Annotated in this window: 107 protein-coding genes and 1 riboswitch (2 of these 108 cut by a window edge); of the genes, 51 read left to right on the top strand and 56 right to left on the bottom strand. The window is 34.9% G+C overall.

Going from position 1 to position 115,343, the window contains the following annotated elements; all coding sequences use genetic code 11:
• Nucleotides 1-545, top strand: partial view of a bile acid:sodium symporter family protein gene (locus METBO_RS07555; RefSeq protein ID WP_013645105.1) — the 3' portion only. It extends 313 nt beyond the left edge of the window; the window shows 545 of its 858 coding nt (coding positions 314-858); its start codon lies off the left edge, out of view; its stop codon occupies nt 543-545.
• A 144-nt stretch (nt 546-689) separates the two neighbouring features.
• Here METBO_RS07555 and METBO_RS07550 read toward each other — a convergent pair whose 3' ends face one another.
• Nucleotides 690-1,103 (bottom strand): hypothetical protein, encoded by a 414-nt coding sequence (locus METBO_RS07550; RefSeq protein WP_013645104.1) that lies wholly within the window; start codon nt 1,101-1,103, stop codon nt 690-692.
• 174 nt (nt 1,104-1,277) lie between these two features.
• Between METBO_RS07550 and METBO_RS07545 the strand changes: the two genes are divergently transcribed.
• On the top strand, nt 1,278-1,703 hold the full coding sequence (locus tag METBO_RS07545; protein WP_013645103.1) for a hypothetical protein: 426 nt from the start codon (nt 1,278-1,280) through the stop codon (nt 1,701-1,703).
• Between the two features lie 42 nt (nt 1,704-1,745).
• The gene (locus tag METBO_RS07540; RefSeq protein ID WP_013645102.1) at nt 1,746-2,210 is read left to right on the top strand and encodes a putative immunity protein; all 465 of its coding nucleotides are present in this window, start codon (nt 1,746-1,748) and stop codon (nt 2,208-2,210) included.
• A 148-nt stretch (nt 2,211-2,358) separates the two neighbouring features.
• On the opposite strand, the gene METBO_RS07535 is transcribed toward METBO_RS07540, so the two are convergent.
• Nucleotides 2,359-3,801, bottom strand: a complete 1,443-nt coding sequence (locus METBO_RS07535) for an MATE family efflux transporter (RefSeq protein WP_013645101.1) — start codon at nt 3,799-3,801, stop codon at nt 2,359-2,361.
• A gap of 322 nt (nt 3,802-4,123) precedes the next feature.
• On the opposite strand from METBO_RS07535, the gene METBO_RS07530 reads away from it, so the two are divergent.
• The gene (locus METBO_RS07530) at nt 4,124-4,510 is read left to right on the top strand and encodes a hypothetical protein (RefSeq protein WP_013645100.1); all 387 of its coding nucleotides are present in this window, start codon (nt 4,124-4,126) and stop codon (nt 4,508-4,510) included.
• Between the two features lie 21 nt (nt 4,511-4,531).
• Here the strand turns inward: METBO_RS07530 and METBO_RS07525 are convergent, their stop codons facing one another.
• The 5 genes from METBO_RS07525 to METBO_RS12790 form a co-directional block, all read right to left on the bottom strand.
• Nucleotides 4,532-4,864 (bottom strand): hypothetical protein, encoded by a 333-nt coding sequence (locus METBO_RS07525; protein ID WP_048186406.1) that lies wholly within the window; start codon nt 4,862-4,864, stop codon nt 4,532-4,534.
• A gap of 27 nt (nt 4,865-4,891) precedes the next feature.
• Nucleotides 4,892-5,170 (bottom strand): ArsR/SmtB family transcription factor, encoded by a 279-nt coding sequence (locus METBO_RS07520; protein ID WP_013645099.1) that lies wholly within the window; start codon nt 5,168-5,170, stop codon nt 4,892-4,894.
• Nucleotides 5,171-5,329: 159 nt separating this feature from the next.
• Complete coding sequence (locus tag METBO_RS07515; RefSeq protein ID WP_013645098.1) at nt 5,330-6,022, bottom strand: ABC transporter ATP-binding protein; 693 nt, start codon at nt 6,020-6,022, stop codon at nt 5,330-5,332.
• Nucleotides 6,015-7,172, bottom strand: a complete 1,158-nt coding sequence (locus METBO_RS07510) for an ABC transporter permease (RefSeq protein WP_013645097.1) — start codon at nt 7,170-7,172, stop codon at nt 6,015-6,017. The genes METBO_RS07515 and METBO_RS07510 overlap by 8 nt, the downstream gene beginning before the upstream one ends.
• Nucleotides 7,173-7,319: 147 nt before the next feature.
• A complete protein-coding gene (locus tag METBO_RS12790; RefSeq protein ID WP_013645096.1) occupies nt 7,320-9,722 on the bottom strand; it encodes a PAS domain S-box protein in 2,403 nt (800 codons plus the stop codon).
• 362 nt (nt 9,723-10,084) lie between these two features.
• Between METBO_RS12790 and METBO_RS07500 the strand changes: the two genes are divergently transcribed.
• Complete coding sequence (locus METBO_RS07500; protein WP_013645095.1) at nt 10,085-10,477, top strand: DUF5518 domain-containing protein; 393 nt, start codon at nt 10,085-10,087, stop codon at nt 10,475-10,477.
• A gap of 125 nt (nt 10,478-10,602) precedes the next feature.
• Nucleotides 10,603-10,902: a DUF3892 domain-containing protein gene (locus tag METBO_RS07495; protein ID WP_013645094.1), complete on the top strand. Its 300-nt coding sequence runs from the start codon at nt 10,603-10,605 to the stop codon at nt 10,900-10,902.
• Nucleotides 10,903-11,196: 294 nt separating this feature from the next.
• Here the strand turns inward: METBO_RS07495 and METBO_RS07490 are convergent, their stop codons facing one another.
• A complete protein-coding gene (locus tag METBO_RS07490) occupies nt 11,197-13,782 on the bottom strand; it encodes a beta strand repeat-containing protein (protein ID WP_013645093.1) in 2,586 nt (861 codons plus the stop codon).
• Nucleotides 13,783-14,256: 474 nt separating this feature from the next.
• Complete coding sequence (locus tag METBO_RS13430) at nt 14,257-14,481, bottom strand: hypothetical protein (RefSeq protein ID WP_144017541.1); 225 nt, start codon at nt 14,479-14,481, stop codon at nt 14,257-14,259.
• Between the two features lie 402 nt (nt 14,482-14,883).
• Here METBO_RS13430 and METBO_RS07485 point away from each other — a divergent pair, with 402 nt between their 5' ends.
• The 4 genes from METBO_RS07485 to METBO_RS14115 all read left to right on the top strand — a co-directional run bounded on the left by METBO_RS07485 (nt 14,884) and on the right by METBO_RS14115 (nt 17,924).
• Nucleotides 14,884-15,174, top strand: coding sequence for an ArsR/SmtB family transcription factor (locus tag METBO_RS07485; RefSeq protein ID WP_048186405.1), 291 nt, complete (start codon nt 14,884-14,886; stop codon nt 15,172-15,174).
• Between the two features lie 206 nt (nt 15,175-15,380).
• Complete coding sequence (gene lonB / locus METBO_RS07480) at nt 15,381-17,204, top strand: ATP-dependent protease LonB (protein ID WP_394294938.1); 1,824 nt, start codon at nt 15,381-15,383, stop codon at nt 17,202-17,204.
• Nucleotides 17,205-17,431: 227 nt separating this feature from the next.
• On the top strand, nt 17,432-17,803 hold the full coding sequence (locus METBO_RS07475) for a hypothetical protein (RefSeq protein ID WP_013645090.1): 372 nt from the start codon (nt 17,432-17,434) through the stop codon (nt 17,801-17,803).
• Nucleotides 17,763-17,924 (top strand): zinc-ribbon domain-containing protein, encoded by a 162-nt coding sequence (locus METBO_RS14115; RefSeq protein WP_083804475.1) that lies wholly within the window; start codon nt 17,763-17,765, stop codon nt 17,922-17,924. Before METBO_RS07475 ends, METBO_RS14115 begins: the two co-directional genes overlap by 41 nt.
• A 156-nt stretch (nt 17,925-18,080) precedes the next feature.
• Here the strand turns inward: METBO_RS14115 and METBO_RS12785 are convergent, their stop codons facing one another.
• Both METBO_RS12785 and METBO_RS07465 read right to left on the bottom strand, forming a co-directional pair.
• Nucleotides 18,081-18,509, bottom strand: a complete 429-nt coding sequence (locus METBO_RS12785; RefSeq protein WP_013645089.1) for a hypothetical protein — start codon at nt 18,507-18,509, stop codon at nt 18,081-18,083.
• A gap of 77 nt (nt 18,510-18,586) precedes the next feature.
• Entirely contained in the window at nt 18,587-18,853 is a 267-nt protein-coding gene (locus METBO_RS07465; RefSeq protein WP_013645088.1) for a hypothetical protein, read from the bottom strand.
• A gap of 289 nt (nt 18,854-19,142) precedes the next feature.
• Here METBO_RS07465 and METBO_RS07460 point away from each other — a divergent pair, with 289 nt between their 5' ends.
• Nucleotides 19,143-19,574, top strand: coding sequence for a hypothetical protein (locus METBO_RS07460; RefSeq protein ID WP_013645087.1), 432 nt, complete (start codon nt 19,143-19,145; stop codon nt 19,572-19,574).
• 129 nt (nt 19,575-19,703) lie between these two features.
• Here METBO_RS07460 and METBO_RS07455 read toward each other — a convergent pair whose 3' ends face one another.
• The 3 genes from METBO_RS07455 to METBO_RS07445 all read right to left on the bottom strand — a co-directional run bounded on the left by METBO_RS07455 (nt 19,704) and on the right by METBO_RS07445 (nt 22,301).
• A complete protein-coding gene (locus METBO_RS07455) occupies nt 19,704-20,603 on the bottom strand; it encodes a nuclease-related domain-containing protein (RefSeq protein WP_013645086.1) in 900 nt (299 codons plus the stop codon).
• A 567-nt stretch (nt 20,604-21,170) separates the two neighbouring features.
• The gene (locus tag METBO_RS07450; protein WP_013645085.1) at nt 21,171-21,563 is read right to left on the bottom strand and encodes a hypothetical protein; all 393 of its coding nucleotides are present in this window, start codon (nt 21,561-21,563) and stop codon (nt 21,171-21,173) included.
• 318 nt (nt 21,564-21,881) lie between these two features.
• Entirely contained in the window at nt 21,882-22,301 is a 420-nt protein-coding gene (locus METBO_RS07445) for a hypothetical protein (RefSeq protein ID WP_013645084.1), read from the bottom strand.
• Between the two features lie 715 nt (nt 22,302-23,016).
• Between METBO_RS07445 and METBO_RS07440 the strand changes: the two genes are divergently transcribed.
• From METBO_RS07440 to METBO_RS07430, 3 genes are all read left to right on the top strand, one after another.
• A complete protein-coding gene (locus METBO_RS07440) occupies nt 23,017-24,120 on the top strand; it encodes an Asp23/Gls24 family envelope stress response protein (protein WP_013645083.1) in 1,104 nt (367 codons plus the stop codon).
• A 93-nt stretch (nt 24,121-24,213) separates the two neighbouring features.
• Nucleotides 24,214-24,816, top strand: coding sequence for an SOUL family heme-binding protein (locus METBO_RS07435; RefSeq protein ID WP_013645082.1), 603 nt, complete (start codon nt 24,214-24,216; stop codon nt 24,814-24,816).
• Between the two features lie 473 nt (nt 24,817-25,289).
• A complete protein-coding gene (locus tag METBO_RS07430) occupies nt 25,290-26,147 on the top strand; it encodes an Mrp/NBP35 family ATP-binding protein (protein WP_013645081.1) in 858 nt (285 codons plus the stop codon).
• 177 nt (nt 26,148-26,324) lie between these two features.
• Here the strand turns inward: METBO_RS07430 and METBO_RS07425 are convergent, their stop codons facing one another.
• On the bottom strand, nt 26,325-28,322 hold the full coding sequence (locus tag METBO_RS07425) for an Ig-like domain-containing protein (RefSeq protein ID WP_013645080.1): 1,998 nt from the start codon (nt 28,320-28,322) through the stop codon (nt 26,325-26,327).
• A gap of 1,135 nt (nt 28,323-29,457) precedes the next feature.
• Nucleotides 29,458-30,006: a flavodoxin family protein gene (locus METBO_RS07415; protein ID WP_013645078.1), complete on the bottom strand. Its 549-nt coding sequence runs from the start codon at nt 30,004-30,006 to the stop codon at nt 29,458-29,460.
• A 560-nt stretch (nt 30,007-30,566) separates the two neighbouring features.
• Here METBO_RS07415 and METBO_RS07410 point away from each other — a divergent pair.
• The 4 genes from METBO_RS07410 to METBO_RS07400 all read left to right on the top strand — a co-directional run bounded on the left by METBO_RS07410 (nt 30,567) and on the right by METBO_RS07400 (nt 33,556).
• Nucleotides 30,567-31,016: a MarR family winged helix-turn-helix transcriptional regulator gene (locus METBO_RS07410; protein WP_013645077.1), complete on the top strand. Its 450-nt coding sequence runs from the start codon at nt 30,567-30,569 to the stop codon at nt 31,014-31,016.
• Nucleotide 31,017: 1 nt separating this feature from the next.
• The gene (locus METBO_RS07405) at nt 31,018-32,433 is read left to right on the top strand and encodes an MFS transporter (protein ID WP_013645076.1); all 1,416 of its coding nucleotides are present in this window, start codon (nt 31,018-31,020) and stop codon (nt 32,431-32,433) included.
• Between the two features lie 146 nt (nt 32,434-32,579).
• Nucleotides 32,580-32,708 carry a hypothetical protein gene (locus METBO_RS14060; RefSeq protein WP_265101207.1) on the top strand — a complete coding sequence of 43 codons (129 nt, stop codon included), beginning with the start codon at nt 32,580-32,582 and terminating at the stop codon, nt 32,706-32,708.
• A 107-nt stretch (nt 32,709-32,815) separates the two neighbouring features.
• Nucleotides 32,816-33,556: an MBL fold metallo-hydrolase gene (locus METBO_RS07400; RefSeq protein ID WP_013645075.1), complete on the top strand. Its 741-nt coding sequence runs from the start codon at nt 32,816-32,818 to the stop codon at nt 33,554-33,556.
• 89 nt (nt 33,557-33,645) lie between these two features.
• On the opposite strand, the gene METBO_RS07395 is transcribed toward METBO_RS07400, so the two are convergent.
• The 3 genes from METBO_RS07395 to METBO_RS07390 all read right to left on the bottom strand — a co-directional run bounded on the left by METBO_RS07395 (nt 33,646) and on the right by METBO_RS07390 (nt 34,503).
• Nucleotides 33,646-33,834 carry a hypothetical protein gene (locus tag METBO_RS07395; protein ID WP_013645074.1) on the bottom strand — a complete coding sequence of 63 codons (189 nt, stop codon included), beginning with the start codon at nt 33,832-33,834 and terminating at the stop codon, nt 33,646-33,648.
• 89 nt (nt 33,835-33,923) lie between these two features.
• Nucleotides 33,924-34,073: a hypothetical protein gene (locus METBO_RS13615; RefSeq protein WP_158304898.1), complete on the bottom strand. Its 150-nt coding sequence runs from the start codon at nt 34,071-34,073 to the stop codon at nt 33,924-33,926.
• 103 nt (nt 34,074-34,176) lie between these two features.
• On the bottom strand, nt 34,177-34,503 hold the full coding sequence (locus METBO_RS07390) for a DUF2769 domain-containing protein (RefSeq protein WP_013645073.1): 327 nt from the start codon (nt 34,501-34,503) through the stop codon (nt 34,177-34,179).
• A 251-nt stretch (nt 34,504-34,754) separates the two neighbouring features.
• Here METBO_RS07390 and METBO_RS07385 point away from each other — a divergent pair, with 251 nt between their 5' ends.
• Both METBO_RS07385 and METBO_RS07380 read left to right on the top strand, forming a co-directional pair.
• Nucleotides 34,755-35,921 (top strand): ABC transporter permease, encoded by a 1,167-nt coding sequence (locus METBO_RS07385; protein ID WP_013645072.1) that lies wholly within the window; start codon nt 34,755-34,757, stop codon nt 35,919-35,921.
• Nucleotides 35,914-36,585, top strand: a complete 672-nt coding sequence (locus METBO_RS07380; RefSeq protein WP_013645071.1) for an ABC transporter ATP-binding protein — start codon at nt 35,914-35,916, stop codon at nt 36,583-36,585. The genes METBO_RS07385 and METBO_RS07380 overlap by 8 nt, the downstream gene beginning before the upstream one ends.
• Before the next feature lie 217 nt (nt 36,586-36,802).
• On the opposite strand, the gene METBO_RS07375 is transcribed toward METBO_RS07380, so the two are convergent.
• The 3 genes from METBO_RS07375 to METBO_RS13215 all read right to left on the bottom strand — a co-directional run bounded on the left by METBO_RS07375 (nt 36,803) and on the right by METBO_RS13215 (nt 37,732).
• Nucleotides 36,803-37,090 carry a hypothetical protein gene (locus tag METBO_RS07375; RefSeq protein WP_013645070.1) on the bottom strand — a complete coding sequence of 96 codons (288 nt, stop codon included), beginning with the start codon at nt 37,088-37,090 and terminating at the stop codon, nt 36,803-36,805.
• Between the two features lie 2 nt (nt 37,091-37,092).
• Nucleotides 37,093-37,380, bottom strand: a complete 288-nt coding sequence (locus METBO_RS07370) for an ArsR/SmtB family transcription factor (protein ID WP_013645069.1) — start codon at nt 37,378-37,380, stop codon at nt 37,093-37,095.
• A gap of 211 nt (nt 37,381-37,591) precedes the next feature.
• Nucleotides 37,592-37,732, bottom strand: a complete 141-nt coding sequence (locus METBO_RS13215; protein ID WP_083804472.1) for an NAD(P)H-dependent oxidoreductase — start codon at nt 37,730-37,732, stop codon at nt 37,592-37,594.
• 478 nt (nt 37,733-38,210) lie between these two features.
• Between METBO_RS13215 and METBO_RS07365 the strand changes: the two genes are divergently transcribed.
• On the top strand, nt 38,211-40,055 hold the full coding sequence (locus METBO_RS07365) for a right-handed parallel beta-helix repeat-containing protein (RefSeq protein WP_013645068.1): 1,845 nt from the start codon (nt 38,211-38,213) through the stop codon (nt 40,053-40,055).
• 483 nt (nt 40,056-40,538) lie between these two features.
• On the opposite strand, the gene METBO_RS07360 is transcribed toward METBO_RS07365, so the two are convergent.
• Both METBO_RS07360 and METBO_RS07355 read right to left on the bottom strand, forming a co-directional pair.
• On the bottom strand, nt 40,539-41,210 hold the full coding sequence (locus tag METBO_RS07360) for an alpha/beta fold hydrolase (protein ID WP_013645067.1): 672 nt from the start codon (nt 41,208-41,210) through the stop codon (nt 40,539-40,541).
• A gap of 201 nt (nt 41,211-41,411) precedes the next feature.
• Nucleotides 41,412-42,881 carry a DUF4041 domain-containing protein gene (locus tag METBO_RS07355; RefSeq protein WP_013645066.1) on the bottom strand — a complete coding sequence of 490 codons (1,470 nt, stop codon included), beginning with the start codon at nt 42,879-42,881 and terminating at the stop codon, nt 41,412-41,414.
• Nucleotides 42,882-44,083: 1,202 nt separating this feature from the next.
• On the opposite strand from METBO_RS07355, the gene METBO_RS07350 reads away from it, so the two are divergent.
• Nucleotides 44,084-44,656: an SHOCT domain-containing protein gene (locus METBO_RS07350; protein WP_013645065.1), complete on the top strand. Its 573-nt coding sequence runs from the start codon at nt 44,084-44,086 to the stop codon at nt 44,654-44,656.
• Between the two features lie 559 nt (nt 44,657-45,215).
• On the opposite strand, the gene METBO_RS07345 is transcribed toward METBO_RS07350, so the two are convergent.
• The 7 genes from METBO_RS07345 to METBO_RS07315 all read right to left on the bottom strand — a co-directional run bounded on the left by METBO_RS07345 (nt 45,216) and on the right by METBO_RS07315 (nt 54,291).
• Complete coding sequence (locus METBO_RS07345) at nt 45,216-47,162, bottom strand: DnaJ domain-containing protein (protein WP_013645063.1); 1,947 nt, start codon at nt 47,160-47,162, stop codon at nt 45,216-45,218.
• Nucleotides 47,163-48,191: 1,029 nt separating this feature from the next.
• The gene (locus tag METBO_RS07340) at nt 48,192-49,382 is read right to left on the bottom strand and encodes an ABC transporter permease (RefSeq protein ID WP_013645062.1); all 1,191 of its coding nucleotides are present in this window, start codon (nt 49,380-49,382) and stop codon (nt 48,192-48,194) included.
• A 38-nt stretch (nt 49,383-49,420) separates the two neighbouring features.
• Nucleotides 49,421-50,392 carry an ABC transporter ATP-binding protein gene (locus METBO_RS07335; protein ID WP_013645061.1) on the bottom strand — a complete coding sequence of 324 codons (972 nt, stop codon included), beginning with the start codon at nt 50,390-50,392 and terminating at the stop codon, nt 49,421-49,423.
• A 258-nt stretch (nt 50,393-50,650) separates the two neighbouring features.
• A complete protein-coding gene (locus METBO_RS07330) occupies nt 50,651-51,166 on the bottom strand; it encodes a PadR family transcriptional regulator (protein ID WP_013645060.1) in 516 nt (171 codons plus the stop codon).
• A gap of 387 nt (nt 51,167-51,553) precedes the next feature.
• Nucleotides 51,554-52,237: a carotenoid biosynthesis protein gene (locus tag METBO_RS12780; protein ID WP_394294937.1), complete on the bottom strand. Its 684-nt coding sequence runs from the start codon at nt 52,235-52,237 to the stop codon at nt 51,554-51,556.
• A 341-nt stretch (nt 52,238-52,578) separates the two neighbouring features.
• Nucleotides 52,579-53,721 (bottom strand): M48 family metallopeptidase, encoded by a 1,143-nt coding sequence (locus METBO_RS07320; RefSeq protein WP_013645059.1) that lies wholly within the window; start codon nt 53,719-53,721, stop codon nt 52,579-52,581.
• The gene (locus tag METBO_RS07315) at nt 53,722-54,291 is read right to left on the bottom strand and encodes a LemA family protein (protein WP_013645058.1); all 570 of its coding nucleotides are present in this window, start codon (nt 54,289-54,291) and stop codon (nt 53,722-53,724) included. It abuts the gene before it with no gap.
• Nucleotides 54,292-54,783: 492 nt separating this feature from the next.
• On the opposite strand from METBO_RS07315, the gene METBO_RS07310 reads away from it, so the two are divergent.
• On the top strand, nt 54,784-56,163 hold the full coding sequence (locus tag METBO_RS07310) for a DUF4013 domain-containing protein (RefSeq protein WP_013645057.1): 1,380 nt from the start codon (nt 54,784-54,786) through the stop codon (nt 56,161-56,163).
• 905 nt (nt 56,164-57,068) lie between these two features.
• Here METBO_RS07310 and METBO_RS07305 read toward each other — a convergent pair.
• From METBO_RS07305 to METBO_RS07275, 8 genes are all read right to left on the bottom strand, one after another.
• Entirely contained in the window at nt 57,069-57,671 is a 603-nt protein-coding gene (locus METBO_RS07305) for an SOUL family heme-binding protein (protein WP_013645055.1), read from the bottom strand.
• 101 nt (nt 57,672-57,772) lie between these two features.
• A complete protein-coding gene (locus METBO_RS07300; protein WP_013645054.1) occupies nt 57,773-58,861 on the bottom strand; it encodes a hypothetical protein in 1,089 nt (362 codons plus the stop codon).
• A 225-nt stretch (nt 58,862-59,086) separates the two neighbouring features.
• Nucleotides 59,087-59,746, bottom strand: a complete 660-nt coding sequence (locus METBO_RS07295; protein WP_048186403.1) for a DUF4013 domain-containing protein — start codon at nt 59,744-59,746, stop codon at nt 59,087-59,089.
• A 327-nt stretch (nt 59,747-60,073) separates the two neighbouring features.
• Nucleotides 60,074-60,460, bottom strand: coding sequence for an SHOCT-like domain-containing protein (locus METBO_RS07290; RefSeq protein WP_013645053.1), 387 nt, complete (start codon nt 60,458-60,460; stop codon nt 60,074-60,076).
• Between the two features lie 2 nt (nt 60,461-60,462).
• A complete protein-coding gene (locus tag METBO_RS14055; RefSeq protein WP_013645052.1) occupies nt 60,463-60,591 on the bottom strand; it encodes an SHOCT-like domain-containing protein in 129 nt (42 codons plus the stop codon).
• 38 nt (nt 60,592-60,629) lie between these two features.
• Entirely contained in the window at nt 60,630-60,989 is a 360-nt protein-coding gene (locus tag METBO_RS07285; protein ID WP_013645051.1) for a DUF2089 domain-containing protein, read from the bottom strand.
• Nucleotides 60,990-61,004: 15 nt separating this feature from the next.
• The gene (locus METBO_RS07280) at nt 61,005-61,319 is read right to left on the bottom strand and encodes a hypothetical protein (RefSeq protein WP_013645050.1); all 315 of its coding nucleotides are present in this window, start codon (nt 61,317-61,319) and stop codon (nt 61,005-61,007) included.
• A 337-nt stretch (nt 61,320-61,656) separates the two neighbouring features.
• Nucleotides 61,657-62,427 (bottom strand): TrmB family transcriptional regulator, encoded by a 771-nt coding sequence (locus METBO_RS07275; RefSeq protein WP_227717206.1) that lies wholly within the window; start codon nt 62,425-62,427, stop codon nt 61,657-61,659.
• Between the two features lie 135 nt (nt 62,428-62,562).
• On the opposite strand from METBO_RS07275, the gene METBO_RS07270 reads away from it, so the two are divergent.
• Both METBO_RS07270 and METBO_RS07265 read left to right on the top strand, forming a co-directional pair.
• Entirely contained in the window at nt 62,563-63,678 is a 1,116-nt protein-coding gene (locus tag METBO_RS07270) for an ABC transporter permease (RefSeq protein WP_013645048.1), read from the top strand.
• Between the two features lie 481 nt (nt 63,679-64,159).
• Complete coding sequence (locus tag METBO_RS07265) at nt 64,160-65,656, top strand: tetratricopeptide repeat protein (protein WP_013645047.1); 1,497 nt, start codon at nt 64,160-64,162, stop codon at nt 65,654-65,656.
• Between the two features lie 536 nt (nt 65,657-66,192).
• Here METBO_RS07265 and METBO_RS07255 read toward each other — a convergent pair.
• The 3 genes from METBO_RS07255 to METBO_RS07245 form a co-directional block, all read right to left on the bottom strand.
• Nucleotides 66,193-67,059 (bottom strand): thiamine pyrophosphate-dependent enzyme, encoded by an 867-nt coding sequence (locus METBO_RS07255; RefSeq protein WP_013645045.1) that lies wholly within the window; start codon nt 67,057-67,059, stop codon nt 66,193-66,195.
• Nucleotides 67,056-68,777 carry a 2-oxoacid:acceptor oxidoreductase subunit alpha gene (locus METBO_RS07250; RefSeq protein ID WP_013645044.1) on the bottom strand — a complete coding sequence of 574 codons (1,722 nt, stop codon included), beginning with the start codon at nt 68,775-68,777 and terminating at the stop codon, nt 67,056-67,058. The genes METBO_RS07255 and METBO_RS07250 overlap by 4 nt, the downstream gene beginning before the upstream one ends.
• Nucleotides 68,778-68,959: 182 nt before the next feature.
• Nucleotides 68,960-69,532: a flavodoxin family protein gene (locus tag METBO_RS07245; RefSeq protein WP_013645043.1), complete on the bottom strand. Its 573-nt coding sequence runs from the start codon at nt 69,530-69,532 to the stop codon at nt 68,960-68,962.
• A 248-nt stretch (nt 69,533-69,780) separates the two neighbouring features.
• Here METBO_RS07245 and METBO_RS07240 point away from each other — a divergent pair, with 248 nt between their 5' ends.
• From METBO_RS07240 to METBO_RS07220, 6 genes are all read left to right on the top strand, one after another.
• Nucleotides 69,781-70,452 carry a hemerythrin domain-containing protein gene (locus METBO_RS07240; protein ID WP_013645042.1) on the top strand — a complete coding sequence of 224 codons (672 nt, stop codon included), beginning with the start codon at nt 69,781-69,783 and terminating at the stop codon, nt 70,450-70,452.
• A 158-nt stretch (nt 70,453-70,610) separates the two neighbouring features.
• On the top strand, nt 70,611-71,810 hold the full coding sequence (locus tag METBO_RS07235; protein WP_013645041.1) for an FAD-dependent oxidoreductase: 1,200 nt from the start codon (nt 70,611-70,613) through the stop codon (nt 71,808-71,810).
• 119 nt (nt 71,811-71,929) lie between these two features.
• Nucleotides 71,930-72,298: an iron chaperone gene (locus METBO_RS07230; protein WP_013645040.1), complete on the top strand. Its 369-nt coding sequence runs from the start codon at nt 71,930-71,932 to the stop codon at nt 72,296-72,298.
• Between the two features lie 131 nt (nt 72,299-72,429).
• The gene (locus METBO_RS14050; RefSeq protein ID WP_265101206.1) at nt 72,430-72,558 is read left to right on the top strand and encodes a hypothetical protein; all 129 of its coding nucleotides are present in this window, start codon (nt 72,430-72,432) and stop codon (nt 72,556-72,558) included.
• A 27-nt stretch (nt 72,559-72,585) separates the two neighbouring features.
• Nucleotides 72,586-73,677, top strand: a complete 1,092-nt coding sequence (locus METBO_RS07225) for a DUF362 domain-containing protein (protein ID WP_013645038.1) — start codon at nt 72,586-72,588, stop codon at nt 73,675-73,677.
• 185 nt (nt 73,678-73,862) lie between these two features.
• Complete coding sequence (locus tag METBO_RS07220) at nt 73,863-74,711, top strand: pirin family protein (protein WP_013645037.1); 849 nt, start codon at nt 73,863-73,865, stop codon at nt 74,709-74,711.
• A gap of 38 nt (nt 74,712-74,749) precedes the next feature.
• Here METBO_RS07220 and METBO_RS07215 read toward each other — a convergent pair whose 3' ends face one another.
• From METBO_RS07215 to METBO_RS07205, 3 genes are all read right to left on the bottom strand, one after another.
• A complete protein-coding gene (locus METBO_RS07215; protein WP_013645036.1) occupies nt 74,750-75,571 on the bottom strand; it encodes a sulfite exporter TauE/SafE family protein in 822 nt (273 codons plus the stop codon).
• A complete protein-coding gene (locus METBO_RS07210; protein WP_048186401.1) occupies nt 75,564-75,794 on the bottom strand; it encodes a hypothetical protein in 231 nt (76 codons plus the stop codon). Before METBO_RS07210 ends, METBO_RS07215 begins: the two co-directional genes overlap by 8 nt.
• Nucleotides 75,795-75,928: 134 nt before the next feature.
• Complete coding sequence (locus tag METBO_RS07205; RefSeq protein WP_158304897.1) at nt 75,929-76,390, bottom strand: MarR family transcriptional regulator; 462 nt, start codon at nt 76,388-76,390, stop codon at nt 75,929-75,931.
• Between the two features lie 282 nt (nt 76,391-76,672).
• Between METBO_RS07205 and METBO_RS13015 the strand changes: the two genes are divergently transcribed.
• Together METBO_RS13015 and METBO_RS13420 are read left to right on the top strand one after the other, a co-directional pair.
• On the top strand, nt 76,673-79,987 hold the full coding sequence (locus METBO_RS13015) for a PAS domain S-box protein (RefSeq protein WP_013645034.1): 3,315 nt from the start codon (nt 76,673-76,675) through the stop codon (nt 79,985-79,987).
• 254 nt (nt 79,988-80,241) lie between these two features.
• On the top strand, nt 80,242-80,448 hold the full coding sequence (locus METBO_RS13420; RefSeq protein ID WP_144017539.1) for a hypothetical protein: 207 nt from the start codon (nt 80,242-80,244) through the stop codon (nt 80,446-80,448).
• On the opposite strand, the gene METBO_RS07195 is transcribed toward METBO_RS13420, so the two are convergent.
• Entirely contained in the window at nt 80,422-81,960 is a 1,539-nt protein-coding gene (locus tag METBO_RS07195) for a GAF domain-containing protein (protein ID WP_013645033.1), read from the bottom strand. The two genes, METBO_RS13420 and METBO_RS07195, sit on opposite strands and share 27 nt — an antisense overlap.
• 287 nt (nt 81,961-82,247) lie before the next feature.
• On the opposite strand from METBO_RS07195, the gene METBO_RS07190 reads away from it, so the two are divergent.
• The 3 genes from METBO_RS07190 to METBO_RS07180 are packed head-to-tail and all read left to right on the top strand — an operon-like array spanning nt 82,248 to nt 84,106.
• Nucleotides 82,248-82,934, top strand: a complete 687-nt coding sequence (locus tag METBO_RS07190; protein WP_013645032.1) for a DUF169 domain-containing protein — start codon at nt 82,248-82,250, stop codon at nt 82,932-82,934.
• Entirely contained in the window at nt 82,931-83,755 is an 825-nt protein-coding gene (locus METBO_RS07185; protein WP_013645031.1) for a DsrE family protein, read from the top strand. The genes METBO_RS07190 and METBO_RS07185 overlap by 4 nt, the downstream gene beginning before the upstream one ends.
• Before the next feature lie 21 nt (nt 83,756-83,776).
• A complete protein-coding gene (locus METBO_RS07180) occupies nt 83,777-84,106 on the top strand; it encodes a DUF5400 domain-containing protein (RefSeq protein ID WP_013645030.1) in 330 nt (109 codons plus the stop codon).
• A gap of 119 nt (nt 84,107-84,225) precedes the next feature.
• Here the strand turns inward: METBO_RS07180 and METBO_RS07175 are convergent, their stop codons facing one another.
• A complete protein-coding gene (locus METBO_RS07175) occupies nt 84,226-84,852 on the bottom strand; it encodes a DUF998 domain-containing protein (RefSeq protein WP_013645029.1) in 627 nt (208 codons plus the stop codon).
• Nucleotides 84,853-85,517: 665 nt separating this feature from the next.
• On the opposite strand from METBO_RS07175, the gene METBO_RS07170 reads away from it, so the two are divergent.
• Nucleotides 85,518-86,675: a right-handed parallel beta-helix repeat-containing protein gene (locus tag METBO_RS07170; protein ID WP_013645028.1), complete on the top strand. Its 1,158-nt coding sequence runs from the start codon at nt 85,518-85,520 to the stop codon at nt 86,673-86,675.
• A 352-nt stretch (nt 86,676-87,027) separates the two neighbouring features.
• On the opposite strand, the gene METBO_RS07165 is transcribed toward METBO_RS07170, so the two are convergent.
• Nucleotides 87,028-87,531 (bottom strand): tetratricopeptide repeat protein, encoded by a 504-nt coding sequence (locus METBO_RS07165; protein ID WP_013645027.1) that lies wholly within the window; start codon nt 87,529-87,531, stop codon nt 87,028-87,030.
• 276 nt (nt 87,532-87,807) lie between these two features.
• On the opposite strand from METBO_RS07165, the gene METBO_RS07160 reads away from it, so the two are divergent.
• Together METBO_RS07160 and METBO_RS07155 are read left to right on the top strand one after the other, a co-directional pair.
• The gene (locus tag METBO_RS07160) at nt 87,808-88,452 is read left to right on the top strand and encodes a flavodoxin family protein (RefSeq protein ID WP_013645026.1); all 645 of its coding nucleotides are present in this window, start codon (nt 87,808-87,810) and stop codon (nt 88,450-88,452) included.
• Between the two features lie 65 nt (nt 88,453-88,517).
• The gene (locus METBO_RS07155; protein WP_013645025.1) at nt 88,518-89,558 is read left to right on the top strand and encodes an NADH:flavin oxidoreductase; all 1,041 of its coding nucleotides are present in this window, start codon (nt 88,518-88,520) and stop codon (nt 89,556-89,558) included.
• 92 nt (nt 89,559-89,650) lie between these two features.
• On the opposite strand, the gene METBO_RS07150 is transcribed toward METBO_RS07155, so the two are convergent.
• Together METBO_RS07150 and METBO_RS07145 are read right to left on the bottom strand one after the other, a co-directional pair.
• On the bottom strand, nt 89,651-90,058 hold the full coding sequence (locus METBO_RS07150) for a hypothetical protein (RefSeq protein WP_013645024.1): 408 nt from the start codon (nt 90,056-90,058) through the stop codon (nt 89,651-89,653).
• 69 nt (nt 90,059-90,127) lie between these two features.
• Entirely contained in the window at nt 90,128-90,754 is a 627-nt protein-coding gene (locus METBO_RS07145; protein WP_013645023.1) for a TetR/AcrR family transcriptional regulator, read from the bottom strand.
• 595 nt (nt 90,755-91,349) lie between these two features.
• On the opposite strand from METBO_RS07145, the gene METBO_RS07140 reads away from it, so the two are divergent.
• Entirely contained in the window at nt 91,350-92,438 is a 1,089-nt protein-coding gene (locus METBO_RS07140) for a hypothetical protein (RefSeq protein WP_013645022.1), read from the top strand.
• A 515-nt stretch (nt 92,439-92,953) separates the two neighbouring features.
• Here the strand turns inward: METBO_RS07140 and METBO_RS07135 are convergent.
• Entirely contained in the window at nt 92,954-93,469 is a 516-nt protein-coding gene (locus METBO_RS07135; protein ID WP_013645021.1) for a DUF308 domain-containing protein, read from the bottom strand.
• 238 nt (nt 93,470-93,707) lie between these two features.
• Nucleotides 93,708-94,652 carry a pyridoxamine 5'-phosphate oxidase family protein gene (locus tag METBO_RS07130; RefSeq protein WP_013645020.1) on the bottom strand — a complete coding sequence of 315 codons (945 nt, stop codon included), beginning with the start codon at nt 94,650-94,652 and terminating at the stop codon, nt 93,708-93,710.
• A gap of 360 nt (nt 94,653-95,012) precedes the next feature.
• Between METBO_RS07130 and METBO_RS12775 the strand changes: the two genes are divergently transcribed.
• The 6 genes from METBO_RS12775 to METBO_RS07100 all read left to right on the top strand — a co-directional run bounded on the left by METBO_RS12775 (nt 95,013) and on the right by METBO_RS07100 (nt 104,688).
• Entirely contained in the window at nt 95,013-97,925 is a 2,913-nt protein-coding gene (locus tag METBO_RS12775; RefSeq protein WP_013645019.1) for a PAS domain S-box protein, read from the top strand.
• A 10-nt stretch (nt 97,926-97,935) separates the two neighbouring features.
• Nucleotides 97,936-100,122, top strand: coding sequence for a PAS domain S-box protein (locus METBO_RS12770; protein WP_013645018.1), 2,187 nt, complete (start codon nt 97,936-97,938; stop codon nt 100,120-100,122).
• A 492-nt stretch (nt 100,123-100,614) separates the two neighbouring features.
• Entirely contained in the window at nt 100,615-102,114 is a 1,500-nt protein-coding gene (locus METBO_RS07115; RefSeq protein WP_013645017.1) for a DUF2193 domain-containing protein, read from the top strand.
• 49 nt (nt 102,115-102,163) lie between these two features.
• Nucleotides 102,164-102,373 (top strand): DUF2180 family protein, encoded by a 210-nt coding sequence (locus METBO_RS07110; RefSeq protein ID WP_013645016.1) that lies wholly within the window; start codon nt 102,164-102,166, stop codon nt 102,371-102,373.
• Nucleotides 102,374-103,132 carry an MIP/aquaporin family protein gene (locus METBO_RS07105; protein ID WP_013645015.1) on the top strand — a complete coding sequence of 253 codons (759 nt, stop codon included), beginning with the start codon at nt 102,374-102,376 and terminating at the stop codon, nt 103,130-103,132.
• 182 nt (nt 103,133-103,314) lie between these two features.
• A riboswitch (Fluoride riboswitch) is annotated at nt 103,315-103,378 on the top strand.
• 107 nt (nt 103,379-103,485) lie between these two features.
• A complete protein-coding gene (locus tag METBO_RS07100) occupies nt 103,486-104,688 on the top strand; it encodes a cation:proton antiporter (protein WP_013645014.1) in 1,203 nt (400 codons plus the stop codon).
• A gap of 126 nt (nt 104,689-104,814) precedes the next feature.
• Here the strand turns inward: METBO_RS07100 and METBO_RS07095 are convergent, their stop codons facing one another.
• Complete coding sequence (locus METBO_RS07095; protein WP_048186398.1) at nt 104,815-106,215, bottom strand: glutamate decarboxylase; 1,401 nt, start codon at nt 106,213-106,215, stop codon at nt 104,815-104,817.
• Nucleotides 106,216-107,055: 840 nt separating this feature from the next.
• Here METBO_RS07095 and METBO_RS07090 point away from each other — a divergent pair.
• The 3 genes from METBO_RS07090 to METBO_RS07080 all read left to right on the top strand — a co-directional run bounded on the left by METBO_RS07090 (nt 107,056) and on the right by METBO_RS07080 (nt 110,301).
• Nucleotides 107,056-109,047: an FUSC family protein gene (locus METBO_RS07090; protein ID WP_013645012.1), complete on the top strand. Its 1,992-nt coding sequence runs from the start codon at nt 107,056-107,058 to the stop codon at nt 109,045-109,047.
• A 79-nt stretch (nt 109,048-109,126) separates the two neighbouring features.
• Entirely contained in the window at nt 109,127-109,474 is a 348-nt protein-coding gene (locus METBO_RS07085) for a hypothetical protein (protein ID WP_048186397.1), read from the top strand.
• A 137-nt stretch (nt 109,475-109,611) separates the two neighbouring features.
• Nucleotides 109,612-110,301, top strand: coding sequence for a C45 family peptidase (locus METBO_RS07080; protein ID WP_048186396.1), 690 nt, complete (start codon nt 109,612-109,614; stop codon nt 110,299-110,301).
• A 202-nt stretch (nt 110,302-110,503) separates the two neighbouring features.
• Here the strand turns inward: METBO_RS07080 and METBO_RS07075 are convergent, their stop codons facing one another.
• Complete coding sequence (locus tag METBO_RS07075) at nt 110,504-111,034, bottom strand: PsbP-related protein (protein WP_013645011.1); 531 nt, start codon at nt 111,032-111,034, stop codon at nt 110,504-110,506.
• Between the two features lie 136 nt (nt 111,035-111,170).
• Here METBO_RS07075 and METBO_RS07070 point away from each other — a divergent pair, with 136 nt between their 5' ends.
• The gene (locus METBO_RS07070) at nt 111,171-112,124 is read left to right on the top strand and encodes a ribonuclease H-like domain-containing protein (RefSeq protein WP_013645010.1); all 954 of its coding nucleotides are present in this window, start codon (nt 111,171-111,173) and stop codon (nt 112,122-112,124) included.
• Between the two features lie 13 nt (nt 112,125-112,137).
• On the opposite strand, the gene polX is transcribed toward METBO_RS07070, so the two are convergent.
• Together polX and METBO_RS07060 are read right to left on the bottom strand one after the other, a co-directional pair.
• Nucleotides 112,138-113,847: a DNA polymerase/3'-5' exonuclease PolX gene (polX, locus tag METBO_RS07065; RefSeq protein ID WP_013645009.1), complete on the bottom strand. Its 1,710-nt coding sequence runs from the start codon at nt 113,845-113,847 to the stop codon at nt 112,138-112,140.
• A gap of 171 nt (nt 113,848-114,018) precedes the next feature.
• The gene (locus METBO_RS07060) at nt 114,019-114,357 is read right to left on the bottom strand and encodes a hypothetical protein (RefSeq protein WP_013645008.1); all 339 of its coding nucleotides are present in this window, start codon (nt 114,355-114,357) and stop codon (nt 114,019-114,021) included.
• 400 nt (nt 114,358-114,757) lie between these two features.
• Here METBO_RS07060 and METBO_RS07055 point away from each other — a divergent pair, with 400 nt between their 5' ends.
• A protein-coding gene (locus METBO_RS07055) for a PAS domain S-box protein (protein WP_013645007.1) crosses the window boundary here: on the top strand, nt 114,758-115,343 show its start. Its footprint extends 1,136 nt past the window's final position; the window shows 586 of its 1,722 coding nt (coding positions 1-586); it begins with the start codon at nt 114,758-114,760; its stop codon lies off the right edge, out of view.

The following is a 115,343-nucleotide window of genomic DNA, read 5'->3' as shown; positions in this document are numbered from 1 at the left end:
TGTTGATATTATCCACAGTAACTCTTATCTACATGCCGCTACTGCTATCACTACTCATACCTGGTGTTTCTGTAAATCCCCTTTCAATTGCAGGTTCCCTTCTGGGTTTGATATTTGTACCCCTGATAGTTGGAACAGTTTTGAAGTTGAAGTACACAAAACTCGCGGCAACCATCCAACCCATCTTCAACAGGCTTTCCAACATATTTATATTCATGGTGGTGGTTCTCTACCTTGGACTCAACTACCAAGACTTCATAACAGTGTTTGGTACAGGTGCACTAGTTGCAGCTTTGATGTTTGTAACAGCTGCCTTTGTAGTAGGATATTTACTTGGTGGTCCTTCTAAAAATACGAGATCTGTACTGGGTATGGGAACAGCCATAAGAAATTCATCTGCAGCCTTCGTGGTGGCTGTAACTAATTTCAGTTCGGAGTACGATGTCATGGCCATGATAATTGTGGTTTACATGTTAAGCATAATTCTCATGTTCATAATCTCAAGCTCAATGGGCAGGGGATCCAAAGTGTTGGAAGTAGCATGACCCGGCCCATAAAAAAAAATATTTAAATTATCCTTTTATTTGTAGTAAAGATACTAAACAAAATTTTTCTTTTTATACAATTCATTTAAATTTTTAACCAGCTTCTAGGATTTGACTCTTTACTGGGTTCTTCTCATATTTTCCCTATATTTGTTCTTCATCGTAGACCTTGGGTCCGTAAAGCATGTAGCCTATGCCCACGAATATCAGTATAAATTCACCGATAGTAACGGCGGGTGGTGGGGAAACAGTAAAGAAGAAGAGTGCCTGATCAGCAGGAGCAACAAGGAAAATGAATGCTGCACCTACAACAGCCAAAACTCCGGCAAACTTATTTTTCCGAAGCCAGATCAAAACCAGCCCCACAAGTGGAATCAGTAATCCTATTACTATGAAGAACACTCCAAACAACAATGTACGTATTTCAGGTGAACGGGTCTCAACTCCCAGCGGAGTTAAAATAAACCCTAAAATAAATCCAATTCCAAATAATACAGCCAACATCTTCATTGCACCTGTCAAAGGTGCTTTTATAGACTTAGAGTTGTTACTTTCCATGTTTTCCTCCTAATTTATTTCTTATTATAATATATGCGCCTGGAAAATAATAAATTTATTGAAATAAAATGTGTTTGTCCTGGATCTTAAACAACTTCGAACATAGATTTAACAGCTTTTTTTAACAAATATATTAAATATTGAATTATGCTGTTTTAGGGGGAATCCTAGTCTATGGCTCTTGATGATAAAAATAATCCTGGGGAAACTAAACCAAAATATCACAAGAAAGAGTTTAATGGGGATCTAGAACCTGCCACCGAGGTTAACACTACATTTTCACGTCGTAGGGCAGTTGTAAGAATTGGTTTAGGATTGATGGCCATGGTGTTATGGTTCTTGGTAGGTGTTTCACCCACCATAATTTTTTCATCCAGTATACAAGAGTTTATAGGCGTTTTTTCATTCTTCGTTGAGTATCCGGTCATGTTCCTGTTGGTGGCCTTTCTAAATATCTTTCTAGGTTTAATTGTCTATCTATTCATTGGTGTCTGGTGGTGGGCTGCATTTCACCTCATCTGGTCAATCAGATGGTTCTATGGATACTTCAAATATCGTAAAACATCCCTTGTGGAAGTAATTAAGAATATGAACCAATAAAACACATTAGAAACATGGATATTACCAATTGGAGAATACGAAATGCGGGATAAAAGGTTTGTTTCCCAACATCGGGGCGGGCCACTAACAAGGGAACAGCACTTCCAGCTGATTCAATGGGCCTGTGAAGTAGCTCAACATGTGCTGTACCTGTATGGTGAAACTACTAATCCTAGGCTTCTTAATGCGTTGAAAGTTGCTAACGATTGGAAGGAAGGAAAGGCTTCAGTTGGTGATGCTAGATATGCTTCGGTAGATGCAATTAAGGTTGCAAATGAAGCTTCAAATACTGTCCAAACCATGGTGGCTAGATCTGTTGGACACGCAGTTGCAACTGCCCACATGGCAGACCACTCCATAGTTGCAGCTTGGTATGCACTGAAAGCAGTAAAAATTGCGGATAAATCTGTAGATAATGAGAGAATATGGCAGAATAATCAACTACCCCCTAAAATTAAGGAGCTTGTCTTATCAGCAAGGATGGATAGTAAATTTGAAAAAATATGAATCAAAAGAAATAAAATTAATTAGGGTATTTTCTTCTTGGGTCATTCCCATTTTATTGTCGGTTGCATGATACGCACTAAATGGGCCAGAAAAATATTCCTTCAAGCTCGGGATGATGGGAATATGGCCGGTATGTAGGGTTCAGTGTTTAATCAGCTAATATTATATCTTCATGGATTCCAGTATTTTTATCGTGGTTTAACCCTTTGATATAGATACGTGCAGCTGCATAGGCTACTAAACCTCCTAATAGACCTCCTATTACAATTCCCCACCACACTCCGTTTTCTCCCCAACCAAGGGTGATTGCCAGGATGTATGCACTTAAAACGACAAATACAACTTCCCTGAGCACTGTTAATATGAGGGATGTGGTTCCCTTCCCAACTCCTTGGAATGCTGAGCTGGACATTATTCCCAATGGTAGGAATATGAAGAACAGACACATTACCTGGAGAAACGATGCAATTGCAGGTTCTAGATAGGCACTTGTAGAGCTGTAGGTAAAAAGCATGGCGATGTAAGGTGCAAGTAGATATATCAGAACACAGATGATCGAAGATACAACGAGTCCGATCTTCACAGAGTAGTTGTGTATCATTGATATGTTTCCATATTTTTTGGCTCCGTAGGATGCACCAACGATGGTTACCACCGATAATCCAACTCCTATTATTGGTGACATGGAAATCATTACAACCCTCCAACCTGTGTTGTAAACTGCAACTGCATCTGTTCCTGCAACTTTAACCAGTAAAATATTCAGGAATATTGCAAGGATGGACATAACAAAGAACTCCACACTTGCTGGTAATCCCACGCTCAGAATATTTTTAGTAACCTTTAAATCGGGTTTAAAGTCCTTTAACGTGAGTGAAACATAGGTGTCTTTCTTTATAAATAGCCAGTATAATAGGATGATGGCCACCAATGCTGTGGATATTATGGTGCCCCATGCTGCTCCTGAGATACCCCATCCTGCCCAGTAAATGAGTATGGGATCAAGGATCATGTTCACAACAGAGGAGAGTACCATGGCATACATGGTTCTTTTAACATCACCTTCTGCACGAAGTATACCGTAGGATGCCCCTACAAACAGCGATAAAATAGTTCCACCTATGATTATTTGTCCGTACTCCACTGCAAGATTCAATGTGCTTCCAGCACCAAACAGTAAGAGTAGCGGTTTAAGAAATATTAACAAAACCACGGACAGAATTACTGAAATACCTATGGTAATAATTACCGAGTGCATTGCAGCGTTGTTTACAGATTTTTTGTTGTCCTCTCCTATGTAACGAGATATTGCCGATGCAGCACCTGCACCTAGACCATTACTTAAACCCATAAACATCATGAATAATGGAGTTACAAATCCCACTGCAGCCAGTGCATCTCCGCCCAGACCTGCAACCCATACTGCGTTAACCACGTTGTAGAGTGACATTAGGATCATGGCAATGATCATGGGTCCTGAAAGTTTAATCAATGCCTTTTTAGGGTCTCCTAATATTGTTGAAACTCCCTCTGTTTTATCATCTTCAGTTGGGAGATTGGGTGATGATTGTAAAGGTTCATTATTTTCCATTTTATTCACCAAATAATTCTAAATTTTTAATCCATTTTTAGTATTTAATTCTTATTTCTAATGTTCTAAGCACTGTTTTTGTGCGAGTAAATTCATAAATATTCTATTAAATTTAAGATATTCATCTTCATTTTAATTCTGCACAACTATTTTCTTCCAACTCTCTTACTTGGTGGAGAAAATCCTTTATCCACATCGTAATTCCCTGAAAAAATTATAACTGTTTTGAGTTCCAATATTTATCATGAGAATAAGGATTTGAATTCAATATTTTGAAGAATCAAAATAACAGTTTAATAATGTTTAGTGGAGGAGGGTGTGTATGGTCGGTATAGGTTTATATCCCATATTTGGCAGGCCATTTGTAATTTATTTGGGTGTTTTAACGTTAGCTTCGTTTTTTTTAACTGCTGTATTCGGTTTCAGTTATTACAGGGGCTGGTTAAAATTTAAGTGGCATCCAACAATGGTTGTAATTTCCTTTATCCTAGCAATGCTCATGACTTTTATTGGATTATCACTACACAAACCTTTAGTTGGAACTTTAGGTATTTTAGCTCTGTTTTCGTTTATCATAGCTTCGCTCATTGGCTTTGGTATCCATCAAAGAAAATTCAGCCTACAATTTAAGTGGCATCCCGGATTGGTCATATTTGCTTTTATCTTTGCAGTACTCCATGGTGTAGTTGGAGTACTAACATTTAGCTGATATTTCACAGGATCCATAGTTTTAATTTTTGGAGATTCTGTAGAGGATGGTGAGTGCCGAGAGCTGGATTATGTTGATTATGCTCAGCATGGTTGAAGGTCCTAAATTTGAAGCCAGTGAAGGTGATACACCCACCATTATATGGGCCAGTAACCCTAAAGTGACAAAAATGTTTTGGATAAGCATTACTGATGCAAAGTAAAGGAGTCCTATGGTGAAATGGGATTTAATTTCTTTATATGTTTTCCAATAAGATTTTAAGAGTAATAATAGTAAACAAACATTGGCAATGCCTGCCCCTATGGATACGTAAAATAATACCGTTATTATTGGATTTAAATCTAAAATTGCCATTTTAATATCCTCTAAATTAATTCTTTTTTAAAGTAAGTTCTTTATTATTTCGTTTAAAACATGGTAGTTTTCTTCCATCCCGGATGTGAGAAAGTACAAAGTTCCATACTTTTTTTCCCCACTTGAATCGATCATTTTGTTCTCTTCCAAGGTTTTCAAATGATGACGTATCGTTTTGTAGTTTAGGTTGAGTTTTTCTGCAAGTTGATTAGCATTGTATGGTCTTTCATTCAATGCCCTAACTATTCTGGCACGATTCGGTCCTCCGGCAGTACCGGCAAATACCCACCAAATCAGTTTATCCATTTTCTACTCCTTCAAACCATTCTGCTTCTAAAAAAAAATTGTATTATATCTAAATTTTAGAATGTTTCACACAATTTACAGGTTTACAACAGCTCCCTTTATTTTATTAACAGTTTCTCAAGCTCTTTTTAAAAAAAATAATGGAAAATTATATTTTTTTTAAGTTGACTCCGATGTTTTTTTGTCTGATAAGCATTTTCCATCTAAAACTGTGACTATCCTCTCTGCCATGTTTCCGACGTAGGGTTCGTGTGTCACCATAACGAGCGTAACATTTTCTTTGGCATGCAGATCCTTTAACAGGTTTAGAATAACTTCTCCAGTTTTGGAATCCAAGGAACCTGTGGGTTCGTCTGCTAAAATTATTGATGGATTGTTAACAAGGGCTCTGGCTATTGCAACCCTTTGTCTTTGTCCGCCTGATAGTTTGGTTGGTTTTTGATCCACCTTGTCTTCAAGTCCCACAGATTTTAGAAGTGCCAGTGCTTTTTTTCTCATATCCTTTGAGCTGGTGTTGGTTTCGTACATGGGAATTTCAACGTTTTCAACCACAGTTAAATTCGGTATCAGATTGTGCATTTGGAACACGAAGCCGATCTCCTTGGAACGAAATTTATTGAGGTTCTTGGTCTTCATCATATCGATCCCAGCCACGTTGATGGTTCCTTCATCTGCAACATCCAAACCACCGATCATGTTAAGTAATGATGATTTCCCAGAACCTGAAGGTCCCATTATGGATATGAACTCTCCCTTTTTGACGTTTAAGTTCATACCATTCAGGGCTTTTATTTTACCGTTGTCGTAGCCCTTTTTCAAATCCTTTATTTCTATGATGTTCTCGTTATTCATAGCGCAGTGCCTCCGTTGGGGATAATCTGCTGGCCCTGTATGCTGGATAAAGTCCTCCTATGACTCCCACTACCAGTGCAACTGCAAATGCCCTTAGGAATATGTAGATAGAAAATGACGGTGTTATAACGCTTCCAACAGATGGTACCAAGGTAAGTAAAACCTCTACACCCACCACAGCTATCAGTGTTCCTGCAACAAATGCCAGCAGTGTGAGAACTATGGATTCTCCGAGTATCATGCCCAATATTCTGGTATCCTTCCATCCAACAGCTTTTAAAACTCCTATTTCCCTTGTTCTTTCATAGACAGTCATTATCATGGTGTTAATAACTCCAACAGCCCCAATGAATATGGCTAAAAGAGATATTGCCCAACTAGCTGTGTTTATGAATCCTAGTCCCTGATTTATTCTGTTGGCCTGATCAGCAGCTGTTGATGTGGTAAGCTGGTTAGGATAGGCATCTTGTATGGTGTTGCTTACAGTGGTCACGTTGGCATTGTCAGTTACCTTCACAAGAACACTGCTCACCTTATCTTGATTGCTTGTGAGATTTTGAAGTGTTGAAAGCGGCATCATAATACCGTTGTCCGTCATGAAACTCCCTGTTTCAAAGGTTCCTTTCACTGTGAAGTTTTTACCAAACAGATCTATGGTGTCACCCACAGTTTTATTAAGACTTTCTGCCGCAGTTTTACCTATTATAACCTGGTCAGTACTGTCGTTGGTAAAAGCAGTTCCATTAACACTGTCAACACCCAGTAAGCTCAGTTTATCAGAGTCTACACCTGTGATGGAGAGACCTCCAAAACCACCTGCCTGGCTGGTATTGGAACTTGAAGCTCCGGAAGTGGTGTTTGTTGCCCTTAAAACACCTGCAGTACTTTTAACTCCACTTAATGGGAGTAAATCATTTACATAAGTCTGGTTAATGGTTTGGCCTGATTGCATATTGGATGAACCGGCTTGGCTAACTGTAATTTCAGCCGAACCTGCCTTCAGAGTACTCTGTGTTGAGTTCTCAAGCCCTCCGGTGATCATTCCAAGTGCCACTATAACCATTATTCCAATTGCTATTCCAACAATAGCAAGGGAACTTCTAGTTTTGTTTCTGAATGGATTTTTCACCACCAGCGATAAAAATGACATAGACCCTCATATGCATAAACGGCATATAAAGCGTTATACACGATTCATGCGTGATTCATGCATAATTTATGCCAAAATCATGCCAAAATTCAAACACAAAAATTAGTAAAATTATTAATATGGAAAATCCCATGAAATAAAATTTATTCAATATTCTAAAATGGATTGGTTAAGTTTCATGGCTTTTTTGGGTAGGGTGAAGTAGAAGCTTGATCCGTATCCCAGTTCGGATTCTACCCAGATTTTTCCGTTGTGTCTTTCCACAACTCTTTTACAGATGGAGAGTCCAATACCAGTTCCAGGATATTTTTTTCGTGAATGCAGTCGTTTGAAGACGTCAAAAATTTGCTGCTGATGTTCTGGATCGATACCAATTCCTTCATCACTCACACCAACTATCCATTCTTCACGAGTTTCCTCGGCAGAAATATGTATTTTAGGGTTGGTTTTATGGAATTTAATGGAGTTCGAAATCAAATTCTGAAAGACCTGGCCAAGCTGTGAAGAGTCACACCTTACTGTTGGTAACTCGTCACGAGTGATCTGGACACCTTCTTCCACAATGGTATTTTTCATCCCCAACAACACATTATCCAAGAGCTGGTTAAGGTCACTGAATTGATACTCAGTTTTTTCTGTGTTAAGACGTGAGTATGCCAAGAGATCATCTATCAAATCTTTCATCCTGTGGGATCCTTCCACTATAAACTCAATGTAATCATCTGCATCAGAATCCAGCTTATCCTTGTACTTCATGGCCAAGAGCTGGGTGAAACTGGTCACCATCCTCAAAGGCTCCTGCAGATCGTGGCTTGCAACATAGGCAAACTGCTCCAGTTCCTTATTTGAAACCTCTAACTTTCTAATTAGTCTATTTTGAACGTCCTGCTGATGGATTAATTCAATATTAACTTTTTCAAGCTCCTGATTTGAAATATGGAGTTTATTGGTGAGTTCCTTCTCATTTTCAAGTAAGTTCTGCTGTTTAAATTCATATTCCTTCAGCGCTGTTATATCCACATTGATACCTATAAGTTTCAAAAGTTCTCCATCATCTCCCTTAATAACCTGCCAACGTCCCAGTAACCAATGAACACTGCCATCAGCCCATTTCACCCTAAATTCAGATTCTGTAGGTTCTCCAGTTTTTAAAGCAATATCAACACCATTTATGGCTTTCTGCTTATCATCGGGATGAACTAATTCTTCCCAAGCACCCTGCGTTCCTGGAAACTCACCTTCTTTAAGGCCGTAGATGGCTTCTAATTCTGGTGTCCAGATGTTCACACCTGTTTGAATGTTCCATTCAAATGTACCAATGTTAGACACCTTCTGGGCCAGATTAAACCTTTCATAACTTTCTTGAAGTTTTTCTTCAACTTTTTTACTTTTGGTGATGTCGTAGGTTACTAAAAGCATTTTCCAATCTGGGAATGACAGTGGAATGGCACTTACATTGGTCCATATCATGTTGTTGTTGTCTATTAGAACTCCAACTTCAATATCTTTAATTGGTGTCTGTTCCTCAAATGCCCTGCTACTTGGAAGTTCATCTGGAGGTATTTCAGAGTAATCTGAATTGTAATACTTTCTCTCTCCATACTTTCCAAGTTTTAACTCGGTTTCAGATAGGCCTAAAATTCTTTCCAGCGCAGGATTTTCGTAGATAACTTTTCCTTCATTGTCGATTACAGAGATGCCAACTGATAAGTTTTCAAATAAAGTGTTTAATTTCTCCTTACTTTCAACTAATTTTTCTTGAGCTTTCTTATGGTCCGTGACAATTTGAATTGATATGGCAATGCCATCTGGAATAGGAGTAACAGTGGCATAAAACCAGTCATCAATCCCATCGGATGAGTAGTGTTCTTCAAATTCAACTACCTCCTGAGTGTTCACGGCCTCTTTGTACATATTAAAGAAGTTTGTCTGGGTAAAGGTGGGCCACAGTTCGGTCATGCGAAGGCCAATAATTTCTTCAGAGTTTCGACCCGTGCTTTTGGCAGCCTGTGCATTCTGGTATATGTAGCTGAAGTCCACGATCTCACCTTGATCATCGTACACTGGTTTGAGAATTGTGAACCTGTCAAGGGAGTTTTTCTGCACAGCTTGAAAGTGCTTTTCACTTTCTTGAAGTTTTTCTATGGTTAGCTTGTGTTCGGTGATATCGTTAATTGAAATGAGTATCATGGGTTTTTGATCTCTACACTCAAAGCTCTGGGCATTTAGATTCAGGATTTTGGGGGTGCCGTTTTCAAAGAAGTGGTTCATTTCGAAGTCTTTGATGGGGGGTGATTCCGGTAAAATATCTTCCAAGAGTCTGCGTAAATCAGGACTGTCCCATTCTCCATTATTTATATCGTAAATTAAATTACCCACGGTGTCTGAAGGATCTACATTAAAATAGTTTGAAAATGGATCGTTAAATGTAATAACCCTTAAATTTGCATCTAAGACAATTAAAGGTTCTCGGATAATATCCATTACACTTTCTAAAAAAAGGTTTGTTGATGTAATTTTTAAACAGGATCCATCAGAGTTGGCAGTCATAAGACATTTCCCCCAAAATATCATTTTTTAATATTAATTGACTTTGAGAATATAACCACATTTCGATTTAATTTTAATTTTTCTAAATGATCTTATGGATCCGTAACTTGATTTTGTAGATATAAAGCCACAAATATTTGCTTTAAGCAACATTTTGATGAATTTAAAGTGTTTTGTTAAATTTGTTTATCATAGTTTTGTCAATGAAAGCCTTGGAATGAACCGTAATGTGGGTAGTTCAACTAAACCGTGGTTGAATAAATGTTTAAGGTGGTTTCAGTTGCATTTTACTACTGCCTGTTCCAGATGAAATACGAAACAGTTTTAAATATTCTTTCTACAATATACAATCGGTGACTTTGATGAATGATTTGAAAAATGATTTGAAATATATAATTTTGGGAATAGTACTAGCGTTTATTATAACTTTGGGCTTCACAAAAATTTTTATGGGTGGACTATATTTCATATTTGCTAGTTTTTTAATAACTGGAATAATTGTGGGCTACTTAACAAGTGGTGACACTAAAGATGTTGCCATCAATGGAATGGTTGTAGGATTTATTGGGAGTATAATTTTCATTTTATTCGTATCAATCATGACCATGTTAACAAGCACTCCTCATATGAGTACATCTATAGTTATCATGTCTATTGGGGGAACACTTATGTTTGGAATAGTGGCAGGTGTTATATTTGGAATCATATGTGCAATTGGGAGTATCATTGGTAGTTATATAAAGTCTAAAACCTAATATTTCATCTTTTTTCTTATTGAGTTTTCTTTTCTTTTTTTTGGGTTGCATTTTTCTAGAAATATATGGGTTGATCGATTGCTTTAATAGCATGGAAATAGCATAGATCATGGAGGAATGTGTAAATGGAAATAGATAGAATCAACTACTGGATTTCTGAAGTGTGTATAAAGGATGGTCATATTCACAGCGTTAGATTGTACAGGGACAGTGAACTGGCCTATGGACTGGATCAAACCTGGACAGTACAGCAGGTTATTGACACCATAAATAAGGGTTACAACATAAACACCATAGTAAATGTGAAGGGTAGATGGGTGTCAGGTGCCAGGGTTAAAATCATGACCATTGGTGGAACCAGCTACATCACAACAGAAAGGGATGAATCTGCCCCTGACAATCTTGAAAACTTACCAAAATTCTAATGCGAGTGTTAATCAATAAAAACTATGAGTTTTCCATAATATTTTTTTGTTTTTTTATTCAGATCGCATATTAAATTTCCTACAGATGGATGTAACGGTTAGTAGAACTTGATTGGAGAATAAATATAAAAAAAATAAAAGCGTAAGAAATTATTTGGTTTAAGTGTGAACATTAAATATTATATTCCTTGGTGTAATGAGTCATACTTTTCAATATCTAAGGTTTTCAATCCATAAATACTATTTTGCATTGAATTTAAAAAAAAATTTGGGAAAAAAATTAATATTTCTGGGCTATTTTTTTAGTCTAGGTATTATATATCCCCCAATGACCATTAAAATTGCCAATAGGAGTCCTGCTATCGGAACACCAGTGTGCTGCATGGCTATTGTGTTTGTTGATGTTCTATCTGTTTTGTTTGTTGTTGATGTCGAGTTTAGAGTTGCACTGTTTAATTTGAGGGTTTCTGAGGATAATGAGGAACCGAATATATATTGTCCTGCTTTTACTGTTTTTCCTGTGATATACAGGTAAGGATCACCTACTGGCACGTTTGTTAAGGTCCATGTTATGGTGCTGTTTTTAGTGTTGTAAGTCCAGTTACCATCTCCAGTAATATTTGATACATTAAATCCTACTGGTATTGGGATTTTTACTGTAACGTTGTTTACATAGTCTGGTCCATTGTTACTAAGTTTATATGTGAGTGTGAATAGTTCTCCAACTTTTGGATGATTGTTGGATGATGTAATCCTTAAGTAGAGATCATACACAGGATTCACTGGCGTTGTATTTACTTTTAACTGGTTGGTGTTGTTGGTTCCAATATATGTACTGTTTCCACCATACTCTGCGAATATGGGATATGTGCCTTTGTTTTCTGTTATGACGTATTTGAGTGTTGCTATTCCATTATTGTTAGTTTTAACTGTGCCTAAAAAAGTACCATTAATACTGAACTGTATATGAGCACCCTTAACTGGGTCGTTGTGATTGTCTGTTAATCTGGCAGTTAAATTAACACTATCACCCTTCAAACCACTAACTGGCTCAACATTAACCTTCGTAGTTGTTTTGATTGTTACACTTTTAATCACAGTTTCGCTATCTACAGTTGCTGATATTTTTGATATCCCTTTATTAAATCCAGTAAATGTTGTGTTTGCTTTTCCATTTGTAGTGATGGAAGATACTGGGCTTACAGTTCCATTTGAATCACTACTGAAGTAAACTGTTAATCCATCTGGAACATGTCCCTTTCCAGGGTCATGATAAACACCGTTAGAATCATGGAGTAAATCAGCATTAATATTAGATTTACCGTCGATTTTAATGGTTGCAGGGTTTGGAGTCACTGTTAATACAATCCATGGATTGTATGATACATTTGAGCCGCTTATATTGGCTGAGGGATTTGTATTGGAACCCCACCAGTTATACCTTGCATCAAATGTTCCATCGGAATTGTAAATAGCATTACCAGTACCTGCTTTGTTTCCATAGATTCTATTGAAATTAACAGTAGCAGTACCAGTATTGAAGATAGCACCACCTCTTGTAACCACATTGTTATTTGTGAAGGTACTGTTTTTAACAATTAAGGTGCCTGCATTGTCTATCGCACCACCCCAAAATGATGCAGTGTTATTTGTGAAGGTACTGTTGTCAACATTCAAAGCACCATTCTCAGTATAGATAGCACCTCCACCTGCAAGATAACCAGAGGCACTGTTACCTGTGAATTTACTGTTATCAACAGTTACACCACCACCAGAATTGTAGATAGCACCACCACCAGCTGTATCATATACAACGTTGTTTGTGAAGGTACAGTTATCCAAGTTTAAAGTACCTTGATAATTGGATATAGCACCTCCATAATTTGAAATGTTATGAGTGAAGGTACAGTTATCCAAGTTTAAAGTACCTCGATTATTGGATACAGCACCTCCATAGGATGATCTGTTATCAGCGAAGGTACTGTAATCAGAAGTTATAGTAGCGTCGTAATTATTGTATATGGCACCACCACCACCTGTTGTGGTGTTGTTTGTGAAGGTACAGTTAACCATATTCAAAAAACCGCCGTTGAAGATAGCTCCGCCATGATTGGCCCCACCAAAATCACTATTTGCAATGTTGTTTGTGAAGGTACAGTTATCCAAGTTTAAAGTAGCACCATACATGTTTTCTATGGCACCACCTAGATTAGAACCACCATAAGAACTGGTAGCACTGTTATTTGTGAAATTACTGTTACTAATAGTCGCAGTGCCAAAATTAGAGATAGCACCCCCACCATTATCTGATGCAGTGTTGTTTATAAAGTTACAGTTATCAACTGTCAAATTAGAACCCTTTGAATTGTCAATAGCTCCTCCCTGGCCATAAGTTTCAGAGTTGCCAGTGAAAGTAGTGTTATAAACAGCCAATGTACCGGTATTCTCGATTGCACCGCCAGATCTTGATGTTCCGTTTGTAAGTGTTAGATTTATGATGGTGAGTTTTACATCAGTTGCAACTGTGAATATTGAATTTCCAGATTGTTGTCCGTCTACGATAGTATTCAGCTGATTTTCACCTATGATGGTCATATTCCTGTTTATCTGGATATTACTTTCATTATAGGTCCCTCTGGCTATTTGAACTCTTCCATTAGATTTTGCTGTTCCTGTTGCATTATTAATAGTTTTTTTAGCTAAAAGCCAAGTAGAACCATCAGATGCATCGCTTCCACCTGAACCATTAACGTAGATGGTGTTCACAGGAGTTGCTGAAACATCTGTAACGCTGACATTAAATATCAGGCCCAGACTTAAAAGTAGTAGTGGAAGTAATATTGCTTTTCTTTTGAAGAATAAGTTTAATTTGTTAGTCAAGTTTCTTTTTCACCTCCTTTATGCTGGTTCTAAGTTATTTAAAACACATCACTGACCATTTAATCAGATGGATAAAAATGGAGATAAGAAATTTGAACATCCATATAATATCCATAAAAGGGGGCTAATAAAAAATTTATTCAAAGAATTTTAAGTGCTTTAATCCTTTTAATTTATTAAAATGTAAAAATTCTATTAACTATGGTATGTAACATACCCCAACATAAATAATTCATTCACGTTAATATAAGTTTTTCAAGGATTAATGTGATTTTTGGCACAATGAACTAGGTTTTATAACATAATTAATGTATTATTTCTTGAATATTGGAAAAAAACAATTATTTGCAACTATTTACAGTAAAATTAAGTATCTTTTTAATTTTATAATGTTAATAAAAATATTTATTGAGCTGATTGAAGGATTCAATAAATTTATCTGAAAAGTATTCCATGCTACTTGAAAAATCTGCATTATATTCGCAAGTTTTGGATTAAAAAGAGAAAAATGTACCTGAAGTTTGTATCTAAGATAACCATATAAACAGCAGCACGATCTACAGGGACAGTGAACTGGCCTATGGAGTAGATCAAACCTGGACAGTACAGCAGGTTATTGACACCATAGATAAGGGTTACAACATAAACACTATGGTAAATATAAGGGAGATGGGTGTCAGGGGCCAGGATTAAAATCATGACTATCGGTGTAACAGCTACATCACAACAGAAAGGGATGAATCAGCCCCTGACAATCTTGAAAACCTACCAAAATTCTGTTAAAAAAAACAGGGAAACCTATGCTTGAAAACTTTTAAATCTCTAAACCAAGCATTTGTAGGTTTCATTTTTAAATCCATATTCAGTTGTTTAAGGTGTAACATGTGGTTTAAAATATGCTGTGGGCCGCAATGTTTATATAGGATCAAAGTAAACCATAGTTATTACAAATTATAACAATTTTTATTTTAATATTTTATATAAATTTAATTCTGTTGATACCTGACAAAAAAAAGAACATTTATATAGTTAAGATACAATAGTTTATCATCACTTCGATATTTATCGAAATGAAAATCTATGTTAAATGTGGGGTGTTCAATGGAGACCAAAAAAATGGCAAAAATATTTAAAGCCCTTTCAAACCCCAACAGGTTAGAACTATATCTACAAATAGTTAAACAACATGAAACAAGCTACAAAACATGTGGGGGATGTTTAATAAGTGACATAACCAAATCCTTAAACATTGGAGCACCAACAATTTCACACCATCTCAAAGAACTATCCAGCGCCGAATTGATCTACACAGAAAAAAAAGGCAGGTACCTAGTAGCAAAGGTAAACGAAGACGTGGTAAACCAGGTAAACGAATATTTAAAGCTCCAATAGGAAATTTAGCTAAAAATTATTGAAATTTATTTAAAATTTTACAAAAAAAATTTATACATTCAAAGGATTGTTAAAACAATTTTATAAAATTCGGAGGATTCAGTATCATGACAAATCCAACAGTTCCAGTTGAAGAAAAGATAGATCTGGAGAAAAAAGAGGATGTCCAGACTTACAAATCAACTGACGATATAAAAGTACCTGACATGATAATAGATCAGATCATAGGTCAGGAAGAAGCAGTTGAAACCGTAATAAAAGCTGCAAAACAAAGAAGAAACGTGCTGTTAATAGGAGAACCAGGTATTGGTAAATCCATGCTAGCTAAGGGAATGGCCGAACTACTGCCGCCTGAAGAACTTCAAGACATACTGGTCTACCCAAACATGGAAGACAACAACAACCCACTCATAGGTGCACTTCCAGCAGGTGAAGGTAAGAAGGTGGTAAACACCTACAGAATCAAGGCCAAATCCAAGGATGAAAAGAGAAATCTGCTCATGATGCTGGTAATTGGTGGAATTCTAATAGCCGGAGTACTCACAACCCAGTACCTAGCAGCCATCATAGCAGCAGGAATAGTTCTCCTTATCATCATGCAGATGAGACCTAAAAATAATATGCTGGTACCAAAACTCCTTGTAAACAACGAAGGCAAGAACATGGCACCATTTGTAGACGGAACAGGATCACATGCAGGAGCCCTACTCGGAGATGTACGCCACGACCCATACCAGTCCGGTGGACTTGGAACACCAGCACACGACCGTGTAGAACCTGGAATGATCCACAAGGCCAACAAGGGAGTTCTCTACATCGACGAAATCGGAACCATGAAGATGAAAACCCAGCAGGAACTCTTAACAGCAATGCAGGAAAAGAAATACTCCATAACCGGTCAAAGCGAATCAAGCAGTGGAGCAATGGTAAGCACAGACGAAGTACCATGTGACTTTGTACTGGTAGCATCAGGAAACCTGCAGGTACTTGAAGGAATGCACATAGCACTCAGGTCAAGAATAAGGGGTTACGGTTACGAAGTTTTCATGAAGGATTCCATGAAGGACAGCCCGGAAAACAGGGAAAAACTCGTCCAATTCGTTGCACAAGAAGTTAAAAAAGACGGAAGAATACCACACTTCTCAAGCGAAGCAGTACAAGAAATTATCCACGAAGCACAGCGAAGATCCGGTAAAAAAGACGAACTAACCCTGAGACTAAGGGACCTTGGAGGACTTGTAAGGGCCGCAGGAGACATAGCCAAGGAAGAATCAGCACCAGCAGTAACCATAGATCACGTACTAACCGCTAAAAAACTTGCAAGAACATTGGAGCAACAGATAGCAGACAGGTACATAGACCAGAGAAAAACCTACAGTGTCTTCGAATCAGATGGGAGCAAAGTAGGAATGGTCAATGGACTGGCAATAATCGGAGACAGAAGCGGAATCTTACTCCCAATAGCTGCAGAAGCAGCACCTGCTCAGAGTAAGGACGAAGGTAAAATCATAGCCACAGGAAAACTCGGAGAAATAGCCAAGGAAGCAGTACAAAACGTCAGTGCAGTCATCAAGAAAAACACAGGAACCAGCATCACAGACCACGACATACACATCCAGTTCCTACAAGCCTATGACGGCATTGAAGGAGACAGTGCAAGCGTATCCATTGCAACCGCAGTTATATCTGCCCTTGAAAATGTACCTGTTGACCAGACAGTGGCACTCACAGGATCACTCAGTGTCCGTGGAGATGTCATGCCAGTGGGCGGAGTCACAGGGAAAATCGAAGCAGCAGCAGAGGCAGGAATGAAACGGGTAATCATACCAGACTCAAACATGGCTGACGTACTGATAGAAGAAAAGTACAAGGACAAGATCGAAATCATACCAGTTAAAACCATGAGCGAAGTACTTGAAAATGCACTCTCTGGAACTGAAAAGGACAGACTGGTCACAAAGATGAAGAAGATCACTGGCAAAGTACCTAAGGACATCATACCAACCATCAACAACCCAACCACACATTAAATAAAAATGTCCCATGACTATCCATGGGATACCTACATATTTTTTTTATGGAATTTGTATTCTTTTTCAACTGATTTTCATTTTTTTTAAACATTTTAGTTTGATATTTACACTTCAATTATACATTGAAGCGGTTAATTCTAATTGACTATATTTATATGCCGTGTTTTAAGGATTCCAAAATATTTATGTTTCAAGTTGTACTATTCCGTATTAGGGGGATTAACATGGGAATTTTAAGCAGTAACGAGAAAACTCCGGAAGAAAAAAGAATTGAAGATTTAATGCGTAAACCCATTAATGGTGCAATTAAACCTCATCTTAAAGCAGCTTTAAAGAAGATGGCATCAGAAGGTAAAAGTATTGATGAAATTGAAAGACATTACAATGCTACTGTTACTAAAACTCAATTTATAGAAAATAGGAAAGCAGAATACGCTACAGAAGCAAAATTAGCTGATCAAGTTTACAAAGCTTATATAACGGATGGATTATCAAGATTAGATAAGGTAAATGGTAGATTTTTAGCTTCTATTTCTATGAAAAATGATATATTAATTGAACAAAATAATCGAATTATTAGAAATTCAAGTAAATAAAGAGAATAGTGATATAAAACCAAATTTTTGTCCAGAATGTGGAACCCAAAATAATGACACAGCTAAATACTGTGTAGAATGTGGAACTCAAATTCCCAGTGATGTTCCAGTAATTCTATAGCTCATAAATCAACAATAGCAAATATACAAACTCAACCTCAGTACAACATATTATAGTTGCATTTTATTTTTAAACACTTAGGAGGTTAATGAAAAAAAATACGAAAAATAATGTGTTTAAAGAAATTAGTATCCTATTAAAAACTATTTTTTGAGGTTAAACTGTTTCAATCTTTAAATCAACAGTTTTAATATCTAATAATTTGGTTATGGCCATGAAGAACCTTCTGAAGATCATTTTATGTTCGACTATTTCGCCATTTTTACCAGGATAGGCATTTGATCCGTTGCATTCGATTTTTTTATCTCCAAATTGGATCCTAATATTCCATCTATTTCCATCCAAGTACATATATTCAGGTATTACGTAGTTGCCTGCCCAGTCCCAGGCATTGATTCTGTCTAATTTTTTCCAGAATTTGGCCCAATCTTCTTCTGTGGGCACAATTGATTCTTCATCATCAGAGTATCCGCATTTAAACATGCCATTTTCATATTTTAAAATAGTATATGGAAACGAAATAGACGTAAAATTAAATTCAAAAACTTCTGGTATGAACTTTGAAATTTCAACTTGGGTTTTCATTCCAAACCTCTGATATTGTATCATCGAGAATATATACTCATATGGTTAAATGGTCAACTGTTTTCTAATTGATGTTTTTAATACAGTTTGTTTACAACATCCACCTTTCTGAAGTAGCCAGATAGTGTGAATTTCACCTGTTGATCCAGTGCCTGTTTGGAATCTGCTTCTAAAATGTAGGGACCCGTCATTATTTCAGTGTCAGTATCTTCAACATTTATTTCAACCCTGTGAATTTCTCCTTCCTTTGAAGGGTCTTCTTCGTTTGTGTAGTTCTCCACGTATACAGTTGGATTTTCAATTGATTCAACCTTTCCAACCAAATCCCATAGTGTTATGCCCATCTAATCACCTAAATTTTTTGTAATGTCTTTTAATAAGATTATAATTAACCACTAAGATCTATTTAATATCTACAATTAACATTAAAATTTGATTATAACCTTATTGGTGCTTGTGGTTAATAAAATTTCATTTCTTTTGCTTCTTTATATGTTAAGTTTTTTTTTGAACAGTTATTGGTGCAATTTTTGAGTAACATTTATTTTAGTGGAGGGTAATATTATATATTAAGATTTTTACTTTTTCCATGTAAAAGTAGAAATAAATTGATAGATAAAAGGAGCTAACAAAATGGAGTTAAAAAGAATAGTGCCAATATTGGCCATAATGGCAATGATGGGAGTGTTTCTAGTTGCAATGCAACCAGCAAGTGCCGCATCTAAATCAGAAATAAAGGTATACCAGTACGATCCACCGGGAGCAGAAGTAGTAGGCAAGGAAATTTCTATTTACAAGGGTGAATATTTAGATCTTGCAGCAACTCTTCATATTGATGATGGGAATCCACAATGGTTTAGATGGGTAAATTTTTATGTGTACAATTCCAAGGGTGATCAAATTGTTAATGAAGAACGAAACTCAGGATTTGGTGGAATAGCAAGGTGCTGGATCAATTCTAAGGACTGGAGTAAGGGAACATACAATGTCAGTGTGGTGTACCAGGGTAATGAAGACGATGGTTACTCCAAAGCTGAAAAAAAAGTTGTGCTCCACGTTTGTTAAAAAAAAACTATTTTAAATTTTTTTTTTTATGATGTAATGATAGGGCGTCCTGATATTTTTAATAGTCTCGTCAATTCATCAAATTTTTTTTGGATAAGTAAGTACATTTTTAATTTGATTTAGTTGAGTTTAAGATGCACGGTCTTCCTCTAAATATGATAGTTCTGTACAGTAGGGTTCAATTAAATCAATGGTCCTTTGAAGAATACTGGGAGCTGTATGATTTTTCTTATTCACTATGAACTTTGGTATGGCTGAAGGTGATAAAACATTGTAATATTCTGGTTTTTCTATTATCTCGAAATTATTATTCACTAGGGTTACGATTGGGTCTATCCAAACACCCTTCATGTTGATATTATTAGTTGCCATGAATCTCTTCAGGGACATGGCATTTCTCATGACCTGTTTTCCAGGTTGTCCCTTGGATTTTTTAATACCCTCTCCATTTTGGTAGTACCAACCATCTTCCTTAACAACGTAGGATCCCTGATAATTTTTGGTTTCGATCACAAAAATTCCGGTGGGACCAACAACAATGTGATCTAGATCACCATAACTTCCAGGAAACTTAACATCATTAAAAACAAAGTAGGCTTCAGGCAGCATATTTAAATATTTTATAACTCTTTTTTCTCCCAAAATCCCTTTGTTCCAACGTTTACCATTTTCAACACCACTAGAATAAAGGCGAGTCCCAACAAACACGCTTAAAAACAGTGCTATCATTCCCAACACTACTTGGCTCATTATGATAGAACCAACAAACACCACAGCTCCTAAGGTGCAGGAGTATAATCCAAGTCTTTTTTTAAACTTGTTTTGATCACTTTTCTTCTCTGCAAACCCCTTTGTTCTAGTTTGTATTTCTCTTTCAGATTTTTGATAATTTAATTTTCCACCGCAGCTGCATTTCAGTATAAAATCATCGGGTGATTCTCCGGGTTCCAGTGCATAGGAATATTCACAATTTAGACACACTAACAGACCATTATCATATTTATCAACTATTTCTTTGTTTGAAACCATTTAAACCCACATTTTGTATTTAATTTTTTTAACTTTATCTTCATTGATGATGATCATATGTTTTACGTTTAAATTTCAACCCAATATTCCATATAAAGTCAATTTAAGTTTTGAAGATGAATAACTATTTAATCAGATGTTTATAGTTATATCTGTGATTAAATATAAAGACTTTCATTAATTATAGCACATTTTGGTCACATATTTGAAATTTAAGTCTGAATATGGATAATAATAAAATTAGTACTTATTATATGGGGGTGTTGTTCAGTTGGTTTAATACCACAAGGTCTAACATTTGAGTCGTGTCGTAAAATGCAACACATTTTTTCTCAAATAAAATGAAATTATCAAAAAAAAAGAATTGTTGGTGATTTAAAGATTTACGTTGTTAATTATAGCTGATTTCAATATTTAAACTAATATATTGGGTTTAATATAAAATTAGTGGTTTAATTTTCGTAAACACATAAACACTTTTTCTTTCAAAAAAATTTTAGTAAAAAAATCCCTAATATCCTAATTTTAAGGATGTGTAGGAATATGAATAAATTTGGAGGATTGAGTTTATTCTGGGCTTTCTAACTTTCCAGTAACGGCATTTACAGCTGATTGGGAATTTTCACTGGTTCCATTGCTTTTACTAATAATTGTGATGGAGTAGTAAGGTTTTCCCTGAACATGGTATAGTGTGGCAACGTAACGAGAGTTGTTACCATAGTATTTACCCGCCGATGTTTTAAATGTATTAATGGCCTGAGTTTCCGTGATTACAGGTTTTTTGCTCTGATTTTGAATCATGGATGTGGTGTTAATTGTTGTGTTGTTTGAAACGTTTGTATCATTCAATGTCACTGTGTTATTTTTAGGAGTTGATGGGAACATGTAGGCTGAGGCTAGTGCAATAATTCCTACCCAAACAATTACCAGCAAAATTATGATGTAACCTTTAGCTTTCATATTCAAATTTCTCCCATTGACGTAATATGTATTATTATGTTTACCTTAATTATTACTTTTTCTGTTATTACACTGTACTAAGAATTAATATTAGTTTATAAAAAAAGATTTTATAAATTTTACTAATTAATTTTGAACATCTTACTTCTTTCAAGTTTTACATTACTAAGTTACTCTGGTTTTATTGATCCTTAACTTTACTCTACTGTGGGCACAGGATTGGTGTAAATAATGAATTATTGACTAAGTTAGTGGATTGAATAAAATAATATATGGAATGGTAAGTAGTTTAATTGGTTTGTTTTGATGTTTCAATTTTTATCTTTGGACCATTTTTCCGGTTTTAGCATCAATTTCAACGTACCCTGCATCACCATATTCCTGCACAGTCCTGTTGGGGTCTATCCATTTCATACCAACATGGTAAAAAGGATTTCCATCGGCACCTTGATACATGCCTTTGCCGCTCAGGTATGATACATAACCATCAGGTTCCATTCCTTTGGATGCTCCCCATTTTTTAGCTATTGCCACGGCTTCAGAGGAACTTATAATGCTGCTGCTTTGATTGGTTGATTTTGTTGTAACATTCTGTGTTGTCTGGTTAATGGTGGTGGTGTTTAAATCTGTTGTGTTCTTTGTGGATAAATTTCCCTGTAAAACAAATCCAACAGTCAATGAGAGCACAGCAACCAATGCAATAATAATTATAATCAGTGTTTTCCCTGTGTTATTCATAATAATTCCCTGCTTTATTAAAGTACTGACAAATTAACAATGACTATTTTTACGCTAGTTATTTAGTCAGTGATCCATCATAAATTTCATCATAAAATCATTCATGTAGTTCACTATTTAACTTGTTTATTATTAACTATTCCATTTTTCTGGTGGACTATGTTACTTGATGTAAATTTGAAATTTATTAGCTCAAATAACTTATCCAAACTTAATATTTGATCAAAGAATAAGATGAAATAGAGAATGTTATCGACTTTAAATTTATTTTATCCATTTACTAGTACTATAAAATTGAAATAACTGAACATACTGTAACTAATCTTATGTTTAAAAATTCTGATACTATTAATTATTAAAATTCTCTATATGATTGTGTTTCATGTATAGTTTTTTAAATCTGCATTTAATTGATTTAAAAACAGGTTCTGTGAATTTTACTAATTATTTTTCCTTACATCTTTTTATACCCTTAAATCGACTTGTTACATTTAAGGGGTTTCAATATTAAATACCAATTTTGAAATAATTTAATCAATATAACAGAATTCAACACTGAGAACAGTTTTATAAATATAAATAAACTTTTCATCATATAATATTAGTAATACATAAAAAAAACTTGAATTATATGAAAATTTATTATAATTAAGTCAAGGCTCTAATAAAACCAAATACTATTAATTAAGGGTTCTATCTATGGGGGATGGATTTTATGGAAGGTTTTACAGATTTTAAAGAGAGACTTACAAATAATAGGTCTAAAACTGCAATTTATGTCTGGTTTGGATCGATTATTTTTGCTTTTTTATTCACCGTACTCATATGGTTTCTAGGGCCGAATCTTAACCATTTTACAGTTACACTACTACCATTGAACAATATCAACCATTACTATTGGAAACTTCCAGACAGAAATTTCTGGACCATGGTAATTGTATGGAGCTTCTACATAGCTAACCAACTGCTAATTTGGGGAGCCATATATTGGGCTCAAAAAAATCTAACCAAGGAGAAAACTAATCCTACCTATGATTTAACCAAATACAATGTCGCAGTTTTGTCAATCACAGTGTTCTTCATATTCCTACACTTAATACAGACTCATATCTGGTTTGATGGATTAGCACAGGATGTGCCCATAATAACCAGTCAAGGATCTGTTATTCTGATGCTGGCCATAGCATTAGTACTGCTTAACCCAGTTCAGGGATTATTCCTCGGAAAAAAAGCAGGAAAACCCTTTACTGCAAGAGTGACAGAATTCATCCGCCACACTCACATGTACATAATATCATGGGCTTTGATCTACACATTCTGGTTCCATCCCATGGCCACAGATCCCCAGCTTCTTACAGGATTCTTCTTCATGTTCCTTTTATTTACCCAGATGGCACTGGCCTACACCAAAGTTCATCTGGATCTCAGATGGATTGTAATCCTCCAAAGCTGGGTAGCAATCCATGCACTATTTGTAGCATTCTACAACACACTATTTTTCGGAAATACAGATATGTGGCCCATGTTCTTCTCAGGATTCGCCTTCATGTTTGTATTTACCTATATGTATGCATTGAATGTGAAAAGAAATGTCAAATTCCTTGTTACTGCTGCTTACATCCTTCTCGTTGCATTCATATATATTCCAGCACCCTATGGATTTGGAAGGGATCCATCCTTCCTGCTTCGACTGGAATTCCTTTGGATTCCTATAATTCTCTATGGACTAGCGGCGTTAATAGCATTAATAATATTTATATGGCTTAAACTGAGGAATAAACCGCGAAGTATTGAGAAACTTAAGGAAACACCCTACTAAACATATGGCTGAAATCCGAGACTCCGGCATCATTTTAAAAGATTTTTGGTGAGGATTATTATTAATAATGAAAAAAGTGGGAGATGATTTGTTATGGTCGAGACCTTGGCATACGAAGTTGAAAGTAAGGATGGAAATTTTGAAATAAGAAAATATGGAGATCATATACTGGCCCATGTGGATATAGAAGCACCATTTAATGAAGCGATGAATATGGGGTTTTCAGTACTTGCAAACTACATTTTTGGAGGTAACAAGAAACGTTCAAGTATAGAAATGACTGCTCCTGTTGAAGAAGAAAAAAGAAAATCCGAAAAAATCCCAATGACTGCACCAGTAACAGAAGAATCTTTAAAAGAATCAGAAAAGATCAAAATGACCACACCTGTTACTGAAGAAGAAAATGGGAATATACATAGAATATCCTTTGTAATGCCCTCTAAATACACTATGGAAGCTTTGCCTGAACCTGAAGATGAAAGAATTAAGTTTGAAGAAATAAAAGAAGAGAAAATGGCTGTATTAAAATTTAAAGGCAGGGTCAAAGAGAAGTTAGCTGCTGAAAAGATTGAAGAAATGAAGAGATGGCTGAAAGAAAATAATATTCAACCAGAATCAAATTTCGTGGTGGCACAGTACAACCATCCAGCAGTGCCAGGTTTTCTAAGAAGAAATGAAATAATGGTTGAAATCTAAAGGAATGGACAAAACTTCCTAAAATAATCAAATAATTATTAAAAATAGAAAATGGGTGTTATTTAGAACATGTTACCCATCCAAATTGAATAAACTGTTTGATAAAATTTATTATAATATTTAGTGTGATATCGAGGATATGAAAATTATAAATAAGTTTCAGGACATAATATAAGTAGTGAAAAGATTGAAAAGCTTTTTATTATTGATTAATGAAAGTTTTAGGAGATTTGGATACAATTCTCCTTTAACCATCGCAATATTATCATTATTTGATATTTTATATGGCATAATTCTATTAAATTATGTTACAAATGATCACTTTTATTTTACAGTACAGTTTTATTGAAGTTTTTTTACTTTGTTCATGTTGTAAAGCTCATCTAAAGATGATAAATGGTAGAAAAAGGTTAGTAAATATTTAGTTGATTTTGTTGACAAATAACAGGATATAATTAAAGGCTGGCGGTATTATGGCAACTGAAGAAAAAGAACTTAAATATAGTGCAGAAGAGGAACATAAAATTAAATTGATGCAGCAAGAAGTGGACATTGTAAGAAGAATGAGTAAAATTAAACATAAGATTGCTGTAATGAGTGGAAAGGGAGGAGTAGGTAAATCTACCATTGCTGTTAACTTGGCTGCTGCCTTTGCAAAGAAAGGCTATAAAACAGGTATTATGGATGTTGATATTCATGGTCCCAACGTTCCAATGATGCTCGGAGTGGAAGGAAAACATTTAATATTCACATCTGATGGTATTCAACCCGTTGAAACTGAAGGCATCAAGATCATGTCCGTAGGATTTTTTTTAGATTCACTGGATTCACCAGTTATCTGGAGGGGACCTAAGAAAACTGGAGTCATAAAACAGTTCTTATCAGAAGTTAACTGGGGAGATCTGGATGTTTTGATCATAGATAATCCACCAGGCACAGGTGATGAACCATTAACAATATTACAATCAGTACCATTGGATGGTGTAGTCCTGGTCACAACTCCCCAGGCAGTTGTGCAAGAAGATGTAAGAAAGGGTATAAACCTTGTTCTGGATTCTAAAGTTCCAATAATTGGTATTGTTGAGAACATGTCCGGATTTATCTGCCCCCACTGTAATGAAGAAGTTCCTATATTCGGCTCAGGAAACACAGAAGAAATGGCTAAAAAAATGGATGTACACTTCCTTGGAAAGTTACCATTAAATGTGGAAACACCAGTTTCATCAGACACAGGAACTCCCATAGTTATCAAAGATCCAAATTCAGATATAGCCATAAAAATATCAGAAATTGCTAATTATATTGAGAAAACAGTAATCAAAAAAAAGTGATCTCCAATAATTAAACAATTTATTTTTTTTGGTTTTTGTGGTGAGTATTCAAATGATTGTATAAATTTATACTACCTATTCTTATTAAGTTTGAATTTGTTATTTGAAATTCGTTGATCGAAGAGTAGGCAATTATTAAAATGTTGATTTATAAAAAAAGGAGAGAAAGAATTTAATTTATTTCCCTGTTTGGAATTTGAAGCTGTAATTTACTGTTAGGTTGTTGCCTGCAATGTCTTTAATTGCACCTTTGGGTATGGTGATTGTGTACCATGTCTTTGCTGATTTTTTCGTGGTTTTGATGGTGAGTGTGTTTCCTTTGATGGTTTTAGTTACTGTTATATATTTTCCTGTTGTTTGGTTTTTGATGGTTATTTTGTTGATGTTTGTGCTTGTTTGGATGTTTTCATTGAATTTAATTGTTACTGTTGAGGTTTTTGATATTCCTGTTGTACCATTTTTTGGAGATGTTGATGATACTTTAGGTGCTGTTTTGTCTATGGTATATTTCTGTGTGTAAACTGGACTTTTATTGTCTGCTAGGTCCATGGCTAAATATTTTAGTGTCGTGGTTTTTGTTATGGAGATGGGTTTGGTGTACAACGTACTATTAGATGTTGGTGTGGTTCCATTTAATGTGTAGTAAATCTTACCTGCTTCACTCATTTTAAGTGTTACAGTTTTTGTGGTGTTGTATAATCCCCCTTTAGGTGATGCACTGGCTGTTGGTGGTATGGTGTCTTTTATTATGACTTGTGTTTTTACGGTTTGATTGTCTATTGTTGCTGAGATGGTTGCAGTACCAGCTTTTGAACCACTTTTTAATTGGGATTGTGCACTTCCATCTGTTAAGGATGCAGAACTACCCATGGTACCCAAATTTGTTGTGAATGTCACAGGTATACCACTTGGAAGATTACCAGTTAAAAGAGTTCCTGTATTGCTGTGTAGTAAATCAACTGTTACGGTTGAATTACCATTATTTGGAATTGCACTAGGGTTTGCATGAATTGTTAAAACTAACCATGATGTTAAATCCACATTACTATTCACATGAACTGAAGGATCACTATTTGATCCCCACCAGTTAAGATTAGCATTAACAGAACCACCAGTACTGTAAATTACCATATTTGAATTTCCAACAATCCAATTAAATCCAATAACTGCTTTACCACCATCATTGTAGATAATTCCACCGTTACTTATTGATGTGTTGTTGGTGATTGTACAACCAGTTACAATTGAACTTCCATTGTAGTTGTAGATAATTCCTCCGTTTGCTGCGGTGTTGTTTATGAATTTATCATTGATAACAGTTACAGCACCATTATTGTAGATGACTCCTCCGTTTGCTGCGGTGTTGTTGGTGATTTGATCATTGATAAATGTAACAGTATCATCGTTGTAGATGACTCCTCCGTTTGCTGCGTTGTTGTTTTCGAATTTATCATTGATACTAATTAAATTACCATTAATGTAAATTACACCACCACTACTTGTGGCTGAGTTATTGGTGAATATATTATTGGTTTCAGTTACAATTCCGGAACAGTAAAGTGCTCCACCATAATTTGAATAGTTGTTGGTGAATATATTGTTTTCAATGGTTAACTTGCCGCTACTGAAGATAGCTCCACCACCCTCAGTTGCGTTGTTACTGTTAAATGTACTGTTGGTCACAGTTAAAGTACCCTCATTGCTGATGGCTCCTGCAACATTTGCGGTGTTGTTCTTGAATGTGGAGTTGGTAATGTTCAAAATACCATCTGAACCGGGATTATTAATTGCACCGCCAAAATCTGTGCTGTTTCCATTTTTTAGTGTCAGGTTTATGAGTGTGATGTGTAGTCCCGGTGTTATGTTGAAAATATTGCCAAGTCCCTGTGCGTCTATGAATGTGTTAGATTGGTTATCGCCTATAATGGTCATATTGGTGTTGATTGTTATGTTATATTCTTTATAGGTTCCCTTACTGATGTATATTGTTCCATGGTTTGCTACAGTTCCCGTGGCATTTTTTATTGTTTTTTTCGGACCACTTGTGCCATTGTACACTGCGGACTGCCCATCTGAAGTGTCGCTTCCTGCAGTGTTAACATATATCGTGCTATTATTCACTGTGGTAGCTGCACTTACGCTACCAACACCCACTGAAAATAGAAAAATACCCAATAATAACAACAATAAAATCTTAGAATATCCTTTGCTAATTTCGTATTTTATCTTTATACCTCCCCATTATACTATTATTTAAACTAAAAAAACAAATCAATCCATAAAATGTTTAATTATATCCAATTTAAGGATATTAACTCTTTAGAAACATATATCTTCCGATAATAATAAATTCAAAAATATAAAATGAAAATTATACTTTATTGAATTGTGGATTATAATATCCAAAAAAGGATGGATAAGGCTTGAAATATGGCCAAAATCTTCAAATAAATATTGTTAATATGAAATTTAGGAATAAATAAACTATGAAAATCCGCCAGATCCAATTAGAATGAATTTGTAGCAGCGGTTTATTCTCAATTTTTTTCATTTTAATAGCCATTATAACCAGTGTATAAAAAAAGAGTAGATATCCAATGCATAATATAATAACGGTTAGCATGCCTACCCAGTTCTCATTCACAGTTCCATCTAATAAATGGGCAATTATATTAAGTATTAATCCAACTAAAATTAAGATCAGTGATATGTAATTCGTTAAAACAGTATTCCTACAACTATCTGGCAGTTTCCTAACATTTTTTAATGCGTTTATATAATCGTAACACTCTTTTTTTATGTTCCTGATTGTTATTTTTGATTTATTTCGCAACAAGTACCATACAAGTGTAATGACAAAAGCAACGGCCATGAAAAAATAAAATATATTGATCAAGGCATATCCATAGATCTGACTGTCGCCATTAATTACTACCACAAAAAATACCGCTACGATGGTTATTAATCCTAATAATGTTTTAAATTCCGTGGAGTTACTCATCAAGATTTCAACCAACTACAAACTCAAAATGATCTTAAATTTTTTAGCAATTTAAATTGTGCAACATTAATATCTTTTGAAGCATGTATAAAATAGATATTGGATAAATAATATTTAAAATAGTTGTTTAATTTCATGTTTATGTAAAAGGAACTCGGATTAACATGAATATTAATGAAATTGTTAAAGATTCACTTAAAATACTGTAAACTTATGAAAAACTTAAAATGAAATTTAAAAAAGAGTGAAGTTGTTTATTTATTCCTTTTGGGGAACAAATTTAACTCCTTTCAATTTGAAAGATTATTTTTAGTTAACCAGGTCTTTACCTATTTCCCTGGCTTTTTCGAGGATGTCTTCCTTGTTTTTAACATCTCCGAGTGTCTGATCCCCTGCTGATACAAGCAAGCCCTTAACTGGATAACCTAAAAGGTCAAATACCTGTTTTGTGGAATTTATGTAATCTTCAAAGAGATCTCCATCTGGGTTGCCCTGGGTAAAAACCAGTGCAGATGATGTTTCACCTAGTTTTTCTGGGAAACCCATGAGTGCGTAAAGTCTGTCTGTGAATAATTTGGCCTGTGCAGTCATCTGCCACATATATATTGGTGAACCGAGTACAAAGGCATCGCTTTCTGCCATTTCTTTATAAAGTATCTGCATATCATCATCGGTTTTGCATTCACCATCATGGGATTTACAGTGCATGCATGCCTGGCATGGCTTGATATCGAGTTCGTTCAGATTGTAAATTTTGGTTTCTGCTCCATTTTCAGAAGATTCTTCCAATATTTCTTTAACCATGATCTCAGTATTTCCGCCCTCTCTTGGGCTTCCAACAAGTCCTAAAACTTTCAAATTTATCCCTCCGAAAAAATAATTATTTTAAACAATTACAGTATCTACAACCATTTCTAATATTCTTTTCTATAATAGGAGTACTTGTATAAAAGATATTGTCAAGGGATCATACAACACTCAGAGTGACACTTACAACACAATAACTTCTTATCCAAAAACAATGACAGCATTGGTATTTGGGAATCGAATAAACCTGTACTGATAAAAACTTGATTTTTATGTTGATTTATTAGAAGTGTATTGGTATTAGGTCCAGATATATCTGCTTTAAGTGTATTAGATCTATTGCTGGACAGCGAAATATTTTTTTTTATTTAAAATTACTAATCTTTTCCATTTCATTTCTATTTGTTTTTAAACCTTAGTACCGACTAGTTTTTTGGTTTATCTCGATGAATAGCCTTTTAAAATTTTTTAGATTCTGTTATTCTAAACCTTTAAATACTATTAGTACATTATTATGTATAGTTAAGTTTAATGAATAGTTCATAAAAATGCACTATTTAATTACAAGGAATAGTACAATATACAGTCTAAAAAAATTGGGAGATCTTAAAATGGAAGATGAAAAATCTGAGAAATTGATCGAGGAGATGTTGGAAGATTCAATAATTTATATTAAAATTTTTAACAGGGAACTAACGAATTTATCTGATAAAAAGTTCATGAAGACATTTTTCTGGCTTGTAACGATTAAAAACTACGATAATCTCTCAATGTCAGGGTTAGCCAAGACCTTGAACATTTCAAAAACCCAAATAACACCTAGAATTGATGAGTTAGTAAACAATGGTCTGCTTGAGCGGGTGCCAGATGAAAATGACCGCAGAGTACTCAGGATTGCTTTGACAGCAGAGGGGGAAGATCTTATTCATAATTCTAATAAAACTGTTAAAGAAGCTTTAAACCTACTATTAAATCCACTCAGTCCTGATGAACTTGAAGAGCTGGGTAAAAGTATTGAAACTATAAAAAATACTGTTTTAAAAATTCAGGGAGTAATATAAATTGAATGAAAAAGAGGTAGTTAAAAAGCAGTTGAATGTAGGTTGGTTTCCTTTAATAATTGTCACCCTGGCAGCTTTTATAATCAGTATAGATATCAGTTTTTTAAATGTGGCAATAACGAATTTAGTTAATGATCTACACACCACCGTAGTTACTATTCAGAGTATTATTGTTGTTTATTCTCTGGTTTTAGCGAGTTTAACCCTGCTTAGTGGTGAGTTACAGAAGGTTTTAGGCAGAAGAAAAACCTTTCTCTTGGGTGCGTTTATTTTTGGTGTGGGTAATTTCATTGCAGCCTTAAGCATAAACAGCACCATGCTACTCATAGGATGGTCCGTACTGGAAGGTGCTGGCGGGGCATTGATGTGGGTATCAATGTACTCCATAGTTATTGGAAGTTACACCGGTAATAGAAGAGCCACTGCACTGGGTTTATCAGGTTCTATAGGATCTCTTGGACTGGTTGTTGGACCTTTTATTGGTGGATTTTTAACCACTTATCTAAGCTGGAGGTATGCATTCGGATTAGAATTCATCATAATACTCCTAATATTAGTATTTTCAAGGCACATACCATCATTCCCTGCAACCATGCACTGGTCTGATATTAATATTGTGGGTGGAATCAACTCGGCTTTAGGTATATTTTTACTGGTTTATGGTTTAATATTACTCAACGACCCTTCCACTTTGTATATTGGCCCCTATGTAATATTGGCAGGAATTATCCTTTTAGCAGTATTTTTCTACGATCAAAGAAGTAGAATAAAGAATGATAAACATCCTTTGGTTGATATTAGGATTTTTAAAATCAGATCATTTGCATTGGGCAACATATTCCTATTTCTGTATGGTTCCGTAGTTAGTGGGATTCGTTTTGTTATACCAGTTTTTGTACAGTCAGTTTTAGGATACAGTGCTTTACTAACAGGTTATCTATTTGCTGCAATGGCCCTTCCAATGTTTTTTGTAACCTTCACAACTGGCAGAATTTCAGGCAGATTCCACCCGCGCCATATCATAAGCATTGGTTTTATAGTTTGTTTAATTGGAGCTGGTTACCTCATCTATGCTTTCAGTTCCAATCCAAGTTTTATAGAGATGATAATAGGAATGGCAGTGATTGGACTGGGAATCGGTATCATCGCACCCCATGGTTCTACCTATGCATTTTCAGAAATAAAGCATGATAAACAACCTGATGCTTCTGCAATTAGAAGTACCAACAGTAACTTAAACTCATCTGTAGGTACAGCCATATTTGGTCTCATCCTACTCATGGGGGCAGCCAATGCTTTAAATGTTGAACAACTATCCACTGGTATGTTAGATTCTATATACGCGATGGGTATACTGTTATTTGTAGGTTTAATCATGACACAGTTCATAAAAATGAATAAAATTACCGAGTCTTAAAAAAAATTTATAGGGATGTGAGGATCATGCAGATGAAAAAGACAAGTAATGGTCAAATAATATCTCCTCTAGGTTTTGGATCCTGAGACTGTATGATAATTCCTCGCCAGACTACCTATACCTAACTGTTTTAGGTGGAACTATGAGTGATAATCCATCATACGCAGGATTATGCATTGAATGTGGGAAATGCAAAGAATTATACCTCCCCCAAAATTGACATACCCGAACATTCAAAAGAATTTTCCCATGATATGGAAGGAAATGACTTCTAAGATATAATAAAGCAGTAGAGCTAAGATTGAATAAAAGAAAGGGATTTTAGAAGAACAAGATTAAATGGAATATTGAAATTTTCTCTAAAGAAATGGAGTGATGTAAAATGAAAATAGCAGATAAGATTGAAATGTTAGAAGTACCCATGAAACTTATGGGAACACATGGAACCATATACCCTACAGTTATCTGGGATGATGAACATGTAGTCCATATCGATGCAGGAATATCAGACAGTAAGTCTTTAATTAAAGATGAAATGGATAAAGCAGGTGTGCCATTCGATAAGATAGATACAATATTGGTCACACATCAGGACATTGACCATATATGTGGGATTAACTGCATAGTGGATGAACTGGGTGATGTTAAGGTTCTGGCCCACAGTGAAGAAAAATCTTACATCCAGGGTGAAAAACCGATTTTGAGGTTTAAGAATTCTAATATCAAGGAACGTATAAAGATGTTACCTGAGGATGAACAACAAAAGGTTTTGGACATGGTTGAAAACACCTCTGTAAAGGTGGATGGGGAATTATCTGATGGTGACAAACTGGATTATGGTGGGGGAATTGTAGTTATCCACACTCCAGGACATACACCCGGACACATCTGTCTCTACCATGAAGAATCTAAAAGTCTTATTGTTGGAGATGCCCTAAATATTGAGGGTAATGAGCTTGTTGTAACACATAGAGATGCTATGAGTAAAAAGGAACTTATAATAATTAATGGTTGGCTTGAAAAGCTTGGTGAATTTGATATAGAAAATGTGATAGCGTATCATACGGGTTTGTTTAAAAATGATCCAAACCAGATGTTAAAGGAGTTATCAAACAGCATATAACTGTACAGAATCAGAAAATAGGTTAAATGCCATTAATTATTTTTTTAATAAATTATTTCCATTTATTTAATTAATAAACCTTCAACGAATTATTCTTTCTTTTCCATGTAGTAACCATCCTCAAATATCAAAGTTAGATTCGGTTGGGGGCCTGATAAATTTCCTGTATCAGCTAATCTTTCAGTTTGCCAATTTTCGTACTCAATGAGTTTTTTTCCAATAATTTTTTCAGGTTCCACATTGTAAAAAACATCACTCAATACATTGTCATGTTTCAAAATTTTCAGATTGTTTGCTATAACAATTATATCATGAGTACTGGATATATCAAGGCCATTTAATACCTTAAATGTTAATGTATACTCCTTTAAAGAATTTTTATTCTCTTTGTGAAATTTACCAACTCTTCTCCTTTGAAAATGGATATTTCCTTTGAAATTTCTTCTAGAGAATTTAGTATCTCTTCACCATCTTTCAATCTTATGATCTCCCAGTTTGGACAAGTTCGGGTCCACATTTTCTTCTATTTATCTGTAAAGAAACTCACTCCTGTATTAAAGTAAATATGGATTGTAAGAATCTATGAATTATTTCAGGGCAATTTCCTTTTTCCTACCCTTCTACAATACATCATTTTTTAAAATATCTTCTTCTTTACCTAACTTACAGTAGTAACCAGTTTTAAGTGAGTATTCTTTAAAGACTGGACATTTAGCACACTGACACTCTTGATCTGTGTCTATATCTGCACAGGTGGATTTTCCAATTGAACAGTATAATCCTGCAATATGCGTGGGTTCGGGCATCAAATCATTTTCTTTCAAATTTTTAAGCAAATCTAACACGCCTAATTTTCTTTCGTTTGCACATACACTTTCCATCTGAACAGGACATTTTACACACAAGCATCTTTCCAGATTTTTTTTATCGTAATCAACTATGGTCATGGATCACACCCCATATACTACATTTAATAAACAATTATTTTTTCAACAACTTATTACACTTTATTGCATCCTAAATTATTATATTTTTTTGTTTGTTTCCTAACTAAACAGATCATTTATTAAAAATTGTCAGCTTTTAAATTATCTTATGCTCACTTTTTTATAGTTAAACTTTTACATTAAAAAGTACAAAGGAAATAAAAAACAGTAACTTAAAAAAATTATTTTTATTAACGGTAGGAGGTTGATTTATGAGTTTTTTGTCATTTGCAGCTAAAAATCCTTTTAGAACAAAATTAAGAACTATTTTCATCGTAATTTTGTTAGTTTTGGGTGTGATAGCCGTAACAGCGAGTGTGGGTGTTTCAGTTTACAGCACAAAATTATTCGGTGAAATGTTCAACAGCGGAGGTGCAGATCTAAGTGTATTGAGTGATGGATACTTATCCACAGGGGATCTGAACAATCTAACCGGAATTAAAGATGTTCAAAGTGCCGTGGGTGTTTCAGGTTATGTAATTTCAGATAACCAAAACAACACATATAATTTAAACGGGTTTTATGGATCTAATCTACTTAACAACACGGATATTCCTGGAATTGGACATATTAACCTCATAAGTGGAGATTGGGATAACAGTTCCACAGGAATCATATTAACAGAAAAAACAGCCAACAGAACTAATAAAAAAGTAGGGGACACATTTTATGTTTCCACACTATCCTCAAACCAGATTTCAAACATGAATGGAACAAATCCTACGGTCCAGGTCACCAACCGAACCCTAAACTCAGATTTTAAAGTTGTGGGAATAATTAAGGACACAGGAAATATCGATGGAATTGTGCAGATACAAGAAGCCAACAACCTGTTATTCAATTCAACAGATTTAAAATTCAATTCAATATATCTTAAAACGAACAACGGCAAATTAGATGAAGTAGAAACAAGTATTAACAGTACTTACCCACAGTACCATGTTGTTGTTGGAGATGCATTGATAAACAGCATAAAAAGCTTTTTATTCTACTTAACCAGCTTCTTCATAGGATTGGGTGCAATTATAATGATGATTGCTACTTTAAAATCTGTGAGCGAACGTACCAGAGAAATTGGTGTGTTAAAGGCTATAGGCTGGTCAAACAGAAGGGTTATGGGAATGATCATGGTAGAATCAGTTGTACAGCTCATTCTAGCATGGATAGCTGCAGCAGTTATCATGGCCATCTTACTGGTGGTACTGGCCCCACAGTTCAACGTGAACATAGCTGATCTGATCAGGGACAACCTGTCAGTTGCCCTCTACACAGTACTACTCAGTTTCGGAGCATCATTACTCATGCCTGTTTTAGGATGCTTAATACCAATGATCCGTGTGCTACGTTTAAATCCAACGGAGGCTCTAAAGTATGAATAACATAATCACCATCAAAGATTTAAACAAGACCTACGATAAAGGCAGGACACATGCCTTAAAAGATATAAATATGGACATAAAGAAGGGTATTTCAATTTCAATAACAGGTCCCTCAGGTTCAGGAAAATCATCGCTTTTGAACATGATAGGAACTTTAGACACGCCAGACAACGGACAAGTAATAATAGATGGACAGGACACATCAAAAATAAAACATATAAATGTGTTTAGACGCAGCAAAGTAGGATTTGTCTTCCAACTACATAATTTAATACCCACCATCAGTGCCAGGGAAAACATTGAGATGGCCATGTACGGCACGGGTTTGTCCCCTGAAACCATGAAAACAAGGGCATTAGATCTCTTAAAAATGGTGGACATGGAAAATTTAGCCGTTCAAAAGCCGAATATTTTATCAGGTGGTGAAAGACAACGTGTAGCTGTTGCAAGAGCACTTGCAAACGATCCTCCAATTATACTGGCAGACGAACCCACAGGATCCCTGGACACTAAAAACGGAGAACTTATCCTCAACCTGCTCCAGCACCATCAAAGGGAAATGGGAGCCACACTCATAATTGTAACACACGACCCAAAAATAGCCCAACAAACAGATGAATCCATAGAGATAGTAGATGGAAAAATAGATCTAGGTACAGAATAATCCTAAGAGAATATTAAAATCCAGTTTAACCTTTCCATTTCTCTTTTTTAAATTACTGGGTAGAAATCAAAAAAAATAAAAATTAATGGAGATTATTATGCTCTCTCAAATGTTTTAAACCTATTAACTGCCGATTTTCTGAGATTATAGGTTTTTGACTTTGATTTTGAAGTTATTGGAGTCTCTTTACCCTAATGTTATTAATGTTCCAGCCTACTTAGTATCTTGCGACTGATAAAATGATTAAAAAGCCTATGAGTTCAATTATGTTTATTAATGTCTGTAGACTTATTGAAATGCTAGGATCATTGAATACTGATACTGTGTAGATCAATTCTTCCATAAAAAATAATGAAACAAATAATAGAATTGCAAGGCTGAATTTGGTTTTAAAAGTTTTATAATTCTTTAAATAAATAATAATTAGTGCGAGAAGAGTTAAAACACTGCCCGCAGATACAATCATGTCTACTTTGACACTTAACATCTGCAATAATCCATCCATGGTTATTCCTCTAAATTTAAATTTTCCAATATTTCATCAAACGTTTCACGACAAGAGTTCATATTATCTGTAACAAAGTATAGTGCACCATATTTCACATTTTTATTACAATAGAGCAGCTTGTGTTCCTTTAATATTTTTAGATGATAGTTAACAGTGTTGTAGTTTAAATTTAGCTCTTCTGAAATTCTGTAGGCATTAAGAGGTTTTTTATATATTAAATTAATAATTCTAACCCTATTTTTTCCTCCCCTACTTCCAGTTAACAACCACAACACAGTTTCTTTCAAGATTACCCCTCATCTTTATAGTTATAACTATGATCTATATATACTTAAACTTTTACATTTAACCTTTTCACTAAAATTTTAAATAGTTCAATGATAACTAAAACTGGTATATGTTCAAAATAAGATTAAAAATGGGATGTAATGGTAATTTTTTTATTTATTTCCTAAGAAGCAACCTCTAAGAAATCATCATTGTAACACTTTAGAACTACTAAATAATTTCGCATCGTTTGTTCAGATCATAAATCTTGGTTTCTGCTCCTATTTCAGAAGATCCTTCCAATATTTCTTTAACCATGATCTCAGTATTTCCACCTTCTCTCGGACTTCCAACCAATCCTAAAACTTTCAAATTTTACATCTAAAAAAATATTTACTTTAAACATGTCGTGTATCTAGGAACGTTTCTAATATTCTTTTCTAAAAAAAAATGTGAAGAGTATTTCATAGTTCATAAAATGTACTACAATCTAACTAGATCAATTCTATTTGTTTCTTTGATTAATTTCTAAATTAATCCAAACATGAATTTTGAAACAGGAATGAAGTGGCACTGCACACATTACATCCTAGTATGATTAGGGTCATGATAAAGTGGATTGCAGATTATACTCCTAATATGAAAGCAGTGAAAATAGTAAGATTTCAGGGTTAGATATATGTTTAGTAAAGCAGATACAGGTATTAATTCTGAAGTATAGTCCCACAGTTTCTACGATTATTGTATTAATAAGTTGTTGAATATATCATTTTATCAAAAAATTATATAAAAAAATTAGGGATTCACAGTTGATTAAAAGTTTATTTTATTGTATGGGGGAATAAAAAAAATGCAATGTGGGAAGATAATATTTCTTTTGTTTTTTCTTAGTTTAACCTTAATATCTGGATTGTCCATGGTCAGTGCTGCAAGTAACACTGTATATGTGAATACAACGGGAAGTGACATATCAGGTACTGGTACCATAATCCATCCATATCACACCATTAAAAAGGGAATAACTAATCTTAAAGATAAAGGAACATTATGCATCGCAAATGGAACGTACAGTGGTATTGGAAATACTAAAATCACAATAAACAAGAACGTTACTGTTATTGGTAGAAGCCAAACCAAAACCATTATCAATGGACAGAAAATCAACTGGATATTCTTTATTAACCCTGGATGCAATGTCTATATAAAAAATTTAAAAATAACCAATGGAAATATAACAACGACGGGTGGGGCCATCTACAATAAAGGTAATTTAACTGTGACGTGTTCAACATTCACAGGCAACACTGCAAATCAAATTGGTGGGGCCATATGGAATGATGCAGGTAATTTAACATTGAAGAGTACAACGTTTACAGGTAACACCGCATATCAAGGTGGTGGTGCCATGGGCTATAATGGTGGTACTGTAAAGGTGACAGATTCCACGTTTAAGCACAACACCGCAGAGATTGGTGGAGCCATCTTTGGTGGGGGTAATTTAACTGTGACCTGTTCCACATTCATATACAACAGTGCATATCAAAAGGATTATGGTAATGGAGGGGCTATCTGTACTGGTGGTGGTTTAACAAAAGTGAGTGGTTCCACTTTTTACAACAACACATCATATAATGGTGGGGCCATCAGTAGTTACGGTTTAACTGTGACTGGTTCTATATTCAAAGGCAACACCGCAGGACAGTTTGGAGGAGCTATCATCAACCAGGGTCGTAATTTAACTGTGATTGGTTCTACATTCAAAAATAACAGCGCAATACTGGGTGGAGGGGGTATCTGTAGTGGGGCGGCTCCTTTAACATATGTGAAAGATTCCACATTTACAAATAACACTGCACAATCTCGTAGTGGTGGGGCCATCTTTGATTTTGGTAATACTATAACTGTGAAGGGTTCCACATTCAAAGACAACACAGCACCAAATGGCGGAGCCATAAGCACTGATAATGGATATGGACTTATTATTTTAAATGTTACAAATTCCACATTCACAAATAACAACGCAACAGGTAGTGGTGGAGCTATCTGCAACAGTAATATGGGTACTTTAAATGTGACTTGTTCCACATTCACAGGCAACAAAGCACAGAGTGGCGGGGCCATCTACACTGCACATGGTTGTACAGTATATTTGACAAGTTCCACATTCACAAATAACAGTGCAACAAAGTATGGCGGTGCTATCTACAATGAATATGGTACCTACTGGGGATATGGTGCCGTTAATACAGTTTTTAATAGGTTTTATAACAACACTGCAGATATTGGTGGGAATGCTATTTACACGAATGGTAACAAAAATTTTATTGCTGATAATAATTGGTGGGGTTCCAATAATCCTGACTTTTTATCTCTTACAAATGGTACTGTGACTCCTACAAAGTGGTTGGTGCTCACTTTCAATACAAGTATGCCACTAACTTCTTCAGGGTCTGTTTTAACTGCAGATTTAACCTGGAATAACTTAAACCAACAAACCACTGGAGGATATATAGCAAACGGTACACCTGTAATTTTCAGCATGTTAAGCGGACAGGGAAGTGTAAATCCCACCAACACCACAACACAAAATGGTATTGCAAAATCAACCTATACCGCCACAATATTTGAAACTATTGCTACGGTTAATGTCAATGTAGATGACGAAACATTAAGCCAGGACATAACAGTGAATTAGACGAAATCTAATTTAAATGGGTAAACATAATAACCAAAAAATAATATTATTCCCTTTTTTTTCAATTTTTTTCTAAAATATTTAAATGGAAATATTTCATTATTAGAATAATTCTAGGTTCGCTCGTTTATTGATAGACAAACATTTTTTCATATTTTTTTCTAAAATATTGAATACAAAAAATAAAAGTTAAATATTGACAGTGATATTATGAACGATTCAAAATTTGAAGAAATAAAAAATGCATTTTTTGATAATTTTGATAATTTTGATCTTATAGATCAGACCACAAATTTCAGCCCGGGTTTAAACACGAACCTGATGTAAAAAGGTTTATGAAACATCTGTATCATCCGATGGATTTAGAACCAGATGAATATTTGTAAATTCATTTGTCAAATAATGAAAATAGTATTATAAACCATGGATCTATCATAGCAAGGCATATTTCAGAATTTTTAAATATTATATTTTTTCTGATATCTAAGATTCTGGTTTCAATATTAATTGCAGTAATTGTTTTGGCATTGTTGCCATTGGTATGTGTGATGATTTTAATTCATAATAGGTCCATCCTTCCCTATTGGATGCAATTTTTTCAGTTGCGACTTTAGTTGCATCGGCAAATATGCTTTCTGTACAGAGAATATAAGTTTTCGGTATGTTTTTTATTTTTAAAGCATCAAAATCCAGTTTTTCGATGTAAGGTGCAGCTGGTTCTAGTCCGTTGAAAGACAGTGGGTCACAACCACCTGAAGCTATAATATCAAAAAGGGACTGTCCAGGATCGGGCACTGCGGCATCTATATATACCATACTCCTAATTCTATCTGGCATTTCTGCAGCTACTCCTGTAATAATCATACCGCCGTAACTGTGTCCAACTAAGACTACATACTCCAGATTATTTTTTAAAATTAATCTTTTAATTTGGTCGATATGTTCTGTAAGTGTGCTGCTGTGTTCATCTAAAAGAGTTGGAGCAAAAACCAAGTGATCATTCTCTTCAATTAATGGTTTTATAGTGTTCCACACTTTACCTCCCATTTTACCATCAGGAGTACAAACCTTTATTTCAGCAAGTTTGTTCCAGGTCTCAGTGGACATGTTGCCCCCATGGACAAGAACATAACTGCTCTTTTTATGAGTATTCATATTCAAACCCTTCCTATTCAATCATTCTCTTACATTATATTCAATATTATGTTTATTCCACTTTGGAGGAGTGAAACTGTAATGAAATCTCGATTGAAAATGAAATTATGGTCAAAAACATGAAAAATGAATCTTTTGGCCTGACCATACCATAACCATTAATTTTTTTTAGAAATAACTTTTTTATTATAATTGTGGTAATTATAATGATGTGTTAGTTATTTTATCAATTTTCAAAGTATCATAGTACTCCTGTGCCTCAGGTTTGACATTAAAACTATGCACTAATTCTTTGTTTTCTTCAACAATTTTCTTCACATCATCCAATGTAATATTGAAAAATTCTTTTCTACTATTTACTTTATTCACTCTTTTACTGTCAAATCGTTTGTGTAATTCCTTTTCTAACTCAAAAGCTTCTTTATTAAAAATAAATACATGGCTATCGAATTTAAATGGAACAGATGCGTTTGATAATTCCCTTACTCTATCTTGAGGTTCATCTCTTCTTGTAACCCCAATTTTATACACGTTTTCTCCGAATGAACCAATATTTGATAAAATGTACACATATCCTGCACCTGTTCGCTTTCTTCTATCTGCAATCTGATCAATATCTTCGTTACTTTTTGCTAAAGCTAATTCTAATTCTTTGATTTTTAGTTTTAGTCTTTCTTTTTCTTCATCAGATTTACTTTCTCTTAATTCTGCGCCTATTGTGTTTATATCGTTTTCCAAACTCTTTTTTTGCTCTTTAATCTTTTTCTCTTGAGCATCTAACTGCTTTTGTATTTTTCGTTCTTCTTTTTCCTGTTCTCTTGCTTCTCTCAATAGTTCCTTTTCTTCTTGCTTCTTAAGTTCATATTCTATGGCTATATCAAGTTCTTGTAGTTTAAAATCTAAATACTGTGGAGTAATATTAACACGATTTCGTTCATTTAATTTATTTAAAATATCATAAGCTCGGTTTATTCTTTTAACTGAATTTTCCCTGTTTGAAAGTTTCACTTTGCTTATTATCATATCACATTCTAAATTAAAATTTTTAAGAATTTGTTTTAGATTAGCATTGGTAAATGCTTTCCCTTTTTGCTTACTATTATCAATTGTCCATTCAGTTGAACAAATTGCTGCCATTTTATCCTTTACCAATGCTTTTTGTTTCTTCCTGATAGCATCCCATTTTTCTTTATATAGTATTGCTGTTAAAAAATCATATTTTGGTTGATATAAGCCTATTTCTTGCATTTCAAGTTCATCATCTACTAATATCAGTCCTTTCTTTTTCTCTTTTAATTCATTATCTAAAATAACTAATTGAGATTTTTTTTCTTTCATTTTAGCGTTCATTTCTTTTTCCCTTTGTAATTCCATAGCCTCCAATTTGACGTCTATATATGCTAATTCCTTTTTTTTACCTTCTAGTTTTTCATCAATTTCTTTGACTTTTTCCCTTTCTTTTTCTTCCAAAATGGCATCTATATTGGTTAATTCCGTTTTTTTAGCTATCAATTCTTCATTTATCTCATTTTCTCTTTGATTGACCTTTTTATTTAAATAATATGTTCCAATTATTATCAAAGGAATCCCAAAAAAGATTCCAATTATTGTTATAGACAGGAGTATGCCTATTATTATTAGTATTAATCCCTTATCTTCTCTGATATTCATTTTTATCACCTTATTATATTATTCTAATTAAATAATACGAATTAATTCTTTATACGTGTTAATGGCCCAATGAACTTATTTTCTTGAGTAATTAATTCTCAATTTCTTTTAGAATCTCTTTCAAATATTATATTTACAATTATCCCTTGGTTTCAAACTTATTTCCGAAATATGAATACTGATTTTAAATTTCAAGATTCATATTCATTCCTTGATCCGTTTAATCGATTCTTTGATGCCATTATTTAAAAATACTCCAAATGATCCCCCTAAAATTCCTAAAATAAAGTACAGGATTACAAACAATATAAATTCAACTGCATTTTAATTGTAAAACAATTTGGTCCGGAGTTTGAAGTTGATGTTGTAGTTGTTGCATGGAATGTAGATGTTAATGCACTGTTAAACATTCCTGCAACTCCCATCAAAACAAAATATAATACTCCAACAATAAAACAAATTAAAACCACAATTATTAAGCTTAAGAAAGCACCGTTAATACTGCATTCTATAAAAAATTATGGCTCCCCAACATTCTAGAGCAATAAGCGAACCAAAGAATGCCATTAATAAAAGTATTACAATTTAAAATAAATTGGAAGTCCGAAGGCATAGCACATATTTTGTTTAACTTTATTTTCTTGTTATATTATTATCTGAATACTTTACTTCCAAATTATCTCAAGTATTCATAAATATACGAAATTTATAAACCCCGGAATATTAAATAATACTTATTCGCATTTTGTTGTTTTGAGGGGGAATCAGTTTAGTGATACTAAAAATTCTAAAAGAATTGAATGCAACAATAAATGCATTAGATCAGGAAACAGACAATTTAATTCCTATCTATTAGACTAATGTTTCTGAATTTTAGTTGCATCCTCCTTTTGATAACGTAGGATGAAAAATATGCTATAGAAGAAACTTCTTGATTTATTAGAGAGAGATTGATTTTTTCTATTGAAATCTAAATTGAATCTTAGGAAATTAATAAAATAAATTCAAGGGGTATAAATAGAATAAGTGGGGGTAGTAGCATTTCAAAAATTTGTATTGTATGTGGACAAGAAAATCCAAATAATGCTACATTTTGTTTAAAATGTGGTGGAAATATTGATGATAATTACGAAGCGTATAAAGGAGTTTATTATGGTATTTATGAGTACGGCGAGAAAAGTACGGGTGAAAAAAGAAAAGATATGAAACAAAATGTTGACAAAAAATTCAACGAACACAAAAAAATTATGATGAAAAAACAAAGTGGTAGTTTTAAAAGGCAATTTAATTTACAAATCCGTGAAACTTCTATGGGAACTTTTGGTCATGATAGAGCAAATTTTAATGGTGCAGTAGTTCAAGTAGCTGAGGATAAATTAATCATAACTAAAAAAGGGACATTTACGGGTCGTGATCGAGGTAATATAACTTTAAGATACTTAGATATGATATCATTAGACGAAGATCGTGGATGGGTTTTAACAACTGTACAAATCAGAATGGATGGTAATCATACAGTTAATCTTCGATCTAATAAAGAAGAGATGAGAAACTTCTTCACGGTTTTGAAACAAGCCGTAGATACTTGTAAGAAATGTGAGCGGACAAAAGAAACAAAAGCACATCAAATTATTAACGAATCAAAAATAAATAGTAACACTATGTCAGAAGATCCAATTGACAAATTAGTTAAACTTGCTAAATTGTTGGATGATGGATTGATTGATGAGAATGAGTTTGCTAATTTGAAAGCTAATGTTTTGAAAAAAAACTAGCAATATTGATTTATACTAAGTAAAAATTTATGACACCATGGATGTTAAATGGTAAGAGAAGAATATTTAATAAGATTTGAGGTAATTAAATACTTTAATATAGGTAAGATTAATCAATTAACGAGGTATCATTGACTTGGAGTATGATTTGTCTCTTAAACGATTAAAAAAAGATTATTTGAGTCTTATAACCTGTGAAAAAATAATAATAACTAATAATGGCCTTATACGACTAAGATATAATATTTCTGATGAAGAAATTAAAGATAATCCTTTAGATCTTAATGTAATTGGTGAAACTACTATCAACTTACCATTTCAATAAGCTCATTTTGAAACAATTGCTACTAAAATTAAAATACTTATTTATATAATATTTTCAAATTCAATTTTTTCCTTGTTATTTAAAACATCATTTTAACCCTATATAACCATTCTCATTATATTCGTAGTAACTTTCAATTTAACATTATTTTTTAATTCTATATTTTATGAATTCAAATTCCTCTTTAAAGATATATAAAAGATTTATCTGAAAGAAATTTTATTATTATATTTATCAATACCTTGGTGAATAGTAACATCTACAGAAACCATAATTTTCATTATATAATTGGAATGAACAATCTTTACAAGGTACAGGCATAATTTCAAGCGCATCGCTAACTCTAAATATCTTATTTTTGAGTTTTTTACAATTTTCACATGCTTGATCACCAACTGTCATTATTTCAACTTTTTCAACTCCTAAACTTTGATAATATAACAATTCTGCTTTTGAAGATTCTTGACGAATTTTAAGATAGTTTCTTCCTTCAGAATTTAGATATAATGCAATCTGATAATTTATCATTTTTAATGTTTGCAAATCATTATTATTCTGAATTAAATCATTATAAATTGATAATATCACTTCTACATCATCTGGTTCAGAGTTAGATTGTTGAGAAATTTCATTTTTACGTAATTTAAAACTTCTTTCACTAATTCCATAACCTTCAAGATTCCTTAAACAGCTATTTCTATTAGAAATACCACGCCATTCATTTTCTATTTCCTTTAATTCATCTTCAGTTACTAACACTTTTTGGCGTGTTGATGGAGAAGTACGAACATAAATAAAATTTTTACAATGTGGACATTTTTTCTTTCTTTTCGGTTCAGTTTCTAAATTCCCCTTACAATATGGACAAAAAATATCAGATTTTCGTTTAAGTTTATCCTCATTTTTAGGTGCTAGATCAAGTTTAATTGGCTTACCACATTCTTGACAAAAAATTGAGTAATATAAATTTTTAGTTCCACAATATGTACATGGAATAGTGACCTCATCAACTATAGGCTCATCCATTTTATCTATAAATATTTCATAGGTTCTATTAGTTGTTGAAACATTCAAACCTTTATTTGTAATATACAAATCATAAATCCTGTTTTTGAAGGTTAGTATTGATATTAAATCACCATTGTTACTAAAAAGCCTTAATTCATTTGATGTTTTTAATAAAAATCCTCCATTATACCAAAACAAATCGCCTTGTTTCCATATTTTTATATAATTAACATATTCATCATTTTTAAGTATGAACAAATAATAATTTGTTTCAATAAATAAGTAAAAACCTCTTTTTTTAATTGATTTAACAACATCATGACAATTATATATTCTTTTAACGATCCCGTCTATGGATAAACAATATATCTTTCCTGAATAACAACCCAAATATAATTCTTCGCCATTTAAACCCAAATATGTTGAATATATCCAATCTTCTTTAATTCCACTTCCTATTCCAATCTCTAAAGTAAAAGCCAAGTCTGTGTTTGGTACTTCATATTTGGTTTGACTCATTACTTTGTAATAATAATATTTATCCACCCCAAACTCAGCTAAAGTTCCTTTAGCGTTTTCTTTGGTAAGATATTCGTAAGCAGTTATGATCTCTTTTATTTTTTCTTCAGATTGAGGGTCGTGATTTTGATCTGGATGATATTTAAGCACTAAACTTTTAAAATTCTTCTTAATTTTACTGTAATCCGGATTCCCATCAAGGTTAAGTATAGCCATATTTTTAATAATCTCGGATCTATTAACTGAACCACTAATTTCTCGTTTTTCCCAACCTTCTTCTTCTGGCATATCGTTATTTGGAACTTTCCAACTATCAATAATTACAAGATCTAAATTCATTAAATAAATTTTATCCACGTTAGTAAAGAGGAAATAATTACCATCGGGTGAAATATCCACACATCTAATATGATATTTGTTTATTGCAATCGAATTTAAGTCATAACTTCGGATTAAACCTGTATTAATAGAATACAAATATAAAATTAAATCACTTGAACTTACAATGAACTTGTCTGAATTTTCTGAAAAACTAAATCGATATATTGAATGATCAGCTGAAAATTCTGATCTAAGAGTTCCTGTATAATTCCTAACATTGTAAAAAGAACTATCATATCCACTACCAGCATATATTGTGTTAAATCCCAACAATGACAGTATGTTCCAATCTTTAACTCGTGGATCATTATTTTTATTAAATTTTATTTCACTAGATAAATGAACTAATTTTTCATCTGTTTGTGATATTGAGATGTCGGGTTCTTCAATAATTTCAATTTCCTCAAAATTAGAGTTCGGATTAATTTCATTTAATTTCTTGGTTAATTTGTTGAATCTTTTCTTATCAGTAGTAGTTACATCATCTGAACAATAATCAAAAAACTCCTCAAAAGTTTTATAAGCATTGAAATATTTTTCTTCATTAATTTCATCTTTAATTATTTTCCTGTAAGTCCGTAAGAGGTAAGTTCTAACTCCTTGATGAGGATTAGGGTAATTTAAAAGCTTTAAAAAGGTTTTTTTGGCTTGTACATAATTATTTTGCTTATATAAAGATTCACCTTCATTATAAATGTTCCAATACTCTCTGGATTTTTTGTCTACAAACTCTTCCTTGTCTAATTTCGGTAAATCTATTACAAGTGCATTTGCTAAATCTAAAAGATTTTTACTTAATATTGGATCTGAAGATGAATTTTTTCTGATATGAATAACCCCCTCGTTGAAAAACTAAATTTAGTCTATTCCCTGATTAGTTAAACTTAACTAAAATCAGTATTATGAACTAATTCTCCTTTTCAAGTTGATGAATATGATAGTTTTGCAATCTTGGTAAGGATTAGATCCAGAGAGCTGGAGAGACTAATAAGAAAATAGATTTCAAGGGGGTTGAAGATTAAAGAAGGAGTTACACAAGACTCAAGATTCATAAAGTCCGATCCCTCTCAAAAAAGAGCCCTTGAACCATTAGTACAACTTCAAACCTAGAAGAAGCAAACTAGGCGAATGCCCTGTAAAGGAAATTTCTATTTTAGCTACAAATTACATAGTAAAATCGATATTAGTCCTCAGTTAATAGGGAAATCTAACTTCACAGAATTATTGTACAACAGGCTGTATTATTATTTAATGGCATTATTCTTGATACCACCTCCCTTTACTTGTTAAATTGCAATTTATTTAATTTTGCATCGATCTTCTGAATATTGGTATAGCAATGGCCATTGTAACAACACCAAATCCTATTAGTATCAGTGTTTGACTCATAACATCTCCAATATTTGCATTTAAGAGCATTATTTTTCTCAATGCATCTGCAGCATATGTTAATGGGATTATTTTAGCTATATCTTGTAGGAACCATGGTAATGTTTGAAGTGGAATGAATATTCCAGATAAAAACATCATAGGGATCACTAACAGGTCTATTATTGTATCACCTGTGGCCTGATCTTTAGCCAATGACACTACTATCAATCCCAACCCTATGAAGCTGAATATGCCCAGTACTAACATGAAGAATGTTAATATGATGCTTCCATTAACTGTTACTCCAAAGATTGCAACTGCCAATACCAGTATTATGGCAGCTTGACACAATCCACGCAAACCTAATGCTGCTGTTTTACCAAGTAAGATAGAAACTTGGTTTATAGGTGCAGATAGTAAACCATCAAACGTACCCTTTTCACTCTCTTTGGATATAACTTCAGGCAGGGCCGACATGACGCTGAACATAACTATCATCATCATGAGTCCAGGTGCCAGGAAGTTGAAATTATTAGTTTTGCCAGGTATTGTAGTTTGAACATTTGTAGAGTAGGGGAATATTGTTACTTTAGCTGCTTGTGCATTTGCAGTTTGATTGGTTGCAGTACTAGTATTCATTACATTCTGCGTGGCTTGAATTCCATTAATTTCGTTTACTGAATTGGAGGCCACACTTTCTAACTGTGTTGAAAGTTGAGGGTTACTATTATCCACATAGAAGATTACATTCGCCTGTTGTCCATGCGTCAGGTTATATGAAAATCCTTGCGGGATAATATATGTTCCATCTAATTTTCCTTGGGTTATCTGCGTCTTAGCAGTATCAACATTTGTAAAATTTTGTAAACTCATTGTGTTATTGGCATTTTTATTTAATGTATTGAGTTCTGTTATAAACGCATTACTTCCCTGTCCGTTGTCAAGATCAACAACTCCGACTGGCATATCTGATAGTGTGGTTGCACCTGGAAATACGAATCCAAACAGAAGTAGAAATGCTATTGGCATGATTATGATACCGCCTAGGGTACCACGGTCAATTTCAAGGAGTTCTTTATGCATTATGTTGAAACTATCTTTCAATATTTTTATTGCATCCATTTTATCACATTGTCCTTTATTTTAGTGTTTTCCAAATTTTAGGAAGAATTTGCTGCAGGTGTATCTCGTATTTCTTTACCTGTGACTGTTAGGAACACATCCTCTAATGTTGCGTCATTAATGTTTGCTATGGAAGAAATCTTTCCTCCGTCAAATCTTATGGTATCTATTATCTCTTCAAGTGAATCGGGTCCTTTGGCACTAATTTTAATATTGTGTTCATCTTGTTTTGACAATGCGGTTACAACATCCAATGATTTGATATTTTCAATCATCTCCACTGTAAGATTGGTTATTTCCATTTTGAATATGGTTATATCTGTATCTGATAACATCTTTTTGAGATTTTCAGGGGTATCTAAAGCTGCTATCTTTCCATGATCGATAATTGCTACACGATCACTCAATGCTTCTGCTTCAACCATGGCGTGAGTTGTTAGTATGACTGTCACACCTTTGCTATTGATATCTCTGATAATTTCCCTGACAGAAAATGTTGTTTGAGGATCCAAGCCTAAAGTCGGTTCATCCATGAAAATTATTTTAGGCTCGGCCAACAATGCTCTTATAATATTGATTCGCTGTTTCATTCCTGTTGAAAACGTGTTGATCTTGGTATCTTTCCATTTTTTCATATCAATCAGTTCCAGTAATTCATCAATTCGTTTTTCTAACTTTTTTTTAGGGATTCCATAGAGTTTTCCAAAGAATCTTAGGTTTTGACCTGCAGTTAGTCCGTCGTACATTATCAATTTTTCAGCTACAAGTCCTATATTTTCTCGAACTTTTCCAGAATCTTTGCTAAGGTCATATCCAGCTATTTTAGCAGAGCCAGATGTTGGTAATGCCAGTGTGCAAAGCATTCTTATAGTTGTACTCTTACCTGCACCATTAGGTCCTAGAAACCCAAAAATTTCACCTTCTTTAACTTGCAACGATAAATCATCCACTGCAGTAAAGTCACCATACTTTTTTGAGAGGTTATTTAATTCTAAAGCATATTTTGTCATATTATTCTCCATTCTTGCCTTTTTGACGATAGCTAACGCTAACTTGAAAAATTATTGAGTCAAAGTAATAAATCAATGATTGAATTTTGATGTTCGTAATTTTTAGTTTTAATAATAGCTAACGCATTCTGTAGGTTTTTATGCTATATTAATTCCTAAACTCTCCCGCACATTTTAATCATTGATATATTTTTAATGATAGCTAACGCTAATTAGGTTAATTTTAGATTAAATTATAATTAAATCGGTTCTGTAGATCTATTCTAAAGTTTCGTATATTTCATTAATTCTTTCTTTCAACCTTTCTATTCTCTCCTTTTCAGGATTGAGCTTTTCTGTTTTAATATCCTCCAAATAGGACACATCATTTTCCATTTCTGCTAAAATGTTTTTTATTGACCATACTTTTCGAATATTTTCTTCAGGTTTATCTTCTTTAAAACGTCCCAATAGTTTAGAGTTAAGCTTTCGTCCATTTTCTGTCAGATCGTATTGTCCCTTTGAATTTTTGACAATTATATCTTCAGCTACCATTTTCTTTAGCATGGGATATACTGAACCAGGTAAAGGCCCTGCATTTTTGTAAGGGCCATTTGGACTTATAGTATGAGCTTGGACAGCTTCCATGATCTCAGCACCATTAGTTAGTCCATTTTCATCTAGTACATGCATTATCCACATTCTTAGGCCACCTAATTTTTGCATTCCTCTAATAGTTTCATGACATGGATCATAAATCTCATGGTCATGAAATTTGTCATTATTTTCTTCCATATTCTTATTTTCCTCCAAATCAATTAATTGATATAACTCAAATATTTGATATTAAGAAAATGAATTAAACAACGTTTTGAGTGTATTATCAACAATTTTTTGATAAATTATTCAATTACTTGATATCAAATACTTATAATATTACGCTTATGGTATATAAAGGTTTACTTAAAATAAATATTTTGAAAAATTTAAAAATCCAAATAGCCTTCTAATAACGGAGGATTTGCAAATACCGAACATGTGTAGCTTATTCAAATTAATGTATAAAATTATCAAGAACTTGAATTGAAATAGAAAAAAAATACTTGCAATCTTTATTTCACGCATTGTGACATTAATAACCAAATAACCAACCAATGAATAATAACTTTTTATTATTTTTATTTAAAGAGATGCATTGTTCCAGATGTTTATTAGGGCAAGGAGAGGCACGAACACCATTGTGAAAAATGTGATAAGGGCCATGTCTATGGTGATATCATTCAACACATAAAATACTGAGAAAATGGTGCCCATTGCCATTGTACCGTAAATTACCGGAGCTTCACTCCAGAATGGTTTGTTTGAGATAGCTTCAATTTTTTCAGGTTTGATTGTATCGTATTTTGAGAGGTACAGTGCCAGTATCTGCAGGAATGTGTACACAACCAGGAACCATCCGAAGTAGTTGGAGATTGGAATTCTGAAAAATGGTCCGGGATATGTCCACACCCAGAGCCCCTGCAGTGTTGCGCTGATGGGGTCAACTGTCAAGTCCCACATTACCATTATGAATGTGGCAACTATTGGTACAATGAATATTTGTTTTCCTTCCAGTCTTTTACTGTACTGGCCAGTTAAGATATGGGATAAAATCCAGGATAGGTATCCCATTGCAAAGTATTCAAAAATAATTATCAAAGGAACAGGCAAAACACCCAATGAAGGAGAGTAATGATAAAATCCGAATGGAAAGCCAGTTAATACACTCAGATTTTCAAAGAATAAACTCACAACAGAAGTAACTATAAAAAAGATCAGAGCATTCCTCTTACCATATCTCTCAACAGCATACAGAAAGACCAGGATAAATATTAAAGCAGTGGCTACGAATGAATCGATTGCAAGAAGGTTGGGATCTTTATATGTAAAATAAAAAGAAGGTTAAATATGAAAAATACAAGAATTAAAGACCATCTAAGTTTGTTAAATGTTTTTTTATCATTGGGTGTTTTGTTGGTCAAAAATTATCACCTGATTGTCTTTTAATGAGTAATATGATTTATTATCGTAATATATTGTTATGGGATTAAATTTACCTAAATAGCTATAAAAAAATCATGGTTTCTACAAAGCCTAATTGTTAAGTCTTAATAATTAATTCAATGAATCATTATAAAAATAAAACTTAAAATTTTTGTGGTAAAATTTTATAGACTATCCCGATATTCCAGTTTACCCCCACATTCACATTCATCAGTGAAATCATCTGGACTTTCACCGGGTTGAAGTTCATAATATCCTTCACATTTATTACAGACCAAATATCCATTTCCAGCCTTATTTTCAGGTGTGTGTGCAGATTCAGCAACAAAACCCATATTGTTTGAATTGCTTTCTTGATTTGTGGATGTGTTATTAGCGGCTTCTGGTTTCACATGTTTTTGGTCAATAAATTCCATTTCACGGAGTCTCTTCACACGTTCTCCTGTAGGGGGATGGGTTGAATATAGGTTGCTAAATCCTTTTTTTCCAATTGCAGGGCTGACTATGTATATGCTGTTTAGGGCATCGTTTTGGATCTTGCTTTTGGGTTTTTGCATGGTGCTGATCTTTTCAAGGGCACTTGCAAGACCTTCTGGATAGCCAGTGAGATCAGCTCCGGAAGCATCTGCAAGAAATTCACGTTTTCTAGAAATTGCAAACTTAAGAAGCTGGGCAAATATTGGCGCAAGGATAATTAGAAGGACTAAAATAACCAAAATAGCAATTCCTGCTGGGTTGTTCTGACCTTTAGCCCCCCGGAACAATCCTCCGTAAGCTGAGTAACGCACTGTAAATCCTAAAAACACTATGGTCCCTGCTAGAACAATTGCTACTGTGGAAAGTAAAACATCATAATTTTTGATGTGTGAGATCTCATGGGCAATAACACCTTCAAGCTCCAATCTGTCGAGTGTCTCCAGAAGTCCCTTGGTAACTGTGATACTGGAATTTTTTGAGCTACGACCTGCAGCAAATGCATTGGGTATATCAGTATTTATCATGTACAGTTTGGGCATTGGAATGCCTGCTGCTATACTCAGGGCATCAACGGTGTTGTAGAGGTAGGGTTCATCATCATGAGATACTTCCTTAGCACCAGCCATCCTTGTTACCATGCCCTGACCACCATAGTAACTGACTAGGAAAGCTAAGATAAAAACAAGGGCTGCTATCCCTATACCAAAAATAGGATAACCAAAATAAATTCCCATGGTATATCCTATTGCACCTAACATTAGGGCATAAAATAAAAAGAAAAGATATGTCCATCTTTTATTGGCAGCTATGTTTGAGTAAATAGGATCCATTCAATTTTCACCATCGAAAATTTTTACGTTTGGAGCTTCACGTATTTTGTTTGATTCCACTTCAAAATATTCACGGGTTTGGAATTTGAAAAATTGAGCTGTTATGTTGGTGGGAAACTGCTGTACGGCATTATTTAAATCTAAAACCGTTCTGTTGTAGCGCTGCCTTGCATATGCTATTTTATTTTCAATTCCCACCAGTTCTTCCTGCAGAAGTAAAAAATTTTTATTGGCTTTAAGGTCAGGGTAGTTTTCTGCCACTGCAAATATGGATTTTAAGGCACTTGCTGCGACATTATCTGCACCTGCATTTTCCTGTATGGTAGAGGCAGTCATCCAATCACTTCTAGCCCTGCTAACTTCTTCGAGAAGTTCGCGTTCATGTGTCATGTAACCTTTGACTGTGTTCACAAGATTGGGGACAAGATCAAACCGTTTCTGGAGCAGAGTATCTATATTGGAGTAGGCAGTATCAACCATATTTCTCATTGCAATGAGTCGATTATAGCTGTAAACTATGTAAATAACAATCAAGATTATTATGCCCAGTATAATATATGAAACATCCATTTTATCATTCCACCATAAAAATCTAACTATTATTATCTAATTTGTATCTACAAACATTTCTAATAATCTTTTCTATAAGTTCATTAAGATGTTCTACTTAATTTTTTAATAGATTGATAAAAAAATTGAGCTATCTCAATAATTATTTAAGCACATAGAATTGAATCTAATGTTTACCCTCACCGCAATAAATCCCCCTAAAGCAGATAATAAGCTCCTAAAATAAATACAAAACTATTGTATTGATTGAATTTAAATATGATCTTAAATGTATGAACCAAATGAAACATATTATTAATCCCAATATTGGTAATAGTATATAAATAGAGTAATGAGAACATTCAACTACTAATTATAGAAAATAAAGCAATTAATGCAGATTATAATGAAATATAAAGTCTGGTGGATGAGGTTAAACATCTATTTTATATATTATCATCCTATATTTCATAATTAGATTATACTTAATTGAAAAATAGAGTAGTTGAAATTATGAAAATAGGTGAAATAGTAAAAGATTCTTTGAAATATCCGTTTTCGGATTGGAAGAAATTTTTGATTTTTGGAATTCTTGTAATGTTTAATTCTTTAAATGCTATTTTTCAGTCATTAGGTATGGATAGGCTCTTAATATCTATGTTGGGTATTATTGGGTTGTTATTTGGGGTATTGGTATTTGGTTATGAGATTAGAATTTTGAAATTATCGTTGAATGGGGTGGCAAAACTTCCACCATTTAATGATTGGTTTGATATTATCATAAATGGTATATTTGTGATTGTAGTTGCTATTGCCTATTCAATTCCTTTGATTATGATTTTAATGTTTGGTGGATTATCTTTAGGATTAACCATAGGAAGTATAGGAACAAATGGTGCTACTATATTTCTTGTAATTTTAATTGCAATTATATTTTTATACTTGATCATAATTTCCCCTATATTTTTGATGTCACTTGCAAATATGGCATTTTACAACGACGATCTAGGAGCAGCATTTAAATTTCGTGATATTTTCTATAAAATCTCCAACATTGGTTGGGGTAATTTAATAATATGGTATATAACTATTGCAATTATTTGTATGGGTATATTGTTTTTAGGGGCTGTAATTGAAGTTTTTTTCAATTTAATCGGCCTAAAAGTTATAGGTGTTGTTTTAATTCCATTAATTGTGCTTCCATACTTGAGCATTTACATTTTTAGATCAGTGGCATTATTCTACTTATCTGAAGATCAAGGATTTTTAGAATGTGAGAAATGTGGAGGATACTATGAACTCCAACCTGGCGAGTCTTTAGAAGACTTCGAAAAATGCCAATGTGGTGGTGAATTAAAATATAATAAACAACCAGATAAACGTGATAATCGAAGCTTCATAGAAAATTTAAAATCTCTTAACAAGAAACAGGGCTTAATAATTGTTGGAATTTTAGCTCTAATTATTGGAATGCCATTTATATTCGCACAACACATGCCACAACACATAATAACGACAAACAGTACATTAATAGGGACTTATAATGTAAGTAATCTAAATAATCCAAATTCAGTTGGAACATTTGTTGTTATACCTCCCGGAACTACAAACATTAAAGTAGAATATAATTTATCTTGGACTCCAGCAAAAACAGGCGCTAATGGTTTTGATATAACTGGATATAATACCAATATAACTGGTTGGGACTCATTACCTGATAATAAAAATGTAATTTACAATAAGGGTATTTCCTTATTTGAAAATGGACAAAATAAAACTGGCACTTTAAATTTAGATGGTAATACAATTAGAAGCCTTGTAATTAGTGGAAATGGAGTTAATGGTACTGTCAAAATTTATGCAATCAAAACAAAATTCACACTTTGGAGTTAATTCAGCAAATAAAAGCATATTAAAAGGATATGTACGGGATGGAAATTCAAAAGAATCTTAAAAAGTAGTATTTAAAAAATTATTAAAAACTAAATATTTAGGAGAGCTTCTGTTGTTGAATACTGACCAATACTTTTTTATTGCTCCGTATATGCCCAGAGAAAATAGTAATAATCCAAAAGTAACAAAATAATAATGATTTGGTTTAAATAGAGATAAAATAATCCCGATTGTACCTTCCAAAATTAATATGATGATCCAAATATCATTCATTTTATTTCCAACATCATTCTTTTGGTTAAATCTTAAAAAGATTATTTATTTTGAAACATAACATACTATGAGGTAATATTTATTACCAACTAAATATTTCATTTATTATTATAAATGTTGAATAACATAATATTTTTACTTCGTGAAACGTGAATTTAACGAAGTAGAATTTTTTTGTATTTTTTTTTCTCGAAATTCGATGATTTTTTCAATTTTGTGAGATCTGAATTTATGGACATATAATTATAATCTGCAAATGTATGAAGTGGGCATTTTGGTTATGAATGTAACGTTAGTAACATATATTTTGGTACTCCTGACTTTAATCTTAATTCCCAAAAATAAATAATTAATTTTGTATGAATTTAGATCAGTTGGGCTATATCATCCCACCTAGATACCCTCAGTTTGAAGATAATTTAGAAATAGAAATTTTATGATCAAAAAATTGTGCTGATATTGATGAAGTTTTTTTCAAAAATAAAAATATTTATGTGGACCAAATTATGCAGCTCATGAAATTAAAAATTGATCCCAGTCTCAACTCAACTAAAGAATTCTCAGAATTTTTATAGAACTGATTGGAGTAAAGGAAACCGCGAATTTTTCATCATGAAAATGTTTTTTTTTTTTTAGATGTCCACCATTATTTCATTTCGTCTAAAGAAACTTGGTACTGCTGGGTTGTTGTACTGTGCCACTACGAAGTTTGATTTTGCTTGAATATTATTTTCCTTCAACCAGTTTTTCATTTCTTCAATTTTTTCGTTGGCCAAGTTCTCTTTAACCCTGCCCTTAAACCTCAGCACTGCCATTTTTTCTGCTTTGATTTCTTCAAATTTTATTTTTTCATCTTCAGGTTCGGGCAGAGCTTCCATGGTGTAGTTTGATGGCATTACAAATGATATTCTGTGGATATTTCCAGTTTTTTCTTCGGTTACTGGTGTGGTCATTTTGATCTTTTCAGATTCCATCAGGGACTCTTCTGTTACAGGTGAGGTCATTGGAATCTTTTCAGAGTTCCTCTTTTCCTCTTCAACAGGAGCAGTCATATCTATACTTGAACGTTTCTTGTTACCTCCGAAGATGTAGTGTGCAAGTACTTTAAACCCCATACTCATGGCCTCATCAAATGGTGCTTCTACATCTACATGGGCCAGTATATGATCACCATAGCTTCTTATCTCAAAATCTCCATCCTTCTTCTCAACTTCGTATGCCAAGGTTTCAACCATAAAATCATTCCCCCACAGTTTTTCATTGTAGTATTTGTGTTTAATATGCAAAAAAATTTTTTAATTATGTAGCATGAAAATTTGTATTCAGAGCTCAAGATTTAACTAGCTGTGTTCTCAAGGTTTTCAACATCTTTTTCATCTTTTTTAAGTTTAAGCCATAAAAATACTGTTAATGCTATTAATGCGGCCAGTCCGTAGAGAATTATTGGAATCCACAGAAATTCCAGTCTGAACAGGAAAGATGGATCCCTTCCAAATCCATATGGTGCTGGAATGTATATGAATGCAACCAGAAGGATGTATGCTGCAGTAACAAGTAATTTGACATTTCTTTTCACATTCAAAGCGTACATGTATGTAAAGACAAACATGAAGGCGAATCCTGAGAAGAACATGGGCCACATATCTGTGTTGCCAAAGAAGATGGTGTTGTAAAATGCTACAAACAGTGCATGGATTGCCACCCAACTTTGGAGGACCACGATCCATCTAAGATCAAAATGAACCTTGGTGTACGCCAGTGCCATCTGGGTAAATAACAGAAACATGAAGAAGAAACCCGTTAGAAGCTGAGGATCCGTGGCCATTGGATGGAACCAGAAGGTGTAGATCAAAGCCCATGATATGATGTACATGTGGGTGTGGCGGATGAATTCCGTAACCCTTGAAGTGAATGGTTTTCCTGCTTTTTTTCCGAGGAACAATCCCTGAACAGGATTTAACAACACCAATGCAATTGCAAGCATCAGTATAACAGATCCTTGGCTTGTTATTATGGGCACATCCTGTGCTAAACCATCAAACCAGATATGGGTCTGTATCAAATGTAAGAATATGAAGAACACAGTTATTGACAAGACAGCAACGTTGTACTTGGTTAAATTGTAGGTTGGGTTAATTTTTTCCTTGGTTAAATTTTTTTGAGCCCAGTATATAGCTCCCCAAATCAAGAGTTGGTTGGAGATGTACATGCCCCATGCAATTGCCATGGTCCAGAAATTTCTGACTGGAAGTTTCCAGTAGTAATGGTTGAGATTGTTTATGGGGATGAGTGTTGCTGTGAAATGATCAAGATTGGGCCCTAAAATCCAGATTAAAATGGTGAACAGCACTGTAAATATGATGGATCCAAACCAAACATAAACTGCAGGTTTAGAAGTACTTTCAAGCCTCTTTTTAACTTCCATGATAAAACATCCATTAATTCAATATATTAATGAAGAAGTTAATTCTAAAAATTATCAGATGATTGTTTATTATTTATAGGGAAAATTTTATTTATATATTTACAAACTAAACTTTCAAGAATTTGAACAAGTCCTACAGGTATGTAATATCAGTATTTCTGACTTGATATGTGTAATAAAAGAAAAAAATAGTATTTAAATTTGGTTTAGTTATCTAAATTTCACTTAGATTTCCTTTTGGATAGTATCGATGTAGATCAATCCTACAAACATGGAAAGGAATATTTTCAAATAGGAACTCACAATTAATGTTAGAACTATTAGGTATACAAGATTTAGATTTTTCAACCAGGATGCAACTAGTACGGGAATTATGATTAAATAAAAGATAGAAATTTTTTTAAATCCTATTTTCCTTGTTTTTTCAAGTATTTCACCTAAGTTAAATGCTTTTCTTAATTTACCGCCATTATTTGCCAAATTGGCTATAGTTACGTAGTATATTGGAATGATAATGATATAATATGCTAGTACAATTATAAGGGAGAAATCTTTCACTGTTAAAATATGAAACAGTTTACTCTGTAAAAAAGAGATTGATATATGGTCAATTATAGATGTTAGAATGGCTAATGGAGATCCCACCAACATTCCAGCCACTGTATAACCAAAGTAATACTCATAAAATATTAACGTGAAAATTGCAATGGGAATTAAATAAACTATACCTACTATCAATATTTTAGCACCGTTTTTAAGCATCTCTAACCACTGATTAAAATTTGGAAGTTCATTTGAACCATTTAGAGAACTTTTTATTATTCTAAAACCGTAACCGTTTACTAATAACAAAACTACAAATCCCATTATTCCTAGTACAGCCAATGCAGGTAATTTCTCAAACCTCCAAATAGATAAAAAATATTATACAATATACTGGATAAAGCTAGGATTCCCAGCATCAAGAGCTTTTTCCAATCAGATAATGGATAGCTCAAAGAATCCTTCAAATTTCCCCAAAATTCATAATATTATATGCCCCCTGAATTTTAATAATAAATCCTTTCTGATTGAGAATATGGGGTTAGATCATATAAAAATAGTGTTAACAAATTTTCAGGGTACAAAGTCTAAGAAAATGAAATGAAAATAAAAAAGGAATTAATTGGGGACAGATAAACTCTGTTAAATATTTGAAGTAGTATGTATGACTTATTCTACGTAGACCTGTACATTGGTTTGGGATTCTTCGTCTTCCACATCCACGATCTTTCCTTCGGCTCCATTTTTCACTGCTTCAACAATTTCTTCGATGTCGATCTTGTCGAGTCCGGAGTCCTTGAGTTTGGGATCGTAGTTTTTTGCAAGTTTGAGTCCCACATCAACCAGTGCTATTGGTATGTTGACGTTTACCTTGGTTTTTTCTTCGTCCATGGTTTTAACACGAACTTTTAACCATTTAGCTTCAGTTTTAGGTACTATTTCTGCATTGTTTTCTTCAAGGGCATTTAATAGTTCCATTCCTTCTGCTGCTGTTATTTTTCCTTCTTCTACCATTCCTAATATTTGTATTCTTTCATCTGCTACATTTTTTGACATATTTAAAATCCTCCCTTTGTTCTTAAGATCTCCAGAGCATCTAAGAGTGTCATTGCTTCAGATGCACTGATCTGTCCCACTTCAACCATTTCCAAGATTTGAAGCCTTTCCTCTGATTCATTTTTGGACATGCACACAATTCTCCATTAATCTTTAAATTTTTATCAATTTACTCTTTGAGTAGTTTTAATGCTTCATTTTTACTTATTTCGCCTTTACTGAGTTTTTCTAATATTTCTTTTTGGTTTACAGTTTGTTTTTCAACTTTGTGGCCCAAGGCATGGATCACTTCATCGAGTTTGTTTCTTACTGTGGGGTAGGATATTCCCAGTTCCTTTTCTATTTCCTTGATGTTTCCCCTGTTTTTTATGAATACTTCCACGAAGTATTTTTGTTGTTCTGTGAATTTGCAGAATTTGCACAGGTCAAATTTCCCTTGGATGGTTGTGTCGCATTTTCTGCAGTGTATTTCTGTAACTTTAGTTTCACCGCCGCATATTGGGCAGTGTCCTGGTACTTCACGCTTCATGTACTTGTTCACCTCCTAGAGTGTGTAAATTTTAACGATGGTTCTTCCTTCTTTTTTGTTGTAGGTATCAACATCCACCAAACAAAATGGTTCTTCCTTTTCAAGCTCGTCAATGAGCAGGTTTACATCTTCAAGAGTCAGGTTCTTCATTATGTACTCCATTGTATCGTATTCACCTAACTCTGATTTGGATTTGTTTGATCTGACTTTAGGAGGACAGTACTTGAATATTAATTTAGAAATCCATCGTATTGTTGAAAATCTTAATGCTGGGATGGGTATAGCAAATTTCGAGGTTTTAACATAAATTTTTAATTTTTTTGCTTTCATGGTATCTTCCTTAATTATATTTATTTACAACTTAAGATATTCAAGTTGTGTCACTCCAAATCAATATTATTTAGTTATACTATATAAATGTATTGATAAAATAAATATTTAAATCAATTATATTAATTTTGATATTAAATTAATTCATAAATTGATCTAAATTTCTTAAAAATATTGTGGTTTTTGAAGTTTGTTCCATAAATGGAATACGTGTTCCAAAAAATGAACATTTTATCAATACTAGGGTTAATAGGAAAACAAGCCATTTTATCAAGAATAAAAAAAAGGAAAGATGTTTATAGGAAGTATAATTTTTGAAAATGTCTAAATATTGTCTTTAGGGTTTGTTAAAGAGTTCAGTTGTCCAGATGAAATTGTAGAGACCTTCTATAGCTTCAACGAGTTCTGTGTATTGATTCCATATTCCTATGGCTGAACTTGACATGATTTTTTTGTCTTCAATTTTAGCGACACCCATTAGCATTTCCTTATCATCCCTAATGATCACCTTAACAAGGGGAACATTCAAGGTTTTAATTTCACATTCTAACCCACGTATACACTCTAGATCAACATCTCCACCATCGTTGTAAAATGGGGATAGTATTATTTTAACGTGCACTCCCCTATTAATTGCTTTATCTAAGCTGTCTTTAAGATCTGGGATTTCATCCTTAAAAAGCAGACCTGCAATGATGTATATGGATTTCTTGGCCCGGGAAATAATTTCAACTTCCTTCTTTAAAATTTTATCAGGACCGTGTATCAACCAGAGTGGTGCTGGAACATTTGGGATCTGTTTCTCGTAGATCTGGTTGAGTTCAGCTTCTGCTTCATCGAGATTTTCGTTGAACTGTTTTCTGGATTTTCCTATGATCTCATGTGGGGGAATTGCGTTAAATTTTAAAGGTTTTCCACTTTCAATTTCAACAAAATCCTTTTTTGCAAGACTCTTTAACACTTCGTATATCTTTGATCTGGGCACGTTTGATGCTAAACTTATCTCTGACGCAGTAGCACTTACAAGGGATATGTTGGCCACGTATGCCTTAATCTCATAATCTGAAAGCCCTAAATTTTTAAGGGCTGTTACAGTGTTTCTGTTCACCGAAATCTTAAAACCTCCATTAAAATCCATTCCCAATAATATTTGTTTCACTTTATACTATGTTAGTGACAATAAATATTTAAATATTATCCTCAGATTTGAATACAGAGAAACAATTATTGGGGAGGAAAAAACATGGAAAATGAAAATTTTAAAGCTATGGTGTCAAACATCGCGAGAAAAGGGTTTAAAAACAAACAAACCCTTGGATTTGCGGTGGTAGCACCATTAATTGTTTTAATTGTACTTGGATACATGGTAACTATGGCAGGGTACACTGAGCCTGTTAAAATTGGGGTGATAAACAATGATAAGGGTATTGGTAATTTTAGCGCCGCAACAAGCATAGTTAACGAAATAAAAAACCAGGAAAATGTAACTGTGCTCTACATAAATGAAGCTGATGTGAAAAACGACCTTGATGATAAGACCATAACAGCTGCGGTAACGTTTCCTGAAAATTTCACAACGAGCCTGGCTAAAAATAATGCAGACCTTAACATAGAACTTGAGGGAACAGATCAAACAGCCAACATGCTCGTGAGTAAAGCTGTGAGCACATCTGTATCCACAGTCGCTGCAAAGACAACCAACCAAACATCACCTTTAAAAATAAACGTTGATAATTTGTATGGGAATGGTTTGGATTTCACAGATCTCTTCATGTACAGGTTCATGACAATAGTCACATTGGTACTATCAGTACTCTTAGGTTTGTTCTCTATAATGGGAGATAAAGAAACAGAGGTCTTTAAAAACAGAGCTGCAACGCCTATTAAAACTGTGTTTGCCTACATCACGGGACTCAGCGTATTTGCTTTGATTCTCGCGCTAATTACCTTGGCATTCGGAATCTATGCATTGGGACTCACAATTGTTGGTAACACAGGAGCTGCGGCCCTTTTAATGTTCCTAATTGCAATGGTCGGACTGTCCCTAGGTGTATTAATAGCATCAATCACAAGGACCAGAACACAGGGTATGGGTCTATTCGGACTTTTACTCATTCTTCAGATTGTGTTCAGCGGTACATTTGTTCCAGTGAGCAAGTTTAACAGTCTCACACAGTTAATATCCTACTCACTACCATTAACCTACAGTCTGGACTCCATGAAAAGCATATTTATCAAGGGATTCACACTTGGAGAAGTTGGAACAGATATAACTGCACTAATTATAATATTCGCAGTTGCACTGATACTATCCATGATAGGATTAAAAACAGTTCAAGGAACCGGAAATGGAAAATAAACCGAATTTAAGGATCCATTTAAGATTTATTTGGCTGAGATGGATTTATCAAAAATTTTTTATTCACTCCATTTTTTTTAGCTTTTTTTTTAAATCTTTTATTCTTGAAATAGTTTTTTGATTCCATTATTATTTGTGGAAATCTGAAATATGGGAGTTATCTAATTAAAAATTTTATAAGAGTTAAATACTAACTACTATTTAACAAATAATTGGGAATATGAAGTAATAATGATATTCATGATGAATAAGGATTTATAAAGAGATTAATTTGTATTTTAAATTATTTTACAATGTCTAATATGCTAATGTTATTCTCTAAAAAAAGGTGATTTAAGTAACCCTCAAAATTTACAGTTGGAGCTTTTACAAACTTGGAATATTTATTAGATTATTCAACAAGAGTTTTGCTTTAAAATACTTAAATAAAGCGCTGCAAGATGATCCATATAATTACGGGATTTTTACCACTATCTGTAAAATGTACGAAAATAAAGGATGTTGTGATGAATTAATAATATTTATAAATGAACTGCTAAAATCACATCCAGATAATGGTTTAGTTTGGCATAAAAAAGGATTCTATTTGGATAAAATGGATAAAGAGGAAGATGCAAAGAACTCCTTTAAAAAAGCATTGGAATGCTACAACGTTGAAATTGAAGAAAATCCAAATAAATATGCGGTATGGGCCAATAAAGGAGTTATACTATTCATTTTAGAGAAATATGATGAAGCTATGCCCTGTTTTGAAAGATCTTTAAAATTGAATCAATACTATGCCTACGCATGGAAACATATGGGGTCTTGCTACGGAGTAATGGGTAAAAATGATGAAGCCTTAAAATGTTTTGATGAAGCTATAAAAATAAGTCCTGATGATCATGAAATATGGATAGACAAAGGTATTGCATTAAAAAATAAAAATGACTACTACAAGGCCACTGCTTGTTTTAATAGGGCATTGGATTTTAAAGCCGAAAATACTAGGGCCTACTATAACAAAGTCTTTGTTTTTGAAACCTTAAAAGAATATGAAGAAGCATTGAAAGTTTGTGATCAAATAATAAAAATTGATCCATCAAGTTATGCATGGTACTTAAAAGGTATAATTTACGGAAGAATGCGAAGATATAGAGAAGCATTAGAATCTTTTGATGAATCATTGAAGCTAAAACCTGATGACATCATCTTACTAAATCTTAAAGGTAACACCTTTAAATATATAAAAAAATATCAAGAAGCCTTGGACTGCTTCGACAATGCAATAGTACTTGATCCTGAAGATTATAATGCATATTTAAATAAATCATATGTTTTTGAAAAATTAAAAGATTTTAAACAGGCATTAAAAAATGTGGACAAAGCATTTGAACTTGAACCAGAAAATAATTGGGTTTTAGGACAAAAGGGATATTTGCTTGATGAAATAGGGAAAACTGATGAATCAACTGTTTTTTTGGAAAATGCTCTTAAATATACCTTGAAAGAAGTGGAAGAAAATCCCGATGAACCTTATGCATGGGCAAATAAAGCTAGTGATTTGGTAAACCTTAAAAGATATCAAGAAGCCTTAAAAGCAATTAATAAGTCATTAGAGTTTGACCCTGAATATGATTGGGCAATAGACTTTAAGGGCCATATCTTAAGAAAACTGCAATGTTACACTGATTCCATGGACTACTTAGATAAGGCATTCAATTTAGACCCTGACAATTCTCAAAATCGTTATGAAAAGGGCAGGGCACTTTGCGGACTTAATCAATTCGATGAGGCTCTAAATTTATTTAATAAATCTATTGAATTAGATCCAACAAATGAAAGTGCAATATGTGCTAAAGGTGTTATCTTCAAACAAACTGGAAAACTAGATAAATCTAAAGAATACTTCGAGAATTGTCTAGAAATAAATCCATACTTTCAACCTGCAAAAAAAAATCTGAATGAACTTAAGAGTATGACCGAGGGCCAAAAATGAATTTAAGAAAAGAAGACGTGAAAAAACCCTGGGAAAAAATTACCATCGAAGAGATTCAACCTTACCCTCCTAAATACACTAAAATAATCATACTCTCATATCTCTTCATTTTATTCAACTTTTTTGAGTTTTATAACTTTTTTAAGATTGATACAAACATTCTTTTACCCTTTACAACTTGTGTCTATGGGGTTCTAATTTTTGTTCTCCTATATCTATATTCCAATGGTAGGTTAGAATCATTTTTATTTAATTTAAAAGACGTGGCAATAGTTGTTACAGCATATGTAATTTTTGTGAACTTTATTTTAATTGGAACCAGCCACATCACCATGAATACTATTCTAAGGTCATTACAGGGTATATTTGTATTGTTGCTTTTGTTTTCAGGTCCAATTTATTTAACTATCTCTCATCATCCTAGATCTGAAAAACATGGAAACATTCTCATAGCAATATTCATCATTTATATGAGTTTTAGTTTAGTCATATTGGCTTACAATTTTTTTTAAAATCCATCCCTTTTTATTAGAATTCTAAAGCTTCCGTCTGGAATTGATGAGATCATTTAGCTTCTTTTTGTCAACTTGTCTATCATGCAGTGTTCCATCATCGTTTTTGTAGACATTCAATGTTTCTTCGAAGGTTTTCTTCTGCTTGTTTATGTAAAATATTCCCAACGGATACTTATCAGTTTCTTCAGCCCTCCTCAGGGCTTCTGCTTTGTTGTAATGGTCATGGGATTCTTCGAGGTAGTAAGTGTTTTCTTTAAACCATTGAAAGGTATTTATCTTGTTAAAACTCACACATGGCTGGAACACGTCAACCAAGGAATAGCCTTCATGGTTTATGGCAGATTTCAAAGTTTTTTGAAGGTGTTCAGGATCTCCAGAGAAGGTTCTGGCCACAAATGATGCATCCAATGCAATGGCGACAGTCAGTGGATTGAATGGTTCCTCAGATACACCGTTCACTTGGTAGGTTGTTTTCATTCCCAGACGGGTTGTAGGTGATGCTTGGCCCTTGGTTAACCCGTAGACCATATTATCATGCACTATGCAGGTTATGTCAGGATTTCGTCTGATGGTGTGCAGAAAATGATTACCTCCCTCACCGTACATGTCACCGTCTCCGGTTGCTACTATGACTTTAAGTCCTCTGTTTACAGCTTTTATTGCTGTTGCAGGTGAAAGTGCACGACCGTGAAGGCCGATATATGTGTTGGATCTAAGGAAATGTGGCAACTTGCCTGCCTGGCCAATTCCAGACACCAAAACTAAATTTTCAGGGTCAACTTCCAGATCTGCAAGCACATTTTTAAGGTTGCTTAGAATTGAAAAATTCCCACAACCCGGACACCATGAAACATCTGCACCTTTCACATCAAAATTTTCAGGCTTCATAAAGAATCCTCCGAAACGAAACTTTTCAACTTTTCTGTTATTTCTTCAACAGAAAATGGCCTACCATCATATTTTAAAACCTTTTTATCGATTTTATGATCTGTTTGAAGCTTGATCAAATTTGAAAATTGGGATTCAGCATTGTTTTCAAAGATAATTGTTTGTTCGGCCGTGTCAAGATAGTTCTTAGTACTTTGATGCAGTGGATAAACTTGTTTGAAGTATAGAAAAGCGATGTCAGTATTGTTTAGGTTTTTCATGGCTTCTACTATGTTTCCATAGTTTGAGCCCCATGCCACTATGAGTTTTTTGTAATCATATGATCCCACGAGTTCAGGTTTAATTGTGTCTTTTTGGATGCTTTCAAGTTTTTTTAACCGTTTTTCAACCATTTTAGTCCTTATTATTTTATCCTCTGTTATATGGCCCTCTTCGTCATGTTCATGTGGATCTGAAACCACCAAACCCTCTCCAAATCCTGGAATACCCCGGGGTGATATACCGTTACTTGTAAATTCATATCTTTTGTAGTTTTTATCGGTTTTGATGATGTGATCTTCAATTTCAACTCTTTCGTTGTTTATTGAGGGTACGTTGTAGAAAATATCACCGAAGTACTGGTCTGATAGTATGAAAACCGGAACTTGGTACTTGTCTGCCATGTTAAATGCCCTTTGTGTCAGGTAAAATGCATCTTCGAGTTTGCCTGGTGCCAGTATTATCTTGGGGGTTTCACCATAACCGTAGAGTGCAAGGTTTAGATCTTCTTGTGATGTACGGGTGGGCATTCCAACAGCTGGACCTGGTCGTTGTCCCAGATAGATAACAATGGGTGTTTCGTTGATCCTGGCCAGACCTACGCCCTCTTCCATGAGTGCATATCCACTTCCAGATGTTGCAACCATGGACCTTGCACCGGCATAGGATGCTCCTAATCCCATGTTAATTGCTGCTATTTCATCTTCAGACTGTTCAAACACCATGCCGAAATCTTCACCGTATTTGGCTATAAACACCTGTAATGCCGAAGCTGGTGTCATTGGGTAGGAGGACATGAATCTTAAGTTCGCTGCAATACATCCCAAACCCACAGCTTCTGAACCATCCAATAACAGTTCACCCTCTACATTTGGGTCTTTTTTGATGTTGATTTTTATTTTGCTTGATTGTATGAGTTTATCCCCAATTTTATAGCCTTCACTTCCGGCTTTAAGATCTCCTTGAACGATCTTTTCTCCCTTTCTTTCAAACATGCTTGTTATGCACTTGTCGAAGATTTCCTTATCAATATTCAAAAGCTTTGAAATTACACCGGCTGCAATCACATTGGCATATATGGGGCCGCCAATTTCTCTTGCTGTTTTAAGGAAGGGAATTTTCACCACATCTTCCATTTCCACTTCTTTCAAGGTTTCTTCATCGCCAATGATCAAGGTGTTTTCAGATATTCTATCCTTAAGATGGTTTATGGCCCCTTTACTTATGGCTATGAGCACATCAATCCTATTTACATATGCACATACTCGATTGGAGGATACACGGATTTCTGTGGAGTTTTCTCCACCTCTAACTCTGGACATGTACTCCTTTGTGGAGCAAACATGATGCCCTCCAAATTTAACTGCATTTATCAGGATGGATTCCACAGTTTGAATGCCCTGACCAGCCTCTCCACAAATGACTATAGAAATGTCTCCTTGGAACGAATATTTAGACATGGGCCAACAACCCCCCCTTTTAATAAAAATAATTTCAATAAGATTTTTTTTACACACACTACTATAGTCTACATTTCAGATTAAATTTTGTTTTTTTTTAATTGAAAACTAGGGGATTTTTTAACCTAACAAAATAATCCAACAACCAAATAGGGGCAACACTCATATTATTTGAAATGGACTTATTGGTCTTTAACTAGATTTAAAGCACTTGATTCTATTGCTTTTAGCATGTATTCTTTATTTCTCTGTGTAACACCAATATAATCGAATTTTGGCATGTTTGTATAATCCATATTATTCATGTGTAAGAACACTCTTTCCATGTTGGTTAAACATGAGAGAGTACCATTTCCACTACCACCAGCAGCAGCAACACATATAAACGGTTTATTATGTATTTTGTTCCCTTTTTCACGCATTAATCTATTGGCTTCGCACCTTCTTAACCTGTCGAAGAAAGTCTTGGCTGATTCACTCATATCTCCAAAGTATACTGGTGTTACAACAACATAACCGTCAACTTCACCCATTTCTTCATGCACCTTTTCGAAATCATCTTCCAGTATACATGTACCTTTTAGACATATTCCCCAACCCTGATCACATGCTTTGCACTTAAGAATATTCAAATCATTCAAGCGCACCATAACTGCTTTGCTGTTTCCATTTTCAATTCCCTTTTTTGCAGCTCTAGCACAGCTTTCAGTTAAACCATCTTCATTAGGACTACTTGTTAAAACCATTACTTTCATGCAGTTCACCTCTAAAAAATTAAGAAATCCCATTCATTTTTCTTATTAACTAAATTGTGCTTGAACAAGATTATAATTATCGGTTAACCAATATTCAAAATATTGTTTTGGATACAATATCCTTCACCTTGTACATGGAAACAATCCAATATTTGTAAATAATGAAATGAATATAAATATAATGAAATAGGATGTGTTAAGGTCGTAAGTGTTGTATAAATAAATTTATTTAACAGGGGGTTACTTATTTGTCCAATGAAAATCAGCCAGACTTGGGGGAAGACTACATACGATTACATAAAGTCATGACCCGGGGTATAGAAGTATCTAAGCATTCCATTGATAAGTATATGAATGAAGAAGCCATGGATGAATTAAACAGGGAGGGTTTCACCAACTACATTCAAAGTTTCTCAGCAGTTCTTCATGGCCATCACATGGTGGAAGACCAGAAAATATTTCCCTACTTCAAGGACCAGTTACCTGAAGTACCCTATCCACGTTTAACAAGCGAACATGAAATATTCAACCAAGGATTGCAGGAAATAAACACAGCAACTAAAGAGTTAACAGCTAAAAATAACGAATTAGAATCGTTAAACCTCTTAAAATCAGGGTTAAATAAGGTAGACAAGCTATGGGATGCCCACATTCAAATTGAAAACACCCAGCTCTACGGAAAAATAAGAAGCTTGGACATGGATCCAGAAGAGATGAACAAAATAGGAAATGAATCTAAAGAGTTTTTCCAAGCCCACAGTGGCCCACCATACCTAGTTATACCATTCGTACTCTACAACCTATCTTTAGACGATCGAAAAATCATAAGCCAGAGCTTTCCTGATGAAGTCATAAACCAACTGTTATTTGGGGATTGGAAAGATAAATGGACATCAATGCAGCCATATCTCCTCAAATAATTAATATATCTGCGTACTCATGAAAATTATAAAATATAAATCTTTTTTTTGGGTTTGCAATAGATTTTTATTATTAACAGGTCTAAACTAATTTTACTGAAAGAATTGTAAATTATTACCTAAAAAAATATGGATAACTTATCAAATGAGGAATTTAAATGAACGTATTAGTTGTTGGGTCGGGTGCTGCAGGTGGAACAGTGGCAAGGGAACTTTCGAAAAATGGAATATCTGTTACCATAATTGAAAAGGGACCAGCAATAAAGGTTAAAAATGCTTACAAGGAGTACATAATACAAAATGTGGGCACAGAAATATCTAATACTGTTTGTTTAGGAGGTACTACTCTAGTAACACTTGGGAATGGTATGAAAGACTGTGCAGATGATTTTAAAGAATTTGGAATAGATTTAAACCCTGAGTTTGAAGAGATCGAAAGGGAATTATTTGTTTCTCACCTTCCAGATTCCCATTTTGGAGATGGTACCAAGAGAATAATGGAATCTGCAGAATCAATCGGCTTTGAAGTTGAAAAAATGCCTAAATTTATAGATCCCACTTCATGTAAACCCTGCGGTAAATGTGCTTTGGGATGTCCGCAAGATGCAAAATGGACAAGCATGACCTTTATTGAAGAAGCAGAAAAATATGGGGCAAGAATAATTGAAAATACTCCAGTCACAGATATAATTGTATCTGAAGGAAAAGTTAGGGGTGTTAAAAGTTATGAAGAAATATTTGAAGCAGATATTGTGATTCTGGCTGCTGGTGCAATAGAAACGCCTAGATTATTACAGAAAATAGGCATGAATGCAGGCAACAACCTCTTCGTAGATACCTTTGTAACAGTTGGAGGAATTCTGGAAAATATAAAATTCAACACCGAGTTACAGATGAATGCAATAATAAAATTTGATAATTTTATTATAGGGCCCCACTTTACTGAAGTTTTAGTTAATGACCTCAATGCACACAATGCCCGTAAAAAAGATGTTATAGGGTTGATGGTCATGATAAAGGATGAACCTTCAGGTAAAGTCACTCCTGATGAGATTATTAAACTAAACACTGGAAATGATCTTGCCAAGTTAGCTCAAGGATCTGCCATTGCTTCTTCTATACTAATTGAAGCCGGGGTTGACCCTAAAACAATCGTATCCACACATGCACGGGGTGCTCATCTTGGTGGAACAGCTTCTATAGGGGATTTAGTTAATAAAAATCTTCAAACAGAAGTAGAAGGTCTTTACGTTGGGGATGCAAGCATTTTCCCAAAAGCTCCAGGTGCACCACCGGTTCTAACCATAATTGCACTAGCAAAAAGACTTGCAAAACATGTAATGGAAATGAGTTTATGAAAGGATAGATAGTGAAAATTGAGGATATCCTTTTTAAAGGAGTAATAATCATTAGAACTATTTAAAAAAACTTCGTATAAATTAGAATTTAATTCTAATGACCATGGGGACTCTAAAAAATGAAAAAAAATAAGGAACAGATAAAAACCTTTGAAAGCTACAGAAAAAATTATCCAATTGAAATTCAAAAGAGACTGGATCAAATTCAAGAGGCAATAAAAAGTGCTGTTCCAGAGGCAGAAGAAAAAATAAGTTACAACATGCCTTCATATAGATTTCATGGTAGACTGATTTACTATGGGGCTTTTAAAAATCACATAGGATTTTATCCAGCAAGTGGGGCTGTGTTTAAAAAATTTAAAGATGAACTGAAGGTCTACAAACAGAGTGGAAAGGGAACTGTACAATTTCCATATGATAAACCATTACCTATAGAACTAATAAAGAAAATAGCTGCATATCGTGCCAAAGAAAATATTTATGAATAAGTGTTCAAGAGTTACTTCTACATGAAAAACTTTACTAGTAAAGGAATTCATTATCAGAACCTGTGCAATCCCTAAAAAATTCCCATGTGATTGGAGAGAAGGATAAATTTATACCACTTTCATCATCCAAAATGATTAAAGATAATGTTCCAAGTTCCGATCTTAAAACTATAGATAAACCCAGCCACATACGTAACCTTAAGAACACACTGAAATTTAAAAAGTACTTCACAGCATTTTTAGAGAACATTAGGACCTAAATTCAAGAAACAGGAGTGTTATATTCAATGGATGATAGAACAGTTTTTGTGGAAGGAGTATCATCAGATTCTGATTCCTTGTACAAATCGATTGAAGAAGTGTTGTTAAAATCTACAAATAATTTGGATTGGTTGTGCAAGGACGATTTAGTACTTTTAAAACCCGCCCTCAACTCACCTGATCCATACCCATCCACTACACATCCAATGGCGGTACAAGTTGTAAGGGAAATTTTATCTGAAAAGGGTGCTGAAGTTGTTGTAGGGGATCAATCCGGACTTAAAGATGTGCTTCAGGATCAATCAGGTGTTGTACATGGCAAAACCCATGATAATTATATAAAATCTGGCATGGGTACTTCAGAGGGCCGGTTCATAGGTTTTGAATCTGAAGGCTGGGATGAAGGTTACATACATCATCAATCCAAATACACCAGATCATGGCCAAAGGGATTTAATATAACCAAATGGATTGAAGAGGTCGATCATATCATTAATTTACCAAGGTTAAGTACTCATAGTCAAGCAGGGGTTACCCTGGGTTTTAAGAATATGGTTGGAATATTGAGGGATGACAGTAGAATGGATTTCCATGCAAACGGCCCCTTTAATAATTTCATAAAAACTGAAGCACATGGAAGTAAGCTCCACTCCATTGATGATGGATCTCATAGTTTCATAGAAAAGATAGTTGAAATTCATGATGCCATAAGGGAAAAACTCCGTACCACACTTTTTGTCGCTACAAAGGCACAGACAACATTCGGACCAAACACCAATGCACTTAAAATTGGAAAATTAGAAATAGGCACGGCCCATGTTGTTAAACTTAAACCTGGCCTAATATTTGCAAGTAACGATCCAGTTTCTGCAGAATCGTTCGCATTAGCCGTACTAAAAGATTTAAGAAAGTCTTTACCATCATTACCAAAATTCTCTTCACAAATACTTTTATTTTCAAACAGTAACGTCAAACAACTTGACGAAACACCTATAAATGATATGACATTTATTTACCATGCAATTAAAATTGGACTTGGAGAAATGCCCAATCAAATTGTCTATAAAAACGTTCCAGACAATTTAAAGGAGCGTTTAAACAATTATATTCAACTATGAACGTGTTTAAATATAAATATGTATTTTTTTTAGAAGCCATTTCTCTAATATATTTCTAACAAAAAATTATAATTTTCATATTAAATATAAACAACTATCAAGCACCTTTACAATCAATAATTTTTAGTAAAAACATGAGAATTTGATCATGGGGGTTTGTTAAGATAAAAAATGCCAGAGAAGTCTTGGAAATTGTAGAACCAGTTTACGTGTTAGAAGGAGCTGGAGTGTTGTTGAGAAGAAGCATTGCCACAGCAACCTTGGATTATGTTGACCCATTTTTACTTTTTGATCATTTTGGATCTGAAAATCCTGGAGATTATGTTTTAGGCTTTCCAATGCATCCACACCGCGGTATTGAAACTGTGACCTACATCTTAAACGGTCATGTGGACCACAAAGACAGCATGGGTAATGCAGGAACCATAGGAAGGGGAGATATTCAGTGGATGACATCTGGAAGTGGAATACTGCATGAGGAAATGCCCAAGGAACCTGAAGAAGGAATACTCGAAGGGTTTCAACTATGGGTGAACCTTCCAAAAAGGCTTAAAATGACTGAGCCACGTTACAGGGGTGTTGAATCTTCAGAGATCCCAACAATTGAACATGATGACGGTGCAGTCATAAAAGTCATAGCAGGTAACTACGAAGGTGTTGAAGGTGCAGTGACAGATATCTATGCAGATCCAACCTACCTCGACATCCACATTCCAGCCAACTCATTTCTAGAAATTCCAGTAAAGGAAGATCAAAGTGTACTTGCATATGTCTTTGAAGGTGAAGGAATATTTGGAAACTTTGAAACAAACAAAACTCAAGACGGTACCGGTATTGAAGCCACTAAAATGTTAATATTTGGCGAAGGTAATATTATAAGGGTTTATGCAGAAAATAAACCAGTTAGATTTCTTTTAATAGCTGGAAAGCCCTTAAACGAACCTGTTGCAAGGTACGGCCCCTTTGTTATGAACACGGAAGAAGAAATTGAACAGGCCATCCGCGACCTTCAAAACAACACATTCGTCAAGTAAATCTAACAACTTTTATATTATTTTAAACTCTATTTTTTTTAAAATATCAGGGCAAGGCCAAATATAACGCTGATGCCTATTAGCACAGGAGGTATAAACTTTTCAACGAGTTCTTTGCCTGCTTTTTCAAGGAGTTTAGGTCCTAAAAATGAACCTACAACAGCCCCTCCTCCTAGAAGTACAGTTAACACCACATCGAATCTGCCTAAAAATAGGTATCCTCCTATACCTGCCAAGGAATTGAAAACCAGCACAAAAACTGTGGTTCCTACCACCATGAGTGTTGGCAGTCCCAAACTGTAAAGACCTGCAGATATTGGTGGTGTTCCACTCAGTCCAAAAACTCCTGCTAGCACTCCACCGGCCACTCCAAATAGGGATGCAAATATTCTTTTGGGACCTGTTAATTTCAAAGTTTCCCTATCAGGATCTTCACTCAAATTCTCTTCAATTTCATGGTGTTCCTCTTTGGGTGTTTTAGATTTCTTGTAAACTCCTATGAATCTTCTTATCATTGGAATTGCAAATATTAGTAATAACAGTCCTAAACCTTTCTTTAAAAGGTTTGGTGGGATTAAATTTGCTACGTAAGCTCCAATGAGTGTTCCTATAATTCCTCCTATTCCAAGGATGATTCCAGTCTTCACATCCACGTTACCCTTTCTGTTGTGGCTGTAGGCACCCACTGCAGTGGTTGGAAGAACCGTTGCAAGGGAAGTTGCAACTGCAACTTGTGGAGCCACCCCTAAAAGTGTTAAGATGGGTACGTACAATCCACCCCCACCACCTCCGAGTGTTGTTACGAGCAAACCTATGAGAAAACCAACGAATGGAAGAAAAATTAAGGTATAATCAATCATTCAAACGTCTCCAAAAGCTTTTCAATGGCATTGTTGGTATATTATTGTATAGGCCTTCATGGTAGCATACGATATTTTCAATATCGAAGTTGGTTAATTTTTTAAGGGACTTCAAAGCTCTTTGAGCCTCTTCATTGGTTAGGATGTTTGGATATATTTTACTTTGATTTCCAGTGAGGTTTATGGATATTTCTAACATTCCTATACCCTGTGATAATTTCAAGTGAATCACTCCTTAATGATGTGAATAAAAAAAAATTGGACATTTAAATGAGCTAAACATTTTTTTAACTCATTTCTAGAAGTTAGTAAAAATTAAAAAAACATTTCAAACGATTGTTGTGTTAAAGATGGTATTTAACATAGTTTCTTTTTGGACTGCTGAATTTTAAGGACAATTTTTTTTATTGTTAGTACGCTTGTCTTTAGATCTTCGATATCTTCAACACTAAGTGGAGCAATCAGTTCGTTCATTTCTGCTTCAATATTTTTTTTAGAGTCTTTGAGGAAATTTTTACCATTTTTTGTCAATTGGATCCTGATGATTCTTCTGTCTTCGGTGTCGTTAATTCTTTCAATCAACCCATCTTCAACGAGCTGATCAACTCTGGAGGTCATCTGAGACTTTGAAACGTTTATTTTCCTTCCTAGGTTCGATATTGATGGACTGCCATATTCATCTATCAAAGTCAACCATAACAGTGTTTTCATAAATTTCTGTTCGTTAAGCTGGTTCAGTTCTCTTTTAAAGAGTGTTACATAAACAATGGTATCTCCCATGATCTCTTCAAAAACTCTGTTTTTTTCATCCAAATTCACAGATCCTCCAAAAAATTCCTTTAACCTAATTAATCCTATTCCATAACAGTTCATAAAACTAAATAGTACATATTTATTAACTATACATTATATTGAATTAATATAATATTTAAAGATTTGGGTATATGGAAAAATTACATGAAGAATTTTTATTATGATAATTGAAATATTTTAACAATTCTAGAGAATTAATCCTAATTTTTTTATGTTAGGTTATTAAAGTAATCTTAAAGAATCAATACAGTTTACGGGGATCAAAAATTAAAATCTTGTTGAGGAGGAATGGAATCAATCAGTTTTAATTCTGAAGAAACTAGAAAGGTTTTTCAATCAATTTTTCATAACAGTTTGGATGCTGTTTTAATAACTTACCCCACAACTGATGGAGATAAAATTTTCTATTCCAACACAGCAGCAGAAGAACTGTTCGGATTCACCCAAACTGAACTCTGTAAAACAGGCTGGAAATCTGTGTTGTACCACAAAGATCCCAAGTTAAGAAAATTTCTCAAGGCATTGAAGGACAACGGAACATCCAAAGAAGAACTTGTTTTTATAAAAAAGGATGGATCCAAATTTCCAGGAGAAATCACAGCTAACCTGATAATTGAAAATGATAAAATATTGAACATAGCCATGGTTAAGGATGTCTCATGGCGTAAAACAGCGGAACATATTCTTATTCAAAATCAGAGAAAGTTCAAGTATCAAGCAAAACTTCTGAACGAGGTTAAAGATGCAGTTTTAGGAGTGGATAAGCACTTCAGAATCAACTACTGGAACCATGGTGCTGAAGAAATATTTGGCTTCCTAGAATCTGAAGTAATAGGAAAACAACCCCTTGAAATAGTAAAACCCGACTTATCACTTGATGAAACTCAGAAGATACAGGATGAACTAGAATCTAAGGGAAGTTCACAAACAATTCTTAAAACCCGAAACAAACAGGGAAATGAAATAGTTGTTGAACAAAACTTCACCAAAATTTCCAGCCAAAACAATGAAAATGAAGGATACATGGCTGTTTATCATGATATTACAGACAAACAACTGGCTTTAAACAAACTGAGAACCAATGAAGAACGCTACAGAACCATCATGAACAACATCCAAGACGGGTTTTTTAGAATTAACACCGAAGCTATCATAATCATGGCAAGCCCATCAATGGCCAGAATATGCGGATTCCAATCAATACATGAAATACTGGGGCTTAATTTCACAGATATTTACAAAGATATAGATGACCCGGATTTTTTAATCAAAAAAATCAATGAAAACGGAAAATTAGAAAACTACGAATTAATGGGAGTCCGAAATGATGGCACAACCATGTGGATATCATTGAATGCACAGTTCATATACGACAATCAAAATCAAATCCAAGGTGTTGACGGTTTTATTAGAGATATTAGCCTGAAAAAATCCACAGAAGAAGCCTTAAAAACCAGTGAAAAACAATACAGTAACATTCTAGAAAATATTCAGGATGCTTATCTAAGGGCTGATAACGATGGAAACATTATCCTGGCAAATGTTGCAGCTTCCAAACTTTATGGCTACGAATCACCAGAGGCCATGATTGGCACCAAAGCCACATCCTACTACAAAAATCCCGAAGAAAGATATCTAGTTATAAATATCCTACGAAAATATGGAAAAATTGAGAACAACGAAATTGAATGTGTCAGGGTAGATGATTCCACATTCATAGCATCACAAAATGCACAATATGTTCAAAACGAACAAAATGAAATTATAGGGATAGAAAGCCTTATTAGGGACGTGACCAATGCTAAAGAAGCAGAGCTTCTCAACAAGACCCTTCTTCAAAAGGAAAAAAAGCTTACAAAAGAACTTCAAATGTCTAACAATGAATTGAAGTTGATGGCAGCTGAACTAAGCCATGCAAACAATATATTAAAGAATTTAACCCGGGACCTTACCAACACTAATCAGGAACTGAACTTAAATCAAAAGATTCTAAGGAGGATCAACAGATCACTTTCAGAAAGTAAAGAACTATTTCTCAAGGCATTCCATTCAAATCCAGCTGGAATGACGCTATCAGATAAAGAGGGTAGATGGATAGATGTTAACCAAAGTTTTGTGGATCTAACAGGTTACACAAGACATGAACTCGTAGGAAGCACATCATCAGAGCTTGGAATAATAAGGAAAAATACGCGAATGGATTATCTTGGAAAATCCCAGCGAAACGGCGGGATCCGTAACATTGAAATTGAAGTTCATTGTAAGGATGGGACCAAAAAAACTATAATATCCAGTACAGAGGCCATCCAGGTAGGGGAGAAGGTGATGTTCATATCATTTATCTACGACATCACCGAGAGAAAAAATTCAGAACTCCAGATAAAGAAGAACCAAAAACTTTTAAGAAGTATTAATCAGCTGTTCCACGAATCACTAACCTTGGAATCAGAAAAGGACATAACTAACAAATTTTTGGAAAATGCTGAAATATTAACTGAAAGTGAATTTGGATTCTTCGGAGAACATGATGAGAAGGAAACTTTGAACAACATCGTAATGAACCATCCAAATTCTAAGGGTGAAATATCAAAATCCATGAACATGTTAAAGAGCATTAGGATGGATGGTTTCTGGGGAGAAACTGTAAAACGTGGATTTTCCCAGATCGTAAATGATACTCCTACCAAACAATCCACTAATCTGCCAAGTAAACATCCAGAGATCGGATCGTTTCTGGGTGTGCCCTTTAAACACGGCGAAAAAACCATTGGAATGATAGGGTTAGCAAACAAGAGAGAAGGTTACACAAGGGAGGATCAAAGAAATATTGAATCGTTATCAAGGGCATTTTTAGAAATTTTACTGAGGAAAAGGGCTGAAATTCAGATGAATCAAACCTTGAAAAAGCTTGAAAAATCAAATAAGGAACTGGAACAGTTTGCTTACATCACCTCTCACGATCTAAGGGAACCATTAAGGATGATAACCAGTTTTTTACAGCTTTTACAGCGTAGATATGCTGACAAACTGGATAAAGATGCTAATGAATTCATTGGATTTGCAGTTGAAGGTGCCAAACGCCTGGACAACATGACCAACGATCTCCTGCTTTACTCCAGGCTTAACAGTAAAAAACGACACATAACTCGTACTAATCTTGAAGATGCACTGAAAATAGCACTCATAAATTTAAAGGTTCCCATTGGAGAGACCAAAGCTCGAGTCACAAACGATCCTCTGCCAACAGTTGAGGCAGATGAAAAATTGAATGTACAACTCTTCCAGAACCTGATAGGAAACGCCATAAAGTATCGTGGCAGCGAACCTCCAGCGATTCATATCTCAGTGAAAAGGGAAAAAAATCGGTACCTGTTCTCTGTGAGTGATAATGGTATCGGAATAAACCCGAAACATCTTAATAAAATATTCACCATATTCCAGAGGCTGCACACCCATGAAGAATATGAGGGTACTGGGATAGGACTCGCTATCTCAAAAAAAATTGTTGAAGACCAGGGAGGAAAGATATGGGCAGAATCCCAACCTGGAAATGGAACAACCTTCTACTTTACAATTCCAGTCATTAAAAAGGATCTAACCTAAAAATTTAAAGTGCACTGTCTGTTTTTTCATGTTGAATTTGTTCGGTTTTTTTGGATCAATACCAAACTATATGGTATGGTACTTTCATATTTGTTGCTTGATAATATTAGGAGGTAATAAAATATGCTTGATAAACGGAAAGTTATGTTATGTTAAGTCACCTTAGTGTTCGCTGTAATTTTATGTGGCGCAGGCTCGGCAGCAACATCTGGTCAATCAACGGTTCATAAAACAAAGGTACAAACAGCCAAAATGTGGGAGTAGTTGTACATTCTTTCCCTGCCACAACTGCAAGGGGGCAATTGATCTACGTTAACAGTTCTACTAAAAATATGGGTAAAACATCTTCCGATTCTTTCTATGCTAAGTACTACCTTGTTTCTAAAAAGACATTGAAGGATTCTAAAATCTTTTTAGGTACACAGTACTTGGGTTTATTTTCTTTGAACTGCTGCCTTTGAAACTTCAAGGGCGAGTCCCAGTTGAAGGCCTATTGAGCTTAAATTTTCGAGGCTTATGTCGTTGTAATTTTTAATCTTTCGGCTTCCCATATTTAATAGTCCTATTATACGATCCCCACTTTTAATTGGCATTATCAACAAGCTTTTAATACCAGCTTTAGATATTACCGGGTCTAGAGATTCATATTCTTCAGATTCGGGGGTGATGTATACTACGTTCTGTTTTTCAAGACTTTTTTGGAAGATATCTTGGAACATTCCAGCTATGCACATGTTCTCAAGAGTCGTTGGGAGGTTTTCGTGCACACGAAGTGTGAGTTCATCTTCGTGGTCTGCAAGGTAAATGCATCCCATGTCAAATCCAAGGGTTTCCATGGTGGAGGTCACAGATCTTTCAAGCATTTCCTCTTCAACTGTGTAGGTATTTAGTATGGTTGAAATATGGTTCATGGCCATGAGAGTGTTGGTAAACTCCTGTTTCTCTTGGCTTAGCCTCTGAATTTTTATGTGACTTGCAAGTTCATCTGCCACCATCTCCATGTTTTCGATGGTGATGGAGCCCACAGATTTGGATGGTGTAAAAACAAGCAGAGCACCGATGGATGTTTCTTCATAAATTATTGGAATGGACACCATCATACCCGGGGATGTTCCAGTTTTTGATCCAACAGGTTCAAGGTAAATATCCTCCGTTGTGATTTTAGTTTCAAGGTTGTCCATACTTTCTAAAATGTACTTTTTATACACTTTAAAATTAGATTTAACACTGTATGTTGTGTCATGTTGGATATGAAGGTTTTTGTTCTCTTTCAAAACAACTGTGACACCATTACAGTCCAAGAGTTTTTCAATTCCCCTGGTAATTTCATTCATGAGGCCTTCTTCTGATTGGGCAGAGCCCATTTTTTGGGTTATGGTAAGCAGGGTTTCAAGTTCCCTTTTACTCCTCGTAACTTGGGATAACTCTTCCCCCATAAAAGAAATTCCAATCTGATTGTTTTTATCGTCAGAAATTGGTGTTGAAGTCAGTTTGTATGGGGTGTAGGTCCCATACTTCTCCATGAGATCGAGTTGGAGTTCCATTGTTTTGGTGGGAATTAAACTGTTACCCAGTTCTTTAACCACCAATAACTGTTCTGGCACTAAAATCTTGCTTAAATTAGTTATTTCCTTAAAAAGCATTTTAAATGTGTTGTTAGATATTACAATGTCCATATTATTATTAACTGTGAATATTATGGTGTTCTGATGGTTTATAACAGTATTAAGTACTGTTTCTTCGAGTTTCATGTTGTGGAGTCGGGTTGTTGCAGCTATCACATCGTTATTAGGAGTGCTTGACATGATTTGTTGGGTTTTGTAGGTTTGTGTTTCAGATTCCTCTGTCAAGCTCCATAGTTTGCTTCGTCCCACAAATTTGTAGCTTAAAATTCCCTTGGCATTTAAAATTCCCAGATATTTGAGTACTGTTGCCCTGCTTCTGCTGGTGTTTCTAGTTATCTTATCGAGCATGCACTCTTCTGGAGGGTGTGATTTGATGTAGGATACAATCAGTTTCTCAGTGTCAGACAGATCTTTTGAAATAATTTCACCTCTTAAAAAATACCTAATCTATACTATATGGTATAGTATAGTACTATTTAATTCTACCTAATAAACCTAGTTTACAGGTTGGTTTCCCATAATTTAAAGCTCAAATGTTTTATAATCAAAATATTTAAATACGATAAATCTATACTATACAGTATAGTTATACTGTATGTTACATTTTATTCATGGTATTTTTGGAGGTAGAAAATATGGAATACGCAGAAAAAGTCAAAGAATTTAAAGAACTTTTACAAACAAAGGGCAGTCCCGTAGCAGTTAAACTCGTTAAATCCCCGGATGAAATTCCTGAGGGTTACAGTAAAATATCTGCAAACAAGAGGCACTGTGAATATGTACAAGATGCAAGACTGGAAGGATTGGAAGGTTACGCAGGTGCTGAGGAACATCTTTGTAAGGGAGGTGCAGGGGTCATGGGAATAACAGCCATACCTGAGCCTGTGGCCACAGGAAAGATGTACCACAAACTTGGAAACTACCAAACACTAGAGGCAAGTAAGGAAACTGTTAACTCCATACCTAAATCAGACGAAAATTACTACGCATCACTCTACTCACCACTTGAAACAGCTAAATTTGAACCTGATGTGATAATACTTGTTGTAAATCCTAAACAGGCTTTAAAAATTAGTCAAGCACTTTTAAATAAAAAAGGAGGAAGGTTATCCAGTGATTATTCAGGAATACAATCTGTGTGTGCAGATGCAGTGGTTGCAGTTAAACAACGCGGAGTATCCAACATGACACTCGGATGTAACGGTTCAAGAAAATACGCAGAGATAGGAGAAGACGAAGTCATAATAGGAATACCTGCAAACCAATTCAATGAAATGGTTGATGCAGTTTCAACCTTCAAAGAAAAGTGGGGAGAGCTATGAAAAAGATCAACGCACTGGGAATAAAATATCCAAACTCCAAGATACTCGTAGAAAACGTCCTCAAACAAAACATGGAAGACGAAATCATTATTAACCTCAAAAAATCAGCAGAGCAAGGTTTAGAAGAACTTTCAGAGAAATATGGCTACAATTTTGTAATTGAGACAAATGGAAACGAACTGGTTGTAAGAATGACACAGAAGGATATAGAAATTGAGAAACTCGATGTAACAGGTCAAACATGTCCAGGACCCGTGATCATAGTGGGTGACAAATTAGCCTCTATGCAGGTTGGGCAACGCGTTGAAATAGATTCCAACATGAAGGAAACACTGGACGACCTCGTAATATCTGCACCAGAAATGAACGGAGTAGTGGTGGAAGAAGGAGAAACCAATGGTAACTATTATGTGATAATTGAGAAGGTGGAGACAAAAACAGTTTCCCAGGGCATTAAGCGGAACAAAGTTCTTGTTGTTCAGAGTAATGGAATTGGAAATGCAGAAAGGGCATATGCAACTTTCATCTTTTCTAAGGCCGCACTGAGCATGGGAAAGGAAGTCACAATATTCCTTCTCATGGATGGGGTAAGCATAGCAAGAAAGGGAAATGCAGAAAAGGTGAAGCATCCAGCATTTGAGAGACTCGACAAGCTAATGAAACCAATCATAGAACAAGGCGCACAGATATATGTATGTGAACTCAGTGCAGAATTCAGGGGAATTAAACAGACAGATCTTGTTGATGGAACGAAACTCGCAGGAGCTGCAACCTACATAACACTGCTAAGTGATCCAAGCTTCGCAGTTGTGAACTTTTAAAATATTTGAGGTGAAAAAACAATGCAATCAATCTACCAAATACTCGTACTATCCATACTGCTTAGCGGAATTGTAAGCGGCTTTCTAACCTTCAGAATGTCAGGAATGAAACTTGCACCACACTTCATAGTACTCATAGTGAGCTTAATCATCACACTAGTTGGAATACTAACTCTAAACACCACCATAATCTATGCTGCAGTAATATTACAATTATTAGCAGTAATTACGGCCTACACACAAACTTGGGCAGTTTTAAAGTACAATTTCCAGACATCACCTGCCTACGCACCACATTTAACACTCATGACACTCATCCCGATTTTATCGCTGGCATCGATCTTGGCATGAGTATTTCCAAATCCTTCTTTTTTTATTAACTGATTCAGTTATTAAGTTAATAATTGAACAAGTGTTTTTCAGTTTATGATACTAAGAAAAAATAGAGAAAGAATTAGTGTTTTAACACCCTATTTAGGGACTGGTTTGAGATTTCCCTTGTAAAGGATGTAAGAAAAGACAATAACCCAAACCATGAAAAGAAAGATGGTTATCCTCTCAAATAACCCTCCAAATGGGCTGTTCACTGCGATTGATGCAGCTCCAGCTCCTCCCGATAGGAATATAAAAATTGCGGTTAGGTAAGAGTACCATGAGAAACTTTTCATTCCCACGTAATCTTTGAAACTTAAACCAATAACGATGACAGAGATTATTGTGAGTGCAGCAGTGACACCAGAGAGTGCTATGTGCAGGGTTCCAAAGAGTGTTGCAGGTGTTCCTCTAGGGTCCTGTGTGAACACAAGAACCATGAGTCCTAAAACTCCTATTACAAAGAGCATGAGAGCTCCTGACTTGAACTTTTTAGATTTAAAATCAGGGTCCAAAAATGCCCCAACACCAAATATCAGTATGAAAACGTTGTAAAGTCCGAATAAAATATCCATTAACAATTTGTTAGGAGCATTTGCCATGCTAAGTTCACTTATAGCATTGTAAAGTGCACTGTAATCATGTCTTAATGCACCACCTACAAATACAGCTAAAATATAGATTATTGGACCTAAAATTCCAATTAAAGGGTAAATCTTTTTCATTTTTTATCACACATTTAATTAATTCGTTTAGAACAGTATGTTTTTAGTTAAAACTTTTTTTATACTTGGAAACTATTTAATAGTTTTCTCAAAATTAATTCTACAGATTTGTTGGAAATGGTAGTGGAACATGAATTGGTTAAATTATCATATGGGTAGCGATGTTAAAAATCGTTTCTTTCTATTCTGAATACTAATTAAAATTAGATTTATGTTAATATTTTGTCAATTTATTACAATATGATCAATATTTACCAGTTATATCTGTCTAAAAATGTAATATTTTCACAATACAGTGTATACATTTTAAATCGATATAATTGGCTTTATTTTTTTTTAAAAGTCTAGAATATTGTTTATCTAAATAAAAAAAGTTTATGGGTTGATTTTTTCTTTATGGTGTTTGTTAACAATGTTTTATAGGTTGATTTGGGTTTAATTCGTTTATAATAGTTAATAATATTTTTTTCAGAACAACTCTTAATTCAGATTGATAGTCATTCTATTTCATCAAAAAAGACTTTAATTCAGCATATTCCATTTTTAATAATTAGGCTTATACACTTTTTATTGGTGATAACGGGAACAGTTAGAGATACATACTATTTTATGGATGTGATGTTGTTCTCAATTATAACCAATCTCATTATAAATGGTGAAATAAAATGAAAAAAAAGATGATACTTTGTACACTGTTTTTGTGTTTGTGTATGATCTCCATCAATTCTATTTCTGCTGCCAATGTAACTGTAAATCCTGGCAGTAGTATACAGAATGCTGTTAACAAAGCAAATCCTGGAGATACCATAATCATAAACGACAACAACAAACAGCCGTACACCTACAAAGAAAGCATAACACTAAACAAAAAATTAAACATTATATCCAATGGTTCAGTAACCATTAAAGCTAAGACCACCAACTCTGCAATTTTTACCATCTATTCAAAAGCAGCAGGTTCATCTATAAAAAATTTCAAACTTTCAGATACTAATTACAGTATAATGGTCAGCGGGGCCAGTTACTGTACAATATCCGGAAATACCATTACATCAGCATCTTTAGTGGGAATTCAGTTCTACGGAGATATAACCAAATCCCAGGTGTTGAACAATAAAATATCAGGTACCACCACCAAGTGGGGAAACGGTATCAGTTTTGAATATGGTAAAAGCACCTACAACACCATCAAGGGAAACACCATATCCAACTACTTGAATGGAATTCTATTCAACGATTGCAGTGCATACAACACAGTCTCTAACAACAAAGTAAGATGTTACGCACTTAAGGGTGCAGGAATTTACTTCACAGACAACGCTAAATACAACAAAATCATTTACAACACAGTAACAGGAGCCGAAGATGGTATAGCCATCCAAAAAATGGGAAGTGGAATGGCCAGTCACTTCACAATAACAGGAAACACCGTTAAATATAATAAAAACGGATTCTGGATAAGACTAACCAGCTCAACCATTTCATACAACACAGCGAATTACAACAAGGTCAGTGGTATTGATGTCACAGGATCATACAACAAAATAGTCCACAACACAGCAACCCACAATGGAGTATGTGGAATAGCCTTGGGAAGATACTCAAGCTGCGACCACAACACAGTACAGTACAACATTCTGTCCTACAACAAAGCAGGAATAAACAGTGCCAGTAACTACACAACCATAAGCAGCAACACAGTTCAACACAACACCAGCAATGGAATCATATCCACAGCTAACCATGTGACTATTAAGAACAACTCAGTGAACTACTCTGCAAACAGGATATTGGTACAGGGATCATCCAACAAAGTGAGTTAAAAGAAATCATAAAATTAGCAGATTTAAACAAAACTTAATTCCGGTCATTTATTCCAATGAAATTCTCCCCATATTAAAACTTGGGGAGATTTCCCCTACCTCATTTTTATTTTCTAACATTTTCCTGCTTTTTTTTGATTTGAAAACATCAATTATTTAATTTTTGATCGTGGTTTTTTGTTTTAAGCTATCAGACTATTTTAGGGTCCATATCCATTTGCAAGCCTTTTCTATAGATTTTTAAGCTGTATGGAAAAACCAGTTCCAATTTGTAGCTAGGGTAACATTACTTTAGGTTTAAAGAAAAAAAAAGATGTTATTGAAAAAATTGAAGCTTCATAGGATGTTATTTTCAGTTGGTTGATTTGATATTTTTTTCATCCTGAAGGATTTTTATCATGAGATCCCGGGCTTCTTTAAATATTCTGTCTCGTTTTATTGCTTTATCTAAAAGATTTTTGGCTTGGTCGTACTGTTTCAGTTTGTAGTGGGCCTCTGCCTTTAGGTAGAGTCCATACTTGTAAAATTCATTCTTCTCGTCAGGGTAACGTTCTAAAAACATGTCAAAGGCATGGACAGCATCTTCATACTTCTCCTGCATTAGTAGGACGTAACCCATGTTGTAAACTGGCATGCTGTTGGATGAATCGATCCTCATAGCAGTGTCAAAACATTTGAAGGCTTCGTCAAACTCCTTGAGTTCCATGTGTACAATGCCCTTATCATTCCATGCTGGACTGTAATTTGGATCCATCGCAATGGCCTTGTTAAAAAATTCTATTGCCATTTGTTTATCTCCCTGCTCCATGTAGGAGAGAGCCTGTTTATATAATACTTCAACGTCTTGTTCATCCATAAAAAATCACCAAGTATACACCTTAAATTTTACAATTAAAGATTTTTTTTACCAGATCAAATAATTTATCATAATGGGATTGAGTAATGATCAACATTTTATTTAGATCAAACCAAATTCACAAATTCCAGTTCATGAACATCTATTTTTTTTGGTTCTTTTCAATAAATTTATTATTTTATAGCTAATAATCTTTTTACTCAAAACGATTATTTTTTTAGTAATTTATTTGAAGTTCCAAGTAAGAGATATAGACACTGTAGGAGTCAAAACAATATGAAGATCATAGGAATAAACGGCAGCCCAAGAAAGGAATGGAACACGGCAGAACTGATAAAAAAGGCACTGGAAGGTGCAAAATCAGAGGGTGCAGAAACAGAATTAATACATCTCTACGATCTTGAGTACAAAGGATGTAAAAGTTGCTTCGCTTGCAAAACAAAGGGAAGCAAATCTTACGGCCGGTGCAACGTAAAAGACGATTTAACAGCTGTATTTGAAATGATTGAAGCTGCTGATGCACTAATTTTAGGTTCTCCCATTTATTTCGGAGTGGTAACAGGGGAGATGAGGTCATTCATGGAGAGGATGATATTTCCATGCTTCACCTACACCACACCACCAAAATCCCTGTTCCCAAAACAAATAAGTTCAGCATTCCTCTACACCATGAACATTCCCGAGGAAATGATAGAAGATTATGGTTACAAAATGCAGTTTGAATCCAACAAACAACTTCTAACACTCTTATTTGGATCGTCTGAAGCTTTAATGAGCTACGACACCTACCAATTCAAGGATTACTCAAAGGTTGTTGCAGACAGATTTGACCCTGAACACAAGGCCAAACACAGGGACAAACAGTTTCCAGTTGACAAAGAAGCTGCCTTTAACTTAGGGATTCGAATGGCTAAAAAGTAGTACCCGGAAAAAAACTTAGAAAATTTATCAATCAATATTTTATGCTAATAGGGGGTTTTAGGTTTATGAAAAGTCTTTTTGAAACAACAGAAATATCAGGCATGGAACTTAAGAATAGATTCATCTGTTCAGCAATATGGGAAGGACTTGCAGATGATGAAGGTCATGTAACACAGGAATTAATTCATCATTATCATAAACTTGCAGAGGGTGGTGTTGGAACCATCATCACAGGATTTTCAAATGTGATGGATTTTGACAAGCCCACACATAATATGAACGGAATATACAACGATAGTTTCATACAGGAATATGAAGAACTCATTGAAAAGGTTCATGGGCACAGAGTAAACATCATCATGCAAATTGTACACGGCGGCACAAAATGGGGTCCATCAGCCGTGAAACACAAGGCAACAGGTACAGTTCCAAAGGAAATGACAACAGATGAGATTAATGCAGTGACCCAGGCCTTTGGTGAGGCTGCTTTAAGGGTTAAAAATGCAGGTTTTGATGGGGTGCAGATACATGCTGCCCACGGATTTTTACTCAGCATGTTTTTAAATCCCTACTACAATGTCCGGACTGATGAATATGGTGGATCAATAGATAATCGGGCTAGAATAGTTTATGAAACCTACAAATCTGTAAGGGATGCTGTTGGCCCGGATTTTCCGGTATTTATCAAGGTAAACTGTAAGGATTTTATGGATGAGGGTTTGACATTTGAAGACAGTCTGCATGTCTGTAAAAAACTGGCTGATATGGGTATCAACATGATCGAAGTGAGTGGAGGTAGCTACTCTTCAAGGGATGGTGAGGGACCCATGAGAAATACTGAGAATAATGAATCCTACTTCATGGATTACGCATCTAAAATAGCCGAAGAAGTCGATGTTTCAGTGGCTCTGGTGGGTGGAAACAGAAGAATTGAGAAGATGACAGAGATTTTAAACACCACCCAAATAGATTACTTCTCAATGGCAAGACCATTCATACACGAACCAGGTCTCATAAACAAATGGATGGAACACGATCTAGATTCTTCAGAATGTGTTTCCTGCCATGCATGCAACGGAATCAGCGGGGGTTGTGTTTTCAAGTAAACTGATCCAAATCCTATTTGAGTTTATAAAATAAATTTGGATGAAAATTGATTCATCCTTTCCTTATCATTTACCTTTTTTTGGTGTAATCCTCATATTTTGAAGTAGCTTCGAACATGGGGTCTTGTTAAGTACAAAACGAGTATTCCAACAATTATTACCCCTGAGATGGAGTCTATGTTTCCCATGATGACTGAAGCCAGATCTCCAACTGCGTTAACCATGAATATCACAATCACTGCCCACCATGCGATTTTGTTTCCCTTGAGTAAACCGTAACCTGAAGCCATGAGCACGGTTCCAAGTAACAGTAGGAAAATTCCGAATATGTTTCCAACTAAGGTTCCCCTTATGGATAGTGATAATGATGATTTCACTGTCCAGAGCAGATCCAGCGGAGTTCCAACTACGAACAATGATATTCCAACAACCAGTGAGATTAGGGCAACTACAAAGACCAGTACACTCACAAATGATATTCCAATTGGTCTCTTTTCCATTTTTAATCGTCTCCTCTTATTATTTGACATTTTCAGCTGTTAAATTTGAAAACTTTAATTAGTTTTTATTTAAGTTTCTGGGGTTGTTTTTTGGCCTGTTTTTCGTACCAGTCCATCTGCAATGGATTCTGCCAGGATTTCAATGATTTCAGGATATATATCTCGACCTATCTCTTTTTTGTGAAGGTTTAAGAGTGTTATGCTCCGTAAAATTCCGGATATTATTTCTGGATCTGCTGTTATTTCTTCATCATCGGTTTTTACCTTTAAAATCGTGTTTATAACCAGTTTTGTGTCATTTTTTTGGTGTTTTAAAAGTTTTTCATGGGGTAACTTCCGGACCATGAGTTCATAATCGTTGCTTTCGTAGATCCTGCGTAACAATGGTGTTTTCTCAAACAGTGAACAGCTTTCTACTATGGTGATCTTTATTGCTTCCCTTGCAGATCCTGAGTTCAGTATAATTTTTTTCATGTGGTTTTCCATCTCTTCTTCTTCAGATTCTAGTAAGCTGAAGTAAAGTTCTTCCTTTGAATCGAAGAAATTGTAGAAACTTCCCTGGGCAATTTCAGCTTCGCTTGTGAGGTCATATATACTGGTTTTTTTCAGACCGTACTTACTGAAGAGCTCAACCCCAGTTTCTTTGAGCTTTTTAACAATGATTTGTTTTTCATTTTCGCCGAATTTTTTTGGCATAACATCACCACTATAACTGTATGAATAATTTTATTTTATATTCATATATTTTATATAGTTTTGGATTGAAATTTATCCAAAAAAGTGGCTTGAGAATAATAATATTTAAACTTCCATTGGATCCATATATCGGATTTCTAACGATTCAATGGAAAAAAATTAGGTTAATTAGTTTACTAAATCCAATATCAGCATTTTTAGGTGTTAAATATTTAAATGACATGTTATGGGTATTGTATAAATTTTTGACAACTAAACCACAAGTATCATTCGTTATCCTATGAATAAAACTGTTTACAGGTGAAAAGATTCGATATTAAAATGTTTAAAATTAGAAATTAAAGTCAGATTATTATTTAATTGAGAATTAGGGGGGTATGTGGTGCGTTAACACCACATTCTATTAAGTACGCTGTTATCATTTAAAAGCTTTTCGAAACTATTAACATCGCAGGGATTATTAATAATGAAAAACTTAAATCTGATGAAGTAGATTAATTAAGTAGATATGTTTATAAACCTTGATCCTATTATATAATTATTCAAAACAGTTTTAAGTTTTATTCCAAAGTTTTAAGTTTTAGAGAGGTATAGTATGGCTTTTATTGCAGTTAACAATCTTGAATTCATATTGGAAGTAGCAATATTTTTACAGCTGGCAATAATTTTGGTACTTAATTTATTCAGGATCACACTGAGTCGTATACTGTTCTTCTCATTAATACTGGGAATAGGATTAACTGCACTCTTTAGTTTCGATGCAATGGCACTCTTCTTACCATTTTTGGGGTTGCACGAATTTACGCATACCTATGGCCCAATAGCCATATTGGTCATTGTAACGGCATGGGCAGCCCTGTCCACAATGAGTGAAGTTGGAATTCAGGTCATGAATGTTAAGAGGCTTGTTTTTCTCATGATCATACTCATAACCATTGTGGGTGGATTAGTGCACAGGGATTTCCTCATACTTTGGATGATGGGATTGTTCTTTGGATTTTTCTTCATATCAAGATCCTTCAGACAAAAATCATTCCTCACAGCCAAAAGGGTTATAGCGCTGGTAGCTGCAGTTGTGGTTGGATTCACTTCACTAGAATTACTTTCAAGACTGCTTTCCATGACAATTCTAAGTCCAATTGTGAGGATTGAGAGGATATTTGACAACGCCATACCCAGTTTGAAAATGGTTATATCCAACACCACCTTATGGGGTCACAACCCTGGAAGTTCCTATTGGAACACAACAGACACAGGAAGCTCCAGCGGATACATAGCACTGCCAATATCATTAATATTAACCTTTGGATTACCTTACCAGATCTTTTTCGGTGTGCTGGTAACTAAGAAGGATATTATAGATTACTTCGTTCCAGGAATATTTGGATTCGCATTTGATTTCGGTTACATAGTACTTGCCCTTCTTCTAATATGGTGCATTTTCATATTAGTACTTGGAATGAAAATACTATCAGAATATCGGGCAAAAAGGGAGAAGGGAAACAAAACACTCCTTGGTAGGGAAGCACTGCTAATCGGATCACTCGCAGCATTCGCATCACAGGCCATACTGGGATTGTTTATAATTAACCGTGCAATAAATGGAACAGCCCTTGTGACATTCATATTCCTAAGTGGACTGGTACTGGCCCACGTGATCCTGCCTAAAAATACCAGTCACTAGTGACTCATCCAATTTCAAAAACAATTTCAATGGTATTATGAATAACACTTGAGATACACCTATTTTTTTTACCTTTACATCTGCTATTTTTTTTATTATAGAATCCTGTTTAGTTATTTTCAAATCCTTCAAACTCTTCCAAGTTTTAGAATCATAAATTATTGTGCGTATCTATGAAGATCTCCTCAGATGGGAGTGATGGATGTCATTGGATCATGGAAACTTTCCTACAGCTTAACACAAATAAGAGGAAGCTGTCGTTAAAACATAAAAACTCTTAATATTCCATCAAAATATTAACCTTTAATCTATTTACATGGATAGATTTGTTGGTTCTTAAATCTTTATCAAACAACGAAAGAATTGGTAAAAATTAATTGTAAAAAAAAATTATAGGATTTTTTTCAAAGGATTAATGGATTTGGCCCAAATTATTTGAGTTTACCCGGTTTCCTTGGGGATATGTTGGAGATTAAAAATAAAAAAAAATAAATATTTTGAGTTCAACCCTGTTTTTATTCTGTTTTTGGAGCTGGAACTTCTGGATTAGGTTCTAAAACCAAGAAGATACCGGTCAGTACTAACCAGAGGCCTATTAAAAGTGCCAGGTAGAATGGGTTTAATGCATAGACTCCTATGATCAGGTAAAGTATACCGAGTACGATACCTAAGAATCCACCTGCCCTTCCAGCATTACCTTTACCTGAGATCAGGCTTATAACTCCTGAAACTATCAGGAATATTCCTCCGAGGTATATGATTATACCTGCAAAGATACTAAATGCTAGAACCTTTCCAAACAATCCTATTCCAACAATTACACCTATTATACCAATTATAAGTGCAAGTATACTCATTGCTTTACTTTCAGACCATGTAACCACACTTTGTGCAAGCAGCCAAATTCCGATAAATATCAGACCAATAGCAACAATGTCACTGACAATGAAAACACTGATAAGTGGGAAAGCTATAACTGCCAGACCCAAGAGTATGGCTAATATTCCAAACAACACATTATTATGCTTCACTAACAATCCCTCCCTAATTTTTTTAGATCAATTAATACTATTATTTATTGATCTCGGTTATTTTATAATTTCTGGTTGGAAGTACCATTTGTAAGCAAATTCATCTGGTTCACAGGTTTACTCCAAACCATTCGCCGATATCAAGCGATCATTCAAACCATGTAGGGCCAGAATATAAATTTGAAAAGAATATTTAAGAAAATCTTGATCCAAAAAAAAATATAGAAAAAATTTGCTATCAGTAGTTTACGATCTGTCTGGTGTCAGCATTCATTTCCTTGAATTTTGAAAATAAAAATTCGATTCTATCCACCTGGATCTTGATCAAATTTATGTTGACTGGAAGTCTTTTTAAGGATTCAAGGTTTAAACCCTTCATCTCAATCACTTCTTCATACTCCTCACTTGTTTCAGCGATAATAGTCGCCTTTCCAGTTATCTGCATTCCTGCCAGACTGTTCATACCCTTAAATGAATCGTAGATGGATACACTGACATTTTCGTTTAGAAGCAGGTTTGAAAATTTCTCCCCGCCTTCCGATAAAAGATACAAATTCTTGTTCCTGTAGTTGTATTCGATGGGAGTGGATCTGACTGTTCCATTGTGGCAGGTTGCAAGGCAGCAGGTGTTGTGGGAATTGATAAATTCTTCTACCATCACCAAAAGTTTTTCATCATCCAGTTTAGATAGGAGCTCCTCCTTAAGTTCCTTCAACTTCAATGCGAATTTAATTACTTCCTCTTCATTGTAAAAATCCATGTCTTGATGTGGAAGTTTAACAAGTTCAAGGAATTCTTCGATGGCTACTTTGTCTTCAGAATCCAATTTATCAAGGATCAAACGCCCCCCAAGAGCCTTTAAAGTCAGAAAGTTAATTTGATAATCAAAAGCAAGGTTGTTCAATTCCCTGAGCCCACCATTAGTATCTAAACATGTGCAGTAAGCTGCTACAGCTTTCTTAGCTAACCATGTACTGTTTTCTTTTACAAATTCAACCATGGCAGGGTCAACCTTTTCCTCATAAATCGGAGCCCCCAGCACCACAAAGTCAAAATCCCTGTACTCTTCTTTGAAATTATCCACAGTACAATACCTTGAAGGTCCAGTTATGAGTGATATGGTTTTTGCTACCTCTTCAGTTGTATTGTACTTACCAGAGTACACCACCAATGTCTTGAGCATCTAAGAAATCCCTCCATTTTTAGATCCATAAAAAAATTTTTAGAAATATGTTTATTCTAACCATTATTTTTCCCATTTGGATGTAATAAAATTATTTGAATCAAAATTATTTTTATATACAATAGCAGACAATCAAGATGCATTTATTTTCATATCCAAACATGACTGGTCAGTTATTGCTTAGATACACCATTAAACCAACATTTAACAATATATTTAAAGCATCTTAAAACCAAATTATTACTAAACTCTCTAAAAAGGAAGATGCATTGAATGGATAGTTTGAGTTAGGATTTATCGATTTAACTTTTTAGGGTTGTATTAAATTTGTTTTGATACCAAGTTTTAAGGGGATATAATATGGGTACTGATGATTACAATGATTTATCAGATGTTGAAACTAATTTTGAGTGGCAGCAAATATTTGACTCGCTGCAAGACATGATAGCAATCATCGGTTTAGACTTCAAGATTAAAAAGGTTAACAAGGTAATGTTAGATACTTTGGGTGTTAAATCTGAGGATCTCGTTGGAAAGGAATGTTACTCTATGATGCACTGCAGTGGAGAACCTCCTGCCCTGTGCCCCCATGCAAAAATGGTACAAGATGGAACAGCACACCAAGTAGAATTTCCTATAGAACTGCTTAAAGGGGATTACTCTGTTTCAGCCTATCCAATCTGTGATAAAGATGGAAATTTAACAGGCAGCATCCACATAGTTCACTCTGTAACTGAGAGAAATGAACTGAGCAATATAAATAGATACCTTGCTAGCATAGTTGAATCTTCTGCAGATGCCATATATGGAAAGGATCTAGATGATAACGTAATCAGCTGGAACAAGGCTGCTGAATCCATGTACGGCTACCCTCGAGAAGAAATGATGGGAAAATCAATATTCGTACTCATACCACCAAACAAGAAAGCAGAGTACTATGAACTCATGGACAAGATAAACCACGGTGAAGCCATTACCAATCACGACACCCAGAGAATAAAAAAGAACGGTGAACTCATAGATGTTGCACTCTACATTTCTCCGATGTACGATTCAAAGGGTAATATTAATGGTTCAGCAACCATAGCCCATGATATTCATGAAAGAAAGCTCATGGAAAAAACATTAAAGGAAAGTGAAGAGAAGTACCGTGAAGTTTTCAGAAATGCCAACGACATGATCAGTTTGAACCATATGGAAAAAGATGGATGTCCAGGAAAATTCATAGATGTCAACCAGATAGGATTGGAAATGTACGGCTACAGCTACGATGAATTTTTAGACATGACTGCACTGGACATAGTTGCACCTGAAGACAGGGTAAAAATGGATTTAAATGCTAAAAATCTTAAATTAATGGGCTACGATGCATTTGAAATTACTACCATAACCAAATCTGGAAAAAGAATTCCCATTGAAATTAACAACCACACATTCCAACTAAACAAAAAAGAAGTAATTATAGCAGTAGGAAGGGATGTTACAGAACGTAAAAAGGCTGAAAAAGCCCTGGTTGAAAGTGAAAACAGGTACAGATCCCTGTTTGAAAATATGCTTGAAGGATTCCTTCTGGCCAAGGTTGTTGTTAACAATGAACAAGAACCAGTAGACTGGATGCACATAGCAGTCAACCAGGGATTCAAAACAATAACAGAACTCGATGATGTTGTTGGAAAGAATGTAACCGACATTCTCCCATATTTGAAGGATGAAAATCCAGAACTCTTCGAAATATTTGGAAGGGTGGCACAAACAGGTGTGAATGAAACCTTTGAAACCTATATGCGATTCATTGAAAAATGGCTCAACATCACTGCATTTTCTCCAAAAAAGGATTACTTCGTTGTTGTATTTGAAGACATAACAGAGAGAAAAAATTCCGAATTGGCACTCATCCAAAGCGAAGAAAAATTCAGGGAAGTTTTCAACAATGCAAACGATGCAATGTTTCTCCAGAAAGTGACAAAAAAAGGTCCGGGCAAATTCATAGAGGTTAACGACACAGCAAGTCAGAGTCTAGGTTACTCCAAGGAAGAACTGGTAAAAATGGAGCTTAAGGACATCATATCTTCTGATACTGTACTGTATCTTCCCACGGTGTTTGAAAATGTTATAAGGGATGGGAAGGCAACATTTGAATCGGAACACGTGACAAAAAAAGGAGACTTATTGCCTGTTGAAGTCAACACCCATCTGTTTTTTATAAGGGGTGAAAAACATCTTCTATCAATAGCACGTGATATATCGGAACGTAAAAAAGCTGAGAAAGCACTTATAGTCAGTGAAGAAAAGTACAGAACCATATTTGAAAATATTCAGGACGTATTTTTCCAGACAGATCAACATGGAATATTAAAAACACTCAGCCCCTCAATTGAAAGGTACTCTGGGTATAAACCAGAAGATATCATTGGTAAACCTGCAGATATTTTTTATGCAGATCCCCATGAGAGAAAACTTCTAATCAAAGAAATTGAGAACAGGGGACATGTTGAAGACCATGAACTAATATTTAAAACCAAGGAAAATAAACTAATCAATGTTTCAATCAATGCCCAGGTAATGAGAAATTCTCGAAATGAACCCGTGGGAATTGAAGGTTCAATACGGGATATTACAGAACGTAAACAAATGGAAATAAAACTTAAAAAATCTTTAAATGAAAAGGAAATGCTTCTTAAGGAAATTCATCATCGTGTTAAGAATAATTTAATGATAATTTCCAGTCTGTTAAGTCTTCAAACAGATTACATCAAAGACAAGGCATCGAAAAATATATTCATAGAAAGCCAGAACAGGGCCAGAAGCATGGCACTCATACATGAAAAACTCTACCAATCAACAGATTTGAAGAGTATAAACTTCGGGGAGTACATTAAAAACCTCACGAGTGAACTGTTCTATACCTACAGGGTTGGAAATAGTGGTGTTGATATTCACTACAACATCGAAGATCTGAAGCTTGACATCAACACAGCAATTCCACTGGGACTAATCGCAAACGAACTCATAACCAACAGTCTGAAGTACGCCTTTGTAAACGGTGGTGATGGAGTTGTCATCATCGAATTTAAGAAGGTGGATCACAACTACATATTCATGATTAAAGATAATGGTGTGGGACTTCCAGAAGGATTTGACTATAAAAATTCAGATTCACTGGGTTTACAACTGGTTAACAATTTATCAGAACAGATCGATGCTGAAATAGAATTAAATACAACAGATGGAACTGAATTTAAGATAAAATTTAAGGAAATAGAACTGGCTTAGATGGTTTACCATGTCAAAAATCAGAATCTTACTGGTTGAAAATGAAGGTATCGAAGCCATGGACATCAAAAGAGAACTTGAGTCCATGGGTTACCATGTACCTTACATAGCAGTTAACGGGAAAGATGCCATTAAAATGGCTGAAAAAATTTTTCCAGACCTTATTTTGATGGATATTATGCTTCCAGGTAAAATGGATGGGATTGAGGTTTCAAAGAAACTGAGTCACCTTAACATACCTGTTGTGTATTTAACTGCCAACTCTGAACCTTCGACATTTGAAAGGGCTAAGGAAACTGATCCATACGGTTACATCATCAAACCATTCGATTCCAAAGAATTTATGTACACCATTGAAATTGCCATCAACAAGCTAAAAACTGAAAACAAGATCCGGGCCATGAAAAATGAATTCAAACTCATTACTGACCATTCAAGCGACATGATCTACAACATGAACCTGTCTGACATGAGTTATGACTACGTGAATCCTGCTGCAGAAAAATTAACAGGTTACAGTCCTGCCGAATTTTACAGTTCAAATAACCTGTTAAAACAGGTTGTTCATCCTGATTTTAAGAATTCCTACCATGAAACATTTATAAAACTTCTTGATGGTGGGGTTGAAACCAGTTTGGAGTACAAGATTATCACCAAAGATGGGGATGAGAAATGGTTGAAAGAACGAAATAATCTTGAGACAGATTTTAATGGAAAACCTGTTGCAGTTAGTGGAGTTTTAACGGATATCACCCCTCAAAAAACTGCCCAACAGATATTTGAATCTCTACAGAAGGATTGTAAAGCAGATAGGGAAAGGTTTGAAATGGCTCAAAAGGTTGCAATGATGGGCATATGGGAGAATGAACTGGCAACCAATGATCTTAAATGGTCCGATGAGATGTACAAAATACTCGGACTTCCAATTGACACCGAAGTTAACCTGAACGATGTGGTAGAAATATTTCCAGAAGAAGAACTTAAACGTTTCCATGAAGCAGTTGAAGAATCTATAATCAACAATAAACCGTACAGTAATGATTACAGGATAGTACGGCCTGATGGTGAAGTGCGTTATATTCATGACGAAGGAAAGGTTATTAGGGATGAAAATGGTGAAGCCTTGAAGATGTTTGGATCCACCCAGGACATCACATCACGAAAAAAAGCAGAAATTGCCTTGGCAGAGAGTGAGGCCAAATTCAGAAAATTCGTTGAAACCACTCCCGACATGATATGGGAGATAGATGCTCAGGGAACCTTCAAGTACATAAGTCCTCAATCTCTGCAGATAATGGGTTACACACCAGATAAACTCATTGGAACCAAGATATTCGAACTTTTAAAGCCAGAGGCGGTTGACGATGTCCGGAATTCCTTCATGGATCATGTGAATAAAGGCCAGTACTTTAAAACCCTGGTGGTACCTGCAATTGATCGTGTTGGTAACGAACTCATCCTAGAAATACGTTCTGCAAAGGTGGTTGAAGAAAATACACAGTTCATAGGATTTGAAGGAATTGCAAGGGATATTACCGACATAACAAAGGCCACCAACCAGCTCATAAACTCTGTAAACGAGAAGAACATCCTTTTAAAGGAGATACACCACAGGGTTAAAAACAACATGCAAATTATTTCAAGCCTTTTAAATCTTCAAATAGAACATCTTAACGATGAAAATGCCATAAACTCACTTAAAGAAAGTCAAAACAGGATCATTACCATGGCCACGTTGCATGAGAAGCTGTATTTAACATCGAACTTCAGTAAAATCAACCAAACAGAGTACATAACCAGTCTCATTAGGGGACTATTTTTGTCATACACAGCAAATAGCAGGGTTGAATCCGTTTTAGATATTGAATCCTTGGATTTAAACATGGAAACATCCATACCATGCGGCCTCATAATAAATGAACTCGTCACAAATTCACTGGTACATGGATTTCCAGATGGGATGGAGGGAACCATCAGAGTTTCCCTCAAAACCTTGGGTGATATGTACGAACTGAGGGTGGTGGATGATGGTGTGGGTATTCCAAAAAACATGCACATTGAAGATACCAATACACTGGGACTTGAACTGGTTAAAAGCCTAGTTGATCAGCTAGATGGAAGTATGGAATTGAATAGCAATGGTAAAACCGAATTTATTATTGTTTTCAGTGAAATTGAATACAAAGAAAGAATTTAATTATAAATTAACTGTTTTTTTCCTTGAACTTGATAATAAATATATAACCCATTTTAAAAAGATATGAATGGGACTGAGTTCTTAGTCTAAAAATAAGTATAAATTATAGATAGATCCTCTTATGAATTATATTCATATCAAAATACTGCATTATTCCAAGAATTGGAAGAATAATCCCAATCTAGTTAATTTAGGTCGTTATATTCTATCACGATACTGAATTGGATTATCGAAAAAAATTTTAAATAGCATGTTTTTTTGGATTTTTTTTTAACGCATTTTAAAAAAATGTATTGGGGAAATGGTTTTTTTGTACTAATTTTACTCAAAAGTTGATTTTTTAGTTTCATGAATCAATGGAGATGTGATTCAGTAAAAACATTATAAAAGTCTTGATGGTTTATTAAACATCATATGCATCTAATTTCAGCTAATTTAATCCTATCGAAGAATATAAGCAGTATTAATTATAAATATTAGTAAGGTGATAAAATGTCTGAGTTATATGAAAAAATGGTAAAAGAAGCTATGGCAGCTCAAAGAGCAGATGTAGATACCATCAAAAAGAATAGGGGCGGAAAATTTAAAATTACTGATACAAAGGCATACTTGGATGTTGTCAATGAGATGTCAGTTGCAGATGGGCAGAGTGAATCTGTGATCGATCTTCATGTTAAATCAGTGAATTCTCATTACGATGCACTTGTGAACTTAACAGACACCATAAGACCAGAAGACGATCCATTTGTGGAGCACTATCAAACACCGGCAGTTTTAGAAATACTCTATGAAAATGACAAGGCCTTCAAGGACAGTGTGGACAAGTTCATAGAAGCAGTTGGAAATGCCGAGTCAATCATTGGAAGAGAAGTAGTGAGGAGATACGGAGGATTTTACGGCCCAACATGTGTGGTAGACTTCGCACTCATACCTGGAAGTACCAGTAACATTGTAAACAGAATTTTAAAGCATACCGACATACCAGACGCACATAAACAAGCAATTTTATCAGCTAAATCTTGGGGAATGAACACATCATATGGATTTGGCGAAACCTTCACTGATCAGATTGAGGAAGGAATGACATTAACAGATGCTTTAGATAAGGAAATAGCCCAAATACAGTACATCTATGAAAGTCCTGTGGAAGCTCAGGCCAAACTCATGGACGGGGCAGGGCATGAATCATTCGATGTTAGAAAGTACATGGCCAAGTACAAAAAATCCATGGAAGAAACTGTCTTAAATGCAGTTGAAGATGGTGTACACTATGGAAACATTGTAACGGTACCAGCATACTGTGTAGGTGACATAGCACACCACATAGCACAATCAACCTACAACATGTGTAAAGACGATGTAATAATGGCAGTTATTGAAGCTGCAACTGATGTAATGGATTCAACCTTGAAAAAAGCATTACCTAAATTTAAAAGTGAATATGAGTTACTTTCCCTTGCAACAGGATCATCGGCCTGTGCAGTTGAGTACATGTTGGAGTTAGATGGATTCAACGCACCAATGGTGGTTGATATGCTAACTAAAAGGTTCCACAACTATGTACAGTTATATCCAACCCGTGGAGCAGCTGCAGAACTGCACAACTGTGACTTCATGGACATGATATACAGAGGATGGAAGTACATGGACACAGAGAGAAGGATGAAAAATGGTTCAGGCAGAAATTTAGAACCAGATGTAGCGGGTTTCAAAGTGGATCTAACCCCTGTACATAAAAACAACGTTATAATGAATCCTCAGCGCTACGCATATCCTGCATGTGCAATAACAGTCAGGTACTCTGCACTCATGAGACTTGCAGACTATCCATGTTTACTAACCAGTGAACCTGTAACTGCAACCATGATGACAAACATCATAGCACTCCACAAGGAAAGTCCGGCTTCACCTGCAAGGGTTTGTAAAAACTGTGCATCAGCATGTCTGGTTGACTTCAGACACTGTGCATGTCAGTGGAAAGAAGCTGTGTAAATATTTTTTCAATCCATGGGATATATAATTAAATGAAGGTGTTTTGAAAATGAAATGTTACATAGATGCTCTTGAAGGAAAGGACAAAGACGCAGTAGCAATATGTATAGTGTGTGGAATGGCACTCTGCATGGATCATGTGAAGAGGGAGGATGTCACCATCTGGGAGGGTGGTTACCCATTCCCATCTGAAAAGGTCAGCAAGAGTTTGCCTAGAATTCTCTGTCCAGAATGTTACGCTGCATTAAAGGGTGATTAGATGGCAAATTTGACTAAAAGGTGTCTAGCTGAATTTATAGGCACCTTCTTTTTAGTTTTTATGGGTACTGGTGCCGCTGTCATAGCATTGATGATATCTAATGGAGCAGCCACACCGAACTCATTTAACATTGGGATAGGAGCTCTCGGTGGTCTTGGTGATTGGCTTGCAATTGGACTGGCATTTGGGCTGGCAATAGCTGCCGCTATTTATGCCTTGGGTAACGTTTCAGGATGTCATATAAATCCTGCTGTCACAATTGGACTTTGGAGTGTGAAAAAATTCCCTGGTCGAGATGTGGTGCCCTACATAGTTTCCCAAGTTTTAGGTGCTTCACTAGGAAGCTTCCTCCTGGCAGGTATAATAGGTATGGGTGCAGTAACTGTTGGAGGTTTAGGTGCAACAGCACCATTTCCAGGAATAGGTTACTACCAGGCAATGCTTGCAGAGATAGTTGGAACATTCCTATTAATGCTAGCAATAATGGGTGTTGCAGTAGATAGAAGAGCACCACCTGGATTTGCAGGTATAATAATAGGTTTAACTGTGGCAGGTGTGATAACAACTGTGGGTAACATCTCAGGATCATCATTGAACCCTGCAAGAACATTCGGACCCTACCTTGGAGATGCTGTTCTTGGTGGTAACAGTCTATGGGCGTTTTTACCCATCTACATTATAGGTCCAGTTATTGGGGCAGTACTCGCAGCCTTAGCTTACAACTACATGACAAGCGAAGAAAAGGCAATCAGAGACTAAAAATTTACTCTTTTTTACAGTAACTTTTCTTTTTTTCATGTTCCTAATTTTGATGGGCTGGTGGATTAAAGGCCAAAAAACTATAAAAATTTACAACTGCAGTGTACTAGAACCAAAATGATGCACAGTTAGGAAACATCATTAATTCTAAAATTATATATATCAAAATAAACCAATGTTTCATATGGAATGGTGATGGGGTTCACCTTTAACCGCTTATTTTAAGCTGATGACTCCTGCACAATAAAAATTTATGGTGGAGGAAGTTAACATCAAATTAATCAATCAGTTATATAGAATTACTAGTTCGTTACATGGATATTCAACTCTAGGATCAGTTAGGGTGGTTTTTTATGGATAATATCCTACTCAGCCTGGGAATAATAATAGTCTTCGGCCTAATTTTCAGTAGACTGTTTTCGAAGATAGGTCTACCTGGGCTATTGGGAATGCTTGTTGTTGGTGTTTTAATAGGTCCCTACTACTTGAACCTAATTGACCCAAGATTCCTTGGAATATCCAGTGATTTACGGGTTATGGCCCTTATAATCATACTGCTTCGAGCGGGACTCAGTCTTCATAGGGATGCGTTGAGAAAGGTTGGAACTTCAGCCATTAAGATGAGTTTTTTACCCTGTTTGCTCGAGGGACTGACCATCATGGCTGTTGCACATTTACTACTAGGCCTACCATGGATTGTGGCCGGAATGCTTGGATTTATAATAGCAGCAGTTTCACCAGCAGTGGTGGTTCCAAGCATGCTATCCTTCATTGAAAGGAGTATGGGAACAGCTAAAAGCATTCCAACACTCCTAATGGCCGGTGCATCTGCAGACAACGTGGTGGCAATAACCATTTTTTCAGCATTTTTCGGATTCTACCTAAACAGCAGCCTAAACATTGGCATTGCCATTATAGGAATACCTGTTTCCCTAATACTGGGCATGATCATGGGATTTTTACTGGGACTATTGATTCTCAGGGTATTCCAACATTACAGCATTGGAAGTTCGGAGAAAATACTCATAATCCTAGCTTCAGCCATTCTACTCAAGGAACTTGGGGATTACCTTCAAAATTACGTGCCTGTAGCAGCCCTTCTAGGAATCATGGTTCTTGGATTTGTGATCGTGGACAGAAATCCTAACCTCGGATTGGAACTGTCCTCAAAATTCTCCAAGATATGGATACTAGCAGAGATAATCCTGTTCGTACTGGTTGGTGCCCAAGTTAACATCCAACTGGTAATTTCAGCAGGTGTGGCAGGTATTATAATCATAGGAGTAGGCCTCTTAGCAAGAAGCCTGGGTGTTTACTTATCACTATCAGGAACAGAACTTAACAAAGATGAGAAACTATTTTCAATGGTGGCCAACACTCCTAAAGCAACTGTACAAGCAGCAATTGGAGCAGTACCCCTGGCTGCAGGTGTTGCATCAGGAGACATAATACTGGCAATATCAGTACTGGCAATCATACTCACAGCTCCCCTAGGATCCCTGGGAATTAAAGTCCTGGGAGATAAAATCCTTAAAAAAGAACCAAGTGCTGGGTGAGAACAAAACAACTGCTACAACACGGTAATATGTGACAAAATCTAACTGAAGGGCTTGAAATGTATCTTCTTTACAAAAATGGTTCTTGTGATGTTTGAATATTTTAAAAAAAAGATGTGAGATGGTTTAGTAGAGTAAGGTTGGGTTGCCCTTTTCATCAATGGCCTTTCTTCTTTCGTTGAGTGATTGGTTCAGTGTTTTTATGGAGGCCATTATGTCTTTAAATAACATTTCCACCATGTCTTTACTGAAACTTTCTTTAATAACCATCCTTAATACCGTGATATCATCTGCATTGGGAGGAAGGGTGTAGGCCGGTACTATCCATCCCTTTTCTCGTAGATGTTCTGAAAGGTGGAATGCATCGAAATCACAGTTTTTAAGTTTCACAGCTATCAATGGGAATAGTATCTTATCATTCAGGATCTCAAACTTTCCAGTTTCTTCCAACTTTTTGCCAAGGAAACGTGCATTTTCAAGCATATTCTCCATTATCTTTGTATAACCCTTCATTCCTAACCTTATAAAGTTGTAGTACTGTGCTATTATGGTATTACTGCCCTTTGAGAAATTTAGAGAGTAGTTGGGCATGAGTCCTCCAAGATAATTTATGTTAAATATAAGATCATCAGGCAGGTCAGATTTATCTTTAAACACCAACCATCCCACACCAGGATAAACTAAACCATATTTATGTCCTGAAACATTTATAGATCTAACTTGTTCCAACCTGAAATCCCATGGCAGATCTGGATAAATAAACGGTGCTATAAAACCTCCACTAGCACCATCAACATGAATTGGAATGTCCCATCCTTTAGTCTTTTTAACTTCTAGCAATGCATTATTTATGTCTTCTATCGGATCCATCTGACCAGTAAATGTTGTTCCAATAACTGCACCCACTGCAATGGTATTTTCATCAATTTCCTTTACAACATCCTCTGCTGTAATGGTGTAAATGTCCTCTCTGAGGGGTATGAGTTTCAACTCCACATCGAAGTACCTTGCAAATTTCTCCCACACAGTATGAACATCTGCACCCATCACAATATTAGGCTTGTCTGTTGGTTTACCTTCTGCTTCCATTCTGCTTCTCCATGTCCATTTATGTGCCAGTAGACCTAACATAATGGCTTCTGATGAACCGATTGTGGCACTTCCCACAGACTTACAATCTTCAGGGGCATTGAACAATCTTGCAAGCATGTTAACAACACGATCTTGAATTACTTCGGTCTGAGGATATTCATCGTTGTCAACGTAGTTTTTGCCCATACTTTCCACCATTAGAAGATCTGCTTCAGGTTCCATCCAAGTTGTTACAAAACTTGCTAGGTTAAGTGCAGGGTTTCCATCCAGATTTAATTCATCGTGTATCAATTGGTAGGCTGCCCTAGGAGGCATTCCTTCATCAGGCACTATGTACTTGGGTATGCTCTTAGTAAAGTAACGGCTACCATACGTGGTGGTTTGTTCCTTTTCATGGTCATCCATTTCATCCAAATTCTTTTTTTCAGATAACATTTTTTTATTTTCCTCCACAATCTTAATTTTAACAAATATGATCAAAAATTTTTACAAAAATCATGTTTATTCTTAAAAAAAGTTTTAAAATTCATGAAAAATAGATTTTCTATGGTGGTACCGTTTAAAAGATTGGAAAAGTAATTATTAAAGATAAGTTCAGTTATCCCTTGAAATAACATAATTTTTCCCCCACTTTACCTATTTAATGACAATTCTGTTCCTATTTTATTAAATAAATACAGATTAAATAGAAAAACACATAATACCTTGCTAATACTATTTATAAGAACTACATATTAAATTTTTTTAAAAATAATATGATTTAGGGGAGTTAATTCAGTATGAAAAATATTTTTACTGCATTTTAAAACAAATTGGAAATTAAACATGATATTTAGAACCATTGAAGATTCTAATGATTTATTTAGTTTGAAGATTTATTTCAACTTTTCACTGGAAAATTATATGAAAGTAATAGTTACATTTTTCAGGGCCACTGTGGTTTAACAGGTAAGATATTTCAGAATTTCTGTTAAATTTCTCAATGCATGGTCAAATAGAATGTGGTGATAGTTAAAGTGGTAAATATCGAGTTTATACAGGGTTAAGTGTGATAAATTATTTATATTTATAAATTCTATATAATAATAGATAATTTTTCTTTGATGTTGAATGTTGGGATTCAACGTTTAATAAGGGATTTAAATTGGTTCCATTGTTTTAATAACTAAAAATGGGATGTTCAAAGTAACGTTCCATTATTTAATCATGGTCTTTATTTGCATGATTTTTTTATATGAATTAATTTTATTTTAAAAAATAAATGGACGTGATTGTTTGGAAAAGAAGGGGTTTGTTAGTAGATTTGAAAGACTCTCAGCTCCAACAGGAAAACCTTTGTGGGGGCATGCGTTTAGAGCAGTTGGTTTAGCCATTTTAAGCGTGGTTATAGCTTATTTTATAGGTTTAAAAGATGGTATTGAAATTATTTTCATGGTGGTACTGTTTGCATCTGTTTTAATGGATCAGGCAATTCCATTCCGTAAATCAGTGACTTTTTCAGTCATTGGATTTATTTTTATGTCGCTGGCATTTGTGAGTGCTTCGGTTGCACACCTATTTGGATTGCCATTTTTCATAGTATTAACTGCAATCTGGTCTTTTTTCCCATTTACTCTTTACATATTTGGAAAGGCAGAAGGATTGTTTGGGTATTTAATATTTATTTCCTACTACACCGCAACAGTCCTCATAAAAACCAGTACAAATGTTTTTGATCTGGTTATCTATGTTTTGTTTGCCTACATCGTAGCTTCAATACTTCTGGCATGGAAATATATCCAAATAGATTCCTACAACAGAAAAATGGTTGCATCAGGGTTTGATCCCAACACCTCTGTAACTAAGATGAGTTCTGTTAGAAAAATTTTAACTGGTGTACCTATTAAAGAATCCTACCATGAACTGTTTGATTATGGGCTGTATTTAACAGGGCTCAGGAACTATGGAAAAACAGTTCAATCAAGACTTACAGGCAAAGTTGCAGTAACATTTGAGAGTTTTATACAAGAATCAAATTCTGTTAGTATCAACCTTGCGGATCATATAACCCATAAGAAAGGAGAAGTAAATCTTGAACATCTAAAATCAAATTTAAAGGAATTGAATTTGTATATGGATGAGAAGGGTTCTGAATCCATAAAATTTTTGGCTGATAATTTTATTAAGTTCTTTGAAGATTCAAACAAAATACTTTCTAGACCCATAAACCAGGCCGAAGAAGAAAATATCAGGTTCACACCATTGAATAAGGTGTCCTTTAAACAGGTGATAAGTTCTAGATTTAATCTGGATTCACTCTACATTCGACATGCCTTAAGATTTACAATAGCCATGGTTATAACACTTAGTTTTGTTTTTATCGACCATTCAAGAGACCCTGCTTGGATCGCCATGGGTGTTTTAATTGTACTCAAACCAGATGTTACAAGTACATGGGACAACATGATCACGAGGGTAGCGTTCAACCTCTTCGCAGTCATACTGGCCATAATATTAGCCTTCATATTCCCACACTATATGCTTCTAATCTTTGCATTGGTAGCACTCTACTTCTTCAGAGCATTTTTACCCAACTACATAGGTCTTTCAATCTTAGCAGTGAGCGTATTCACTGTTTTTGTATGGCCACAGGGTGAAGTGATTAACAACGCTGTTGCAAGGATAATAGATATCTTCATTGGTTCAATAATATCAATCATACTCGTTTATGGGGTACTGCCAAAAAGATTGAGGATTAACCTGCCCAACCAGGTGTTTAAGGTTTTAAAAGCCAACCAAGAATATGCTGCATGTATCTTATCAGGAAATTACACTGGTAAAGATGTATCTTCAAAGCTTGAAAAAACATTGCTAGAATACAACAACCTTGGATCATCATTAAAGAAGATCGAAGATTCATTTAAAGATGTTTCAGATGACATCAACATATATAGAGACATATCTGGTGCATGCTACAATCTTACTGAAGATATTTCTGCAGTTGCAGGTTACGAAGAGGAAATTTCTAAGTTGGATTTTTCTTCCCTTGAAGATTTAAGTTCTGAAATACTCGATGTCTTTGTAATTGCAATTGAAAAGAATAAGATACCTGAAGAGTTGCCTGATATGCATATCTACAACAAGCTAATATCCGAGATGCTTCAAGAAAATGAAGAAATCAAACAGTACTTCCAGTGGATAGTTTCAGACATATACCTTCTCCACTCCTTGATCAAAGAAGCTGTTGAAAGTGGAGCACTGGAGAGGTACAAAAATTTGACCCAATGAAACATTTAACGGACTGAGGATGAACAATGTATGTTTAACGACAGATAATCAAATATATAAGTTTTTGAGAGGTTATAATATGGTGGATGATCGATCTAAAACAAGATTTGAAATTATTTCAGAAGAGGGGAAGGGAAAGCTCTATGAAACTGCAGGATTTTTAATACCGGTATTATCAGGATCCAGCTGGGAAATGGGCTATCAATACGGTGCATTGATGGAAGAATCTATGCAGAATGCCTACGATGTGCTAGTGGAGTACGCGTATAAATCCGGCTATCTCAACGATGAGGATGTTAAGTTATGGGCAGAAGGGGCTGTTTCAACCTTTTCAAATCGTAATCAAAAGTTCTACGAGGGTTTAATGGAAAGTACAGGATGGTCTGAGGTTAAGATCGGAATCCTTGATCAGGTCATAGAGTACTGACTATACACAAGGGGGCTGCATGCTTCCATAGGTTGCAACTCTATTTTCTCATGGGAAACAAGTTCCAATGATGATAATATGTACATTGGAAGAAATATGGACTGGGTTTCCTCTTTAATAAATTTCCACAGGTATTAATGGTCAGCAATCCAGATTATGGATCCTACAGGTACGCTTCTGTCACATGGCCTGGAATGTTTGCACCTTACACAGTACTAAATGAACACAGCCTTTATTTGGATGGTCATGACGGTGCAAGTATGGGCGGATCTGTGGTTATCAAGGATCGCCCTCCAATAGCTGGAGGATTGCTAGATATCATGTCCGAAACTTCTACACTTAAAGCATTAATCCAACGATTACAAGGTGTCAACACCAGTGTGTCCATCATTTTAAACCTTGCTGATGAATCAAATGCAGTTTCAATGGAATGTTCATCGTTGGCAGGCAACAGAATACGATATTCTGAAGGTGATTCAATGGTATCTGTAAACACCTTTTTCAATCCTGACTGGGGAATTCATGTGCGTAACACAGTTAGTCATTCACTGGAACGTTTATCCAACATGAATGATAGAATGGCTGAAAACAGGGGTAAAATTGATGCAGAAAAAACACGAGAACTCATGGATCTTCCTCTCTTCAATGATGATGGTACAATTGACAGGGGATCAACCAAACCAATAAAAGTGGATGTGGATCAAACCACCCATCAAGTAGTGACAGATGTAACAAGACGTGAATTTTGGCTCAAAGTCCCAAATCCTGAAAATTTCGCAGATTGGACACATATAAACCTAAAAGAACTTTGGAGAAATGATCCATAGTGAAGAAAAAACAACTACACATAAGAATTAATATCGCAGCTACTTGGTCTATTTAACTCTTAAATTAAGAATTCATCCAATTTTTTTTAAAAAAAGAATGAACTATGTTTGAACATTTCGTTGATTTGTTAAGAAATAGTAGGTATCTAATTTTTATGTAACTTTAAAAAAAATGGGAAAAAAAGATTTTTCATCTCTTTTTTTACACACTGAAACTCTTGGTTATTATGTCAAACAATCCACCTTGCGTCTGGAAGTCAGAAGATAATGTAGTGTACTGTATGAAGTACAGAGAATCGCCTTTTGTGAAGTCTATGAGCCTTATCTGACCTGTTACGTTGTCTGAAGTTGTGTTGAAAGTGGTTACGTTAGCAGTTATTCCTCCGATGTTAACGGTGCTGTTGGTTCCATTTAAGGAGGCAACTTGTGTCTTGAGAGTGTTAAGATCTGCGGTGTTGTTAGCGTTGTTTGGTAACTTGAAAATTACAACTCCGTTTCCAGTTGTGGTGTTGTTTTTCTGGATATCTGCATCACCCACAGCAACTACTGTGCCGTTCTCACTGGAATTTTCACTGATAATGTCCCAGTTTGCAGGATAACTAAAGCTGATGCTGTTGTTCGAATAATTCTTAGTTGTCGTTGAATTGTTTCCATTTCCATTCTGACTGGTACAGCCTGAAGCAGCTACAACCAATGCAACAATGGCAATGACTACGAAAATATATTTCTTCATTAAATTTATCCCTCCACTTTAATAACCAATAATACTAATACATTACTATCAAACTATTAGTATAAATAACTTGTCTAAAGCTACAAACTAAATTATTTATCAAATTAATTACTTATTGGTTAAATGGGGTTAAATTATGTCTTTTAATGGATCATTAGAAACTGAAGAACTGAGATCAAAGCTCATTAAGGAGTACATGGAAACTTCTATGGACGATGCTTTCAATGGAGAAATACTAGAAACAGCTCATGGCTCATGTTACAAGATAAGTGATTCAAGAAAATTAAAACTCAACACACTCCCAAAATCCAAGGCCAAATCAAACCTACTCAGCGATCTTAAAATTATTAAGGGTATTGGAAATTTTAAGGAACAAAAACTCAACTCTGAAGGCTATTTAACTGTTGAAGATTTAAAGGAACATCCAACTTACTCAGGAGAAGCATGCAAACTTTTAGAACTCTTGGATGAAGAAAATACGAGCAACATAACAGACTACGTTACATGCAGATATCCCAAGAGCCATCCATCAGCACTCTACTCCAGCTGCTTTTCTTCCGATGATAATTTTCTTTTCATGGATATAGAAACATTGGGACTCAAATCTGTTCCACTCATACTGATCGGAGTATCCAGATTTGAAAACAAGAAAATAACAGTTGACCAATTCCTTTTAAGGGATCTCAAAGATGAGGTATCTGCCCTTGAAGCCTTCAACTCAACTGTGGATGAGGACACCATATTTGTGAGTTTCAACGGTCAAACATTTGATATTCCCTACATCAAGGACAGGTTAAACCACCACCATATTAAAACAGACCTTCAAAGGAATCACCTGGATCTCATGCATTTCTCAAGAAGGGCCTGGAAAAATCACCTCCCCAACTGCAAGCTCCAGACCATAGAAAAACATCTATTTGATTTTGAACGTGAAGATGATGTTCCAAGCAGTATGGTACCTTCATTTTATAAAACCTACCTTGAAACAGGCAACATAGGGACACTTATACCCATAGTAGAACACAACCGAGAAGATGTGATAACCCTTGCAAGAATACTTTCAAGACTCAACACAGAAATGGACATATAAAAAAAATTAACAATTACATTTTAAGGTATGTTAAAAGATCTTTGAGATTTAAGGTGTTGATTATATCTTCTTTTTTAGCCCAGCCACGCCTTGCAGTTCCAACTCCAAGCTCCATGTTAACTAATTCGTTCGTGGAATGGGAATCGGTGTTTATAACCAGTTTAACACCATTTTCAACGGCCTGTTTGATGTGCATATCCCGAAGATCTAACCTGTTTTTACGGCAGTTAATTTCAAGAAGGGTTTTATTATCCTTTGCAGCCTCAAAAACTTTGTCAAATTCGAGTTCGTATCCACTTCTACCATGTATTTCCCTGCCAGTGGGATGGGATATGATGTTCACATATTCGTTTGAAGCTGCAGCCACAATTCTTCTGGTGAGTTCATGTTTGTTTTGGTTGAAACCCGAATGTATCCCTGCAATCACGATGTCCATCTTTTCAAGGAGTTTGTCAGGCACATCTAAATAGCCGTAGGAATCTATATTGGCTTCAACACCCTTTAGCACTGTTGTACCGTCCAATTTTTTGTTGACATCGTCCACTTCATCCATCTGTTTTATTATCTGCCTTTCACTCCGGGCTTCAGATGTTTGAATGGACTTTGAATGATCGGTTATTGCGATGTATTCGTATCCCATTGTCTGGGATTTAAATGCCAGTTCTTCGATGCTGTTTTTCCCATCACTCCAGTTGGTGTGCATTTGAAGATCTCCCCTTAGATCCTTAAGTTCTACGAGTTCGGGTAGTGTTTTGTTTATTGCGGCTTGTACTTCTCCTGTGTTTTCCCTGAGTTCGGGTTCTATGTAATCCATGCCAAGTGAGTTGAACACCTCTTTTTCGGTAGTTCCAGCCACAAGTTCATCTCCATCAAAAACCCCGTACTCGTTTAGTTTGTATCCAAGTGATATGGCCAGTTTTCGAAGTTCTACGTTGGTTTCTTTAGAGCCTGTGAAGTACATGAGTGCCGATCCAAATGATTCATCACTGAATGTTCTGATATCCACATCCATACCAGTTTCTTTGAGTCTGACTGTGGATTTGGTTGGTCCGCTTACAACCACATCGTCAACCATGTCCATCTTGGTGAAAAAATCCATTACTTCCAATGGTTTGGGAGTAGTGACCAGCACATCGATGTCACCAACAGTTTCCTTCATCCTCCTAATTGATCCTGCAATTTCCACCCTGTCAACATAGTCTTCACCTCTAAGCAGGTCTTTGATCTTCGTCGCAACTGGTAAAATATCTCCAATTAAGCTTCTTCCACCACTTTTTTTTGCAAACCCCAAATTTACGAGGATATTTCTCTCAGTTTTTTCACCCATACCCTTTAATCTTCTTATGTGATGATTTTTAGCCTGTTTTTCAAGGTCATCAAGGGATTTCACTCCAAGCTCTTGATAAAGCTGTTTTATACCTTTAGGTCCCAAACCCTCCACAGTCATGAGCTCATCGTAGTTAACTGGAAACTCCTTTTTGAGATTTTCTAGGTACTTGAGGGATCCCGTGTCTATTATTTCCTCAATTTTTCCCGCTATCTTACCCCCAATACCTGGCAGATCCTGCAGTTTTCCTTGTTTTCTTATATCTTCTATGGCCTCGGATTGAATTTCCACTGTGTGTGCTGCCCTGCGGTATGCCTTGGTTCTGAAATCCACACTTTCCATCTCCATAAGATCCGCCACTTGATTCAGAATGGATGCTACAAGCTGATTTTTCATGGATATTATTATGTTGTTAAAACTACATAATTATTTCCACAAAATCCATTATTCAACTTAAATAGTAGGGATTAGGGATGTAAAGATGCTGTAAATCAGTAGTTTATTTAAAAAAAATTCAATTTTATTTAAAATAGTTTGCATGCAATTTATATTGGTAAATATGAATGCTTAGCTAACATTCACATCTACAGTTCGTTCTTCTTCCCACCAAAGTACCTGTTGTTTGATTATTATTTTTGTTGTGCCTGTTTTTAATGGTTTAAAAGTGTACATATTCACCCAGTATCCGTCTATAGGTTCACTTCTCTCTTTACTTTTTAAATTCAGCAAGTCATGGTTGTATCCATCATCATCTATCCATTCGTTGTACAAAAGATCTAACTCAAATGTATTTTCCTTTGCAACATTTATGGTACTGTAACCATCATAATTTACTGCACATGCACTGGAAATACCTCCTAGAATGAATATACTCACCAGTAAACCAGCCAATATTTTAATTTTCATATGTTACCTCCATACAATCTTAAAATATATTATTAATTTTTAATTTAAAAGTTTAAGTATAAAAAATTTACTACTATAATTTTTAATATATTTTTCTTATCGTGATAAATCCAAAATAAATAATGGTTTAACTTATGGTTTTAGCCAAAAAATCCTAATAATGCCTTTAATCAAATTTAATGGGTATTATTTCTACTATTTTTAGGAAATTTCATCCCTGGGGGTTTAGTTGGGATGTTGGGTAATTTTATTTAGCAAGAATTCTAGATGTTAAAATAAAGGTCGTAATTCACTAAAAAAAATGGAAATTTTTTAGAAAAATTAATATATAAAGTGACAAATAACTACCCTAGAATATTTTTATGCTGAATATTAAATTATTTAATGTTCTGGTTACAAAATGACTCAAAATATACTGATCATCATGGAAGACGATTTTGGTGACGATGGGTTAGTTAAAATGCTAGATTCTTGGGGATACAAAACCCATTTCTTATTGAAAACCGATACCAATAAAATCCCTGAAATTAAACCTGATCTTGTTATAATGGATGTACAACCTGACGATCCGGAGGCAGAAACAATCGTGAACAGCTTGGATTCTCCCACCATCTACCTTCCCCTGGTGAGGAAAAATTCTGATTTACCAAGCATGACAACTTATTTTGAGGGAGCTGTTTCTGATGAGAAACTTAAGTTTGCGGCCGAGATGGTTGTTTATCATACACAGACCAGTAAAAATTTGAGGCAAAATCATGAAACCTACAGGCTGGTCTATGAAAATGCACCCATGGCCTACCAGTCACTGGATGAATCTGGAAACATTATAGACGTCAATCAAACCTGGTTAGAAAAGCTGGGATACAAGAAGGAAGATGTTATAGGCAGTTGGTTTGGAGACTTTTTAAACTCCACCCATGTTGAACAGTTCAGATACAACTTTCCAAAGTTCAAAGCCGCTGGAAAAACTTCAAACATTGAATTTG

The sequence above is a fragment of the Methanobacterium lacus genome (genome assembly GCF_000191585.1).
GTDB classification, from domain to species: Archaea; Methanobacteriota; Methanobacteria; order Methanobacteriales; family Methanobacteriaceae; genus Methanobacterium_B; species Methanobacterium_B lacus.
This window is presented reverse-complemented; position numbering and strand designations above follow the sequence as displayed.

Bases quoted from the DNA above. Each gene is read 5' to 3' on its own strand.
- METBO_RS07550 (WP_013645104.1), bottom strand. From the start codon at position 1,103: ATGGAAAGTAACAACTCTAAGTCTATAAAAGCACCTTTGACAGGTGCA.
- METBO_RS07545 (WP_013645103.1), top strand. From the start codon at position 1,278: ATGGCTCTTGATGATAAAAATAATCCTGGGGAAACTAAACCAAAATAT.
- METBO_RS07540 (WP_013645102.1), top strand. From the start codon at position 1,746: ATGCGGGATAAAAGGTTTGTTTCCCAACATCGGGGCGGGCCACTAACA.
- METBO_RS07535 (WP_013645101.1), bottom strand. From the start codon at position 3,801: ATGGAAAATAATGAACCTTTACAATCATCACCCAATCTCCCAACTGAA.
- METBO_RS07530 (WP_013645100.1), top strand. From the start codon at position 4,124: ATGGTCGGTATAGGTTTATATCCCATATTTGGCAGGCCATTTGTAATT.
- METBO_RS07525 (WP_048186406.1), bottom strand. From the start codon at position 4,864: ATGGCAATTTTAGATTTAAATCCAATAATAACGGTATTATTTTACGTA.
- METBO_RS07520 (WP_013645099.1), bottom strand. From the start codon at position 5,170: ATGGATAAACTGATTTGGTGGGTATTTGCCGGTACTGCCGGAGGACCG.
- METBO_RS07515 (WP_013645098.1), bottom strand. From the start codon at position 6,022: ATGAATAACGAGAACATCATAGAAATAAAGGATTTGAAAAAGGGCTAC.
- METBO_RS07510 (WP_013645097.1), bottom strand. From the start codon at position 7,172: ATGTCATTTTTATCGCTGGTGGTGAAAAATCCATTCAGAAACAAAACT.
- METBO_RS12790 (WP_013645096.1), bottom strand. From the start codon at position 9,722: ATGACTGCCAACTCTGATGGATCCTGTTTAAAAATTACATCAACAAAC.
- METBO_RS07500 (WP_013645095.1), top strand. From the start codon at position 10,085: ATGAATGATTTGAAAAATGATTTGAAATATATAATTTTGGGAATAGTA.
- METBO_RS07495 (WP_013645094.1), top strand. From the start codon at position 10,603: ATGGAAATAGATAGAATCAACTACTGGATTTCTGAAGTGTGTATAAAG.
- METBO_RS13430 (WP_144017541.1), bottom strand. From the start codon at position 14,481: ATGATTTTAATCCTGGCCCCTGACACCCATCTCCCTTATATTTACCAT.
- METBO_RS07485 (WP_048186405.1), top strand. From the start codon at position 14,884: ATGGAGACCAAAAAAATGGCAAAAATATTTAAAGCCCTTTCAAACCCC.
- lonB (WP_394294938.1), top strand. From the start codon at position 15,381: ATGATAATAGATCAGATCATAGGTCAGGAAGAAGCAGTTGAAACCGTA.
- METBO_RS07475 (WP_013645090.1), top strand. From the start codon at position 17,432: ATGGGAATTTTAAGCAGTAACGAGAAAACTCCGGAAGAAAAAAGAATT.
- METBO_RS12785 (WP_013645089.1), bottom strand. From the start codon at position 18,509: ATGAAAACCCAAGTTGAAATTTCAAAGTTCATACCAGAAGTTTTTGAA.
- METBO_RS07465 (WP_013645088.1), bottom strand. From the start codon at position 18,853: ATGGGCATAACACTATGGGATTTGGTTGGAAAGGTTGAATCAATTGAA.
- METBO_RS07460 (WP_013645087.1), top strand. From the start codon at position 19,143: ATGGAGTTAAAAAGAATAGTGCCAATATTGGCCATAATGGCAATGATG.
- METBO_RS07455 (WP_013645086.1), bottom strand. From the start codon at position 20,603: ATGGTTTCAAACAAAGAAATAGTTGATAAATATGATAATGGTCTGTTA.
- METBO_RS07450 (WP_013645085.1), bottom strand. From the start codon at position 21,563: ATGAAAGCTAAAGGTTACATCATAATTTTGCTGGTAATTGTTTGGGTA.
- METBO_RS07445 (WP_013645084.1), bottom strand. From the start codon at position 22,301: ATGAATAACACAGGGAAAACACTGATTATAATTATTATTGCATTGGTT.
- METBO_RS07440 (WP_013645083.1), top strand. From the start codon at position 23,017: ATGGAAGGTTTTACAGATTTTAAAGAGAGACTTACAAATAATAGGTCT.
- METBO_RS07435 (WP_013645082.1), top strand. From the start codon at position 24,214: ATGGTCGAGACCTTGGCATACGAAGTTGAAAGTAAGGATGGAAATTTT.
- METBO_RS07430 (WP_013645081.1), top strand. From the start codon at position 25,290: ATGGCAACTGAAGAAAAAGAACTTAAATATAGTGCAGAAGAGGAACAT.
- METBO_RS07410 (WP_013645077.1), top strand. From the start codon at position 30,567: ATGGAAGATGAAAAATCTGAGAAATTGATCGAGGAGATGTTGGAAGAT.
- METBO_RS07400 (WP_013645075.1), top strand. From the start codon at position 32,816: ATGAAAATAGCAGATAAGATTGAAATGTTAGAAGTACCCATGAAACTT.
- METBO_RS13615 (WP_158304898.1), bottom strand. From the start codon at position 34,073: ATGTGGACCCGAACTTGTCCAAACTGGGAGATCATAAGATTGAAAGAT.
- METBO_RS07390 (WP_013645073.1), bottom strand. From the start codon at position 34,503: ATGACCATAGTTGATTACGATAAAAAAAATCTGGAAAGATGCTTGTGT.
- METBO_RS07385 (WP_013645072.1), top strand. From the start codon at position 34,755: ATGAGTTTTTTGTCATTTGCAGCTAAAAATCCTTTTAGAACAAAATTA.
- METBO_RS07380 (WP_013645071.1), top strand. From the start codon at position 35,914: ATGAATAACATAATCACCATCAAAGATTTAAACAAGACCTACGATAAA.
- METBO_RS07375 (WP_013645070.1), bottom strand. From the start codon at position 37,090: ATGGATGGATTATTGCAGATGTTAAGTGTCAAAGTAGACATGATTGTA.
- METBO_RS07365 (WP_013645068.1), top strand. From the start codon at position 38,211: ATGCAATGTGGGAAGATAATATTTCTTTTGTTTTTTCTTAGTTTAACC.
- METBO_RS07360 (WP_013645067.1), bottom strand. From the start codon at position 41,210: ATGAATACTCATAAAAAGAGCAGTTATGTTCTTGTCCATGGGGGCAAC.
- METBO_RS07355 (WP_013645066.1), bottom strand. From the start codon at position 42,881: ATGAATATCAGAGAAGATAAGGGATTAATACTAATAATAATAGGCATA.
- METBO_RS07350 (WP_013645065.1), top strand. From the start codon at position 44,084: ATGAAACAAAATGTTGACAAAAAATTCAACGAACACAAAAAAATTATG.
- METBO_RS07340 (WP_013645062.1), bottom strand. From the start codon at position 49,382: ATGGATGCAATAAAAATATTGAAAGATAGTTTCAACATAATGCATAAA.
- METBO_RS07335 (WP_013645061.1), bottom strand. From the start codon at position 50,392: ATGACAAAATATGCTTTAGAATTAAATAACCTCTCAAAAAAGTATGGT.
- METBO_RS07330 (WP_013645060.1), bottom strand. From the start codon at position 51,166: ATGGAAGAAAATAATGACAAATTTCATGACCATGAGATTTATGATCCA.
- METBO_RS07320 (WP_013645059.1), bottom strand. From the start codon at position 53,721: ATGGATCCTATTTACTCAAACATAGCTGCCAATAAAAGATGGACATAT.
- METBO_RS07315 (WP_013645058.1), bottom strand. From the start codon at position 54,291: ATGGATGTTTCATATATTATACTGGGCATAATAATCTTGATTGTTATT.
- METBO_RS07310 (WP_013645057.1), top strand. From the start codon at position 54,784: ATGAAAATAGGTGAAATAGTAAAAGATTCTTTGAAATATCCGTTTTCG.
- METBO_RS07305 (WP_013645055.1), bottom strand. From the start codon at position 57,671: ATGGTTGAAACCTTGGCATACGAAGTTGAGAAGAAGGATGGAGATTTT.
- METBO_RS07300 (WP_013645054.1), bottom strand. From the start codon at position 58,861: ATGGAAGTTAAAAAGAGGCTTGAAAGTACTTCTAAACCTGCAGTTTAT.
- METBO_RS07290 (WP_013645053.1), bottom strand. From the start codon at position 60,460: ATGTCAAAAAATGTAGCAGATGAAAGAATACAAATATTAGGAATGGTA.
- METBO_RS14055 (WP_013645052.1), bottom strand. From the start codon at position 60,591: ATGTCCAAAAATGAATCAGAGGAAAGGCTTCAAATCTTGGAAATGGTT.
- METBO_RS07285 (WP_013645051.1), bottom strand. From the start codon at position 60,989: ATGAAGCGTGAAGTACCAGGACACTGCCCAATATGCGGCGGTGAAACT.
- METBO_RS07280 (WP_013645050.1), bottom strand. From the start codon at position 61,319: ATGAAAGCAAAAAAATTAAAAATTTATGTTAAAACCTCGAAATTTGCT.
- METBO_RS07270 (WP_013645048.1), top strand. From the start codon at position 62,563: ATGGAAAATGAAAATTTTAAAGCTATGGTGTCAAACATCGCGAGAAAA.
- METBO_RS07265 (WP_013645047.1), top strand. From the start codon at position 64,160: ATGTACGAAAATAAAGGATGTTGTGATGAATTAATAATATTTATAAAT.
- METBO_RS07255 (WP_013645045.1), bottom strand. From the start codon at position 67,059: ATGAAGCCTGAAAATTTTGATGTGAAAGGTGCAGATGTTTCATGGTGT.
- METBO_RS07250 (WP_013645044.1), bottom strand. From the start codon at position 68,777: ATGTCTAAATATTCGTTCCAAGGAGACATTTCTATAGTCATTTGTGGA.
- METBO_RS07245 (WP_013645043.1), bottom strand. From the start codon at position 69,532: ATGAAAGTAATGGTTTTAACAAGTAGTCCTAATGAAGATGGTTTAACT.
- METBO_RS07235 (WP_013645041.1), top strand. From the start codon at position 70,611: ATGAACGTATTAGTTGTTGGGTCGGGTGCTGCAGGTGGAACAGTGGCA.
- METBO_RS07230 (WP_013645040.1), top strand. From the start codon at position 71,930: ATGAAAAAAAATAAGGAACAGATAAAAACCTTTGAAAGCTACAGAAAA.
- METBO_RS14050 (WP_265101206.1), top strand. From the start codon at position 72,430: ATGATTAAAGATAATGTTCCAAGTTCCGATCTTAAAACTATAGATAAA.
- METBO_RS07225 (WP_013645038.1), top strand. From the start codon at position 72,586: ATGGATGATAGAACAGTTTTTGTGGAAGGAGTATCATCAGATTCTGAT.
- METBO_RS07215 (WP_013645036.1), bottom strand. From the start codon at position 75,571: ATGATTGATTATACCTTAATTTTTCTTCCATTCGTTGGTTTTCTCATA.
- METBO_RS13015 (WP_013645034.1), top strand. From the start codon at position 76,673: ATGGAATCAATCAGTTTTAATTCTGAAGAAACTAGAAAGGTTTTTCAA.
- METBO_RS07195 (WP_013645033.1), bottom strand. From the start codon at position 81,960: ATGCTCGATAAGATAACTAGAAACACCAGCAGAAGCAGGGCAACAGTA.
- METBO_RS07190 (WP_013645032.1), top strand. From the start codon at position 82,248: ATGGAATACGCAGAAAAAGTCAAAGAATTTAAAGAACTTTTACAAACA.
- METBO_RS07185 (WP_013645031.1), top strand. From the start codon at position 82,931: ATGAAAAAGATCAACGCACTGGGAATAAAATATCCAAACTCCAAGATA.
- METBO_RS07180 (WP_013645030.1), top strand. From the start codon at position 83,777: ATGCAATCAATCTACCAAATACTCGTACTATCCATACTGCTTAGCGGA.
- METBO_RS07175 (WP_013645029.1), bottom strand. From the start codon at position 84,852: ATGAAAAAGATTTACCCTTTAATTGGAATTTTAGGTCCAATAATCTAT.
- METBO_RS07170 (WP_013645028.1), top strand. From the start codon at position 85,518: ATGAAAAAAAAGATGATACTTTGTACACTGTTTTTGTGTTTGTGTATG.
- METBO_RS07165 (WP_013645027.1), bottom strand. From the start codon at position 87,531: ATGGATGAACAAGACGTTGAAGTATTATATAAACAGGCTCTCTCCTAC.
- METBO_RS07160 (WP_013645026.1), top strand. From the start codon at position 87,808: ATGAAGATCATAGGAATAAACGGCAGCCCAAGAAAGGAATGGAACACG.
- METBO_RS07155 (WP_013645025.1), top strand. From the start codon at position 88,518: ATGAAAAGTCTTTTTGAAACAACAGAAATATCAGGCATGGAACTTAAG.
- METBO_RS07150 (WP_013645024.1), bottom strand. From the start codon at position 90,058: ATGGAAAAGAGACCAATTGGAATATCATTTGTGAGTGTACTGGTCTTT.
- METBO_RS07145 (WP_013645023.1), bottom strand. From the start codon at position 90,754: ATGCCAAAAAAATTCGGCGAAAATGAAAAACAAATCATTGTTAAAAAG.
- METBO_RS07140 (WP_013645022.1), top strand. From the start codon at position 91,350: ATGGCTTTTATTGCAGTTAACAATCTTGAATTCATATTGGAAGTAGCA.
- METBO_RS07130 (WP_013645020.1), bottom strand. From the start codon at position 94,652: ATGCTCAAGACATTGGTGGTGTACTCTGGTAAGTACAATACAACTGAA.
- METBO_RS12775 (WP_013645019.1), top strand. From the start codon at position 95,013: ATGGGTACTGATGATTACAATGATTTATCAGATGTTGAAACTAATTTT.
- METBO_RS12770 (WP_013645018.1), top strand. From the start codon at position 97,936: ATGTCAAAAATCAGAATCTTACTGGTTGAAAATGAAGGTATCGAAGCC.
- METBO_RS07115 (WP_013645017.1), top strand. From the start codon at position 100,615: ATGTCTGAGTTATATGAAAAAATGGTAAAAGAAGCTATGGCAGCTCAA.
- METBO_RS07110 (WP_013645016.1), top strand. From the start codon at position 102,164: ATGAAATGTTACATAGATGCTCTTGAAGGAAAGGACAAAGACGCAGTA.
- METBO_RS07105 (WP_013645015.1), top strand. From the start codon at position 102,374: ATGGCAAATTTGACTAAAAGGTGTCTAGCTGAATTTATAGGCACCTTC.
- METBO_RS07100 (WP_013645014.1), top strand. From the start codon at position 103,486: ATGGATAATATCCTACTCAGCCTGGGAATAATAATAGTCTTCGGCCTA.
- METBO_RS07095 (WP_048186398.1), bottom strand. From the start codon at position 106,215: ATGTTATCTGAAAAAAAGAATTTGGATGAAATGGATGACCATGAAAAG.
- METBO_RS07085 (WP_048186397.1), top strand. From the start codon at position 109,127: ATGGTGGATGATCGATCTAAAACAAGATTTGAAATTATTTCAGAAGAG.
- METBO_RS07080 (WP_048186396.1), top strand. From the start codon at position 109,612: ATGGTCAGCAATCCAGATTATGGATCCTACAGGTACGCTTCTGTCACA.
- METBO_RS07075 (WP_013645011.1), bottom strand. From the start codon at position 111,034: ATGAAGAAATATATTTTCGTAGTCATTGCCATTGTTGCATTGGTTGTA.
- METBO_RS07070 (WP_013645010.1), top strand. From the start codon at position 111,171: ATGTCTTTTAATGGATCATTAGAAACTGAAGAACTGAGATCAAAGCTC.
- polX (WP_013645009.1), bottom strand. From the start codon at position 113,847: ATGAAAAATCAGCTTGTAGCATCCATTCTGAATCAAGTGGCGGATCTT.
- METBO_RS07060 (WP_013645008.1), bottom strand. From the start codon at position 114,357: ATGAAAATTAAAATATTGGCTGGTTTACTGGTGAGTATATTCATTCTA.